Origin of the sequence: Micromonospora sp. NBRC 107095 (assembly GCF_030269705.1) — a bacterium.
Taxonomy (GTDB): Bacteria; Actinomycetota; Actinomycetes; order Mycobacteriales; family Micromonosporaceae; genus Micromonospora; species Micromonospora parva.
This window is the reverse complement of the sequence record NZ_BSTU01000001.1, coordinates 1,137,469-1,252,811: the sequence shown is the minus strand read 5'-3', so window position 1 is coordinate 1,252,811 and position 115,343 is coordinate 1,137,469. Positions and strand designations below refer to the sequence as shown.

Below are 115,343 nucleotides of genomic sequence, written 5' to 3'. Positions count from 1 at the left end.
GTCGGCCGCCGCTGCCACCGCCGACTCGGTGGCGGCTGGCGCACTGGCAGCGGTACGCGGCGCGCTCTTCGGTGCGGCGGCCTTCGGCGGGGAGCCGGTGGCCTTGGCACCCCGGAACACCACGTCGGAGCAGGAGTAGTAGGTGTCCGGGGTGTTGGAGTTCTGCCAGATCGTGTAAATCAGGTGTCGGCCGCTGCGACCCGCCGGCAGCCGGCCCGCCAACTGGTACGCCCCGGCCCGCACCGGCGGGTCGGTCCGGGTCAGAAACGGGCGCGCCTCCAGGTCCGCCCAGGTCAGCTTCTTGCGGGGGTCGTAGTCGGGCTTGGTGACGTAGAGCCGGAAGGTGCCCCGGTGCTCGATGGTGGTCCGGTACCGGAAGGTGAAGGTGGCACCGGTGGTCAGCTCGGTGCTCGGCCAGTCGGTGCGGGGCAGGTCCAGTCCCCGGTACGCGGACAGCCCACCGCTGCACAGTTCACCGTCCGGGATCCGTTCCCGGTCTCGCCCGTTGATCGCGGCAACGCGGACGTTGTCCCATTCGCGCACGGCCGCGCCGGCTTCGATCGCCGCCCGGCAGGCGCTGGTGGCCGCGTACCGGCCCTCGGGGCCGCAGGCGGCCGCCCGGCTGACCGGGTCGGTCGGGGCACCGTGGGCGGCGGCGGGCGTGGCAGCCAGCGGCACTGTCGCGGCAGCGACCAGCACAGTGGCGAGGAGCCGGCGTACGGGCATGAGGACGACCTCCGCCCACTGGTACGGCCGGCGGGCGGCAAAGGTTCGACGCTCAGCGGGCGGGAATCCCCAGGGTGGGTGCGGCGTTTCGATACTCGGAACCGCTTGCACCGAGGAGGCAGAGATGAAGGTACGTAGCTCGTTGCGTGCGCTCAAGCAGAAGCCGGGTTCGGTTGTGGTCCGTCGTCGCGGCCGGACGGTCGTGGTGAACCGCGCCAACCCGCAGTGGAAGAGCCGCCAGGGCTGACCCCGCCCGAGCCGGACATACAGTCGACAACCGCCCCTGACCGGGTCATCCGGTCAGGGGCGGTTTGCGTGTCCGTATAGCTGACTCTTGTCCGGTTTACCGCTGGGCGCGAGCGGAACCCGGTCGATGACCGTGATGGTTCGCGGCACCGCGAGATCGTTCACCTGTACGGCCACCAACTTGCGCAACACGTCGGGGTCGGGTGTCCTCCCGGCCGCTGGCACCACGAAGGCGTGCACGGCCTCGCCGGTCAACTCGTCCGGACGCCCGACGACGTACGCCTCGCCGACCGCGGCGTCGGCGGCGAGCGCCCGCTCGACCGGTCCGGCGTGGACCAGTTGCGCGTTGACGATGATCACGTCCCGGGCGCGCCCGAGCAGCCTCAGGTACCCATCCGCGCCGAGTTCCCCCAGGTCACGGGTACGCACCCAGCCGTCCACGAACACCTGCGCCGACTCGGCCGGGTCCTGCCAGTACGCGGACGCCTGCGCGGGGGTGCGGACGTAGATCTCCCCGTCGCGAATGGAGACGTCCACAGCCGGACGACCGACGGTGGCGAGCCTCGCCGCGTCGGCCAGCATCTCGGCGGGGGTCACCATGGCGATCATCGACGTCTCGGTCTGCCCGTATCCGTGGAAGATCACCGGACCCAGCACGTCGAGGGCCTCCGCCAGTCGGCCCGGCGCGAGTGGTGACCCGGAGACCAGCAGCGCCCGCAGGTGGCGCAGGTCCACCGGGTCGGCTCGCTGGTCCCGGATCAACTGGTGCAGTTTGCCGACGGTGATGACGCTCGCCGTGGCCCGGTGGTCGACCAGGGCGGCGGGGAAGACCGGCCGGGGCGCCACGACGAGGGTGCCGCCCGCCGCGAGGGCGACGACGCCGTACTCCAGCATCACCTGGCTGGCCAGCGAGCCGAAGACCAGGTGGCGCTGCAACCGGGTGGCCAGTTCGGCGACAGCCGGGGGCCACCGGTCCGGGTACGGGGCCCAGGCCGCCGACATGGACGCGTAGGTCTGGACCACGCCCTTCGGCGTCCCCGTGCTGCCACTGGTCCAGGTGATGCGCGCGGGGTCCTCGGGCCGTCCGGCCGCGATGAGTGGCAGCCCGTCGTCGGGGTGGGCGACGAGTGCGGCCAGCCGAGCCGCGTCGACGACGAGGGAGCCGGCCAGTTGCGCCGGGCTGAGGTCGGCGCGCCACCCGGACACCCGCGCCCCGACGGCGAAGGCGGCCATCGTGGCGGCGAAGGCGGCGGCGGTGACCGGCAGGTCGAGCGCGACGCCCACTCCGGGCCCCAAGCCGGACGACCGCAGTCCGGCCGCGACGCGCCGGATCAGACCTGCCATCTCCGAGGCGGTGGTGACCTCGGCCCCGTCCTCGAAGACCGGCCGGTCCCCGCCGGCTGCCAGGAGGTCGAGGACGGGCTGCGGCCAGACGTCAGCGGGCATCGGCTCAGCGGGCATCGGCGAGGACACCCATGACGAAGACCTCGAGGGGTTGCCGGTGCACCGTCGGCAGGTCCCAGGTGTTCTCCAGGTTCTCCGCCAGGTGGTGCTCGGCGACGACCTGCCCGTCGCGCAGCACCCGCACGACGGGGTGCAGGTAGCTGGCGTCGTGCGCGGCGCTCGCGTCGTTCTCGGCGGGACGCGGCACGGTGATGTCGAAGGGGTCGACCTGGTCGTGGTCGGGGCCGTACTCCAGGGTGACCAGGAACGCGAACGCGTCCGGCTCGGTCTCACGCAGGTAGGCGACGGGCATCTCCTCGCGGTAGCGGGCGGCGTCACCCTCGACCGTGACGACGTCGCCGAGCACCGCGAACTGCTGCCACAGCGCCGAGGTCACGTTGATCCGGGCGAGTATCGAATCGGTGATCGCCTCGGGGGTCAGGGCGATCTGGCGGGACGGCCACTGCTGCCCGTGCTGCCGCTCCCGCAGGATGTGGTGCAGCGCCCGGGTGGCATAGCGGAAACCGTGGATGAACCCGTTCGTGGATTTCTTGAAGTCACGTTGCTGGCTGAGGGTGCCGGCGAAGTAGAGGCCGGGGATGTTCACCGACTCGAAGGCCGGCGTCTGCGCTGGGAACCGGTCGTTGATGACCAGTTCCGGCCGGGCGGACTCGGCGAAGATGGACGCGTCGAAGCGGAAGCCGGTGCAGAGGATGACCCGGTCGTACTCGAGCTCGCGCAGGTTCTCGACCGTCCGGGCGTAGCGGAAGAGCACCCGGAACCCGCCGCCCTCCCGCCGGCTGATCTGCTCCACGGTGCCGTCCAGGACCGCGTTCTGTGACTTCAGCTGGTAGGTGTCCAGGAAGTTGTTGTTCACCGCGCGCAGGTGCCCCACGTAGTGGGACTGCCAGGCCAGTTTGATGGAGTGCGGCCCGGCGACATGGATCGTGGCGGCGGTCTCGACGAGCGCGTCCGCGGTCTCGAACGCCGAGTTGCCCTTACCGATGATCAACACGCGCTGGTTGATGAACTCGGCGGGGTCGACGCTGACCGTGTCGTACCGCTCGGCCAGGCCGGCGCCCTCGATCGGCGGCACGTACAGCTGGGAGACACCGGTCGCGACGACGACTGTCCGCGCCGCGCAGCTGTGCTCGCCGGCCTGCACGGTGAACAGGTCACCGGTCTTCGACACGTCTGTCACCCGGGTGTCGTAACTGACGTTCAGACCCCGCGCGAAGTCGGCGAGATAACGCACGAGATCGTCGGCTGCCGGGAAGTAGCGCGTGCTGTAGTTCTTGAAGAGCAGCGCCGGATCGTCGGTCAGCAACGAGTTCCAGTCCGACCGTAAATTGAATTCCGGGTCCGTCGATCCGGTCCACACCTTGTTGATCGAGATCAGCTGGCGGTGCCGGGGATAGGTCTCGAAGAATGTGCCCGGCCGTGGGCCGCCCTCCAGCACCACGTAGTCGTGACCGTCGCGCTCAAGCAGGGCCGCGAGCTGCAGACCCGCCGGCCCGGCTCCGATGATCAGGCAATCGTGCGTCATACGGCGCAATTTACTGAGGCGATTTCAGAGCGCTCTGAGAAACCGTCTCTAGCATCCGCTTCCATGACGATTGAGGTGGATCTGGCAGCACCGCTGCGCCCCGCCGACCTGCGCGTCGCGGCAGGCCCGGTCACTGTCCTGATCGGCGACGAGGTACGCAATCGAGTGGCGACCGGTCGCACATTTCTCGGGAAGGCACTCGGCGACGACCGGGCGATCTACGGTGCCACCACCGGTTTCGGGGCCCTCGTCGGCTACGCGGGCCGCGCCGACCAACGCGACCAGGCCGACAACACCCTCGCCCACCTCGGCGCGGGCCAGGGCCCGGACCTAGCCCCGGAGGTCGTGCGCGCGACGCTGCTGGTCCGCGCCTGGTCCCTGGCCCGGGGCGCGTCCGGGGTTTCGCCGCACGTGATCGACGCGCTCGCGGCCATGCTCGGCACGACGTTCACGCCGGCGATGCCCCGACTCGGCTCGGTGGGCGCCAGCGGCGACCTGATTCCGCTCGGTGCCGCCGCCCAGGCGCTGCGCGGTCGCGGGTACGCCTACGTGGACGGCATCCGGATGCCCGCCGGGGAGGCCCTGGTGAGGGCCGGACTGGAGCCGCTACCACTCGACGGCCGGGACGCGCTCGCGCTGGTCAACGGCACGTCGCTCACCACTGCGGCGCTCACCCTCGCCCTGGAACGGGTCCGCCTCTCGCACCGTGTGGCGCAGACGCTGAGCTGCCTGCTGGCCGACCTGCTCGGCAGCGACCCGCAGTTCCTCGACCCCGCTCTCCTCGCCGCCTACGGGCACCCGGGTGCCACCGAGGTCGGTGCCGCGATGCGGGCGGTCTCCGCCGGCCTGCGGGCGTCCGGCACCAGAGCACTACAGGAGCCCTACAGCATCCGCTGCGCGCCGCAGGTGCTGGGCGCGGCCGAGGACGCCCTGCGCTACGTCGACGGGGTGGTGACTGCCGACCTGGGCGGCGTGAGCGACAACCCGCTGTTCTTCCCGAACGACGACAAGGTCGTGCACGGCGGCAACTTCTTCGGCCAGCCCGCCGCGTTCGCCGCCGACGTCCTGTCCATGGTGATCGCCCAGGTCGGCAACCTCGCCGAACGCCAACTCGACCTGCTGGTGGATCCCGGACGAAACGGCGGGCTACCGCCGATGCTCGCGGCGGGACCGGGCCAGCAACACGGGTTGCAGGGCGTACAGCTCGCGTCGACGGCGCTCATCGCCGAGATCCGGCGCGACTGCGTGCCCGCGAGCACCCAGAGCCTCCCCACCAACCTGCACAACCAGGACGTCATCCCGCTCGGCACCCAGGCCGCGCTGCGCGCCCTGGACCAGGCCGAACTACTGCGCCTGATCACCGGTTCACTCGGGCTGGGGCTGCGCCAGGCGGTGCACGTGGGTGCGCGCCGGCCCACGGCGGCAGGCTGTAACCGCGTCCTGCGGGCCCTGGAGAAAATCCCTCCCATCGACCCGGACCGGCCCCTCGACAAAGACGTGCGAACGGCGGTCGCAATTCTGGAAGAGCTTGAAAAATCTCTGAATTCCAGCTCGTACGGTGAGCGCCGTGACGCTTGATTATCTGATCATCGGAGCCGGTCCGGCCGGCCTTCAGCTCGCCGCCCTGCTCGAGGCCGACGGCAAGCGTGACTATCTGGTGCTGGAGGGGGCCGACGGTCCGGGGGCGTTCTTCGCCACCTATCCGCGGCACCGGCAACTCATCTCGATCAACAAACCGCACACGGGCACCGACGACCCCGAGCTGAATCTGCGGCTCGACTGGAACTCCCTGCTCACCGACGACCCGGCGTTGCTGTTCACGCAGTACACCGAGCGGTACTTCCCCGACGCCGAGGTGATGGTGCGCTACCTCGCGGATTTCGCGGCGAAGACCGGCGTCAAGGTCAGTTACGGCACCCGCGTCACCCGGGTGTCCAAGCGGGACGACGTGTTCACTGTCGAGGCCGGCGACCGGCACTGGACGGCCCGCGCGGTGATCGTCGCCACCGGCGTCTCGAAGACCTACGAGCCGGACATCCCCGGGTTCGAGCTGACCGAGGGGTACGACGTGATGAGCGTCGACCCACGGGACTATCTCGACCAGAAGGTGCTGATCATCGGCAAGGGCAACTCCGCCTTCGAGACCGCCGAGAACCTCATGGAGACCACGACGCTGATCCACATCGCGGGGCCCAGCTCGGTACGCATGGCGTGGCGCACCCATTACGTCGGGCACCTGCGCGCGGTCAACAACAACTTCCTCGACACCTATCAGCTCAAGTCGGCGAACGCGATCCTCGACGGCACGATCAGGAGCATCGAGCGTGACGGTACGGGTTACCGGGTCGCGTTCAGCTTCTCCCGGGCCAACGAGATGGTGAAGGAACTGCATTACGACCGGGTGCTGGCGTGCACGGGATTCCGTTTCGACGCCTCGATATTCGACGCCTCGGCCCGGCCGCGACTCGCCATCTCCGACCGGTTCCCGGCACAGACCGAAGAATGGGAGTCGGTGAACGTTCCAGGGCTGTTCTTCGCCGGCACGATCTCCCAGGAACGCGACTTCAAGAAGTCCACGAGCGGTTTCGTGCACGGCTTCCGCTACGCCGTACGCGCACTGCACCGGATCCTCTCCCGCCGGTACGACGCCACGGACTGGCCGTCCACCAGGCTCGTCGCCGATCCGGCGGCGATGACAGCAGCCGTCATCGAGCGGGTCAACCGCAGCTCGGCCCTTTGGCAGCAGTTCGGGTTCCTCGCCGACGTGCTCACCGTCGCCGGAGAAGAGGCCCGCTACCACGAGGAGGTGCCGGTGGCCTATGTCGACTCGATCGGCCTGCGCACCGCCGACCACGACTACGACCAGGCGTTCGTGATCACGTTGGAGTACGGCCCCGACCACGACCAGGTCGACCCGTTCGACATCACCGTCGCCCGGGTGGCCCAGGACGTCGTCGGGCAGGCGCACGACGCGGCGTACCTGCACCCGGTCGTCCGTTACCACCGTGCGGGCCGACTGGTCAGCACGCACCACCTCGCCGAGAACCTGGAGAACCGGTGGGACCGGCCCGAGGTCCACGTGCGGCCGTTGCAGGAGTTCCTGAGGCACTGCCTCCTCGGTGCCGAGGGCTGACATGGACCCGGTCCACCAGGACTTCTTCGAGGGCGGTGCCGGGCGGGAACGCACAGTGGCCGCCAACGAGCGGGCCTTCGAGCGGCGGTGGATCGTGCCACGGGTGCTACGGGCGACCGGCGAGCGGGACCTGCGCACCACGCTGGCCGGTACCCCGCTGGCCGCCCCGGTCCTGGTCGCTCCGACGGCCTTCCACCGGCTCGCGCACCCCGATGGCGAGGTGGCCACCGCGCGGGGAGCCGCGGCGGCCGGTACGACGATGGTGGTCAGCATGGCCGCCACCCAGCCGGTCGAGGAGATCGCGGCAGCGGGCGGAACGCTGTGGTTCCAGCTGTATTTGCAGCCCGACCTCGACTTCACCCGGTACGTGGTCACGCGCGCCGAGTCGGCGGGCTGCCGGGCGCTCGTGGTGACAGTGGACTCTCCGGTGTTCGGGCGGCGCGAGCGTGACCTGCGCAACGGCTTCATCGATCTGCCGTCCGGCTACACCTGCGAGAACATGCGCGACGAGACAGGCCGGGTGCGCCCGATCGCGATGGACGCGACAGCCGGGTGGGATCGGATCGCGTGGCTGCACGGTGTCACGGGTCTTCCGATCCTGCTCAAGGGCATCCTGCATCCGGCGGATGCCTGCCTCGCTGTCGAGCACGGCGCGGCCGGCGTGATCGTGTCCAACCACGGTGGACGGCAGCTCGACGGGGCGATCCCCACCCTCGACGCGCTGCCCGCAGTCGTGGCAGCCGTGAACGGGCAGCTCCCGGTGCTGCTCGACGGGGGTGTGCGCGGCGGCACCGACGTGGTGATCGCGCTGGCGCTCGGGGCGCGGGCGGTGCTGGTGGGGCGGCCGGTGGTGCGGGCGCTCGCGGCGGGCGGGACGGTGGGCGTACGGGAGGTTCTCGAACGACTCACCACGGAGCTGGATCAGGCCCTCGCCCTGGCCGGGGCGCGGCGACCGGCCGATCTGACGCCCGATCAGGTGGTGACCCGGTGAAGGCAGTGGTCGCCCTCCGGGAGTGGATTTTCGAGCGGGTCAACGGAAGCGAGGGCATCGCCGTCCCCGGGCCGCTGGTGCCCCCGGAGGACTTCGAGCGGGTCTACAGCGATCCGGCCGCCGACGGGCGCAGCCGTGGGGCCGGCCTGTCGGATCTCTTCTGGTACTGGCTCGCACCCGGTCCGCAGATGCATCAGGAGCACCTGGAGCCCGGCGAGCGGTACCGGACGGTCGCGCGGACGACCCGTCGGGTGCTCGCCGTCGCCCACGCGCGCTCCGACGAGTTGGCGACGGCCGCGACCCGGCGGATCCTCGACACGCTCCCGACCGACCGGATCAGTCACGTGCGGCTACGGGACCTGATGATGCCGATCTGGGCCGAGGTCTCGTACGAGCTGGTGTTCGGTGCACAGTGCCCGCGCGACGTCCGGGACCTCATCGCGGCCAACGCGGACGACGTGGTCACCGCGCTGAAGGGGATGAGTCTGCGGCACATGTCCCGGCGGGATCGCCTGACGCGCTACCTGCTGGACCGGATCGACGCGGGAACCTGCGCGGTCGTGCTGCCGCCGCCCTTCACCGCCCTGGAGACCGCCTGGTACCTGCAGGGCGCGTTCTTCAACACGGCAGTGGTGCAGATGTCGGAGGCGATGGCGCACATCCTGCTGTGCTCCGGTGGCGTCACGGACACGTCGGACGGTTCTCTCGACCGGATCATCGACGAGACCCTCCGGGTGTACCCGTTGTTCGGTATCGCGCACCGGATCACCTCGGGACCCATCGCCGTGGGCGATCACGTCCTCCCCACCGGGTCGGTGCTGCTCTTCAACTATCTGGCGTATCAGCGCACCGGCCCGGCGGCGGACGACGAGTTCGACCCGGACCGCTGGTTGTCGGTGCGCCGGCAGGACGCGCATTTCATCCCGTACGGCGTCACCGCCAACCGGGCCTGCCCGGCGCGTGGCTCGGCCCCCGTCCAACTGCGTGCGGCGACCCGGGAGGTGCTGCGGCGCTTCTCGGTCAGCTCGTCGGCAGCGCACACCCGTTCGCTGCCGAGCCGCGGTCCGGCGTACCTGACGCCCCGGGGCCTCCCCGGTCCCGGCCGCCACCGGCTCGCCCTCATGCGGCAGCGCGACCGGCTCTTCGACGTGGGGCGGTCGGTCACGCAGCTCGTCTGTGGCACCTGGATGGTCGTCGACGCCCGGCGGCAGAAGTTGTGCACCCGATTCTTCGAGGAGGCAGGCCAGTGACCCCCACCGAACTCGCCCCGCGGTTCTTCATCGCGGTCGCGGTCATTCTGCTCTTCTGCAAGCTGGTCTCCTGGCTCCTCGGCAAGGCGGGGCAGCCTCCCGTGGTGAGCGAGATGCTCGCCGGGGTGCTGCTCGGCCCGTCGCTGCTCGGCCTGTTGTGGCCGGGCGCGCAGGCCGCGCTCTTCCCCGCGCCGCTGCTGCCGATCCTGTACGTGGTCGGGCAGGTGGGCCTGGTGCTGTTCATGTTCCAGGCGGGGTACGCCTTCACCTCGCATCGGGTGACCAGGCTCGCGGGCACGGCGGGGGCGGTGTCGCTCGCGGGTGTGACGGTTCCGCTGGTGCTGGGGGTCCTGCTGGTGCTGGGGATGGCGGGCTTCGTCCCGATCCGCGCCGACGGGGTGTCGCTCGGCGTGTCAGCGGCATTCGTGGGTGTGGCGCTGGCGATCACGGCCTTCCCCATGCTCGCCCGGATCATCACCGAGCGCGGCCTCGCCGGCACCCGCTTCGGGCTGCTCGCCCTGGCCAGCGGCGCGATCGACGACGCTGTCGCGTGGATCATGCTGGCCGTGGTGCTGGCGTTCGCCTCGGGCGCCGCCGGCCCAGCCCTGGTGACCGCGGGTGGCGCGGTGCTGTTCGCGGTCGCGCTGTGGCTGGGTGGGCGGCGGGTCACCGGGTACGTCATGGGGCTGCCGGGTGACCGCGCGCGGCTGCTGGGCACCGTGGCGCTGCTCTTCCTGGTCGCCTGGTACACCGACGAGATCGGGCTCTACGCGGTCTTCGGTGCCTTCGCGGTCGGCGTGGTGATGCCGCACTCCGCGCGGACCGACAAGGTGGTCGACACGCTGACACCGATCGCGGCGACGGTGTTCCTGCCGCTGTTCTTCACCTTCTCCGGGTTGCGCACCGAGTTCGCGCTGCTGGGCAACCCGGCCGTGCTCGGCTTCGCCGTCGCGTGCGTGGCGGTGGCGATCGTCGGGAAGTTTGGTGCCTGCTGGGGTGCGGCCCGGGTGATGGGCGAGCCGAACCCGGTCGCGTTGCGCATCGGCGCCCTGATGAACGCCCGGGGCCTGATGCAGCTGATCGCGCTGAACGTGGGACTGGAGGCGGGCGTGGTGAACTCGTCGCTGTTCACCGTGCTGGTGCTGGTCGCGCTCGTCACGACACTCATGACGACGCCGCTGCTCAGCTGGATCGAGCGGCGCGAGGCGCGCGCTGCCGCCTCCAACCGGCCGCTGGTGACCGCCGGCACCCCGTAGATTTATTGTTTGAGAAGACAAGTTTCGCAACACATAGAGCATTATCTATGTCACCATCCTTGTATGACTCGACTCCTGCTCGTCGAGGACGACTCAGAGCTACGTGGCATGGTGGCGGAGACCCTGACCGACGAGGGATACGTCGTCGACCAGGCCCCCGACGGCCAGCGCGGTCTCCACCTGGGGCTCACCCGGCCGTACGACGTGATGGTGATCGACCGGCTGCTGCCCGCCCTCGACGGGCTGGACCTGGTCGTCCGGCTGCGCTCCCGCGCGGTTGTCGCCCGGGCGCTGCTGCTGACCGCCCTCGGCACCGTCCCCGACCGGATAGCCGGCCTCGACGCGGGCGCTGACGACTACCTGACGAAACCCTTCGACCTGGATGAGTTGAGCGCCCGCATCCGCGCCCTCTGCCGCCGGACCTCCGAGCCGACCGAGGTGCTGCGGCTCGGGCCGGGCCAGCTCGACCTCTCCGTACGCGACGCCGTCCTGCCCGACGGCACCCGGATCGCCCTGTCCGCACGCGAGTTCGAGCTGCTGCGGGTCCTCGCGACCCGACCGCACACCGTTCACTCCCGAACCGAGCTGCGCAGTCGGGTCTTCGACGAGGCGGCCGCGGCGTCCCTGGTCGACACGTACGTCTACTACCTGCGACGCAAGCTCGGCCGCTCGGTGATCCGGACCGTGCACGGCCTCGGCTATCGGCTGGGAACGCTGTGAGCTTCGAGGACAGCATGCTGCGCCGGGCCCGGGTGCGGGTCAGCCTCCTCGTCGGACTCACCATCACGGCGCTGCTCGCCCTGGGCGCCGCCATCTCCTATGCGACACTTCTGCACAGCCAGCACGAGCAGATCGAACGAGAGCTCACCTACGGCGCGGTCCACGGCACCATCGACGGTCCGCCGGGCTGCAACTGGATCATCCTGTACGACGGCGACACCATCGACTCGGGCCGGAACCCTCCACCTGCGGGCTTCCCACTGCGGTCCGCCATCGACGCGGTGGCCCTCGACCGTCAGGTCCGCAGCGACAGGGTCGACCGCAACGGCACCACCTATTACGTTCGCACCCAGCCCCGGGGCACCGGTGTCGTGCAAGCGGTGTTCGACGCGCGCTTCCAGGTCTCCGACCGGCATCACCTGCTCGCCGCCTTCCTCCTCGCCGCGATCGTCGGCCTCGCCGCGGCGGCGCTCACGGGCCTCGCCGTGGGCCGGCGAGCCGTGGCGCCACTCGCCGAGGCGCTCGGCCGGCAACGCCGCTTCGTCGCCGACGCCAGCCACGAACTGCGGACCCCCATCGCCCAGGTCCACACCCGCGCCCAGATCCTGGCCCGCCGCGCCGGCGCCGACCGCGCCGACTACGACCGCCTGATCGAGACCACGGGCCGCCTCGGCGAGATCGTCGACGAGCTCCTGCTCTCCGCCCGCCTCGCCGCCACCCCTGCCGACCAGAGCCCCTCCGAGCCCGTCAACCTGACCCTCCTCACCGCCCGGGCCGTCGACTGCGAGGCCGACCGCGCCGCCGAGCAGGGCGTCCAACTGCACCTGACCGTTCCGCACACCCCGGTCCTCGTGCCCGGCATCGCCTCGGCCCTGCGCCGCGTGGTCGGCGAGCTGCTCGCCAACGCCCTCGCCCACACCCCGGCCGGCGGCCGCATCGACGTCACAGTGCGCACCTCCCGCCGCAGCGCGGACCTGGTGGTCACGGACAGCGGAGCCGGCTTCGACCCCGCGGACGTGAAACACCTCTTCGACCGTTTCCACCGTGGCGCCGGTGCCAAGGACCGGCGCTTCGGTCTGGGCCTGGCCCTGCTACGCGAGGTGGTGACAAGCCACGGCGGGACGATCTCCACCGACAGCCGGCCCGGCGCCGGGGCGACCTTCACCGTCCGCCTACCCACGATTCCTTCCCGGGTCGCTGCGGCGAGTGCGCCCCCAGCCACGTGACTCCTGCGAAATGGGCCAGCACAGCGCATCGACTAGGGTCGTCGGGGAGACCGCCTCTGAGAGGAGAAGCCCATGTTCGTCCTGGAGCTGTCGTTCGGTGACCAACCCGACCGGCTCGCCGCTCGGCCCGCGCACCGGGAACGTCTCCAGGCCCTGCACCGGGCGGGCAAAGTGGTGATGGCCGGGCCGTTCCCCGACGACTCCGGCGCACTGCTGATCTTCGACGTCCCGGACGCCGAGTCGTTCGCCGCGATCATCGCCGAGGACCCCTATTACCGCACTCCCGGCGTGACGATCGCCGGCCAGCGGGAGTGGTCGCCGATCATTCGCTGAGTGTGCGAGAAAGCAGAGCGCCAAAAAAATCAGCGGCCTAGCGGATGATCTCCGACTAAGCCGCTGATCTGCGGTGCAACAAGGTGGAGCCGAGGGGACTCGAACCCCTGACCCCCACACTGCCAGTGTGGTGCGCTACCAGCTGCGCCACGGCCCCTTGCTGTTGTCCCGGTCGCCCGGGCACTGGGAAACTATACACAGACCCGCTCGCATGGTCATCTCGCGGGGTCCCCCCGCCGAGCCGGGTCAGTTGAGCGCCACGTCCGGCGGGAAGTGCGCGACGGCAGCCATCATCCCGCCCTGCCGGCGCAACACCATCGGCCACAGGTCGTCGGGCCGGTCGACGAAGGCGTCCCCGGGCAGACCGTCCAGCACGAACCAGGACCCGTCGGCGATCTCCTGCTCCAACTGGCCGCTGCCCCAGCCGGAGTAGCCGGCAAAGACCCGGATGCCGCCGATGCTCTCCCGCAGCCGCTCCGGGTCGACCGAGAGGTCGATCGTGCCGACCGCCCCGGATACCTGGTGGAAGCCCTTCAGCCGGCGCATCGGGTGGCGCATCCGGGCGAGGCAGATCGCCGAGTCGGGCTGCACCGGGCCACCCTCGAAGAGCACCGCCGGGTGGCGGGCCAGGTCGCTCCAGTCGCCGAGCACGTCGGCCACCGGCACCTCGGTGGCCCGGTTCAGCACCACGCCGAGCGCGCCGCCCGGCTCGTGGGCGACGAGCAGCACCACCGTACGGTCGAAGTTGGGGTCCTTGAGCGCCGGAGTCGCGACCAGAAGCCGCCCGGTCATCGACTCCATCGCTCGTCCGCCGATCGCCTGGCCCTCTCCCTGCATGCCAATCACCCGTCAACCGTGAGCCCGGCCCGGGGACCGGTCATCGACCGAATCCGCCCGGCGCATCGGGTTCCGCCGCGCTGTCAACGCCATGCCTGGCACCATAGCCTGCGTGCTGGGTGCTGGCTAAGGTCTGACCGGCGGGTGATCAGACAGTTGACACGAACTGCCGACGCACCAGTTGGCAGACGTCCCGGTGATCGACCCTTCCAGAGCACCGACCGCCGAGAAAAGCCCGAAAGGTCCGTCACATCCCGATAGATTCGGCTGATCGGGAGGGCGATCGCGGTTGTCCCTGCCCGCGACACGGAGGCGGGTGGCGATGGCAACTGTCCGGGACGCGACGTACGACGTGCTCCGCACCCTCGGCCTGACCACCGTCTTCGGCAACCCCGGCTCCACCGAGGAACCGTTCCTTCAGGACTTCCCGACCGACTTCCACTACGTCCACGCACTGCACGAGGCGACGGCCGTGGCGATGGCCGACGGTTACGCCCAAGCCGCCGGAGTGCCCGCCCACGTCAACCTGCACACCGCCCCCGGCACCGGCAACGGCATGGGCAACCTGGTCACCGCCTGGCACAACAAGACCCCGCTGATCGTCACCGCCGGTCAACAGACACGGGAGATGCTGCTCCTCGAACCCCGGCTGGCCAACCGCCGGCCCACCGAACTCCCGCAGCCGTACGTGAAGTGGGCCTACGAGCCGGCGCGGGCGCAGGACATCCCGGCGGCGATGCTGCGGGCGTACGCGACCGCGGTGCAGCCACCGGCCGGGCCGGTCTTCCTCTCCCTACCGATGGACGACTGGGCCCAGCCGGCCGACCCGCCGCCCGCGCCGCGAACGGTGGCCACCCGGTTCGCACCGGACCCGCAGCGGCTGGCGGAGTTCGTCACGGTGCTGGCCGGCAGCCGCAACCCGGCGCTCGTGTACGGGCCCGGGGTGGACCGCTCGGCGAACTGGTCGGCTGGTGTGGCGCTGGCGGAGCGGCTCGCCGCGCCGGTCTGGTCGGCCCCCGCCACCGAGCGGGCCGTCTTCCCCGAAGACCACCCGCACTTCCGTGGCGTGCTGCCGTACGCGATCGGTCCCCTCGCCGAGGCGCTGCGCGGACACGACACGGTGCTGGTCGTCGGCGCCCCGGTCTTCCGCTACTACCCGTACGTACCGGGCGGGCACCTGCCCGACGGCGCCCGCCTGCTGCACGTCACTGACGACCCGGACGAGGCCGCCCGAGCCCCGGTCGGTGACAGTCTGCTCAGTGACCCGGGGCTGGCCCTGGACGCGCTGGTCGAACGGGTGCCGCCGAGTGACCGGCCGGCGCCCGCACGACGGGACACACCACCACCGCCCGAGGTCGGCACCCCACTGAGCGCCGACGCCCTGTTCGCCGCGCTGGCCGCGCACTGGCCGACCGACGCCGTGCTGGTGCAGGAGTCACCATCCAACCTGTCCGCGCTGCGCCGTCAGCTGCGGATCACCCGCCCGGCGTCGTACTTCACCATGGCCAGTGGCGGACTCGGCTACGGGCTGCCGGCGGCGATCGGCGTCGCCCTGGCCGAGCGGGACAGCGGGCGCGGTCGCCCGGTGGTGGCGGTGGTCGGCGACGGCTCGTTCCACTACTCGGTGCAGGCGCTGTGGACGGCCGCGCGCCTGGCACTGCCCGTCGTGGTCGTCGTCCCGGTCAACCAGCAGTACGCCATCCTCAAGGCGTTCGCCGAGTTGAAGCACACTCCCGGGGTGCCCGGCCTGGACCTGCCGGGTCTGGACATCGTCGCGATCGCGGCCGGCTACGGCTGCGCCACGGAGGTGGTGGAGAGCCCCGATCAGCTCGGCGCGGCGCTCGCCGCCGGGCTGGGCGCCGACCGTCCCACTGTGTTGCCGGTGCCGATCAGCACGGACGTGCCCAGCATCCTCTGAACCGGGTCCCGTTCAGCGCGATGCGATCGACAGTGGGGCGCCGGTGGAGACGTCCAGCACCGGCCGGGTGCCCAGCGGCGTCGCGAGGGTGACGGTGACGGGCTCCAGTTTCAGCAGTGCGATGCATTCGCCGGTGGCCCGGGTGACGCGGCCACCGACCACCACAGCATCCGGCCGTTCCCACACCAACGGGGTGATCCCGGTGTCGCACGCGCCGACGCCGAGCCGCACTGTCAACCGGGTGTCGTCGACGGCCGCCAGGTCCTGGGCCGCCACCAACCCGTCCGGCAGAGGGCTGGCCGGCACGGTGGGCTCGGGAACCTTGGTGACCGCGGTGGGCGCGACGGCAAGCCGGGCCACCCGGGCGGTCAGCTCCTCGATGGTGAACAGCCAGGCCGGGACCTGCGCCACACCGCGGCTCGTACGGACCGGCACGGTGTCGAACGTGACAGCGGTGACGGTGAGCGGGAGGCAGGCGGTCTGCGTGCTGCTCGTCACCCACCCGTCCGGACCTGGTTCGACGGTGGGGCCGCCGGGGGTGGGCCGACCGGGCTGCTTCGGCCGTCCCGGGCAGGGCTGCGGGTCACCCGTGTCGAGCTGCCGGTACGCCTCGGCGGCGCTGACCAACGGCAGCGTCAGCCGTCCGTCCGGGAACCTGATCTCGCCACCGACCCGGGTGGGCGGGATTCCGACCTCCGCCCGGTACCACCCGGCCCGGAAGGCCGCCTCGGTGTCGGGGCTGAAGCCCGGGTCGCCGATGAGTAGGGTCGGCCCCTCCAACGGCACGTAGCCGGTGCGCCAGTCGGGGCCCGGCCGCCACGCCTCGGCGACCTGAGCGGCCCGTTGGTCGAACGCTTCGGCTTCGCGGGTCGGGCCGGGCGGGGCGTCGGCCGGACCGGCGTCGGTCGCGGCGCAGCCCGCCGTGAGCAGCAATGGGAGTACGAGCAGCACTGCGAGTCGACGCATGTGCGGTTCGACGCGCCCGCCGACCGGCTGGTTCCCTCAGGTCTCGCCGCCCAGGTCCGTCTGGTACGCCTCCCAGAGCAGGTCGGCGCCGCGCCGCCGATGCCGGGCCAGCTTCCGCAGCAGGTGCCCGACCCGGTGCCGCAGCTCGTCGGGGTGCGCCTCGGGCCGTTCGGCGATCTGCTGCGCCGCCAGGATCGCGGCGACGATCGCCGCGTGCTCCCGGGTCAGCAGCCGCACGCCGTGGTCCAGTCGCGGCGACTGGGTGAGCAACTCCCGGTAGAGGCCGCTGGGACCCTCGGTGGCCCGGACGTGCTCGGCGAAACCCTGGCGCACCGGACGCAGCCGAAGGAGAACGGCTTCGCGCCAGCGCGGCTCGGTGCTGGCGACCGCGACGGCCCGGCCGAGGGCGTGCACGTCACCGGCGAGGCCGGCGGGGCGCGGCTCACCGGGTAGGCCGAGGGGAGGTGGATCGGCGGGGTGCCCCACCGGATGCGCGACGCGCGGTCGGGCGACGAGTGACGGCTGCTGGATCGGACCGGTGACCATGGCACCTCCCGCGCGGCGCTGCTACCTCATACCGCGATGGTGAGGCTGCCCGGCCCGCCCTGTCCAGGGCCCCGGATCGTCTCATCTGCCGCGTTGGACCCACTGACCCCACCAGCCGCACTGGTATCGCTTCCGTGCCCCGTACACCCGGTCTGTCAGCCGTGCCGGGGGCGGACACAACGAAGCGCCCCGGCCGTGGGCCGGGGCGCTTCGTTCGAGGTGGTGGAGGTGCCGGGAATCGAACCCGGGTCCTTCGCCGGTTTGTCAGGGCTTCTCCGAGCGCAGCTCGCTGTGCCTCTACTCGGCCCCACCGCTCACGCGAGCAAGTTGGTGTGACGGGCCCAGTCGCTGATTAATCTCGCCGCACGGACCCCGCGACCGGGTCCGATTGGCCAGCCTCCTAGCTGATGCCGGCTACTGGGACGAAGGCGTTCCCAGGCCGACAGACTTAGCTACTCGCCTCAGGCGGCGAGAGCGAAGTCAGCGCGATTTTGCTTGGCGCTTATAAGTTTCCGACGACCGATTTTCGAGACGACGTCGGCTTCCTCGGCTCGCTTCCCCTGTCGCTGCGTACGAAGTCGAAACCAGTCACCCCCTCGACAGGCCGCCGATGTGGCGGCACTGACAAGACTAACGCCTGGCGCAACAGCTTTCATCCCGAGCCCCGGGCCGGCGCACCGACCCGGACAAAAAGGATGAACTAGTCGTCCATCCCCTTGCCTCGCCGACCCGACACCCGGGCGATCTCCCGGTCCGCGTCGCGCTTGGCGAGGTCCTGACGCTTGTCGTACGACTTCTTACCCTTGGCCAGAGCGATCTCGACCTTGGCCCAGCCGTCCGAGAAGTAGACCTGCAACGGGACGATGGTGAAACCACCCTCGCGGGTCTTGCCGACGAGCTTGTCGATCTCGCCCCGGTTCAGCAGCAGTTTGCGGGTACGCCGGGGCTCATGGTTGGTCCAGGTGCCCTGGGTGTACTCCGGAATGTGCATCGCGTGCAGGTACAACTCACCGTCACGTTCCTGCGCGAACGCGTCGACGAGCGACGCACGCCCGGCCCGCAACGACTTGACCTCGGTGCCGGTCAGCGCCATGCCCGCCTCGTACGTGTCGAGGACCGCGTAGTCGTGGCGCGCCTTCTTGTTGGAGGCGACCACCTTGCGCCCCTTTTCCCGTGGCATCGGTGCCACCTCCTCTCCCTCGTCCGCGGCCGGTTCACCCCGGCCGGACAATCGATCATGCTACCCGAATGAGGCTTATTCGGGCGGTCCTCGCGATGGCGCGACCTGGCCGACGGCCAGAGCCCGAATAAGCCTCATCCACAAGGACCCTCCCGCGCCAGTTATTTCCGGCTGCGGGAGGGTCCTCGGGAGACCACGGGACGACCCGTACGGTGCCTAGACCCGCAGGTAGAAGCGCAGGGTGATCCAGGCGGTGGCGGCGCTGACCAGACCGCCGACGCCAGCCATCAGCGGGAAGATGAACAGGATGTCGCCCCAGGTGATCGGCGAGAGCAGACCCTGCAACGCGCTCAACGACCCGTCGAAGAGCAGATACTTCGCCGCGACCAGGGCCACCAGACCGAGCAGTGAACCGATCAGGCCGGCCACCACGGCCTCCAGCACGAACGGCGCCTGGATGAACCAGTTGGACGCGCCGACCAGCTTCATGACCGCCACCTCACGCCGCTTGCTGTACGCGGCCACCTGAATGGTGTTCGCGACGAGCAGGAGGGCGGCGATCGCCATCACGATGGCGGCGGCCAGGGCGATGTTCTGGATCGAGGTGAGGATGTTGAAGATCTTGTCGAGCAGTCGACTCTGGTCGATGATCTCCTCGACACCCTCAGTGTCCTTGTACTGGTCGTAGACGCTCTTGTACTGCTCCGGATTGTTCAGTGTGAGCCGGAACGACTCGGGCAGTTGGTCGGGCTTGACCGCGTTCACCAGGTCCGGCGCGTCCTGGTACATCGACTTGAAGCGCTCGTACGCCTGGGCCTTGTCGACGTAGATGACCTCCTTGACCAGGGGGTCACCGTCGAGCTTGGTCTGCAGGTCGGTGCGCTGCTGCTCGGTAACCTCCTGCTTCATGAAGATCGAGACCTGGATGTTCTTGTAGTAGAGGTCCTTCATGTCGTCGACCTGGCGGTACATGAGACCGCTGGCGCCGAGCATGGTCAGCGAGACCGCCATCGTGATGATCATCGCGATGGACATGGTCACGTTGCGCCACAGTCCGACCAGTACCTCGGACAGGACGTATTTCACGCGCATCGGGATTTCCTCCGGGTCTCCGGCATGAGGTGTTCGTCGTCAGGCTGCGCAGGGGTGGAGCGCCGGCTCACCCGTAGACGCCGCGGGCCTGGTCACGCACGATGCGACCGCTCTCAATCTCAACGACGCGGCGGCGCATCTGGTTCACGATGTTGGAGTCGTGGGTGACCATCACGACGGTCGTGCCGGTGCGATTGATCCGGTCCAGCAGACGCATGATCTCGATCGAGGTGTCCGGGTCCAGGTTTCCGGTGGGCTCGTCCGCGAGAAGGATCAGCGGACGGTTCACGAACGCCCGGGCGACGGCGACCCGCTGCTGCTCACCACCGGAGAGCTCGTGCGGGTAGCGGTGCTCCTTGCCACCGAGCCCGACCAGCTCCAGCACCTCCGGCACGACGCGGCGGGCAACCGCCTTCGTCTTGCCGATCACCTCGAGAGCGAACGCCACGTTCTCGTAGGCGGTGCGGTTCGGCAGCAGCCGGAAGTCCTGGAAGACACAGCCGATCGAGCGCCGGAAGTGGGGTCGCTTCCAGGACCGCATCGACGTGACGTCCTTGCCGTTCACGACGACGCGCCCCTTGTTGGGGGCCACCTCGTGCAGCAGCATCTTGATGATCGTGGACTTGCCGGAGCCGGATGGACCGATGAAGAAGACGAACTCGCCCTTCTCGATCGAGACGGACACGTTGTCGAGCGAAGGCCGGGACGCCTTCGGGTACGTCTTCGTCACTTGCTCAAGCTGAATCACGGGTGGTGAGTCTACGCGGTGTAACAACTGAGCCAAGCCCCACGCCCCGCCGATCCGGCACGAGTCGTCGAATCAGGCTCCTACCTGGAGATCGACGACGCGCTCCGCCCGCGCACCGTCACGCACCGTCGCCAGCGAGCTGCCGCTGCTTACGCCAACGGATGCCCGCCTCGATGAAACCGTCCAACTCGCCATCGAAGACCGCGCTCGGATTGCCGGTCTCCTGCTCAGTTCGGAGATCCTTCACCATCTGATAGGGGTGCAGGACGTACGAGCGCATCTGGTCGCCCCACGAGCCCGCCGCGTTCTCCTTGAGCCCTTCGAGCTTGGCCTGCTCCTCCTGGCGCTTGCGCTCCAGCAGCCGAGCCTGGAGCACCCGCAGCGCGGAGGCCTTGTTCTGCAGCTGGGACTTCTCGTTCTGGCAGGTCACCACGATGCCGGTCGGGATGTGCGTCAGCCGCACCGCCGAGTCGGTGGTGTTGACGCTCTGCCCACCCGGGCCGGAGGAGCGGTAGACGTCGACGCGTACCTCGTTCTCCGGGATGTCGATGTGGTCGGTCTGCTCGGTGACCGGCAGGACCTCGACCCCCGCGAAGCTGGTCTGCCGACGCCCCTGGTTGTCGAACGGGCTGATCCGGACCAGCCGGTGCGTGCCCGACTCGACACTGAGCGTGCCGTACGCGTACGGCACCTTGACCGCGAAGGTGGCCGACTTCAGACCCGCCTCCTCGGCGTACGAGGTCTCGTAGACCTCGGTCGGGTAGCCGTGCCGCTCCGCCCACCGCAGGTACATCCGCAGCAGCATCTCGGCGAAGTCCGCGGCGTCCACGCCACCGGCGCCGGCCCGGATGGCGACGAGCGCCTCCCGGGAGTCGTACTCGCCGGAGAGCAGGGTGCGGACCTCCATCTCCTGGATGGCCTTGGTCAGCCCGGTGATCTCCGACTCGACCTCGGTCAACACGCCCGGGTCGGACTCGGCCTCGGCCAGCTCCAGCAGCACCTGGGCGTCGTCGAGCTGGGAGCGCAGGCTGCCCAGCTTGCTGATCTCGCCGTTGACGTACGACAGCTGCGAGGTCACCTGCTGGGCCTTGGCCTGGTCGTCCCACAGGTCGGGGGCGGACGCCTCCTGCTCAAGGCGGGCCTTGTCCTCGTGGAGCCGGTCGAGGTTGAGGACGGCCTCGATGTTTCGCAGGGTCGCGTCGAGTTCCTTGAGCTGTTCGGCGTAATCGGCAGCGGTCACGACAGACAAGCGTACTGCGCGGGCGAGGGGTGAGCTTGCGAGCCCCGCGGAGCAGCGCCAAATCGGCGGTGCATCCCCTGGCGCGCGGCAGCCTGTTGCCGGTGCGCGAACCCGCCGATCGTCACCCGACGGGGGCGGACTTCAGCCACGAGAGGGCAGCCCGGTGGTAGGCGACCGCGAACTCCAGCGCGCTGGCGTCGTACGTCTCGCCGTCCCGTTTGGCGTTCTTCACCTGCTCCCGCACCTGGGCGAGGGCCTCGGTGTGGTATTCGTTGGCCGAGGCGTACAGACTCTTCAGCTGGCTGGCGGAGTGCAGGTTGCCGAAGGCCATCCGCAGCGCTATCGGGTTGCGGATGGTGTCCCGCCCCGGGTTCTCCGCGAGCCAGCGGGAAAACGTCCGTTTTCCGCTGGCGGTCAGCGCGTACGGCTGGCTCATCCGCGGGCCCGGCTTGCCGAGCCGCACAAAACCCCGCTCAGCCAGCACCGGCAACTCGCGGTACACCTGACTGCGGGTCATCGACCAGTACGGCGCCAGACGGCGCTCAGCGGCGGCCATCAACTGGCCGCCTGTCATCGGGCCCTCGTGGAGGAGGCCGAGCAGGGCCGCCGCCGTAGGGTTGACTCCGGAATCCGCCATGCCCACTACGCTGCCACTTTGCGCACCCGGCGTCCAGGATTTGCCGGTTTGCCACCCAACAGGACTTCCTAAGTGCACTGTCGGCGGCAGACTGTCCGTTGAGGACTATCGATGGATTGGGCATTCCGGGCGTCCGCCGGCGGCGCTCAGGCACGCCGCCGGCGGGTCGTCGCCGGTCAGCCCATGTGGGGGTACGTGTGGTCGGTCGGCGGCACGAAGGTCTCCTTGATCGTCCGCGGGGAGACCCAGCGGACCAGGTTCAGCCAGGAGCCGGCCTTGTCGTTGGTGCCGCTGGCGCGGGCGCCACCGAAGGGCTGCTGCCCGACGACCGCGCCGGTCGGCTTGTCGTTGATGTAGAAGTTGCCGGCCGCGTAGCGCATGCGCTCGCCGACCGACTCGACGACCCGCCGGTCGGTGGCGAACACCGAGCCGGTCAGCGCGTACGGGGCGATCGACTCGGCCTGCGCCACCACCTCGTCGAAACGGGCGTCGTCGAACACGTGCACGCCCAGGATCGGCCCGAAGTACTCGGTGGTGAAGGTCTCGTGGGCGGCGTCGCCGCACTCGAAGAGCGTCGGGCGCACGAAGTAGCCGACCGAGTCGTCGGCGGTGCCACCGGCAAGCACCCGGCAGCTGTCGTCACCGGCGATCAGCTCCAGCGCGGCGGTGTGCCGGGCGAACGCCTTGTCGTCGATCACGGCGCCGCCGAAGTTGCCGAAGTCGGCCACGTCGCCGTAGGTCAACGACTCGGCGGTGGCGGCCAGCCGGTCCCGCAGCCCACCGTCCCAGATCGAGCGCGGCACGTACGCCCGCGACGCCGCCGAGCACTTCTGGCCCTGGTACTCGTACGCGCCACGGATCAGCGCGGTGTGCAGAGCGTCCACGTCGGCGCTGGTGTGCGCGACGACGAAGTCCTTACCGCCGGTCTCGCCGACCAGGCGCGGGTAGCCCCGGTAACGGGCGATGTTGTCGCCCACGGTTCGCCACAACTGCTGGAAGACCTTCGTCGAGCCGGTGAAGTGGATGCCGGCCAGATCCGGGTCGGCGAGCACGACGTCGGAGACCTCCTCGCCCCGGCCGGTGACCATGTTGATCACACCGGGCGGCAGGCCGGCCGCCTCGAACAGCCGCATGGTGAAGTGCGCGGCGAACTGCTGGGTCGGGCCCGGCTTCCAGACCACCGTGTTGCCCAGCAGGGCCGGCGCCGACGGCAGGTTGCCGGCGATGGCGGTGAAGTTGAACGGGGTGACCGCGTAGACGAAGCCCTCCAGCGGGCGGTGGTCGAAGCGGTTCCAGACGCCGGGCGAGGACGCCGGCTGCTCCTCCATCAGGCGACGCGCGAAGTGCACGTTGAACCGCAGGAAGTCGATGAACTCGCACGCCGAGTCGATCTCCGCCTGGATCGCGGTCTTCGACTGGCCGAGCATGGTGGCGGCGTTGAGGGTGTCGCGCCACGGACCGGCGAGCAGCTCGGCGGCGCGCAGGAAGATCGCGGCGCGCTCCTCGAAGGGCAGCGCCCGCCACATCGGCGCGGCATCCTTCGCCGCCTTCACGGCGGTGCGGGCGTCATCGTGGGTGGCGTGCGCTGTCACACCCAACACGTGGGCGTGCTTGTGCGGCTGCACCACGTTGATCGGGTCACCGCCGGCCATCCGCTGCTCACCGCCGATGGTCATCGGCAGGTCGATGCGCTCGGCGGCGAGCTCGGTCAGCCGCCGCTGGAGCCGGTCCCGGTCGGGGCTGCCCGGCTCGTAGTTGCGAACCGGCTCGTTGCGCGGCTCGGGTACGGAGAACACGGCATCCATCAGGGCTCCTGGCGATCTCGACAGCAGTGGCGAAACCGGACCCGCGGGCGCCGACCGGACGGCCGGACACCGGACGCCGCACGAGAGGCCGAGCAGCGGCGGGACCTCCCGTGATTCTCCCACGACGGGCCACGCGACCCACCTCGGCCACCGCCCTGCGCCAAGGACCGCCCCGCCCCTCTCCCCCTTACCGACCGGCCTCGATCCGTCCCGCTGTCCCGGGGCGACAGGCAGCCCAGCGGGCCCGCGTACCCTGAATGGTCGGTGACCTGCCGCCTCGAAGGGGAGACGATGACCAAGCAGCCCGGCCGCCCCCCGGCCGCCGAGTCGGACGAGCCGGCGGCCAACGCGGGCACTCGGCCGCTGCCCGCGCCCGGCGCCACAGTGCTCGCGCTGCTGGCGCTCGGGTGGCTGGCCGCCATGCTCTGGTCCACCCGGGAGGCCATCACCTCGGCGGCGGCCGGGGTCACCGCGATCAGCCTCTCCGCGTTCGCCCTGCCCGGCGTGATCTCGGCCGCGCTGGTGGCCGGGGCCGGCGTCGCGCTGGCCGGTGGCAACCTGCTGGCCCGCCGGTACGGTGACTGGGCCACCCTGCGCTTCGCCGGCGCGATCGGCGGCGGAATGCTGGTCGGGCTCGCCGCCGCGGTGGCCATCAACCTCACCTACTTCGACACGTCCACCACCAACGTGATCGCCGGCACCACGGCGGCGGCGGCGATCATCGGGGGCGCGCTGGCCGCCGCGCGGACCGCCCCGGCAATCGGTGCCGTGGTCACCGCCGCGCTGGGCACGCTGATCTTCGTGGTCGCGTTCAGCCGCGCCCGCGACCCGCTGTTCGACCTCTTCGGCGCGGGCGACAGCCAGGAATCGTTGATCAGCGCGGCCAAGTGGGTGTCCCGCACCGAATCGCTCGTCGCCGGGATCCTGGCCGGCCTCCTGGCCTTCGGCTACCTGACCTGGGCACGGCGTCGAGCCGTCCGCCGCGATCCCGACGCCCCGGCGCTGCGCTGGCCCGCGTACCTGATCGCCGGCGCCGGACCGGGTCTCCTCCTGCTGCTCGCCGAGGTGATCATCCGGGTCGGCGGCCGGTCGCTGCTCGACCTCGCCAGCGCGCTCAGTGAGGCGGACGCGGTGGCGCAGACCTCACTCGGCACCTCCCGGGTGGACAACGGCATCTGGGTGCTGTTCGTGGGGGCGCTGACCGCGCTCATCGCGTTCGGCCGCACGCTCAGCCCCGCCCATGCCGACGACGACGAACCAGCCGACAGCCCAAGCCCGGTCGCGGACCAGGCCGACCCCGCGGACGACAAGCCGGGCTACGCCAAGGCGTACGACGCGGACCCGACCGAGACCTCCGACGACGCTCAGGCGGTCGACGCGGACCCGGCAAAGGCGGACCCGGCTCGCTGACCCCCGCCGCAGGCCGGTGTCCAGCGATCGTCGGACGCTGGCCGGCGTCCGGCGATCCCGGCCGGCGTCCGGCGGCACCGCCTCGCGCCCGTAGTCGGGCGGCGTCGCCTCGTGCCCGGCGTCGGGCGGCTCCGGCCGGATGTCCCGCTCAGGTGGCGGCGCGGAGCAGTTGGTCCAGCTCCGTCACGTCGTACCACTCCAGCTCGTGATCCTCGGCGCCGTCGACGGTGAACTGGGCGTCGGGGTCACCAGCCGCCGCCTCGGCCACCACGTCGGCCGCCGCGCCGATCTCCTCGACCGCGTCCGCGCCGTCCACGTGGATGGCCGCCACCGCGCCCACCGGCACGGCACCGGTCAACTCCACAGTGCTGGAGCCCAACTCACCGTCGCCACTCCCGATCGCCCCCGACGGCAGGTCGACCGAGACGACGACGCGACGACGGGGCGCGCTCGGGTCGGCCCGCAGCAGGTGCAGGGCGTCCTGGGCAGCCCGGGTGAACGCGACGTACTCCAACTCCTCCTCGTCGCCCTCCACGTACCACTCGCGAAGCGCCGGGGTCACCGCGTGCGCCTGGTCGGCGGCGAGCCCCTCCTCACGCAGCCGAGCCAGCATCGGTACGGTCGCCGGCACGTACACCCGGACAAGCTCGTCGGTCACCGGTCGTCTCCCCGCGTCGTCCTCCACCGGCGGCCGCCGGCACGGGCGCAGATCATGCCGCACGCCGTGACCGTCATACACCTCGCCTCCGGCCGGAGGAAGCTCCCGCCCGGGTGTGTCTCGCGCTGCCGGTCGGACGCCGGACCGGACCGGTGCTGGGCGACCAGCGTTGTCGGTGGCAAACTGAGCCAAACGACATCAACAACGGGAGTTCCTGTGGAGCCGAGGTTCCTGCTGCTCTCCGACGTGGCTGCCGAGCTCAACGTGTCGGATTCGCAGGTCTACCACATGGTGCGCAGCGGCGAACTGCCGGCGATCAAGATCGGCGGGCGCGGCCAGTGGCGCGTCGAGCGCGCGCGCCTGGAAGAGTACATAGCGCGCAAATACGACGAAACCGCAGACTGGGTGCAGAGCAACCCGCTGATCGACCGGGACCCGGAGTAGCGACCAGCCCATCCGGTCGGCCTGCCACCCGCCAGCCTGCCTGACTGCCGGCCCGACCACGTCACGCACAGCCCTCCTGCCTGCCCGGCCGTGAGCCGTCGGGCCGCTGACCTGCCTTGATCCACTCGGCTTTACGGAAGTCGGGGCATCTAGGCCGCCGCGATACCGCGCTATCAAGAATCTCGAGTGGATCAAGGCCCTTTGTCGGGCGCGGGTACCGGGGAGCCATTGACCGAGGCAGTTGTCTCGCTCACAATCGAACTTGTCGGAGGCAAACGAAGGCAAACGCAAGATCAAAGGGGGCCATGATGAGCGGAGCACGACCCGGTCCTTCCCGACCAGCCGTGCGGCTGCGCCCCGTCCCGCCCTTCGATCCGCCGTACGTCGACGAGACCGACGGGGCGTACTGGCCAGCACCGACCGACGGGCAGCTCGCCCTCGACCTGTTCGCCTCCACCCGACCCCTCCCCGTCCGGCCGCCGGAACGCCGAACAGCGCTGCGCCCGGTGCCCAACCGACCCACCACCCATCCCGTCGCGTCACTACCGCCGGCGGCCGCTCCGGAGACCACCCGAGCCGCACACCGCTTCGTCGGCACCTGCGTGGAGGTGGTCAACGGCTACCGTTCGCCGAACCAGGTGCGAGCGCTGCTCGACCCGGCCCGAGCAGCCGACCTGCTGACCGAACTCGGTCGCGCATCAGGCCGCGCCGGGACAGCCCGCCGTCGCACCGGCCGACCACTGGTTCGGCTGCTACGCCTGCGAGTCTGCGAGCCACGGGAGACCGCGGTGGAGGCGGCAGCCGTCCTCACCGGCGCGGGCGGCCGAAGTTGGGCGATGGCAGTGCGCCTGGAGCACCGTCGTGGCCGCTGGCTCTGCACCGCCCTACACGTGCTCTGACCACACTCGCGGCCCAATCGGTCACCCTGTCACGCCTAGAGCGTGTCCTGCCGATCTTGTAACGGTTGATCGTTGACGATGTGCCTGTGGTGCGTCGTGGTGAGTTGACCGACGAGGCGTGGGTGATGATCGCCCCGCTGCTACCGGAGCCGGGCAGCAGTCGGGGGCGGTGGCGGGATCACCGTCAGGTCATCAACGGGATTCTGTGGAAGCTGCGCACCGGCGCGCCGTGGCGGGACCTGCCGGAACGCTTCGGGCCGTGGAAGACGTGCCACGAACGGCTGCGCCAGTGGGCGGCGGATGGGACGTGGGATCGGGTTCTGGCCGCGGCGCAGGTGCATGACGACGGGGCACCGGTGCAGTGGACGATCAGCGTGGACTCGTCGATCGTGCGGGCGCACCAGCATGCCGCTGGCGCCCGCAAAAAGGGGGCTCCCCCACAAGTTCGGCGACGCCTGGTGCGCAGAATGGCGAGGCCATCGGCCGATCCCGAGGCGGGCTGAGCACGAAGATCCACCTTGCCGTCGACGGACGCGGACGACCGTTGTCGATTCTGCTCAATCCCGGTCAGGCCGGCGACAACCCACAGCTGCTGGCCCTGCTCGACGCGATCGCCGTGAACGAGCCTGGACCCGGGCGGCCTCGCAAGCGCCCCGATGTGCTGATCGCGGACAAGGGTTACGCGCACGACTCGACCCGGCGGGCGTTGCGGCAGCGCGGGATCCGGCATGTCATTCCGGAGCGCTCGGATCAGGTCGCCCGCCGGGCGGCCAAGGGCAGTGCCGGCGGGCGGCCACCGGCCTTCGACAAGGTGATCTACAAGAAGCGCAACGTCGTGGAACGCTGCTTCAATCGCCTCAAGCAGTGGCGTGACCTGGCCACCCGCTACGCCAAACGCGCATCCCTCTACCGATCCAGCCTCGTCCTCATCGCTACCATCATCTGGCTTTCATGATCGACAGGCCAAGCCCTCGTCGCGGTCGAAGGTGACGCTGACGGGAGAGACTGTTCGTCGGTTACTGTTCGCGCATGGCAGCGCCCCCGGTCGACCGCGCCCTGTTGGACTTCGCGATCGAAATCGCCGAGCGCGCTGGCAACCTCGCCACCGAGCGGTTCTTCGCCGCCGACTTCGTGACGTCCACAAAGCCGGATGGAACATATGTCACCAACGTCGACCTCGCCGTCGAGGCGTTCATCCGTCGGGAACTGTCGCGGCGGTTCCCGGCCGACGGGGCCTACGGCGAGGAGGCCGGGGAAACGGCCGGCACGTCACGACGTCGCTGGATCATCGACCCGATCGACGGGACCACCTACTTCGCACACCACATCCCCCTCTTCGGCACCAACCTCGCGCTCGAGGACGAGCACGGACCGGCCCTGGCTGTCATCAACGAACCGGTCGGCCGGCAGTTGATCCACGCCGGTCGAGGACTCGGTTGTCGGATTCGCTCCGGGGGCGTCGACCGGAGGCCCCTGCTGAGGGAGGCAGGCGACCTCGCAACCGCTCGCGTGCAGTTGGTCAATCCCGATGGGTGGCCGGCCGACGTGCTCCTCACTCTGCACCGACACACCGCGATCACCGGGTACCTCGGGGGCGTCGGCGGACTGCTCTCCGGGGCACTCGACGCGATCGTGATCGCCGGCTCGGAGATGGGGTACGAGGATCTGGCGCCGATGCCTGTAATCCTCGAAGAGGCCGGCGGCCGGGTGACCGACCTTCGCGGCGGACCGGTACTTACCGGCCCCGGAACAGCGCTGATCAGCACCGGTCACCACCATGACGCCCTGCTGGACCTGCTCGCACCGGTTCTGCCGCACTAGGTCTTGGACAGCCGCCCGGGCTTCGCCTCGCATCGACATGATCGACAGGACAGGCCCTAGGCCGGCTCCAATCCGAGCCCGGGCCGGGCCAGGCCACGCCGGGCCGGGCCACGCCGGGCCGGGCCACGCCGGGCCGGGCCACGCCGGGCCGGGCCACGCCGGGCCGGGCCGAGCCGAGCCGGGCCGAGCCGAGCCAAGTCGGCCAGCGCGGGCCGGGCTGAGCCACGCCGGCCAGCGCGGGCCGGGCTGGGCCGGGCAGCCCGGGCCGGGCTGGGCCAAGCCGGACCGGGCCAGGACCAGGCCAGGGCCAGGCCAGGACCAGGGCTAGGGCCAGGACCAGGGCTGAAGCCGAGTGATCCACTCCGGTTTCAGGAAGTTGGGTTGTCCGGCTGTCGGTGATGGCCCGGTTTTCTGAAAGGCGAGGTGATCACGGTGTGCGGGTGCGTGTAACCCGAGGAGGGCCGCCCAGGCAGGTGGTTTGGCGGGCGGGCGTTGCTGGCAGACACCGACGGGCCCCGGCCTGGTCGGCCGGGACCCGTCGGTCAGGAACTGTCGGTGCGGACGCTGTCGGTGCGGACGCTGTCGGTGCGGACGCTGTCGGTCAGTTGCCGCCGTTGGGGGCACCGTGGCAGCGCTTGTACTTGCGGCCCGAGCCACACGGGCACGGCGCGTTGCGGGACGGGCCGTTGCTCGCCTCCGCCTGGTTGGGTGCCGTCCGCCGGGCGGCGGCCGACGGAACAGCCGGGCCACGCAGCCCGGATGCCGGCCGCTGCGGAGCGGACGGCGCGCTCTGCCCCGGTGCCGCCGGGGCACCCGGAGCCGGTCGGCCAACGCCGAGCGCCGGAGCCTGCTGCTCGGCCTGCTCCACGGCGACCGCACCGGGGCTGGCCTCACCGTCGATGGTGGGCGCGGAGTATTGCAGGCCCTGCCGCCGCGGTGCCTGGTTGAGGCCCTTGGCCCGGATCTCGACCGGCTTGTCGAGCAGCGTGACCTCGTCGGCTCCCGCCTCCGGCTCCGGTTCGGTGACCTGGACCTCGATGTTGTAGAGGAAACCGACGGTCTCCTCCTTGATGCCCTCCATCATCGTGGCGAACATGTCGAAGCCCTCGCGCTGGTATTCCACCACCGGGTCGCGCTGGGCGTACGCGCGGAGGTTGATGCCCTCCTGGAGGTAGTCCATCTCGTAGAGGTGCTCGCGCCACTTGCGGTCGATGACCTGGAGCAGCACCATCCGTTCGAGTTGGCGAACGCCCTCGGTGCCGAGCTGCTCCTCACGCCGGTCGTACGCGGCGTTGGCGTCCTCTTTGAGGCGGGCGACCAGGAAGTCGGCGTCCATGCCGGCCCGAGAGCCGCCGGTCTCCTCCTCCAGCTCCTCGATCGTCACGCCGACCGGGTAGAGCTGCTTGAGGCTGGACCAGAGCTGCTCAAGGTCCCAGTCTTCGCCGTAGCCCTCGGAGGTGGCACCCCGCACGTACGCCTCGACGGTGTCGTCGATCATGTTGCGGACCTGGTCGGAGAGGTCTTCACCGTTGAGCACCCGGAGCCGCTCGGCGTAGACGACCTGGCGCTGCTTGTTGAGCACCTCGTCGTACTTGAGCACGTTCTTGCGGATCTCGGCGTTCTGGCCCTCGATCTGGGCCTGGGCGCTCTTGATCTGCCGGGTGACCATCTTCGACTCGATGGGCACGTCCTCCGGGATGTTGAAGCGCTCCATCACCGCCTCGACGGCCCCGGCCCGGAAGCGGCGCATCAGCTCGTCCTGCAGCGACAGGTAGAAACGGGACTCGCCCGGGTCGCCCTGCCGGCCGGCGCGACCGCGCAGCTGGTTGTCGATCCGCCGGGACTCGTGCCGTTCGGTGCCCAGCACGTAGAGGCCACCGGCGGCGGCGACCTCCTCCGCCTCGGCGTCGCAGGCCTGCTTCCACTTGGGAAGGACCTCCTCCATCGCCTTGGCGTACTCTTCCTCGTTCTCCAGCGGGTCGAGGCCGCGCTGGCGCAGCTCGTTGGCGGCGAGGAACTCGGCGTTGCCGCCGAGCAGGATGTCGGTGCCGCGACCGGCCATGTTGGTCGCCACGGTGACAGCGCCCTTACGCCCTGCCTGGGCGACGATCTCGGCCTCCCGCGCGTGGAACTTGGCGTTCAGCACGTTGTGCGGGATGCCCCGGCGGCGCAGGAGCTGGGAGAGGATCTCGGAGTTTTCCACCGAGACGGTGCCGACGAGCACCGGCTGGCCCATCTGGTGCCGCTCGGCGATGTCCTCGATGACGGCGTTGAACTTGGCCTTTTCCGTCTTGTAGATGACGTCCGGCCGGTCTTCGCGAACCATCGGGCGGTGGGTCGGGATCGTCACGACGCCGACCTTGTAGACCTTGTTGAACTCGCTCGCCTCGGTCTGGGCCGTACCGGTCATTCCGGACAGCTTCTCGTAGAGGCGGAAGTAGTTCTGGAGGGTGATGGTGGCCAGGGTCTGGTTCTCCTGCTTGATCTCCACCCCCTCCTTGGCCTCGATCGCCTGGTGCATGCCCTCGTTGTAGCGACGGCCGTGCAGGATGCGACCGGTGAACTCGTCGACGATCAGGACCTCACCGTCGCTGACGATGTAGTCCTTGTCGCGCTTGTAGAGCTCCTTGGCCTTGATCGCGTTGTTGAGGTAGCCGACCAGAGGGGTGTTCACCGACTCGTACAGGTTGTCGATGCCGAGCCGGTCCTCGACCTTGGCGACACCCCGCTCGGTCACCGCGATGGTGCGCTTGGAGTGGTCGACCTCGTAGTCGCCCTCGCCGTCGGTGCCGGGCTGGAGCCGGGCCACCACGCCGGCGAACTCGCCGTACCAGCGGGCGGAGTGCTCGGCCGGGCCAGAGATGATCAGCGGGGTGCGGGCCTCGTCGATCAGGATCGAGTCGACCTCGTCGACCACCGCGAAGTTGTGCCCGCGCTGCACCAGCTCGTCCTTCGACCACGCCATGTTGTCGCGCAGGTAGTCGAAGCCGAACTCGTTGTTGGTGCCGTAGGTGATGTCGCACTCGTAGGCGGCCTTGTGCTCGCTGGCCGGCCGGTTGGGCAGCACCACGCCGACGGTCAGCCCGAGGAACTCGTGCACCCGGCCCATCCACGCCGCGTCACGCTGGGCGAGGTAGTCGTTGACCGTGATGACGTGGACGCCCTTGCCGGAGAGCGCGTTGAGGTAGACGGCCATGACCGAGGTCAGCGTCTTACCCTCACCGGTCTTCATCTCGGCGATGTTGCCGAAGTGCAGCGCCGCGCCGCCCATCACCTGGACGTCGTACGGGCGCTGGCCCAGCACCCTGGCGGCCGCCTCGCGGGCCACCGCGAACGCCTCCGGCAGCAGATCATCGAGGGTTTCACCCTCCTCGAGCCGCTCTCGGAACTGCTCGGTCATGCCGGCCAGTTCCTCATCGGTGAGGTTGATGTAGTCGTCCTCGATCGAGCTGACGGCATTGGCGATCGCCTTGAGGCGGCGCACCATGCGGCCCTCGCCCGCGTTAAGGACCTTTTCCAGAATCGACACGGATCAACGCTCCCCTAGACAGTCTCGAACCATCGTAGGCGCTCCATCGGCGCGATGGTCACTGGTGGCGGTGCTCGACCCCGCGGAACCCGACATAACTCGCGTCCTGCGCTCGCCCCAAACGTTATCCGGTTACGCCGTCGGCGAACGCTACGGCAGGATGCACGAGTGGAGCCCGTGGAGATCATCGAGGACGGCGTGCTGCTGCGACCCTGGCGGGAGGCGGATGCCGAGGCCGTCCACCGAGCCTGCCAGGACCCCGACATTCAGCGTTGGACCACCGTACCGCGCCCATACCGGCCGGAACACGCGCACGGATTTGTCACCGAGATGAGCCGGAAGTCCTGGGCCGAGGGCACCGGGGCACCGTTCGCGGTGTGCGACACGAGCACCGGTGAGCTGCTGGGTTCCTGCGGGCTGATCTCCATCGACAAGGACGGCACCGGCGAGGTCGGCTACTGGACGGCTCCCTGGGCGCGTGGTCGGGGCGTGATGGTCCGGGCCACCCGGGCGGTGGCCCGCTGGTCCTTCGACACCGTCGGGCTTCGTCGGCTCATCTGGCAGGCCGAGGTGGGCAATCACGCCTCCCGGCTGGTGGCCCTGCGGGCCGGTTTCCGGGTCGACGGCCGGTTGCGGCTGGCCAACCCGGCGCTGAAGGGCGTGGCGGACGGCTGGATCGGTTCGCTGCTGCCTGGCGAGGTGCCCGCCGCCGGGTCGCCCGGTCCGGCCCAGCCGGGCACCCTCGCCGCCCGCCGGGCCGCCGTCTTCGGCCGCCCGCAGCCTGTTCTGTTCGCCAGCACCGGGGCGGGCGAGCTGCGGCTACGGCCCATGGAGGAGCGGGACCTGGACGCCGTGGTGCGAACCTGCCGGGACCCGGAGTCGATCCGCTGGACCACGGTGCCGGACCCGTACGACCACGCCGACGCGCTGTGGTACCAGGAGCACTGCCAGGCGCTGTGGGCCCGGGGCGACGCCGCCTGCTTCGTGATCGCCGACCCGGACGACACGTACGCGGGCACCATCGACCTGCGGCTCTCCCCGGCCGACCCGCTGCTGGCCGACGTGGGGTTCATGACCGCACCCGACGCCCGTGGTCGCGGCTACATGACGGCCGCGCTGCTCGCGCTGAGCGCCTGGGGTTTCACCGCGCTGGGTCTGGCCCGGATCGAGTGGAGGGCGAACGTCGGCAACGACGCCTCCCGTCGAGTGGCGGAGAAGGCCGGCTTCTCGTTCGAGGGGACCGCCCGGGGTGCCGTACCGCACCGGGGCGAACGGGCCGACGTCTGGATCGCCGCACTGCTCGCCGAGGACCTGGCATGACCCCGCAGGAGGTCGTCGAGGCGTACGGGGTGCGGCTGCGGCCGATCCGTACCGGGGACACCGCCGACGTGGTCGACGGCTGCGCCGACCCGGTCAGCCAGCGATTCGCGTCGAACCTGCCAGCCCCGTACACCGACGTCGACGCCCGCTGGTGGATCGAGGTGGGCGCTCCGGCGGCCTGGACCGGCGGCGGCGCCGCGTACGCCATCGCCGACCCGGCCACCGACCGGATGCTCGGCGCGGTGGGGTTGAACAACCCGGTGTCAGCCCGGGGGCAGGCCGAGATCGGCTACTGGGTGCGGCCGGCGGCGCGCGGACGCGGGGTCGCCACCGCCGCGACCCGCGCGCTGAGCGACCACGCGTTCGCCGCCGGCACCGCCCGCCTGGAACTACTCACCGAGCCGGAGAACGCGTCGAGCCAGCGGGTCGCGCTGGCCGCCGGCTACCGCTACGAGGGCTCGCGCCGGTCGGCCGGATCCGGCCGGGGCGGGGACCGGCACGACCTGCTGGCCTGGGTACGCCTCGCCGACGACCCGCCCGGCCCGACCGCCCGCCTGCTGCCCGACCTGCCCGGCGGGCTGCTCACCGACGGTGTCGTGACAGTGCGCCGGCTCGCGCCGGATGACGCGGAGCTGATGTTCCGGCTGCACAGCCGACCGGAGGTCGTCGCCAACCAGGCACCGCCGGTGCCGCCGACCCGGGACGCGACCGAGCGGCGCTGCCTGCTCGCGGAGAGCGCCTGGCTGACCGGTGTCATCGCCCGGCTGCTGATCGTCGACGCGGCCAGCGGCGAACCGGCGGGCAGTTGCGGGATGTCGATCACGGACGCGGCCAGCGGTGAGGCCTCGGTCGGTTACGCGCTGCTTCCCGACTGGCGGGGCCGGGGGTACGCGACCCGGGCGGTCCGGCTGCTCGCCGCGTGGGCGTTCGGCTCGACGGGCATCGCCCGGGTGACCGCCGGCACCGTGCCGGACAACACCGCGTCGCACCGGGTGCTGGAGCGGGTCGGCTTCCAGCGGGAGGGGCTCCAGCGTGGCCGGCTGCCCGGCCTGGACGGCACCCGCCTGGACGATCTGACGTTCGCGCTGCTCCCCACCGACCTGCGCTGAGAACGGCGGCAGGGAGTTGTGGCGGGACGTCCCGCCACAACTCCCCGGTCGAACGAGAGGGGCGGGTCAGGTGGCGAGGGAGATGATCCCGTAGTCGTAGGCGTGCCGCCGGTAGACGACGCTGGGACGACCGGACTCCTTGTCCTGGAAAAGGTAGAAGTCGTGGCCGACCAGTTCCATCTCGAACAACGCGTCGTCGATGGTCATCGGCTCCGCCGGGTGCACCTTCTCCCGGGCGATGTGCCACGGCTGCTGGTCGTCGTACTCCTCCTCGACCCGCTCCGCGACGGCCGTGCCGGCGCGGGCGCCGTCGCTTGGCGCGGTGGAGACCAGGTCGGCGACCGGCAGGCCCGCGGTGGCCTCGGCGACGGAGATCGGCGCGTGCCGGCCCCGGTGTACGCGGCGGCGGTCGGCTGCGCGGCGTAGCCGGGTGTCGAGCTTCGCGATGGCGGCATCGAGCGCGCTGTAGAAGTCGTTCGTGCAGGCCTCGGCCCGAATCACCGGGCCCCGGGAAACGCAGGTGATCTCCACCCGCTGGCAGTGGTCGGCTTGGCGCGGATTGCGCTCGTGAAACAGCTCGACATCGACGCGAATAAGTTTGTGGTCGTAGCGTTCGATCTTCGCGAGTTTCTCGGCTACGTGTACCCGGTAATGATCGGGAACTTCGACGTTACGGCCCTTGACCACGATGTCCACGTGACCTCCCTTGTTCGGACGGTCTTCGATCCGGTTACCCGGCCGCGCGCCGTGGGGAGACCCGCTGGCGTCGACCGGTTGTACGGCTACGCCTCCTCTCACCGCCGAGGGCGGTTGGAACGACCTCCTACCCCCGACAGCGAAACGCTAACTCCTGTTTGCCCGGCAGTCACCCCATGTTGCCGAGACGGCCCAGAATTTTTCGCAGCTCATACACCAACGGGTGAAACGGAAACACGATCGGTTACGACTGGTGTCTTTTTTCGGTCGCCGCGAGCACCGCGGCGACGGTTGGCTCCCATCCCGTCGCGCTCAGCACTCCACCCGCGGCGGCGAGGGTCACGCCGGTGGTGACGATGTCGTCGAGCAGCACCACCACCGGCGCCGGGCCCGCGACACCACCCCGGGACGGCCCGGTCGACCGAGGTTGGAAGGCCGCCCCGGCCGCCGCCGCCCGCCCGGCGCTGTCCAGGGTGACCGAGTCGGGCCGGGGCAGCGCCCGCAGCGGCCGGTGCACCCGCGCCACCCAACCGCCCCGGTTGAGCCGGGCCGCGCAGTGCCGGGCCAACCGGTCGAGGTGGTCTCCGTAACGGGACCGGGCCGCCGCCGCGGTGTCCGGGACCGGAACCAACGCCAGCGGACGAGGTTCGCCGACGGCCGCCGCGACGACCTCGGCGAGCAGCGCGCCGAGTGGCCGGGCCAGGCCGTGTCGGCCGTGTTCCTTGTACGCCAGCAGAGCCTCACGCAGCGGACCCGCGTACGAGCCGAGTGCGACGCAGGACGGCAGACCCGGCGGGGCGGGGGTGGGGCGCACCGCCCGTGGCCGCAACCGGCTCAGCGCGGCGACGCAGGCGGGGCAGACCCCGTGCCGCAGGCCGGGCCGGCGCTCGCGGCAACCGGCGCAGTCGGCGGGGAGCACGAGGTCGGCGAGGTCCGCCCAGAGCCCGCGCACCGGGTCAGTAGAGGAAGAACGGGGCCGACGGGTTGCTCGGTCGCACGCCGGCCGGCACCGGGGCGATGCCGCGTACCCGGCTGGGCTCGATGCGTTCGAACGGGCTGCTGCGGTAGGCCACCCCGTTCGCCTCGTACATGTAGGCACCGCTGGTCGCCCGCACGCCGCGGTTGCTCGGGTACGCGGTCAGGTGGGTGACCTTGGCACCGAGGTCGGTCCGCAACGGCGTCTCCAGGGCGCCGTCGACGCTGATCTCGTAGATCGCCGGCTGGCCGACCGACCCGGCCACCACCAGCTGGTCCTCCCTGCCCCAGTCGACCGCCGTCGGGCTGGTCAGCGAGGTGATCAGCTCTCGGGGCGGGCCGATGGAGACCCCGCCGCCATCGAGATTGACCGCGGCGACGTAGAGACGGCCTCCGGCGATCAGCGCGACCCGCTGGCCGTCCAACGCGGCAGCAACCGCGGTGACCGCGGCGGAGGGCAGGTTGAGCGGCACCGGGTACATCCGGGCTGCCTCGTCGAACCGGTAGAGCTGTCCGTCGGCCACCACCAGGCCGCGGCCGGGACGGGAGTCGACCATCCGCAGCCAGACCGGTCGGCTGATCGAGGAGTACTCGGCGCTGCTGCGGCTGAGCACGGAGACCGGCTCGACGCCCGTGCCCACAGCGAGCCGGTACCGGTTCTTGCTGCCGTTGACCACCATCGCCGCGAGGATCCGCCGGTCCTTGGCGAGACCGAGGCTGGCCGAGACGACGTTGCGGTTGACCTCGGGCGCCAGCGGCACGGTGCCGCTGGGCTCGCCTTCGAAGTCGAGCGGATGGATCGCGCCGTCGTACACCCCGAAACGCAGCGGGCTGGCGGCGTGCGGGTAGAGCGCCTGGGAGTTTCGGCGCTCGCCCAGGTCCACCACCGGTTGCGCGTTGTTGCGGATCTTCAACTCCAGCTGGCCGGGCAGGTCACCCAACGACCAGGCGATCTGCGTGATCAACTGGTCGATCCCGTTCTGGTCGTCATCGGACATGTCCAGGTTGACCTCCCACCGACCGTTCCCGCCGGTGGCGTTGTTGATCAGCTCGGTGCGGTCCGGCAGCCCGACGACACCCGGGCGCAGCCAGTCGGAGGGGCCGCCGACCAGCCACTTCACCACCTCGTTGACCCGCCGCTCGCCCGGCACCGCCTGCGGTCGGTAACGCTGGTCGGGCACCAGACGGCTGCGGTCCGAACTCCAGAAGTAGATCGTCTCGCTCTGGTAGTACTGCTGAAGGGCGGTGTCGCTGAGCAGCAGGACGTTGGGCGGGTTGATGATGTACAGGCCGGCGCGGTCATCGTCGACACCGCCGTCGAACGACGCGCTGCTCAGGCCGAACTCGTACTCCGTCTCGGTCGCCACCGGCGGGGCCAGGGTGCCGTTGGTCCGCAGCACACCGATCTGCTGCACCGCGATCGTCACGGTCGTGGTCCTGTCGGTGTTGGGGGTGAAGACCGCCGCCTCGCGCAGCCGCACCACGTTCAGCGCGACCTCGCTGCCCTTCTTTTCCTGCAGGCGGATCTTGTCCCCCGGGGCGACGAACGCCTTGACCCGCTCGTACGCCCGATCCGGCTCGCCGGCGGCGGCGGACAGGAAGTTGCGGACGAACGCCTCGTTGTCGCTGCCGCTGGCCGTCCGCGTCGGTGGCTCGCTGCCCCGACTGATCACGCCGGCCTCGGTCGCGGCACCGCCCTTGCCGTCCACCCGCACGTCGGACGCCGCCGGGATGCCACAGCCGGCGCCCAGCAGCACCATCACGCCGAACGCCCCGAGCAGAGTCGGCCGTCTCACGAGCGCACCTCCGTCCGCTGCCCGTCTCCGGCCGGAGCCGGGCCGATCGCCAATGCCCCGCCGGTGCCGGGGCCGATGGCAAGTTGGCCACCGTCGCGGGAGCCACCGTCGCGGGGTCCGCCGAACGGCAGCGTCGCGTCGGCCGGCACCAGCCGCAGCGGCGAGGTGGTCAGCCGATCGCCGGCACGGGCCGGCAGGGTGAGCCGGAACTGTGCACCCTGGCCGGGAGCACCCCACGCCTCCAGCCAGCCGCCGTGCAGCCGAGCGTCCTCCAGGCTGATCGACAGGCCCAAGCCGGTGCCCCCGGTCTGCCGAGCCCGGGACGGGTCGGCCCGCCAGAACCTGTTGAACACCAGTTTCTCCTCGCCCACCTTCAGCCCCACACCGTGGTCGCGGACGGTGATCGCCACGGCGGTCTCGTCGATGCCGAGGGTGATCAACACCGGGCGGGCCTCACCGTGCTCGACAGCGTTGCCGACCAGGTTGCGCAACACCCGCTCGACCCGGCGCGGGTCGACCTCGGCGATCACCGGCGTGCCGGGCAGGTCAAGTTCGATCGGTACGCCCACCCGCTCGGCCAGGCCAGCCAGCCGGTCGACCACCCGGTGCACCACCGGCACCAGGTCGGTCGGCTCGGAGTCCAGCATGGCGAAGCCCGCGTCGAACCGACTGATCTCCAGCAGGTCGGTGAGCAGTTCCTCGAATCGATCCAGCTCTGCCTGGAGCAGCTCCGCGCTGCGGGCGACCGCCGGGTCGAACTCGTCGCGCTCGGCGAAGATCAGGTCAGCGGCCATCCGGACCGTGGTCAACGGGGTACGCAGCTCGTGCGAGACGTCGGAGGTGAAGCGGCGCTGCAACCGGGACATCTCCTCCAGGCGCAGGATCTGCCGTTGCAGGTTGGTGGCCATCTGGTTGAACGACGCGGCGAGCAGGGCGAGGTCGTCCTCACCGTTGACCACCATCCGCTGGTCGAGCAGGCCCGCGGAGAGCCGCTGGGCGGTCCGTGCGGCGACCCGGACCGGGTTGACCACCAGCCGGGTGACCAGCGCCGCGAGCAGGCCGAGCAGGATCACCAGGGCGACGCCGGTGGCCACCACTGTGGCTCGGGCGTCGGCGGCGGTGACGTCCTGCCGGCTCAGCGGGACCAGATAGTAGAGCTCGATCTGGCCGAAGCTGGTGGGCACCGGCGAGCCGTAGACCAGGTATTTGGTGGTCTCGCCGGCGAGTCGCCCGGTGCGGATCTGGCTGGCCACCTTGCCGTCGGCGATCGCGGCGCGCAACTCGGGGCTGATCAGCGACTGGACGTTCGCGGACGGGGAGGTGCGGGTCTGGATGTCGTTGGGATAGTCGTCGGCGGTGATCGCCACCACCACCCCGCTGGTCTGCTGGGGGTCGCCGCCGGCCAGGTAGTTGACGGTGCCGTCGATGGTCTCCTGGAGTTGCGCCTCCTGCGGCTGCCGGTACAAGGAGACCTGCTTGGCCGCGTAGCTGGCACCGCTGGTCACCCGCTGTCGGACATCGCTGCGAGCGCTGTCGAGCAGGATGGTGGTGATCTTGTCAGCGATCAGGAACGCGAACCCGCCGACCAGCAGGCTGGACGCGACCAGCGTGATGGTCACCACCCGGACCTGGAGCGAGCGGCGCCAGGTCTGGTGCGCCCGGCCCAGCACGCCCGCGATCCGGACACTCACCGCACGCCAGAACTCCCCGCCGGCGCTGGGCCGGCGGGCAGCCGTACTCGGGGAGGGTAGGGGCGACGAGGTCGACACAGTGCGACCAGGCTATCCGGTCCCCGCCTTGTAGCCCACGCCCCGCACGGTGAGGATGATTTCCGGCCGCTCCGGGTCCGGCTCGATCTTGGCCCGCAGTCGCTGGACGTGCACGTTGACCAGACGGGTGTCGGCCGCGTGCCGGTAGCCCCACACCTGCTCGAGCAGCACCTCACGGGTGAAGACCTGACGAGGCTTACGGGCGAGTGCGACAAGCAGGTCGAACTCCAGCGGAGTCAGCTTCACCTCCTCGTCGTTGCGGCTCACGGTGTGCGCGGGCACGTCGATGGTGATCTGGTTGTCGGGCGGCCCGATGGTGAGCATCTCGGGAGCCACGTCCTCGCCTCGGCGCAGACGGGCCCGCATCCGGGCCACCAACTCCTTGGGCTTGAACGGCTTGACCACGTAGTCGTCGGCACCGGACTCCAGGCCGAGCACAACGTCCACGGTGTCGCTCTTGGCGGTCAGCATGACGATGGGCACGCCAGACTCCGCGCGGATCGACCGGGCGACGTCGATACCGCTCATGCCGGGAAGCATCAGGTCAAGCAGCACGATATCGGGACGACTGTCGCGAAAAGCGGCCAACGCCCGCTCGCCGTCCGCCACAAACGAGGGCAGGAAACCCTCACTGCGCAGCACAATTCCGAGCATCTCGGCGAGCGCGGGGTCATCGTCGACCACCAGTACGCGGGCTCTCATGGGATTAATATTGCATCCTCATTCAGTTCGGTGGGACCGGCGTCTGCCGGTAGCTGTTTCGCGCCGCCGTCGAACCGGGTGACCGCGGTCCGCGGCGGCGGCGCCACGAGCTGCGTGCCCGGCGCACGGATGGCCGTGGTCAGGCTGCCACCATGATCCCCCGGGAGCGCCGCCCGGCGCCACCACAGGCCGGGCCGACCCGACTGTCGCCATCCGGACCACGGGCCAACCGAACAGCCCACACCCCCGGCGCTCCTCGCTGACGCGTACCCACCCCCGGCTGTGGAAGGATCCCCGCCGTGAGGGGATTCCTGCCGTGGTTGGCGGTGCTGGCGGTGGTGCTGCTGCTCAGCGCGCTACGCCTGCGCGCGCTCGCCACCATCGTGTCGGTCGGCTGGCTGGTCTGGTGCGTCTGGACGTGGTTCCGGCCCACCCGGCGCGGCCCCCGTTCAGGCTGACCCCGCCGAAGCGGGCGGCGGAGACGCTGACCCCGCCGAGACCGGCGGCGGAGACGCTGACCCGCCGAAGCCGGCGGCGGAGACGCTGACCCGCCGAAGCCGGCGGCGGAGACGCCGAACCGGGCCGGCTGCGAACAGCCGACCCGGGCCGGAGACGTCGATCAGTAGCGGTAGTGGTCCGGCTTGAACGGACCTTCCGGGGAGACGCCCAGGTAGTCGGCCTGCTCCTTGGTCAGCGTGCTCAGCTTGGCGCCGAGCGCGCCGAGGTGCAGCCGGGCCACCTTCTCGTCCAGGTGCTTGGGCAGCACGTAGACGCCGATCGGGTACTCCTCGGTCTTGGTGAAGAGCTCGATCTGGGCGATCGTCTGGTTGGCGAACGAGTTCGACATGACGAAGCTCGGGTGCCCGGTCGCGTTGCCCAGGTTCAGCAGGCGACCCTCGGACAGCACGATGATGGCGTGCCCGTCGGCGAAGCGCCACAGGTCGACCTGCGGCTTGATGTTGACCCGCTCGACGTCGGAACGCTTGGCCAGCCCGGCCATGTCGATCTCGTTGTCGAAGTGGCCGATGTTACCGACGATGGCCTGGTGCTTCATCCGGGCCATGTGCTCGTTGGTGATGACGTCGAAGCAGCCGGTGGCGGTGATGAAGATGTCGGCCTGCTCGACCACGTCGTCCAGGGTGGCGACCTGGTAGCCGTCCATCGCCGCCTGCAACGCGCAGATCGGGTCCACCTCGGTCACCACGACCCGGGCGCCCTGGCCGCGCAGCGACTCGGCGCAGCCCTTGCCCACGTCGCCGTAGCCCATGACGACCGCCATCTTGCCGCCGATCAGCACGTCGGTGGCCCGGTTGATGCCGTCGATGAGCGAGTGCCGGCAGCCGTACTTGTTGTCGAACTTGCTCTTGGTCACCGAGTCGTTGACGTTGATGGCCGGGAAGAGCAGGGTGCCCGCCCGGTGCATCTCGTAGAGCCGGTGCACGCCGGTGGTGGTCTCCTCGGTCACGCCCTTGATGCCGGTGGAGATCCGGGTCCAGCGCTGGTTGTCCTCGCCGAGCGAGCGGTGCAGCAGCTCGAGGATGACCGCGTACTCCTCGGAGTCGGCGGACTCGACCGGCGGAACCGCCCCGGCCCGCTCGAACTCGGCGCCCTTGTGCACCAGCAGGGTGGCGTCGCCGCCGTCGTCGAGGATCATGTTGGGGCCCTGCCCGTCCGGCCAGTCGAGCACCTGCTCGGTGCACCACCAGTACTCCGGCAGGGTCTCGCCCTTCCAGGCGTACACCGGGACCCCGGCGGGCGCCTCGGGGGTGCCGTTCGGGCCGACGACGATCGCCGCGGCGGCGTGGTCCTGGGTGGAGAAGATGTTGCAGGACGCCCAGCGCACCTGCGCGCCGAGCGCGACCAGCGTCTCGATCAGCACGGCGGTCTGGATGGTCATGTGCAGCGAGCCGGTGATCCGCGCGCCGGCGAGCGGCTGCGCCTCGGCGAACTCCCGACGGATCGCCATCAGGCCGGGCATCTCGTGCTCGGCGAGTTGGATCTCTTTACGCCCGAACTCGGCGAGCGACAGATCCGCCACCTTGAAGTCGCCGTCCGCGAGCGTGCTCGGCCGGGCCTCGGACGGCGTGCCGCTGGCGGACGCCGGGAGGGTGCTGGTCATGAAAGCTCCTGTCGAACGATGTCTGCGCCGACCCTCCACCTTACGCGCGTCGGCGACGGGCCTCAGGCACGGTCCGCGGACAGCGCACGGGGCGGTCGGTGATGGACGGACCTTCCCGCCATCTCCCGCCCGCCCCGTGCATCCCCCCGGTTTGGTTTCCCCCGCACGTTCTCGGACCGTCGTCGCGATAACGCTGCGTACTCATAGAGTCACACTCAGCCAGGATCACGTCAAGCTATTCCGGGAAAGTCGGACTTGTGTCGTCGCCCGGCGAGCGGTCAGCGCAGCCCGGACGTCGCCACGTACGCCATACCGGCGCCGTCGATCCGCAGCGGCGCATCGGATGCCGTACCGATCGCGGCCTCACCGGAGACCAGCGTCAACGCGCCGGCCCCGTCGTCCACGGTGATCGAGCCGCCAGCACAGAGCACCACCCGGGGGCCCGGCAGCGGCAGCGACACCGAGCGCACCGCCGCGTCGACCCGCACCCGGTGCAGCGCGAAATCGTCCACCGGGACCGGCCACCAGTCCACGCCCGGACCGACCGTCTCCGGGGCCCGCACCGGATCGTCGAGCACCTCGAAGCGCAACACCCGCAACAACTCGTCGACGTCCACCCGCTTCGGCGTCAGGCCCCCGCGCAACACATTGTCGCTGGCCGCCATGATTTCCACTCCGCAGCCGCTCAGGTAGGCGTGCAGGTTGCCGGCGGGCATCCAGATCCCCTCCCCCGCCACCAGCCGCACGTGGTGCAGCAGCAACGCGACCAGCGCGCCCGGATCCCCCGGGTACGCCGTGGCCAGCCGGCGGACCAGCTCCGCGTCCGGGCCGTCGGCCGGAGCCGCCACCACGGCGGCCAGCAGCTCGTGACGCTGGGCGACCGGCCAGCCGAGCAGCGTCCGCACCGCCGTCCGCAGCCCTCCCGGCCCGGCCCGCAACGCGGCGACCACCGGCGCCAACGCCGGTACGCCGAACGCGGCGAGCGCCTCGGCCGACTCCGCCGGATCACGGAACCCACACAGCGCCTCGAACGGGGTGAGCGCGACCAACAACTCCGGCTTGTGGTGCGGGTCGACGTAGTTGCGCTGCCCGTCGGGACGCCCCGCCTCCGCCGCGAAGCCGGCCCGCGCCTGCTCGGCGTCCGGGTGGGCCTGCAGGCTCAGCGGTGCGTCGGCCGCGAGCACCTTGAGCAGGAACGGCAACCGAGTGCCGAACCGCTCGGACACCCGCTGACCGAGCCACTGACCTGGCTCGTCCCGCACCAGATCACAGAGGCTCACCCGCTGACCGGCGCGATCCACGCGGGCCGGGGCGCCCGGGTGCGCCCCCAGCCACAGCTCCGCCTCCGGGCCCGCGCTCGGCACCGACCGCCCCTGAAGGAGAGCGATGGCCGAGCGCGAACCCCAGGCGTAGTCCCGGATCGGCCCGTACAGTGGCTCCACCCGTCAGCCCCCGGGCCGCCCGGCCGCCTCGCCCGACGCGTCCTCTGGCTGCGGCACGGCGGTGTCGGCGGCGGCACCGGTCCCGGCCTTGGCGGCAGCGACGCTGTAGACGTCCGGCTCCAGATAGATCACCCGGGCGATCGGCACCGCGGCCCGGATCCTCGCCTCCACGGCGTTGATGCCACGCGCCAGGTCGTGGGCGTTCTCCCACTTCGGAACGGCGATCTTCGCGGCCACCATCAGCTCTTCCGGGCCCAGGTAGAGCGTCTTCATGTGGATGATCCGCTCCACCTCGGGGCCGTCGGTGACGGCCCGCTCGATGGCGGCCAGCTCGGACGCCTCGGCGCCCTCACCGAGCAGCAGGCTCTTCGTCTCGATGGCCAGCACGACCGCGATCACGACCAGCAGGATGCCGATCATCGCGGTGCCGGCGGCATCCCACTCGCCGTTACCGGTGATCAGGGTCATGGTGACGCCGAACAGGGCGAACACCAGACCGATCAGCGCGCCGAAGTCCTCCAGCAGGACGACCGGCAGCTCCGGCGCCTTGGCCCGGCGGATGAACCGCACCCAGGACTGGTTGCCCCGGATGTGGTTGGACTCCTTGATGGCGGTCCGGAAGGAGAACGACTCCATCACGATCGCCACCACCAGCACTGTCACCGGCAGCCACTGCCAGGAGTCGATGCCGTGCGGGTCGTGCCACTTGTGGTACGCCTCGTACAGGGCGAACAGGCCACCGATGCTGAACAGCACGATGGACACGATGAACGCGTAGATGTAGCGCTCCCGGCCGTACCCGAATGGGTGTTCCGGGGTTGCCGCCCGCTTCGCCCGCTTGCCGCCGAGCAGCAGGAGGCCCTGGTTGCCGGAGTCGGCGACCGAGTGGACCGCCTCGGCCAGCATCGACGACGAGCCGGAGAGCAGGAACGCAATGAACTTGGTGACGGCGATGCCGACGTTGGCCAGCAGGGCGGCGACGATCGCCTTCGTCCCCCCGTTGGCGCTCATGCCACCGCTCCGCTTCGCCGCGCGAAGCCGACCGGTCCGCGCATGGCGCGCCGCCCCCTACGTTCGTTCACTGGTTCGACAGCTCCTTCATCTCGGTGATGGCTGGAACGGCCATCGGGTCCAGCCCGTGGGCCAGCGCAAGGTAGATCGAGGCGAAATCCGGGACGGCGATCAGCGACGCCAGCCGCTCCAGGGCGGAACCGCCCTCGGCGGTCACCACGTCGCAGCGCACGCCACGACGCTCCGCGAGGGTCTGCACCGCGTCCGCACGGCGCTCCTCCACGGCGAGCGGCTCGTCGGTGTCGTCCTCGGCGTTGAGCCCGCCGTCACGCAGCAGCACCAGCCGCAGCCGGGTGCCCTCGCCGTCGTCCTCGGCCGGGTCGGCGAAGATGTCCCGCTCCCCCTCGGCCAGGCCGCCGAAGACGCCGTCGAGCAGCCCGACGCGACCCCGCCCGGCCTCACCCAGCGCCCCGGTGACCACCGGGTAGCGGGCGTTGGCCGACAGGGTGTCGCCGAACCGGCGGGCCGCCACCGTGGCCAGCGGGGACGAACCCCACACGATCGGGATCGAGCCGGCCAGACCCAGCGCCAGTGACTTCGCCGGGTTGACGAAGAACTCGGCGGCGGACCGGCAGCGGTCCGCGTCCGCGTCGAGCCGGGCCGCGGTCTCCGCCAGGTCCGCCTCGTTGACCTTCACGAGCCCGAGGGAACGGGCGGCGAGCAGGACCGGCACGGTGAGCGCCCAGAGGCTGGCCCGGGCCGGGGCACGCCGGGGCACCGGGATGAACGGCGCCCGGGCCTGCTCGGCGATCGACTGCAACCGCGAGTCGGGAGCACCCACGGCGACGAGTCGGGCACCGCGGCGGTGGGCCGCCTCGGCGGCGCCGAGCGCCTCCGGGCTCCGTCCGGACGCGCTCACCGCGATCACCACGTCGGCAGCGCCCACCCAGCCGGGTACGCCCGCGGAGCGGTGCCCGATGATCGGGACCGGGCAGCGGGGCCCGGCGACAGTGGCCAGCACGTCCCCGGTACGCCCCGCCGTGCCGATGCCGGCGATCACGACGGCTCGGGGCCGCCCGTCGTCGGCGAGCACGGCAAGGTTCGCCTCGGCCGCCAGCGCGGCGCTCTCCCGAACCTGCGCACCGGCCGACGCCGTGTGCCGGAGCATGCCGCCGGGGTCGGCCTCGGCCAACGCCTGCGCGTTGTCGAGCAGGGCCTCGTCGGCGTCGCGGCGTCCGCTGACCCCGGCCGTACCGTCGATCATGACGGCTGCCCGGGGCCGCCGCGCGCCTCGTCGAGCAGCAGCACCGGCACGTCGTCGCGGACCTCGAAGATCCGACCGCACTCCGTGCAGGTCAACGTCTGCGCCTCGGCGTCATAGCTGAGCGGGGCGTGGTGCGTGTCCGGACAGGCAAGGATCTCGAGCAACTGCGGATCCAGGGCCATGGCACGGCTCCTTCCACGTGTGCGGCTTGACCGGCGGCGGTGCCGACCGGCGCAGGCGATCTTATCGGCGAACGCGGTCGAGCACGTCGTCCCGGAGCGAGACCATCCGATCCCGGGTCGGCGCCTCGACGTTGAGCCGCAGCAGCGGCTCCGTGTTGGAGGCGCGCAGATTGAACCAGGCGCCGTCGGGGAAACGCAGGGTGAGCCCGTCCATCTCGTCGGCCACCGCGTCGGGGTACGCGGCGCGCACCTCGGCCACCGCGGCCGCCTGGTCGGCCACCGTCGAGTTGATCTCGCCGGAGGCGACGTAGCGCTCGTACTCACCCGCCAACACGGACAGCGGCAACGACTGCTCGCCCAGCGCCGCCAACGTGTGCATCGCCGCCAGCATCCCGGTGTCGGCGAACCAGAAGTCCCGGAAGTAGTAGTGCGCGGAGTGCTCGCCGCCGAACACGGCGTTGGTGCGGGCCATCTCCGCCTTGATGAAGGAGTGCCCGACCCGGGCGACGACCGGCTTCCCGCCGTGCTCGCGGATGATCTCCGCAACCGCGCTGGAGGTGATCAGACCGTGGATCACCGTGGAACCGGGGTGCTTGGCCAGCTCCCGGGCCGCGACGAGTGCGGTGATCGCCGACGGTGAGACCGGCTCGCCGCGCTCGTCGATCACGAAACACCGGTCGGCGTCGCCGTCGAAGGCCAGGCCGATGTCGGCCCCGTGCTCGACCACCGCACGCTGCAGGTCGACCAGGTTCGCCGGGTCCAGTGGGTTGGCCTCGTGATTGGGGAAGGTGCCGTCCAGCTCGAAGTAGAGCGGCACGATCTCCAGCGGCAGCGGCGACAGGGCCGCGTCACCCAGCACTGTCGGAACGGTGAAGCCACCCATGCCGTTGCCGGCGTCGACGACCACCTTCAACGGGCGGATGCCCGAGAGGTCTACCAGCTTGCGCAGGTAGCCGGCGTAGTCGGGAAGCAGGTCGCGCCGCTCGGCGGGCCGGGTCGGCGCACCGGCGGGACGGGCGTCGCCCGAGTCCAGCATGGCCTGGGCCCGGTCCCGGATCTCAGCCAGACCGCTCTCCTGGCCGATCGGGCGGGCACCGGAGCGGCACATCTTGATGCCGTTGTACTGCGCGGGGTTGTGGCTGGCCGTGAACATCGCGCCGGGCAGGTCGAGCGAGCCGGACGCGTAGTAGAGCAGGTCGGTGGAGGCGAGACCGATCTCGATCACCGAGCGCCCCTCGGCGCGTACGCCGGTGGCGAAGGCGGCTGCCAGGCCGGGCGAGGTGCCCCGCATGTCGTACCCGACGACCACTGCGTCGCCCGGCTCGTCGGTGGAATTGAGCAGTTGGGTGAACGCGGCTCCCAGTGCCTCGGCGACCCGCTCGTCCCACTGGTCCGGCACCGTCCCGCGGACGTCGTACGCCTTCACGATCTGGGACAGATCAGACACGTGTTCCACTCCTTGGCCGCAGGTTAGACACCGATCCTGAGCCTAACGGAGGGGGCGGGTCGTACTCCGCTCAGCCGGGGAGCCGGGGTATGAACGCGGTGTGGCCGCCGCCGTCGGTGGGCGGGTCACCGGGCAACGGCCGACCGTCGGGCCGGCCCGGCATCGGCTGCGTCGCCTCCGGGGGCGCAGGGGTCTCCGGCCGGGCACCGTAGACCCCGCCGGTAGCGGGACGCGGTGCGGGCACCGCACCCCAACCGGCGGCCGGCGGCTGCTGGCCGTACACCTGACCGGGGCGACCGGGCGCGGCCGGCAACCCGCCACCGGCGCGGTAGGTGGTGCCGCCGGGGTTGCCCGGCAGGATGGCTGGCCCGTCGTCGGACGGCTTCCGGTCCTGCCGCGAGCGACGGATCAGCAGCACGATGAGCAGTAGTCCGACTGCCACCAACACAATGCCGATGAACATCACTGGTGAACCTCCTCCGGACGATTCGGCGGCGGTCGCCCTGGTGTTCGGTGCGCTGGACAACGCCGCCGGGTTCACCGCCTCGTCGACGGTCGCGACCTCAGACGGGCTCGGGGTGGGCGTCGGCTTCGTCGACCGCGACGGAGTCGGCGACGGGGTGACCCGCGCGCCGGTCAGCCGCGCCGCGTCGGTGGCGTGACCCAACGTCTGGCCGGCCGCGCTGATGCCCGCACCGGTGACCACGAGCCGGCCGCCCGGCGTACCCGCAGCGAACGCCACCCGGTAGCGCACCGTGATGCCCTTGCCCTTGCACAGCCTCGGCTTCGCTGGCGACGTCTGCACGGTCGACACGTTGCCGCCGCCTCCGGTGACGGCCACGGGCAACCAACGCCCGTCCGCGCTGACCTGGACCTTCACCTGGCTCGGCTGAAGACCCTCCATGGTGAAGCCCAGCGCGGTACGCAGCAGGACGCACCCGTCGGTGCGCTTGCGCACCGCGACGTTCACCCCCTGTGCGGAACCACCAGCGGCGAAGCTGCTGGCCGCGCCCACCCGGACCGAGTCCTCGTCGGCCAGCGCCGGCGACGCACCGAGCAGCACCAGGCCGCCTGCCAGACCGCAGACCGTCGCCAGCCGTGCCACGCGTCGACGCACTGTCATGATCACCTCGCCGTCCTCCCCGGGTGGGGTCCGCAGGTCAGGCTACTACCGGCCGGCCCACCCCATCGGTCATAGAGCGGCCCGGATGTGTGCGGCGTTACGGTTTAGCGCCCGCCCCGCCGGCTCGGCTGACCAGCCGATCAGCCCGCCGCTCCGGGCGCCAGCCGGCCCGCTCCGGCCCGGTGGCCTGCCTCTGCGTCCGCCTGCGCGCTCCGCCCCGACAGGCCGGGCTGCTCCCGGCGTCAGCGGGCCCGCTCCGCCTCGGCGGGGCAGGGGCTGCTCCCGGCGTCAGCGGGCCCGCTCCGCCTCGGCGAGGGCGTCGCGGCACAGTCGGTCGGCGGTGCGGGTGGTCTCCGGCAGGCGGTAGCGCGGGGTCAACGCCAGCACCTGCGCTGTCGCGTTCTCCAGGCTCATCCGATGCCCGACGCTGACGAAGACCGGCTTCACCCCGTCCCGGGTCCGCAGCACCCGACCGACGACGTCACCACCGTCCCGCAACGACGACCAGGAACCCCGCTCGGCGGACGGCGGATCCCACGTCCCGACCAGCGGCGTCTTCCCCACCCCGATCGCGGGCAACCCGGTGACCACCCCGAGGTGGCACGCGAGCCCGAACCGGCGCGGATGGGCCAGCCCGTGCCCGTCGCAGACCAACAGGTCCGGAATGGTGGTCAGGCGGTCGAGCGCACCGAGCAACGCGGGCACCTCACGGAACGCGAACAACCCCGGGACGTAATCGAACGCGGGTCGCCCCACGCCGACAGCGGAGTCCACCACCGCCAGGGTCCGGGCATCCAGGACCGTCACGGCCGCTGCCAGCAGGTCACCACCCTCGGCGTACGCGACGTCCAGGCCGGCCACCGTCGCGGGCGCGCTCGGCCCCGGCCCGACCAGGTCCACCAGCGGCCGCAATTCCTCCTGTACGGCCACCGCCTCGGCAACACTGCCCGGCGCCACTGTCCCAGCGCCATACACGGCCGGCTCTGCGCGCGCCGCGTGCGCGACCCGCCATGATCCACTCGACATCATGAAAGTCGGGCTATCCCCCGGCCCCGGATGCCCCGATTTCAAGAAACCCGAGTCGATCACCCGCGTGCTCGTACCGCATGCTCAGCGATCACCGCCGCCATCCTCGAACATGGCGCGGATCGCGCCTTCGTCAGGCAACTTCTCACCACCGGTAACTGCTTCAACCACCGCCTCAGCGTCAGCGCGGCTCACGTTGTTGTAACGGTCCGCATTCCGATAGTCATCGAGGAAACGGACTACAAGGCCAGGGTCGTAGGCCCACGCTCGGGCCCGATGATCCCAGAGAACCGCCTGCCCTACGCCCACATCCATGACGAAGAGGCCAGCCGGCTCGCTCTGCTCATCGGTACGGTAGATCACGTAGTAGCTCAACAATCTCCTGCTCCAACTCTTCGGCGACCTGCGGCGCTATGGGGAAGTCACGCGACCCTAAGCCCAGCCCTTGCACCACCTGCTCGAGACTTGCCCCCTGGCGAGTCAACCAGGCGCGGTATTCGCGCCATACGTCGATGTTCTGGCTGACCCACTTGGCGAAGGTGGCGTCCTTGGCCGGGAAACGGAGATCGAGTCCGTCCGGCAACTCATCCGGCAGGCCGCGAGCCCGGTTAGCACCGAGCATCCGCAGAAGCGCGTCGACTCGTCGTTCGGGGCTGTTCGACGGGCGCCGCAGAATTTCGTACTCATCATGGGTAGCCAGCCACGCTTCCCGCGACACCGAAGTGTGCAGTTGCAACTCGATCAGCATCCCGTCCGGCGATCGGAGTGTGCAGTTCAATCCGTAGAAACGGTTTCCCTGACGCCAGAAGTTCTTGCAGGCCGAAGTTGGCACCGAGAAGCCGGCCTCGGTCAGGCCGGCAAGGACCAGGTCGACGGCGTTGCTGTAGTGCATGCCAGACGGCAGTTCGAGGCAGAACCTCAGGACGTCATTGACGCTTGCCGCGAAGTCCGTTACGTCGATCGTGGCAACGCGGGCCTCGTCGAGGTACTTCCGAGCCAGCGATTCCAGCCCTTTGACGCGAAACTCGCGGTTTCGTAGGCGGACTGGGTCGCTCAGATCGAGCGCGCCGGTCACGTACTGCCCAATCTGAGCCAAGGCACTCTCGACCCGGTCTGCAGCGCTCACAGCACGCTCCCGGAGTTCCGTCAGCACAGCCAGTTCAGGGCTAGTGAGCTGGGCGAGGTTTGGCGTTGGTCGAGTAGCGCCACGTGGCTCTGCCCTGTCGAAATCTGCACCAGAAGAGCCCGGGCCGTCGAGGAGCAGGTACATCCGGTTGATGTACGGGTCGCCGTGCCCGCCGTCGTCGTACGTCGGAGGGTGATCCGGCAGGTCGGGCCGTTCGCTGAACCGGCCCCGGGGCAGGCCGCCGAGCGGCATCGGTCGGCCGTCCCCGCTCAGCACCAGCGCGTCGATGCCGACCACGTCGGGGTAGAGCGGCCGGTCCCGGACCGTGCCGTTCTGCGGGTCCACGTAGAGAATCGTGCCGTTCTGGTTGAGCGCCACCCAGGCGTGCGAACCACCGTGTGCCCACTCGGTGACCAGGAACGAGTAGCTGCCGTGGCCGCCCAGCAGCAGTTGGTCGTGCAGGTTGCGGTAGCCCCGGTCGGCGGCCTGCCGCGCCTGCGCTGCGTCCGTTCGTTGGCCGGACGTCGGGGCAACGAGTTGTTGGAAACGCCCGCCGGTCACGTCTTCGACCCGGCCGGGGCCGCCCGCCTCGCCACGGATGGGACGCCTGATGTCGCCGTCGAGGTAGCCGTCGAAGGTGCGCGGTGCAGAAACGCGGGGCCGCCCGTGCACCCAGGTCTCGAAGAGCGACAGCGTGCAGTCCAGGCAGTTGATGCCCCGGGTGGCGTCGGCGGCGGGACCGCCGTCGTTGAGGAGCCGGAACCAGCCGCCCTGCCGGGGGTCGGCGGTGCGGATCACGGTGCCGTCCGGTTCGCGGGGCATCTGCCGTTCCACGTCGACCTGGTGCAGGGCGAGCGGTGGACGCAGTCCTCCGGGCTGCCCGTACGGGCGGGAGTCGTCGATCGGCGGCGGATCGTCGTCGCCGGTGAGCCCGGACGGGCCGGCGGTCTCCACCGCGCCGAGCGCGAGCGCGCCCACGTCCCGGTTGGCGTACTCGAAGGTGGCGCTGATGTCCACCACCGACGGGGCGGCGCTGCCGGCCAGCACCGCGTCGGCCAGGTCACGCCATTCGGCGTACGCGCGGGCCTCCTCGTTCGCGGCGCGCTGCCAGCCGTCGGCCCAGAGCCGGTTGCCGGCCTGGTGCAGTTGTCGGGCGTAGGTGGCGTACTCGACGGTGCGGCGATCGTGCTCCACGGAGCGGGTGCGCAGACGGGCGGCTTCGGTCTGCCGGCGGTTGGCCTCGAACCCGATGCGCAGTGATTCGTAGTGGTCCTGGTAGCGCCGCCGCTCGGCGGCTTCCGCCGCGGCGGCCCACTGCGCCGCGTACGAGTCGTCGGGGTCGGGATCCGGCACCGACGGGGCACCGAACGCCGCCACGTCGACCGGGACCGACGCCCTTCCCCGGGCCGGGTGCTCGGGTGCGCGCACCGGTGCTGGTGTCTCCCGCGTCGGGGCGCGCGGCGGCACGGCGGATCGACCCCCCACCACCGGGGTGGGGGCGACCGGCGGCGACGCGTTGGTGGTGCTCTGGACGCCGTAGGTGACGGGCGTCGCGAGGCCGGGGGTGAGCGTCGGTGCGGAGGGGCCGGTCGTCGAAGACCAGGCGGTCGGCCCGGAGGTGGTGGCGTGCGGCGAGTTGCCGGGGTGCGGCGGGGACCCACCGGTGGCAGCCGGGCCACCGTTCGATTCGACAGGGCCGGCAACTGGCGCAGCCGCCGCGGAGAGCGTGGGGTCGGCCGTGGCCGGGTGCGCCTCGATCGGCGCGGCAGTGGACGGCGCTGCCTCGGTCGACCGTGCCGACGCGTCCATTTCGGACACCACATCGACCGGGAGCGGTGACGACGTCTGCCCGCCGGACGTGACAGGTGACGCCGGCGACTGCTCGGTGCCCGGGGACGTCGGCGCAGCCGACTGGTCCGGCGACGACACGTCGACGGACGCCGTGGCCTGCACGGGTACGACGGCAGCCGTAACCGGACCACTCGAAGCCACACCATTGGCAGCAGCTGAGGACGCGGCCCCCACCGAAGACGGCACCGCCGCCGAAGAGGGCACCCCCGCGGCAGAGGGCACCCCCGCCGCAGAGGGCACCGCCGCCGCAGAGGGCACCGCCGCCGTGGACGCGGCCTCCACGGAGGAGGACACCCCCGCAGAGGCCACATCCTCCGCACCGGGCAGCACGGACGGGAGGGATGGACCAGCGTGCGATGCGCCCGCCAGGGCACTCGCCTGGGCGTCGAGCCGGGCGCGTAGCGCGTGGTCGGTCTGGCCGGTCGCCGAACCGGTGGCCCCGGACGCGGCGGCGCGCGCCACGTCCTCCATCGAGGTCAGGCCCTGACCGGTGGCCAGGCTCGCCGCCCCCTCGGCGAGCACCTCGCCGGTCATCTCCCGCCCCAGGTGCTCCCCGACTCGCGCCGCCCGCCCGGTCGCGTGCCGGCCCAGGCCGGCCAGCGGGGCCACCGCCCCGCCGGCGAGCCCACCGACCGCCGAGGCACCGAGATCGGTCAGGTCCAGGCCGTGGGCCCGCCCGGTGGAGTTCTGGTACGTCTGGGTGGCCAGGGTGACCCCGGCCTCCTCGGTGGCCTCCTCCAGCCCTTCGCGGGCGGCCCGCTTGGCGAACCCGCGCGCGCCCCCGCGGGCGACCTCCTTGGCGGCCCGTTCGCCGGCCTCCTTGAGCCCGTGTTTGAGGGATTTGCTGGCCAGTTGGCCCATCAGCCGCTTGAAGATCTGGTGAACCAGCAGCCGGGTGGCGGTGATCGCCGCGCCGGCGGCCGGGGTTGCGGCACCGGCGGTCAGCACCGCCGCCACCGCCACGGTGAGCAACTCGATGACGAGGATGCCCAGCTCGATCCAGACTTCCAGCTTGGCGCCCTCGATGTCGCACCCGCACTCCTCGACCAGTCGGCCCAGGTCGGCGGTGACGGCGAGCAGCACGGGCAGCGGCGCGTCGGTGTCCTCGGCGAGCCTGCGCCAGGCCGTCTCGAACGCCGCGCCGACGGCTCCGACACCGCCGTATCCGCTGTGCACCTCGGCGGCGGCCGTGGCGGCGTCGGCGTGCGGCCCGGCGAGCACGGAGGCGACCGCGTACCACTGGTCGGCGACGTCCCACACGGCCCGCTCGTTGCCCTCCGGCCACTGCACGCCGACCACCCAGTCGAGGGCCTCGTAGATCCAGCCGGGCACGTCCCACGGAGCGTGGTCCAGTGGGTGCGGGATGGGACTCGGCAGCACGCTCATCTCAGATCGCCGGTTGTCAGCGCCGGTCGACGGCCCGCCCGAGGCGGGTGGCGTTGGCGGCGTCGGTCTGCACGCTCGCGTCGACGGACTGGACCACGTCGCCGCCCAGCTCGGTGAGCCGGTGCCCGATGCCCGCCCAGGCGCGCAGCACGGTCTGTTCGAACCCGCGGTAGTTGCGCTCGAAGGCGGCGCCGATGTCGTCGCGCCCCCACGGCCGGGCACCGCTGGCGGCCTCGACAGCGCCCCCTTCCACCGCACGACGAGCCGTCACCGCCTCGCCGACGAGCGCCAGGTCGGCGCCGCCCCGGCGGGCCCGGGACGGATCGAGCCAGAGCTGCCCGTCGGTCATGCCGTCGCCTCACCTTTGCCGAGGACGGCGTCGGCCCGACCGAGCAGCGCGGCGTAGTCGCCGGTCCTGAGGAAGCCCATGGCCCCGGAGCCGGACGGCATGCTCTCGGCGACGAGGTCGCTGGTGGCGTCGGCGGCGGCGGCCGCGGCGGCCCGGATCGTTTCGGTGATTTTTCGGCCGAGCGCCCCGGCGTCCCGGTCCCGGTAGATGGCGGTGGTCAGCTCGACCTCGATCAACTGGCCCTGTGCGCCGACGGTCGCCGTCACCTGCCCGTCGGCCGACCGCCGGGTCACCCGCAGCGCTTCGAGCCGCGCCTGAAGGGTGTCCAAACCGGACCTGAGCTGCTGGTACTGCCCATAGATGTCGTCGAATCGGGCCCGTAGCTCGCGATTGACGTCGCGGTCCGCCTGTGCCTCCACCGCCGCCCCTCCCGTCACCGTCGGTAGAGCGAAACGATACCGGCTGCCATCGATCCGTGTAGTCCGGTAGTTTCAATGCGTGATCGACCGTCAACAGGCCGAGCAGCTCGCGGCCACCTGGGCCCGCCGCGACTCGCAGCGGCTCGGCCACGAGTGCAGCGCGATGGTCGACGAGTTCGACCTGGGTTACGTCATCACGTCCGTCGTGCCCGGCGAGGTGCGCACGGTGCCGGGCGACCTGCCGACGACAGTCATCGACAAGCAGACCGGCACTGTCACCACCTGGCCCCGGGTGCCGAGCACTGTGGTGGCGGAGATGTACCGGCGTAGCCAGCCCGCCGGGCCGACCGCGCCCCGCACCGTCGACCCGTCGACAGTGCTGCTGCGCGAGATAAGCCGGGGCGTCACCCCGAACACCGCCGCGCACCTGACCATCGACGGTCGGATCTGGACGGCCCAGGGCACGAGGGCCGACGTGCCACTCAACCACCACCCGCTGGTCCGCGACTACCTGGCCCAGCTGCCGCCCGGCGAGCTGGTCCGCGGCGGGGAGGCTCACGCCGAGCTGATCGTGGTCTCCGACGTCCTGCACGAGTACGACCACCGCCGCGCCGCCGAGGGCATCGCTCCGATGGGGAGGGCCGAGGCGGCGGCGCTCCTGGGGAACGCCCGCTTCGAGATCTTCCGGATCCGTGAGCCGGGTGATCCCGCTGGTGGGCCGGCCGAGCGGCCCTGCGACTCGTGCGTCGCCTTCCTGGTCCGGGCGAACGTCCTACCGGAGTCGGCCCGCGCCTTCACCGAAACCTGGACCGCGCCGGAGGCACCGGATCCCGATCCTGGGCGTTTTCCCCCGGCGGTCGCGAACGCGCTGGTCGCGGCGGGGTGGCGACCACACATCGGCGACCAGATCATGGCTGCCGCCGCCGTACGGGACGTCACGTCGGTGCCGGGGCGAAACCATCGGCACGAGGTCTTTCCCGCCGCAGTGGAGGCGCTCACCGCGTTCCCCAGTCTGGTCGGGGCGCGGCGCGGCCGGGGCGAGCAGGTGTGGATCTCGCGGTTCGACATTCGTCCGCACGCCATCGCGCACACCGCCGACACCCTCGCGGACTTCGGCGCGGTGCTCGGCGCGCGCCTCTTCCCGATCGGCACCGAGCAGCAGGACAGCATCCTGGCGGTGGACGAGCGCGGCCGGGTGTTCGCGCTCGACCAGGCCGGCGAGTGGTTCCTCGGCGACACCGTCGACGCCGCGCTGACCACCCTGCTGCTCGGCCGCGCCCCCGCCCGGGTGCGCGACGACGGCACCTGGCAGGCCGACTAGCCCGGCGCCGGGCCGCCTCCTAGAGCGCGATGCCGGTCAGCACCATGACCCGGGGCTCGGTGTAGTCGTCCATCGCGCTGCGCAGCCCTTCCCGACCGACACCGCTGCCCTTCACCCCGCCGTACGGCATCTGGTCGGCGCGGTACGACGGCACGTCGCCGACGATCACCCCGCCCACCTCCAGCGCGCGGGCGGCGGCGAAGGCCACGTCCAGCCGCCGCGTGAAGACGCCGGCCTGCAAGCCGTACGCCGAGTCGTTGACTGCGGCGAACGCGGCCTGGTCGTCGGTGACCGGGGCGACCACCAGCACCGGCCCGAACACCTCCTCGGCCACGACCTTGGCGTCCACCGGGACGCCGGTGAGGACGGTCGGGGGGTAGGTGGCACCTGCGCGCAGGCCGCCCACCTCGACGGTGCCGCCGGCGGCGACGGCCTCGGCGACCCACCTCTCGACCCGGCGGGCCGCGTCTTCGGACACCATCGGCCCGACGTCGGTCAGCTCGGAGGCGGGGTCGCCGGTGCGCAGCCCGCGCACGGCGGTCACCAGCCGGGGCAGGAAGTCGGCGTAGCGGGCGTGGTGCACGTACACCCGCTGCACGGCGATGCACGACTGGCCGGCCTGATAGTTGGCGAACGTCGCGATGCGCTGCGCGGCGTAGTCCAGGTCCTCGTCGGAGGTCCAGTCCGCGCAGAGCACGGCGGCGGCGTTGCCGCCCAACTCCAGCGTCACGTGTTTCTGCGGCGCGGCGCGGCGGATGGCCGCGCCGACCGGACCGGAACCGGTGAACGACACCACCGGCAGCCGGGGTTCGGTGACCAGTTCGGCGGCCCGGTCGTTGGGCAGCGGCAGCACCGAGAACATCCCGGCCGGCAGGTCGGTCTCGGCCAGCAGTTCGCCGAGCAGCAGCGCGGTCAGGGGCGTCGCGGGCGCGGGCTTCACGATGATCGGCGCGCCGACGGCGATGGCCGGCGCCACCTTGTGGGCGACGAGGTTGAGCGGGAAGTTGAACGGCGTGATGCCCAGCACCGGGCCTCTCGGCACCCGCCGGACCAGCGCGATCCGCCCACCGGCAGCCGGGTCGGTGTCGAGTCGTTGCAGCTCCCCGGAGAAACGTCGGGCCTCCTCGGCGGCCCACCGGAAGGTCGACACGGCCCGACCGACCTCGGCGCGGGCCCACTTGAGCGGCTTGCCGTTCTCGGCGGTGATCAGTGCGGCGATCTCGGCAGCGCGTTCGGTGAGCCGACGGGACACGTGGTCGAGGGCCGCCGCGCGGGCGTGCGCGGGCAGGGCCGCGGCGTGCGCGGCCACCCCGGCCGCGGCGGCGACGGCGGCGGCGACCTGGTCGGGCGCGGCGAATGTGGTACGCCCCACCGGGCGGCCGTCGTACGGGTGGTGGACGGTCAGCTCACCCTCGCCGGTGGCGGGTCGGGAGGCGACGAAGAAGGGGGCGGGCTCCACGCCGAGCAGCGTAGCCGAGCGACTAGCCGACGGAAACAGTCGCGATAACCCTTGTCTGCCGCGAATTCGGTAGCGAAGATGGCAGAGAGATTGCGATAACCGCCGCAGAACCGCGCCCCCGGCCCCCTCGGAGTGAACCCTCATGAGTGACCAGCAGCAGCTGCGCAACTTCGTCAACGGCTCCTACGTCGACCCGGCCGACGGCGGCTACGCCGATCTGGTCGACCCCTGCACGGGTGAGGTGTTCGCCCAGGCCCCGGTCTCCGGGGCTGCCGACGTGGACGCGGCGATGAGCGCCGCCGCCACCGCGTTCGAGAGCTGGCGGGAGGTCACCCCCGCCGAACGGCAGCGGGCGCTGCTCAAGCTCGCCGACGCCGTGGAGGCGCGCGCCGCCGAACTGGTCGACGCCGAGGTGCGCAACACCGGCAAGCCCCGGCAGCTCACCGCAGAGGAGGAGCTTCCCCCGGCGGTGGACCAGTTCCGGTTCTTCGCCGGTGCCGCCCGGATGCTGGAGGGGCGCTCGGCCGGGGAGTACCTGGCCGGGCACACCTCGTACGTGCGGCGGGAGCCGATCGGTGTCTGTGCGCAGGTCACGCCGTGGAACTACCCGTTGATGATGGCGGTCTGGAAGATCGCCCCGGCGCTCGCGGCCGGCAACACCGTGGTGCTCAAGCCGTCGGACACCACTCCGGTGTCGACGCTGCTGCTCGCCGAGATCGCCGCCGAGTTCTTCCCGCCGGGGGTGTTCAACGTGGTCTGCGGCGACCGGGACACCGGTCGTACCCTCGTTTCGCACCCGACCCCGCAGCTGGTGTCGATCACCGGCTCGACCCGCGCGGGCATGGAGGTTGCCGCCGCGGCGGTGCCCGATCTCAAGCGGACCCACCTGGAGCTGGGCGGCAAGGCCCCGGTGGTCGTCTTCGACGACGCGGACGTGGCGGCGGCGGCCGAGGCCATCGCGTTGGGCGGCTACTTCAACGCCGGGCAGGACTGCACGGCGGCCACCCGGGTACTGGCCGGGCCGGGCATCCACGAGGACTTCGTGGCGGCGCTCGCCGAGCAGGCCCGCAACACGAAGACCGGCGCGCCGGACGACGCGGACGTGCTCTACGGCCCGCTGAACAACGCCAACCAGCTCGCCCGGGTCAGCGGTTTCGTGGACCGGCTGCCGGACCACGCGGCGATCCAGACCGGTGGGTCCCGCCACGGCGAGCGCGGCTACTTCTACGCGCCGACCGTGGTCTCCGGGCTGCGGCAGGCCGACGAGATCATCCAGGACGAGGTGTTCGGTCCGGTCATCACCGTGCAGCGCTTCACCGACGAGGACGAGGCGGTGCGCTGGGCCAACGGCGTCGACTACGGCCTGTCCGCCTCGGTCTGGACCAGGGACCACGGCCGGGCCATGCGGATGACCCGACGGCTCGACTTCGGCTGCGTCTGGGTGAACACGCACATCCCGTTCGTCTCGGAGATGCCGCACGGTGGCTTCAAGCACTCCGGGCACGGCAAGGACCTGTCGGTCTACAGCCTGGAGGACTACACCCGGATCAAGCACGTCATGCACAACATCGAGGGCTGACCGGTGAGCGCGAGGAGTGAGCCGGGTTTGCGAGCCCCGCAGTCGCGAACGAAGAGCGGCGCGGTGGCGACGTCTGAGGAGTTGCACAAGCGCCGTGGCGCGGCCGTGGCCCGGGGTGTCGGCAGCGTCATCACGTCCTACGTGGACGGTGCCTCCGGCGGTACGATCACCGACGTCGACGGCCGGGAGTGGATCGACTTCGCCGCTGGCATCGCCGTCACCAGCGTCGGCAACTCCGCCCCGAAGGTGGTCGAGGCGGTCCGCGCGCAGGTCGAGCGGTTCACCCACACCTGCTTCATGGTCGCGCCGTACGAGTCGTACGTGGCGGTGTGCGAGCACCTCAACGCGCTGACGCCGGGCGGGTTCGAGAAGCGTTCGGCGTTGTTCAACTCCGGTGCGGAGGCGGTGGAGAACGCGGTGAAGGTGGCCCGACACGCCACCGGTCGGCCGGCGGTGGTGGTGTTCGACCACGCGTACCACGGCCGGACCAACCTGACCATGGCGTTGACCGCGAAGAACATGCCGTACAAGCACCGGTTCGGGCCGTTCGCCGGGGAGATCTACCGGGTGCCGATGTCGTACCCGCTGCGCGACGGTGGGCTATCGGGAGCGGAGGCCGCGGCCCGGGCCGTCGAGATGATCGAGAAGCAGGTCGGCGCGGAGAACGTCGCCGCGCTGCTCATCGAGCCGATCCAGGGTGAGGGTGGTTTCGTCGTACCCGCGCCGGGTTTCCTGCCCGCGCTGCGTGCCTGGACGACGGCGGCCGGGGTGGTCCTCGTCGCCGACGAGATCCAGACCGGCTTTTGCCGTACCGGTGACTGGTTCGCCTGCCAGCACGAGGGCGTCGAACCCGACCTGGTGACACTGGCCAAGGGCATCGCCGGTGGCCTGCCGCTGGCCGCGGTGACCGGTCGGGCCGAGCTGATGGACGCGGTGCACGTCGGCGGGCTCGGCGGCACGTACGGCGGCAACCCGCTCGCCTGCGCCGCCGCGCTCGCCACCATCGAGACCATGCACGAGCTGGACCTGGCCGGCGCGGCGCGACGGATCGAATCGGTGCTGTTCCCCCGACTACGGGCCATCGCCGCGCGGGACCCACGGGTCGCCGAGGTACGCGGCCGGGGCGCGATGCTCGCCGTGGAGCTGGTGCTGCCGGGCACGCTCACCCCCGACCCCGTCGCCACCGCGGCGATCTCGGCGGCCTGTCACGCCGCCGGCCTGCTCACCCTGACCTGTGGCACGTACGGAAACGTGCTGCGCCTCCTACCCCCGCTGGTGATCTCGGACGAGCAACTCAACCGGGGCGCGGACCTGCTCGACGCCGCGTTCGGCTGAGCGGGTAGGGGCCCGACGCGCGGGCCCCTACCCCGGGGGTCAGCGCAGCACCTCGACGGTGTTGCGGCGCACCAGGTTCTTGCCCGGCTCGCGGATCTGCTCCATCGCCGCCGCGTTGAGCAGCACGCAACTGCCCGACGGGCCCGTCACCGTCACCGTGGTGGAGCGGTTGTTGTCCAGGTTGGTCACCCGCAGCCGGGTGCCCACCGGGAACTGCCCGCTGGTCGCCGCCGGCCCGGCCGCCTCCTCGAAGAAGGTGATCGCCCCGGTGCACGCCGAGCGGGGTGCCGGGCCCGGCGCGCCGGGCGACGCCGCGCCGGGGCGGACCGTGCCGGGGGCCGGAGCGCCGGCGGGCGGCGCGGCGCCGTCGACGCGTTCCACCACGTTGCGGCGGATCACGTTCTTCCCCGGTTCCCGGACCAGCTCCATCGCCGCCGCGTTGAGGAGCACACAACTGCCCGACGGGCCGGTCACCGTCACCGTGGCCGCCCGGTTGTTGTCCAGGTTCGTCACCCGCAGCCGGGTACCCACCGGGAACCGGTCGCTGGTCGCCGCCGGCGCCCCGCCCTCCGCCGAGAAGGTGACCGAGCCGGAGCAGACCGACGACCGGGCCGGGGACGTGTCGGCGAACCCGAAGCTGGTCCCCACCGACACACCCACCGCGGCGAGCACCGCCACGCTCGCCGCCAGCACGTGCCTGCGCTGCACCCTCATCGCCGTCACTCCCGTCCTCGGTGGTGTCTTCACCCACCTGGTACGGGCCGCAGCGCCCTACCGTTCAGCCGGCACGCGTACCGATCGGGCGGCGGCCAGGTCAACCGGCCCGTACCGGGTACACGGCGCGCCGGTGATCAGCGCCCAGTAACGGTCGCCGTACGACCAGTGCCACCACTCCGTCGGGTAGTTCACCATTCCCGCGCCGCCCAGCGCGTCCACCATGATCTGCCGGTGCCGACGGGCGGTGCCGACGATCGCCGGGGCGTCGGTGAAGCAGGCGTCGGCGCTGTCCTCCGGGGTGGCGTCGATGGCCGTGCCCAGATCCACCTCCACTCCGTCGTCGGTGCAGAGCGTCAGGTCCACGGCGCCGCCGGTGCTGTGCGGAGCCACCTCGACCGGTGAGACGAACTTCGTGGTCTCCCGGTGCAGCCGCTCCGGCGACCAGTCCGGGTGTCGTCGGCGCAGCTCGTCCCGGTAGCCGGTGAAGATGGCCAGCTGGGCCCGGTACGGCCGGTACCCCTCGACCACCAGCAGGCGCAGCCCACCGGGCAGGGCACGCTGCGCGGCGAGCAGGCGGTCCACCACACCGGCGCGCAGCCGGGCGTACGCCCCGGCCGGATCGGCCGCCCGACCGTCGAGCCGCAGCTGCGGCACCTCCCGCAGGTCCACGAACTCGTCGCCGTCGTCGGCGCTGGGCACTGCCGCCACCCGGGGATCGGAGAGCAGGATCATCCGAGGCTCCCCACCGTGCTCGCGGACCGTTCCGCGTGCCGGACCCGGGCCAACTCGACGAGACGGTCCACGACCTCCCGGTAGCTGACCCCGACGGCGGCCCACACCTTCGGGTACATCGAGTGCGCGGTGAAGCCGGGCATCGTGTTCAGCTCGTTGACGTACAGCTCGCCGGTCGTCTCGGCGTAGAAGAAGTCGACCCGGGCCAGCCCCCAACCGCCGATCGCGGCGAACGCGCGCAGCGACAGCTCACGGACCCGCGCGGTCACCTCGTCCGGCAGCACGGCGGGGACGATCATCGGGTCGGCGTCGCCGAAGTACTTCTGCTGGAAGTCGAACCAGCCGCCGGTGACCCGCACCTCGCCCACCGCCGACGCCTCGGGACGCCAGCCACCGAGCACCGCACACTCCAGCTCCCGGCCGGCGACCCCCTGCTCGACCATGACCACCTGGTCGTGGCGGAGCGCCTCCCGCACGGCGGCGGCCAGATCGTCGCCCTCGCCGACCCGGGAGATGCCGATCGACGAACCCATGCTGGCCGGCTTGACGAAGAGCGGCCGGCTCAGCCCGGTCACCAGCTTCTCCGGGTCGTCGACAGTCCGGTAGGTGTGCGCGTCGAACGCCACGTCCGGGGTGACGGGGATGCCCTCGGCGCGCAGCGCCCGCTTCATCGCCACCTTGTTCATGCCCACCGCCGAGGCGAGGATGCCGCACCCCACGTACGGCACGTTCAGCGACTCCAGCAGCCCCTGCACCACACCGTCCTCCCCGTACGGGCCGTGCAGCACCGGGAAGATCACGTCCAGCTCGGCGTGCACAGCGCGGGGGGCGTTACCGGCGGTCACCTGCACGACCCCCGGACGCGGACCGGCCCGCAACTCGACGGCCGGCCCGCTCACCACCAGCTGGTCGTCGATGGCCCGTTCGCCGGCCGGCCGGTCGCGCAACTCGGCCAGCAGCGCGTCGGGCATCAGCCGAAAACCGCCGCCGCGGGTGACACCGATGGCGACAGTGCGGTAGCCGCCACCGGCAAGCGCCCGGGCCACCCCGAGCGCGGACGCACACGACACCTCGTGCTCCGCCGACGGCCCACCGAAGAGGATGCCGATCCGAACTGGCGCGCTCACGCCGCCGCCCCTTCCCGGGCCAGGTCGGCGGACCGGGGTGCCATCAACCGGGCCACCAACGCCGCCTCCACGTTTCCGCCGGTCAGCACCACGCCGACCGTCCGCTGCCGGTCTTTCACCGGCGCAAGGCGCAGGGCGCCGGCCAGGGCCGCCGCGCCGGACGGCTCGGCGAGCACCTTGAGTTCCGTCAGGATCAGCCGGAACGCCGCCGCGATCTCGTCGTCGTCGACCCGGACGACGCCGCGCAGCCGGTCCCGCACGATGGCGAACGGCAGCTCCCCCACGCAGGACGGCCGCAGCCCGTCCGCGATGGTGGGCGCCGGTGCGACCGGCACGCGAACACCCGCCGCCAGACTGCGGGCGAGCGAGTCGCAGCCCACCGGCTCCACGCCGTACACCTCGATGCCGGTGCCGGCGGCGGCCAGGCACCCGCCGGCCACCCCGCCACCACCACCGACCGGTACGACGAGCATGTCCAACGGTGTCCCCGCGCGCTCGGCGTCCTCGATCAGCTCCAGGCTCGCCGTGCCCTGCCCGGCAATCACGTCCGGATGGTCGTACGCGTCGACGACGGGGTGACCGCTGTCGTCGCTGAGCCCGTCGGCCACCGCCACCCGCTCCTCGACGGCGGTGCCGGCGAACACCACCCGCGCCCCCGCCGCGCGGGCCCGCTCGACCTTCGTCGGTGCCGCGTCGACGGGCAGCACCACTGTCGCCGCGAGCCCGTGCTGTCGGGCCGCCAACGCCACCGCCACCGCGTGGTTGCCGGTGCTCTGCGCGATCACCCCGGTGTGGCCGGCCGCGGCGAGGCGACCGACAGCGCGCAGCGCGCCGCGCATCTTGTACGAGCCGCCGTGCTGAAGGTTCTCCGCCTTGAGCAGGACCCGGGCCCCGGCGAGTTCGTCGATCACCGGGGACCGCAGCACTGGTGTGCGGACCACGCGGCCGGCAAGCCAGCGGCTGGCCTCCTCGACATCGGCCCGGGTCTGGCCAACGGTGCGTGACATCGTCTCTCCTTTTTCGGGCACACCACGGGCGGGATCCAGCGGTACGTGGACCCCGGGAAGGTGGGTGGAAGTGTCAGGTCACTGTGGGTAGCTGAACGTCGACCCGCAGGCCGCCGTGTTCGGCGGGCCGGGCCGCGATGATGCCGTCGTGCGCCTGGGTGATCGAGCGGGCGATGGCCAGGCCCAGGCCGGCCCCGCCGCCCTGCGAGGTCCGGTCCCGGGCGAGCCGGCGGAACGGCTCGAACAGACCTGCCACCGCCTCGGCCGGCACGGGTTGACCGGTGTTGACCACTGACAGTGCGGGCACGCCGCTCACCACGACGGTCAGCGAGCCGCCCGGCCGGTTGTACTTGATGCCGTTTTCCACCAGGTTGGTGACCAGGCGCTCCAGCAGCACCCGCTCGCCGACGACGATCCGGGGCGCGAGGTGGGTGTCGACGGTGACCCCGGCCTCCCGGGCGCGGTCGCGGTAGCCGGCCAGCACCGCCTCGACGATCGTGTCGAGCCGCTGCGGGATCCGCGAGCGCAGGCCCTGGTCACTCTCGCTGAGCGCGAGCAGACCCTCGATGAGGCGTTCGTTGCGCTCGTTGGTCTCCAGCAGCTGGCTGGTCAACAACTCCAACTGCTCGTCGCTGAGCGCCCGGGCCATACCGACCTCGATGAGCGTCCGCTGCACGGCGAGGGGGGTACGCAGCTCGTGCGAGGCGTTCGCGGCGAACCGCCGCTGCCCCTCGTACCCGGCGGAGACGCGTTCCATCATCTCGTCGATCGCCCGGGACAGCCGGGCCAGCTCGTCGCGGCCCCGGGGCCGGATCCGGTGACCGAGGTTCTGCGGGCCGAGGTGGCCGATCGGCCCGGCCAGGTCGGCGACCGGGCGCAGGCACCACGCCGCGCCGAACCAGAGCGCCGCCAGCGCGGACAGGGTCACCAGGAGCACGGCCGCCAGGGGCAGCGCGAACGCTGTCGGTCGCACGTCGGCGCAGACAGTGCTCAGTCCGGGCACCGGCAGGTCACAGAACTGCTGCCCCCAGATCCAGGTCACCCCCGCCAGCCACTTGCCCATCCTCGGCAGCACCGGCCCGGCCAGCAGCGCCAGCAGACCCACCAGCAGCACCCGGCGTCGGGGCGTCCAGCTCACGCCGGACCGCCGATGCGGTAGCCGGCCTTCGGAACGGTGTGGATGATCGCCGGGTCGCCGAGCTTCTTGCGCAGGGTCATCACGGTGACCCGTACGGCGTTGGTGAACGGGTCGGCGAACTCGTCCCAGGCCTGCTCCAGCAACTCCTCGGCGCTGACCACCTGACCATCCGCGCGCAGCAGCACGTGCAGCACCGCGAACTCCTTCGGGCTCAACGCGAGCGGGCGGCCGTCACGGGTGGCCACGTGCCGGCCCACGTCCAGCGCCAGACCGTCCTGGGAGAGCACCGGTGGCAACGCCGGCGTGGACCGCCGCCCGAGGGCCTGCACCCGGGCCACCAGTTCGGCGAAGGCGAACGGCTTGGTGAGGTAGTCGTCCGCGCCGAGGCCGAGCCCCTCCACCCGGTCCCGGATGCCGGCCGCCGCGGTGAGCAACAGGACCCGGGTGCCGACCTGGGAGTCGGCGATGCTGCGACACACCTCGTCACCGGTGTGCCCCGGCATGTCCCGGTCGAGCACCGCGACGTCGTACCGGTTCACCCCGACCCGCTCCAACGCACCGTCACCGTCGTAGCAGACGTCGACGGCCATCGAGAGGCGACGCAGCCCTTCGGCCACCGTGTCCGCCAACAACCGTTCGTCGTCCGCCACCAGCACCCGCACGTTTGTCCGCTCCCCCATTCGGCTTGCCCGGCATACCGTCGCAGGCCCGGGTTAAGGGTTCTGTAAGCACCCGCCGCAGCCATCCTCCACGGGAGTGTCCAGCGGGCAAACCATCGCAAGCCAGCGGATGTCGGCTTCGTTCCCGGCTCACGTCGTCTGCGTGGTCCGTCCCCGACGAGCACGGCGGTTGGCGCTCGGGGGTGAGCTGCGTCACGATGGGGGCCGAGGAGGTCGCCCGATGGCTGACCCGTGGCTCGCCCTGGAGTTCGGCGTCGATCCGGCGGAGCCGCGCCGATCGGCCCAGCCGCGCCGATCGGCCCAGCCGCGTCGATCGGCCCAGCCGCGTCGATCATGGAATTATGGTGGGCGCTGCATACCTTTTCGCACCTTTTGCGAGGCACCACAACTTCATGATCGATACAGGTGCCTGCCCGGGGCGGGTCGGCGTGGGTGAGGCGGGCGGCTGTCAGCTACGGGTGGAGGAGGGGGAGCAAGGTTCGGACGATATAGGTCGGGCGACGGTAAAGGTCCTGGTCTGTGAAGTGGCGCATTTGCCAGCCGTTGGCGGCGAGCCAGTTGGTCCGAGCTCGATCATGCCGGAGTCGGACACGGTCCAGATGGGACGATCCGTCGTATTCGACACCGACGCGGCGTCGCCGATAACCAAGATCCAGGCGATAGAGGGGTATCCCATTGCTGTCCCGAACCCAGATCTGCGGCTCGGGCGTGGGCAGTCCGCCGTCCATCAGCACCAGGCGCAGCTGGCTCTCCTGCCGGCACTCTGCCCGAGGATCGGCGCGTGGCACGAGATCGCGCGCTTGACAGACTCCACGCAGACGGGCGTGCCGAGCGACCTCGACGCCAAGCTCCTCCGGCCGACAGGCGCCTACGCGAAGACACAGATCCAGCACCGGCATCGCTTCCATCCGACGCAACGAGCGGGCCAGGTCCACCGCGCACCTGGCTGCGGGCGCACAGGGCACTCCGGCCAGCAGCACCGGATCACGCACCGGCAGCACCGCCTCATGGGTCACGACGCCTCGAATACGCGGGATGTTCTCTCCCGCCGGCACGATCACGTGCACGTTAGGGCTTCGCGCGTCACCGAAGCCGTGCAGCTGCGCGCCGGTGTGAAATCCGACGACGGCATTGGCTGGCAGCCGGCGGAAGATCGCCGGTAGGCGTGCAGCCTCGTCGGCCGAGGACGCGTAGACGCTCCGCGACAGCCGGTGCAGGCGGGAGAGCTCGGTCAACCTGCGTACTTGTTCCCGACTGAGGCCAGCTGCGAGTAACTCCGAGTATCGATACAGAGGCTCTGCCATACCGCAGAAATCTGCAGCACCAGATCGTCACCCTCGACCCCAACAAAGCGTCCTGTGGATAACCAACCGCCCTGTGCACAACCACCGCAGCCGTCCCCGACGTGCTATGCGACGAGTCAGTCGTCTGGGTGGATCATGAAGTTGTGGTGGTGGACCAAAGACTTGGAATAACACATTCCTTCCACCACAACTCCATGATCCACCCGACCGGGGCGCGGGGACGGGGACGGGGGTGGGGGGTGGGGGGTGGGGGGTTAGTCGCAGGCGGTGCCGTCGCCGTCTCGGTCCAGGTCGTAGATGTCGTTGCCGATCACTTCGATCGGTCCGCTGACGTAGGCGGGACCGTTGCCACTGCCACCGGCGCAGTCGACGTCGCTGGCGATCGGGACGCAGCCGCTGTAGTTCGGGTCACACTTCGACGCCTGCGGCTTCTTGGTGCCGACGGCGACGACCTGGGTCACCGGCTGCTTCGTCACCGCGGACTTGACGAGCTTCTTGCCCGTCGGCACCCCGTCGGTGGTGGTCACCTCATAGGTCAGGGTCCGTACGCCGTTCACGCCCTTGGTGCGGACGACCCGCTTGCCCTGGGCCAGTGACGAGTCCTTGACGGTCCGCTCGCCGTACCGGATCGTGGCCCGCTCCGTCACTGTCGTGACCTGCACCACGGGCGCGGCTGCCGCGCTGCTCGGGCTGGCTTCCACCGACGGGGGCGCCGACGAGGGCACGGTGGAGGGTGTGGCAGCCGCCGATGACGCCTCCTCGGTCGGCTCGCCGGGTGTCGCCAGGATGGGCTGCTGCGGCTGCTCGGCGGCGGTGCCGGTCTGGGTCGGCTTCGGCTCGCCGGTCAACGCGCTGACGATGGCGGTGCCGGTGCAGCAGAGCAACAGGATCGACAGGGTCACCGAGCCGAGGATCACGGCAGCCCGACCGGCAGGCGTGGTCCGGCGGAACCAGTTGGGGCGGGGCGCTTGGCCGAACGAAGGTGGGTACGGCGGTCCCGGGTTCTGTGGTGGTTGCATGGTCACGGCGATGAGTGTCGTCGCAAATACCGTGTGCGATATCCGCCTTCGCGTTCGTCACCTGCGCCTTTCGCTCGGCGGGGAAGGTCGGTGGGCGCGCTCGCTGACGACGAGTCGGCAGGTGCGGCGACCCACCAGTCCGGCAGGGCAGGGCCGATCGTGCGGGGATCAGCACCAACAAAAGCCGCAGATCAACACGCATCGGATCGACACCCGATCGGATGTCGCATGGCGACGACGAGAGTGTCGCGATGCCGTCAGTGCGGCAGCTTCAGCGCTCCTCCATCGCCCAGGGCGAGCCGTAGCCGTTCAGTAGATCGAGGAAGGGCATCGGGGACAGCGCCTCCGGCCCGAGCACCCCGACACCCGCCCACGCGCCGGTGGCGAGCAACTCCAACGCGATGACCGGGTTGACGGCGGTCTGCCAGACCACCGCCTGGTGCCCGTACTCCCGCATCGACCACTCGTTGTCGACCACGTGGTACAGGTAGACCTCGCGGGGGCGCCCGTCCGGGTCGAGGCCGCGTACCCAGGTGCCGGCGCAGGTCTTGCCGCGCATCCGGGCGCCGAGCGTGGCCGGGTCGGGCAGACTCGCGGCCACCACGTCACGCGGGGAGACCTCGACGCCGCGGACCCGCACCGGGGAGACCGCGTCCAGGCCGAGCTTGTGCAGTGTCTTGAGCACCTTGATGAACTCGTCGCCGAGGCCGTACTTGAAGGTGACCCGCCGGGCGTTCACCCAGCGCGGGATGAGCAGCACCTCCTCGTGTTCGACGTTGACACACTCGACCGGCCCGATGCCCTCCGGAAAGTGGAAGACCTCCGGCTCGGAGAACGGTTCGGTGGTGAACCAGCCCCGATCCCGTTCCCAGACGACCGGCGGGTTGAGGCACTCCTCGATGGTGGTCCAGATGGAGAACGATGGCGCGAAGTCGTACCCGTCGACGGTGAGGTTCGCCCCGTCCCGGACGCCGATCTCGTCGATCTCACTGAACAGCTCGTCGGCGGCGTACCGGGCGAACACGTCGGACAGGCCGGGCTCGACCCCGATACCGCAGAGCGCCAGCCGACCGGCAGTCGACCAGGTGTCGGCCATCGCGAACTGTTCGTCGCCGAGCTTCACGCCGGTCTCGGCGTGCGACAGCGACATCGCCATGTCCAGGTAGTCCGCGCCGGCCACGAACGCGCCATTGAAGATCGGCATGACGAAGCGCGGGTCGACGGCGTTGAGCACGTGCGTGACCCGGTGCTCCCGGCACAGCGCGGTGACCGCGTCCGCCGAGGCGGCGTCCACCTGGGCGGCGACGAAGCGGTCACCGTGCCCGGCGACCGCCCGCTGGGCGCGAGCGGGGTCGTGGTCGGCGACCACCATGGTCTCGAAGAAGCTCCGTCGGGCGGCGATGGCTACGGCGGCGGAGCCGACGCCACCGGCGCCGACGAGGAGGACACGCATCAGGAATCAAACCCCAAACCGAAACGATCGAGAGTACGGAGCCAGAGGTCGCGCCGGCCCTCGCGCGCGTCGGCGCGGGCCAGTGACCAGCGGGTGAGATTGATGCCGATCGCGCGGGCGGGTTCCGGCGGGAACGGCAGTGGCTTGCGGCGAACCAGGTCGAGTCGGGTCAGCGGGGTGTTCCCGCCGTCGAGCAGGTCGAGCAGCACCCGGGCGCCGAAACGGGTGGCCCCGACGCCGAGGCCGGTGTAGCCGGCCGCGTACGCCAACCGGCCGCCGTAGGCGGTGCCGAAGAACGGGCAGAACCGCGTGCAGGTGTCGATGACGCCGCCCCAGCGGTGGCTGAACCGCACGTCGGCGAGCTGCGGGAACGTGGTGAAGAAGTGGCGGGCGAGGGTGGTGAAGGTGGCCGGTCGTTGCTCCAGCTCGGGTGCGACCCGGTTGCCGTAGTGGTAGACGGCGTCGTAGCCGCCGAAGAGGATCCGCCCGTCGGCGGTGATCCGGTAGTAGTGGAACTGGTTGCCGGTGTCGGCGAGCCCCTGCCGGTTGCGCCAGCCGATGGCGTCGCGCTGAGCCGGGGTGAGCGGCTCGGTCATCAGCACGTGGTCGTAGACCGGCACCAGGTACGCCCGCAGTCGGCGCAGCAACGGCGGGAACGCGTTGGTGGCCAGCACCACCCGACGCGCCCGCACCGAGCCGGGCCGGCCGTCGGCCCGGGTGTCGGCCGGGTGGGCGGTGGGCTCGGCGCCCAGGGTGCTGGCGTGCAGTGCGGCACCGTCGGCGCGCAGCCCGGTGACGCGGGTGTGCTCGTGCACGCGTACGCCGAGGTCGAGGCAGGCGCGGCGCAACCCCCAGGCCAGCTTCGCCGGGTCCACCATGGCCACCCGGTCGGCGTCGAACATCCCACCCAGGTACGTCGGTGAGTGCACCTCGGCGCGCACCTCGTCCCGGTCGAGCAGCCGCACCCGGTGCCCGTACCGACGGGCCAGGTCCGCGTCGGCGGCCAGCCCGTCGAGTTGGTACGACTCGACGGCGACGGCCAGCTCACCGGTGCGCTCGAAGTCGCAGTCGATGTCGAACGCGGCGACGGTGGCGGCGATGGCGTCCAGGTTGTCCCGGCCGAGGCGTTCCAACTCGCCGACCTCGTCGGGGAACCGGTCGACGCCGTTGGCGAGGCCGTGGGTCAGCGAGGCGGCGCAGAACCCGCCGTTACGCCCGGACGCGGCCCAACCGCAGGTCCCGGCGTCGACGAGCAGCACGTCACGGTCCGGGTCGGCCTGTTTCGCCAGCAGCGCGGCCCACAGCCCGCTGTACCCGCCGCCGATCACCAGCAGGTCCGCGGAGTGCCGGCCGACCAGTGCCGGCAGCGGGTCGGGGCGGTCGGGGCGGTCGAGCCAGTACGGCACCGGTGCCGCGCCGGCCAACGCCCGGCCGGTATCAGGGAGCGTCATGACCGCTCGGTCAGCAGAGCGGCGCGACGGGCCCGTCGGCCCCGCAACGAACTGAGCCCCACCAGCAGCAACGCAGCCGCGAACATCGCCGTGCCGATCACGTTGACCTGCGGTGGGATGCCACGCTGGGCGGCGCCCCAGACGTACATCGGGAACGTGACGGTGGTGCCGGCGTTGAAGTTCGTGATGATGAAGTCGTCGAAGCTCAGCGAGAACGCCAGCAACGCGGCGGCCACGATGCCGGGCAGCACCAGCGGCAGGGTGATCCGGCGGAAGGTCTGCCACTCGTTGGCGTAGAGGTCCATGGCGGCTTCCTCCAGCCGCCGGTCCATCCCGGCGAGCCGCGCCTTCACGGTGACCACCACGAACGACAAGCAGAACATCACGTGCGCGATCAGGATGGTCCAGAAGCCCTGCGGTACGCCGGCCGACACGAACAGCGCCAGCAGCGACGTGCCCATCACCAACTCCGGGGTGGCCATCGGCAGGAAGATCAGCACGTTGATCCCGGACCGGCCCTGGAAGCGGTGCCGGACCAGCGCGAACGCCATCAGGGTGCCGAGCACCGTGGCGACCACCGTGGCGAGGAAGCCGATCTGCACGCTGCGCACCACTGCGTCACACATGTCCGAGGTGGCACATGGCTGCCGCCAGTTGTCCAGTGTGAACTCATTGAAGTCGTACGACAGCCGACTCGACGGCCGGTTGAACGACAATGCGGCCACCACCAGGATCGGCAGCGCCAGGTAGCCGAGCACCAGCAGCGCCACGATCATCACCCAGCGGTCGGCCAGCCAGCGCGAGAGTCGCATCAGTCCCGCCTTTCGTTCGCGACTGCGGGGCTCCGCTGCGCTGCACTCCTCGCGCTCACAGGACCTCCTCCGTGCCGGCTCGACGCAGGTAACCGAAGACCACCGCGAGGATCGCCGCCATCAGCAGGAACGACAGTGCGGCGCCCTGCGGGTAGTCCAGCCGGACCAGGAACGCCGAGTCGATGACGTTGCCGATCATGTATTCGTTCGGGGTGCCGAGCAGTTCGGCGTTGATGTAGTCACCACTGGCCGGGATGAAGAACAGCAGCGTGCCGGCGACCAGGCCGGGCATGGACAGCGGCAACGTCACCCGACGGAACGCCTGCGCCGGGCTGGCGTACAGGTCGGTGGCAGCCTCCAGCAGCCGGTGGTCCAACCGCTCCAGGCTCGCGTACAGCGGCAGCACCAGGAACGGCAGGAAGTTGTACGTCAGGCCGAGCACCACAGCGAACGGCGTGGCCAGCAGCCGACCGTCCGGGGCGAGCAGGTGCACGTCACGCAGCAGACCGACGAGCGCGCCGTTGTCCGACAGGATCGTCTTCCAGGCCAGCGTACGAACCAGGAAGCTGGTGAACATCGGCGCGACGACGCACACCAGCAGCAGGTTCTTCCACCGGCCGGCCTTCTGCGCGATCGCGTACGCCAGCGGGTAGCCGAGCAGCAACGCCAGCACCAGGGCCAGCCCGGCGTAGCCGAACGAACGCAGGAACTGCGGCCAGTACGCCTGCACCACATCCGGGTAGTTGCCGAACGCCCAGGTCATCGCGTACCCGGTGGAGAGCGAGCCGCTGGGGTCGTACAGGCTGGCCGCCGCCAACTGCACCAGCGGCACGCCGAAGAAGATGAGCAGCCAGGCCGCGCCGGGCAGCAGCAACAGGTACGGCAGGAGCCGGTTCCGCCCGGACCGGGCCGCCGGTGGCGTCGGCGGCGAGGCGGGCGCCGCGCTGCCACCCCGGTGGGCCAGGGCCGTCACCGGGCAGCTCCCAGAGGGTCCGCCACCGGCTCCGCCGGCACCACTGTCTGCTCCCCGTCCTCGTCTCCGGCGCGGGGCAGGACGAAGGAGTGGGCCGGGTGCCAGTAGGCGACCACCTCGGCACCGGGCGTCAACCGCACGGCCGGGTCGGCGTTCGCGGTGAAGACCGACATCTCCTGCCCCCACGCGGTCCGCAGCAGGTATTCGGTGCTGACCCCCGCATAGCAGATGTCGGTGAGCACGCCGTGGACCATGTTGCTGCCCTCGGGCACCAGCCCCGCATCCGCCACCAACTGCACCTTCTCCGGCCGCACACCGAGCCAGACAGAGCCTTGCGTGGTCCGGGCACGGGTGGCTGGGACCGCGAAACGGCCCCCGTACGCGCCGAGGAGCAGGTCGACGCCGGACGGCCCGGACACCTCGGCCGAGATCAGGTTCGACTGGCCGAGGAAGTTGGCCACGAACGGGTTGACCGGGTACTCGTAGATGTCGACAGGAGCCCCGAGTTGTTCGATGCGGCCGGCGTTCATGACGGCGACGGTGTCGGCCATCCACATCGCTTCCTCCTGATCGTGCGTCACGTGCAGGAAGGTGATGCCGACCTCGGTCTGGATGCGCTTCAGCTCGATCTGCATCTGTCGGCGCAGTTTCAGGTCGAGTGCGCCCAACGGTTCGTCGAGCAGCAGCACCTGCGGCCGGTTGATCAGGGCGCGGGCCAGCGCGACCCGCTGCTGCTGACCACCGGAGAGCTGGGCCGGACGGCGGTTGCCGTAGCCGTCGAGCTGCACCAGGGACAGCATCCGGGTGACCTCGTCGTCGACCGAGCGGATGCCGCGTCGGCGCAGCCCGAAGGCGACGTTCTCGAAGATGCTGAGGTGGGGGAAGAGCGCGTAGCTCTGGAAGACGGTGTTGACCGGTCGCTTGTACGGCCGCAGCCGGGCTATGTCCCGGTCACCGAGGAGCACCTGGCCGGTTGTGGGTTCCTCCAGGCCGGCGATCATCCGCAACGTGGTGGTCTTGCCGCAGCCGGACGCGCCGAGCAGCGCGAAGAACGAGCCCTGCTCGATGGTCAGGCTGAGGTCGTCGACGGCGGTGAAGACGCCGAAGCGTTTGGTGAGGTTGGCCAGGCGCAGGTCGCCGGCGGGTGTCTCGCGCGCCATCCCCGTCACGCCCCGATGACCTGCTGGAACTTGCCCTCGTACTCCCGTTCCTGCTTCTCGTCCAGGGCCATGAACACCTTGGATTTCGACAGCAGCGCCTCGTCGGGGAAGATCAACGGGTTCGCGGCCAACTCGGGGTCGATCTTCTCCATCTCGGCCTGCGCGCCCTTGACCGGGCAGATGTAGTTGACGTACGCGGCGAGCTTCGCGGCGACCGCCGGCTCGTAGTAGTAGTTGATCAGCGCTTCGGCGTTGCTCTTGTGGGTGGCCTTGTTGGGGACCATCATGTTGTCGCTGAACAGCATCACGCCGGAGTCGGGCGCGACGAAGCGCACCTTCTCGTCCTCGCCGGAGAGTTGGATGACGTCCCCGGACCAGCCGATGCACGCGGCGATGTCACCCTTGGCCAGGTCAGGCGCGTAGTCGTTGCCGGTGAACTTGCGGATCTGGCCGGAGTCGACGGCCTTCTTGAGTTTGTTGAGGGCGTCGTCGAACTGGGCGGCGGTGAAGTTCGCCGGGTCGTGTCCGTTCGACCCGAGCAGCAGACCCATGGTGTCGCGCATCTCGCTGAGCGCTGTCACCTTGCCCTTGAGGTCGGGGCGGGTGAGCAGCTCGTCCACTGTGCGCAGTTCCTTGGTGACGTTGCCGTTGTACGCCAGACCGGCGAGGCCGGACTGCCACGGGATGGAGATCCGGTTCTCAGTGTCGAAGGGGCGGTTGAGCAGCGACGGAAGCAGGTTGGCCTGCACGTTCGGGATGTTCGCCGGGTCCAGCTTCTGGATCCAGCCGAGCCGGATCATCCGGGCCGCCATCCAGTCGGTCAGCACGATGATGTCCCGGTCGGTGCTCTGGCAGGCGGCGAGCTGGTTCTGCACCTTGCCGAAGAACTCGTTGTTGTCGTTGATGTCCTCGGTGTAGGTCACCTGGATGCCGGTCTTCGTGATGAACTCGTCGAGGCTCGGTCGCTTGGACTCGTCCTTCTCGTCCACGTCCATGTACTGCGGCCAGTTGGCGAAGGCGAGCTTCTTCTCGGCGCCGGAGAGGTCCTCGCTGACACACCCGGCTTCGGTCTGCTGCGCGCCCTTGGTGCCGCAGCCCGCGAGGCTGCCGCCCATGGTGAGCAGGGCGGCCGAACCGAGAGTGCCGGTGAGCAGTCCACGCCGGGAGAGGGGCCGGAGGGGAGTACGCATGACGACTCCTAGGGGTCATCGTCGGCGGGCGGGACGGGGAGGCGCGCCGGCGGGAATGTCGGGAGGATGAAGTGCCATGGACGACTGATCCTGACATGAGGTGACCTCCCTTACAAGGGATTCCGTTGCGGGAATAGCGATGTACGACGAAATACGCCAGACTACGCGGGGATACACGCGCGACATCACGATTCGGGATATGGGGAGCGGGCAATGACAAACCGGCAGCACGAGAACAGCAACGGCGGTCGACGCGTCGCTGTCCGTGACGGTGCCAATCACGCTCTGCTGGATGACGTGGCCAAGCAGATCATCGAGCAGCTCCAGGAGGACGGCCGCCGCCCCTACGCGACGATCGGCAAGGCGGTGGGGCTGTCCGAGGCGGCGGTCCGCCAGCGGGTGCAGCGGCTGCTCGACTCCGGCGTGATGCAGATCGTGGCGGTGACCGACCCGCTCCAGCTCGGCTTCCCCCGGCAGGCGATGATCGGCCTGCGTACCGACGGCGACCTGGAGGCGGTCGCGGACCGGCTGGCCGAGCTGGAGGAGGTCGACTACGTGGTGATCACCGCGGGCTCGTTCGACCTGCTCACCGAGGTGGTCTGCCGCAACGACGACCACCTGCTGGAGATCCTGCAACGGCTGCGCGCCGTGCCCGGGGTGCTCTCCACCGAGGCGTTCGTCTATCTCAAGCTGCGCAAGCAGACCTACACCTGGGGCACGGCCTGAGCTTGCTTTGATCAACTCGGCTTTCTGGAAGTCGGGGCGTCCGGGCCGCCCTGATGCCCCGGCTTCCGTCAACCCGAGTGGATCGAGCCGGCGGCCGAGGGGGAGCTACCACCGGTCAGACCCTTTGGAGTTGATGTCGCAAACGATTCAGCGGCGGGCGGGCGCGACCCGGACCGCTGAGCGGCACCCCGACCGGCGGCCGTGATGTCGCAAACGATTCAGCTCCAAAGGCAGCCACCAGCACACCTCCGACCCCTGCCGAAGACTCCCGCCGGCCACCGACGAACCAGCCAGCATCAGTACGGATTCCGTTGCGTCCATGACGGCCGCACGCTGAATCCGTCGTCAACGGTCGGCGATACCGCCGATAACACTTGCTTCGGACCGTGAAACTGTGCGATAACCGTTGGCAGAGCGGCCGGCCTCACCCCGTTGACCGGCCCGACGACCGATGGGGCTGACATGGCCAACGCCACCGACCACCTCTGGATGCACTTCACCCGGATGGCGAGCTACTCCGCCGGCGAGGTGCCGACCATCGTGCGCGGCGAGGGTGCGTACGTGTGGGACGCGCAGGGCCGCCGCTACCTCGACGGGCTGGCCGGGCTCTTCGTGGTCAACGCCGGCCACGGCCGCACCGAGCTGGCGGAGGCCGCCGCCAAGCAGGCCGGCGAGCTGGCCTACTTCCCACTCTGGTCGTACGCCCACCCGAAGGCCGTCGAGCTGGCCGAGCGGATCGCCACGCTCACCCCCGGCGACCTCAACCGCATCTTCTTCACCACCGGTGGCTCCGAGGCCGTCGAGGCGGCGTGGAAGCTGGCCCGCGCCTACTTCAAGCGCACCGGCAAGCCTAACAAGTACAAGGTGATCAGCCGTTACATCGCCTACCACGGCACCTCCATGGGCGCACTGTCGATCACCGGCCTGCCCGGCATCAAGAGCGACTTCGAGCCACTGGTCCCAGGCGCGATCAAGGTGCCGAACACGAACTACTACCGGGCGCCCGAGCACGGCGACGACCCCGAGGCGTTCGGCCGTTGGGCCGCCGACGAGATCGGTCGGGCCATCGAGCGGGAGGGGCCGGACACGGTCGCCGCGGTCTTCCTTGAGCCCGTGCAGAACTCCGGCGGCTGCTTCCCACCCCCGCCCGGCTACTTCGACCGGGTACGGGAGATCTGCGACGCGCACGACGTGCTGCTCGTCTCGGACGAGGTGATCTGCTCGTGGGGCCGGTTGGGTGAGTACTTCGGCGCGGTGCGCTACGGCTACCAGCCGGACATCATCACCACCGCCAAGGGCATCACCTCCGGCTACGCCCCGCTCGGCGCGATGATCGCCAGCGACCGGCTGATGGAACCGTTCCTCACCGAGACCGGCATGTTCGCCCACGGGGTGACCTTCGGCGGGCACCCGGTCTCCTGCGCGGTGGCCCTGGCCAACCTGGAGGTCTTCGCCCGCGAAGACCTGGTCGGGCACGTACGCGCCAACGAGGCCGCCTTCCGGGCCACCCTGGAGAAGCTGTACGACCTGCCAATCGTCGGCGACGTCCGCGGCGACGGCTACTTCTACGGCATCGAACTGGTCAAGGACAAGACCACCCGGGAGACCTTCAACGAGGCCGAGTCGGAGCGCCTGCTGCGCGGCTTCCTCTCCACCGCCCTGTTCCAGGCGGGCCTCTACTGCCGGGCCGACGACCGGGGCGACCCCGTCATCCAGTTGGCCCCGCCCCTGATCGCCGAGCAGCAGCACTTCGACGAGATCGAACAGACCCTCCGCACAGTCCTAACCCAAGCCTGGACCAAGCTCTAACCCACCCACCCACCCATCTCCGTTGATCATGAAGTTATTGCCAGGACACGCCGAGGCAAGGGGCAATAACTTCATGATCAACGCCGAAACGGCGGAGGGCCGGGGGGTTAGTGGTTGGGGGGGATTACTCGGAGGTGGCCTCGGCGGCCGGTCTGGTGGGGATTCTCCGAGTGGTGCTGGTCCGGCTCCGGGGGGCGGGGGGCCGGGCGGGCGGCTTCGCGGACCGCTTCGGCCAACGCGACCAGGTCGTCGGTGGTGGGCGGCGGCGGCTCGAACTCGCCCTCGTGCCGGACGACGTCCCAGCCCCGCGGGGCGGTGAGGCTGCGGGCGTGCGGCTCACACAGGTCGTACGTGTGTGGCTCGGCGAACGCCGCCAGTGGCCCCACCACCGCTGTCGACTCGTTGTAGACATAGGTCAATGTGGCGACCGCTTGCCGGGGGCAGCCGTTACGGGAGCAGCGCCGTGGTGACCTCACGTGCGGCAGGGTATCTCCATTACCGGGTCCGGCGCATCGGTTCGCGTTGCGACACGCCCGTCATGGTGATCACAGTCGACCGCCCTGGGCGCGCCGCGCCACAGGATCGGCGCTGCCGCTGGCCAGCCCGACACGGGCGCTACCCTTTGCCTCATGACGAGCCCGGAACACCGCCGCCCCGGCTCGGGCCGGCGTGCGCATCGGGACCGGCACGGGCGCGGCCTGCGCGGGCGGCTGGTCCCGGCCACCGTGCCCCTGGCGCGGACCAAGGCCGAGGTCTTCGACGACCTGGTTCTGGACACCGTCGAGACGTTGGAGCGTCGGTTCGCCAAGGAGCTGGCGGGTGTTGAGTTCGCGGTCGAGGACGTCCCGCCGGACCTGAACGTCTACGACTCGGATGTGCTGGAGGATGGCGAGGTCCCGCTGGCCCGGCTGCTGCCCGGTCGCCCGGGCCGGCAGGAGATGCCGCCGCGGATCGTGCTGTACCGACGGCCCCTGGAGTTCCGGGCGATGGACCGCGAGGACCTCGCCGATCTCGTCCATGACGTGATCATCGAACAGGTGGCGAACCTGCTCGGGGTGGACCCGGACGAGCTCGCCTGAGCCGACCTCCGAGCGGAGAGTCGGGCGGCCCCCACCGCCCCGACCTCACACACCGCCCCGACCTCAGACCGGTCAGGCGGCCCGCCGCTTCAACTTGCGCCGCTCCCGCTCGGAGAGCCCACCCCAGATGCCGAACCGCTCGTCGTGACCCAGAGCGTATTCAAGGCACTCGGTCTTGACCTCGCAACGCGAACAGATCCGCTTCGCCTCGCGGGTCGAGCCGCCCTTCTCGGGAAAGAACGCCTCGGGGTCGGTCTGCGAGCACAATGCCCGCTCCTGCCACTCCGGCGCGTTTCCGAGCAGGTCGGCCACCTCAAGCTGGCCGTCCATCAAATGCCTCCTTGTCGCGCACCGGCGTCATCGCCGCTGCAACCCCCCACGCGAAAGGCGTGCTTGTCCGTCCGGTCCCGTTTTGTTGCGTTCCGTGCGAACAACCCCATTCAAATTACACGCGTGTAATGCGTGCGCCGTCAAGCCAAACTTGATAATGGAGTCGCCCTCCCGACACCCTCGGCCGACCCACTCGGGCCGTCCAGCCTCGCAACCTGCCCTATCGATTCAGACCCCGGCCGAGTAACGCCCTCTCCGGCGAGTTGCCCGACTTTTCTCCCGTGGCGCTTCCCCGACGAGTCGCCGGCCGGACGGCACCGGAGACCTCCAACGCTAAGCTGATCTTGGTGGGAGACAGGTTAACGCGACGCGGCACAGACCGCCTGTCGAGCCGCAGACAGCACTCGCGCCCCGTCCATGATGTGGACGGGGCGCGGCGGTAGAACCGATTCGTCGAGATCAGTCAGTTGCTCCAAAACCGCTGCTCGGCCAGGCGAACTCAGCTATCTCTCCACCATGGACAGAAATCGTGCCGGCGGGCGTGCGGTCGTCCCACCAGACGGTATAGATCCCGCTCGCCAGACCGGGATAGACCGCACTGTGGAACGAGCCGTCCCGCACCCGGCGCTCGCGCACCGCCGAGTGGACCCGCCGGTCGCCGTCGCGACTGATCTCGATCTCCCGTCCCTGCAGATCCCGACCCGTGTAGACGATCAGGGCACCGGTGTCGCCACCCAGATCCAGGACCACACTCCCGGTCTCCGACGGCCCGTACTCATGCCCGTGCATCCGCCCACCCTCCTGCGCGGTCAGGACGCCGCCGACGGGTTGTTGAACCCGTCGTACGGCGTACCCAGGTAGGGGAAGTTCGCGAGGAACGGCGCTGTCACATCGGCGGCGCTCAGCCCCGGGGTGACAGCGGCGGCCGCCGCGTCCGGTCGGAACGTCTTGTCGACCAGCGGCACGGTGACCCCGGCGATCGCCCGCAACGCGATGCTGACCACGTCGTCACCGACCCGCCGCCCGTTCGGGAACCCGGCCAGGTCGCCACCGAGCACCCCGAACCGGTCCGGACGCCTGGCCGGCGGGATCGCGGTGTTCAGGCGCAGCAGGTCGGCCTGCACGTCGCCGGTGGCGTTGGTGAAGCCGTCGATCAGCCCGGCCGGTACGCCGGTGAGCAGGATCGCCACCAGGTCGGCTCGGACCTTCTTCGCCTTGGTGAGCTTGTCGAGGTTGGGGAAGACGTCCGGGTAGAGCGCCGGCAACAACGCCGCCAACTCAGGCTGCTCGACGAACCGCGCGAACCGCTTGTCCTCCGACGGCGGCAGCGAGTTCCACAGGTCCTTCTTGGACATCGGCACGATGACCTCGTTGAACAGGGGATTGCCCAGCCGCGAGACCTGGGTGAACGGGCCGGTGGCGGTGTCCGCGCCACCCCGGTCGCCGAGCACCCGCACCTGCTGGCGCGACGCCGACGTCCACACCCCGATCACCGATGCCGGGTCGGCGGCACCGTACCGGTTGGCGCGTCGACGCACCCGGTCCAGTGGCACCTGCACCGCGATGCTGTGCACGTTCATCCGGTCGGTGGCGTTGACCGGCTCCCCCTCAGCCTTGAAGATCTTCTTCCCGGCGACGTGCAGCTGCTGGAACGGCCGCAGCGTGCCGAGGTCGAAGATCGCCCCGAGGTCGACGAAGAACCCGTCCGCGCGCTGCCCGGCGAACACCCGCTCCCCCGTGGAGAGCGAGTATGTGGCCTGCCGCACCAGGTCGGCGTACTTCGGGGTGGACAGCGGGCCGACGTTGCACGGCGGGCACTGCAGCTTGTGCGCCAGCCGGTGCTCGCGGCCGTCGGCCACCCGGGTCAGGCTGTAGAACTGCCGGCGGTTCCAGTTCTCGCTGTCCAGCGAGTCGATCGGACCGGTGTTGTAGAGAAAACTGTTCGGGTTGGTGATCTCGGTGGTGAATTCGAACCGGTAGGTGACATCCGGGCGACCGTCGCCGTCGTTGTCGATATGGATTTCGTACCGCACGTCGTCGCCGAACTCGAAGAAGTTCGGGCCCCCGGAAGGGAGCTGCAACGGCACGTAGTTGGCGATCAACGTGACCGTGTCGCGTTTGTCGGGGCTGACGAACGCGTAAAGGTCGGAGCTGTCGGCGACCGGATCCTTGGCTATCTCCGGGGCCTCGCGGTGGGAAGACATGACGGACCAACCTCACTGGGCGGGGACTGATGGCGGGGCGGACTGTCGGGGTCAGCGCCGGGCGGCGCGCCGCAGCCGGTCCGCGAGGCCACGGTCGCGTACCTCGATGCGCGCCTCACCGACGAAGATGTCCATCGTCGCGGAGTCGCGCAGGTGCACGACGATCGGTTCGTCGGCACTCCCGGCCGTACCCGGGGCGTTCTGCGCGGCCGACAGGCCCGGCACGGTGAGCGCGGCGGCGCCGAGGGTGGCGCTGGCCGCGGCGGTCAACGTCTGCCGGCGGGTCAGTCGCGGCCACTGCCGCTTCCGCTGATCACTGGTCATGGGCAACCTTTCCGGCGGTGGCGCCAACGCGCCCGCGGAGACGGACGGGTCCGACGCCGCCTCGCGACACCGCCGGGCCCCTGAGGGGACACCGGTGGCGGTCCTCGCCGTGACCGCCACCGGCACCGCGTGGTACGGCCGGCGGCGGGGAAAGGTTCGACGTCAGGGCCGGGCGTGACCGTACGCGGTCGTTCGCTTGCGCGCCGGACGTCCGGCCGCCTTCGCGATGGCCCGCAACTGCTCCTCGGTACGCGCCGACCCGTTGTCGGAGCCGGCCATCCGGGAGATCGTCTCCTCCATCAGCGTGCCGCCGAGGTCGTTGCAACCACCCTGGAGCATCGCGACGGTGCCCTCGTCACCCAGCTTCACCCAGGAGCACTGGATGTTGTCGATCCGGCCGTGCAGCAGCAACCGGGACATGGCGTGCACCACCCGGTTCTCCCGCCAGGTCGGGCCCGGTCGGGCGATCCCGGCCAGGTAGATCGGAGCATTGGTGTGCACGAACGGCAACGCCACGAACTCGGTGAACCCACCGGTGCGGTCCTGCACCCCGGCCAGCACCCGGAAGTGCGCCAGCCACTGCCCGGGGTGGTCGACGTGGCCGTACATCATCGTGGAGCTGGACCGGATGCCCAGCTCGTGTGCGGTGCTGACCACCTCGACCCAGGCGGCGGCCGGGAGTTTGCCCTTGGTGAGCACCCAGCGCACGTCGTCGTCGAGGATCTCGGCGGCGGTGCCCGGGATGGTGTCCAGCCCGGCCTCGCGGAGCTGGAGCAACCACTCGCGGACCGGCACGCCGGCCTTCGCGGCGGCGGTGACGATCTCCATCGGGGAGAACGCGTGCACGTGCATCTCGGGCAGCCGGGCCTTGATGGCGCGCACGATGTCGGCGTACCCGGTCACCGGCATCTTCGGGTCGATGCCGCCCTGCAGGCACACCTCGCTGGCACCGGCCGCCCACGCCTGCTCGGCCCGGTCCGCGACCTGCTCGACGGAGAGCCGGTACGCGTCGGCGTCCCGCTCGCGCTGGGCGAAGGCGCAGAACCGGCAGCCCACGTAGCAGACGTTGCTGAAGTTGATGTTGCGGTTGACCACGTAGGTCACGTCGTCGCCGACCGTGTCGCGGCGCACGTCGTCGGCGAGGCGGCACAATTCGTCGAGCGCCGGCCCGTCCGCCGCGAACAACGCCAGCGCCGCGTCGGTGTTGGCGGGTTCGAGCAGCGCCGCCGGGTCGTCGGCGGCGAGCCGCAGACCCGCCGCCAGGTCCCGGTCCGCACCACTGCCGGCCGCCACCGGGGGTACGCCCGCCCGCCGCGCCGCCGCCTCCGGGGTTACCTTGTCGGCCACCTCGGCCCAGTCGCCGTAGACGCTGTCGAAGTCACCCCGCCGGTCGTCGGTGCGGCCGGTGGTGTCGATGGTGGCGTGCAGGTCGGTCCGGCCGCCGAACGTCTCCTCCGGCTCCTGCCAGGGGCGGCCCTGCGGCACCGCCGACTCGACCGCCATGCCGGTGGCCGGGTCGGCCAGCGCGCTCACGTGCGGCAGCAGCCTCGGGTCGAGCCACGGGTCGCCCGCGCGCACGTACTCGGGGTAGATCGTCAACCGCTCGCGCAACGTGAACCCGGCCAGCTCGCTGTGCCGGGCCAACTCCTCGATCTGCGGCCACGGACGCTCCGGGTTGACGTGGTCCGGGGTGAGCGGCGAGACGCCGCCCCAGTCGTCGATGCCGGCGCGCAGCAGCAGGTCGTACTCGCCGGCGATGAGGTTCGGCGGGGCCTGGATGCGGGCCTTCGGGCCGAGCAGCAACCGCGCCACCGCCACCGTGGCGGCCAGATCGTGCAGCTCCGCGTCGGGCATGCCACGCATCGCCGTGTCCGGCTTGGCGCGGAAGTTCTGCACGATCACCTCCTGGAGGTGGCCGTACTCCCGGTGGGCGCGACGGATCGCGAAGAGCGCGTCCACCCGCTCGGCCGGGGTCTCCCCGATGCCGATCAGGATCCCGGTGGTGAACGGCACCCCGACCCGGCCGGCGTCGTCGAGCACCCGCAGCCGTACCGCCGGTTCCTTGTCCGGTGACCCGAAGTGCGGGCCGCCCGGCTCGGACCAGAGCCGGGTGGCTGTCGTCTCCAGCATCATGCCCATGCTGGGCGCGACCGGCTTGAGCCGCTGCAACTCCGACCAGGACAGCACCCCCGGGTTGAGGTGCGGCAGCAGGCCGGTTTCCTCCAGCACCGCCACCGCACAGGCCCGCAGATAGTCGAGGGTCGAGTCGTAACCGCGTTCGTCCAGCCAGGTCCGGGCCGCCGGCCACCGTTCCTCCGGCCGGTCACCCAGGGTGAACAGCGCCTCCTTGCAGCCCTGCTCGGCACCGGCCCGGGCGATCGCGAGGACCTCGTCGCGGTCCAGGAACGGCGCCGGCAGGCGGTGCGGCACTGTCGCGAACGTGCAGTAGTGGCAGCGGTCCCGGCACAGCCGGGTCAGCGGGATGAAGACCTTTTTGGAGTACGTGACCACACCCGGCCGCCCGGCGTCCCGCAGCCCGGCGTCGCGGATCCCACCGGCCAACCGGAGCAGCTCGTCCAGAGCCTCACCGCGAGCGGAGAGCAACGCGGCCGCCTCGTCGACGTCCAGCGCCCGCCCGCTGGCGGCCCGGCCCAGGGCCCGCCGCACGCTCGCCTCGCTGGGACCGGAGTGGGTGCGATCAACCATCCGCTCACCCTATGCGCAGCGCTGCGCCACCCAACCAGTCCCGGCCCGCACCGTGGGAAAGGGCACTGAACGATCACAGCGGCGCCTGCCGCGACCGGAGGTGACGGAACCCGCTGGCAGCCGTCCGTCAACCACCCGACCTCGTCGATCACGGCGGTCACCGCACCCGGAGGTCACCACACACCGGCGGTCACCGCACGCCGGGCCGCTTCGCTCCCCACGGCTGGCAATCTTGGACAGTTTCCGTCAGCTCGGAACGGAAAGTGTCCAAGATCTACGTTGCCTGCCCGCTCCCCCGCCCCGCGCGGCCCGGTCGGGCCGCGCGGGGCGGGCGGGGCGGGCGAGCGGGCGGGTGGAGATGCCTGACCGTGCCCCTCGGTGAGCCGAGCTCCGTTACCAACCGCGCGAGGGCTGCTGATCGGGTGACGTCAGCGGGGTTGATCCGGGTGGTCGTTCGGCTTGATGTGCTGGGTGCGGTCGCTGTCCGGGTCGGCGGGGCGGGAGATGACCTCGGTCGGGTCGGCCGACTGGCGCGGGATGGCCTGCGTGGGGTCGGCCGACGGCGGCTGCCCGAACGGGGGCGCGGCCGGGGACGGCGACTGCGGGGCCGGGCTGGCCGGCGGCGCGGACTGCGGCGCGGCCGGGAACGGCGGGGCGGACTGCGGGTGCGGCGGGGCCGACTGCGGAGCCTGGAACGGCGGCGACTGCTGGCCGAACTGACCGGCCTGCGGGTAACCGGCCGACTGACCGGCCTGGGGATAACCACCCGGCTGACCGGCCTGCGGGTAACCACCCGGCTGGCCGGGGGCGGGCCAACCGCCCTGCGGCTGGCCACCGGGCTGACCGGGAGCCGGCCACCCGCCCTGCTGCTGCGGCCAGCCCGGCTGCGGCTGGCCGTAGACGCCCGGCTGCGGCTTGGGTCGCGGCACGTAGTAGTGGGCGCGCCAGATGGTGTAGACCACCCAGGCGGCGATCGCGAAGATCACCATCCAGGCGAACCGGGTGAGCACACCGAGCAGCGCGTCGAGCACCTCGGCCTCGGCCAGCCGGCCCACCGTCCAGATCAGCATGGTCAGCGTGCCGAACAGGGCGCTGACCGCGTACTCGATCAGGGCGGCCTGGGTGATCAGCTTCGCCTTCGCCAGCACCGGCGAGATGTGCGTGGCCAGCAGCACCGCCAGCACGGGCAGAGTCACCGCCTCCACCCCGACGAACGCGTAGAAGGCGCTGCCCGCCCGATCGGTGAAGGAGCTGTAGTCGTTCGGGGCGACCAACCGGAGCAGGCCCACGAAGAGGAACACGGCGTTGGCGCCGAGCAGCGCGAGCGCGGCGAGCTCACGTAGTGGCTTGGTCAGCTGGCGGGCCTGTGTCGCGTCAGCGGACGCGGGCTCGGTGGGGCTGGTCACGAGCTCCCCCTCGGGGCAGGAACGGACAGGGCGCACGTGAGCCTAGTCTCGCGGGCCACCGACGGATCGGAGGCGTCACGTGCGCGAGGATGGTCGACATGCGCATCGTGGTTCTGGCCGGCGGCATCGGCGGCGCCCGGTTCCTGCTCGGGGTCCGGGCGTACGCCCGTGACGTCGGCGCGGAGGTGACCGCCGTGGTCAACGTCGGCGACGACCTGTGGTTACACGGGTTGAAGATCTGCCCCGACCTGGACAGCGTCATGTACACGCTCGGCGGGGGTGCCGACCCGGAGCGGGGTTGGGGCCGGGTCGGCGAGAGTTGGACGGTCAAGCAGGAGTTGGCCGCGTACGGGGCACAGCCGACCTGGTTCGGCCTCGGTGACAAGGACATCGCCACCCACCTGGTCCGCAGCACGATGCTCAACGGCGGTTACCCGTTGAGCGCGGTCACCGAGGCGCTGGCCAGCCGCTGGGAGCCGGGCGTGCGCCTGGTGCCGGCGACGGACGACCGGCTGGAGACCCACGCCGTGGTGGAGGACGACCAGGGGCAGCGGGCGATCCACTTCCAGGAGTGGTGGGTGCGGTACCGGGCGGACATCCCCACGCACCGTTTCGTGTTCGTCGGCGCGGAGACGGCGAAGCCGGCACCCGGGGTGCTGGACGCCATCGCCTCGGCCGACCTGGTGTTGATCGCGCCCAGCAACCCGGTGGTGAGCGTCGCGCCCGTGCTGGCCGTACCGGGGCTGCGGGAGGCCGTGGCGGGCGGACCGGCGCCGGTGGTGGGCGTCTCCCCGATCATCGGCGGCGCGCCGGTGCGGGGGATGGCCGACCGTTGTCTGGCCGTGCTCGGTGCCGAGTGCAGCGCGGCGGGGGTGGGCCGCCTCTACGGCGGTCGGGCCAGCGGCGGCCTGCTCGACGGTTGGTTGGTGGCCGAGGAGGACGCGGGCACGGTCGTGCCCGAGGTGACGGTCCGCGCGGTGCCGCTGCGGATGACCGACGAGGCGGCGACGGCGGCCATGGTCCGCGCCGCGGTGGAGTTGACGTGAGGTTGGAGATTCTGCCGGTGCTCGGCATCGGCCACGTGACCGAGGGCGACGACCTGGCGGCGTTGATCGCGACCGCCGCGCCGTGGCTGCGCAACGGCGACGTGCTGGTGGTCACCAGCAAGATCGTTTCCAAGGCGGAGGGGCGGCTGGTCGACGTGCCGGCGGACGGGCCGGAACGGCTTGCTGCCCGGGACGAGGTTTTGGCTGCTGAGACCGCCCGGGTGGTGGCCAGTCGGGGTGCGACCCGGATCGTGCAGACCCATCACGGCTTCGTGATGGCCTCGGCGGGGATCGACGCGTCGAACGTGGACAAGACCCGACTGGTGCTGTTGCCGGTCGACCCGGACGCTTCGGCCCGGGCCCTGCGGGACGCGCTGCGGGAGCGCTACGACCTGGACCTGGCGGTGATCATCAGCGACACGATGGGTCGACCCTGGCGCAACGGACTCACCGACGTGGCGCTCGGGGTGGCCGGGATGCCGGCCATTCGTGATCACCGGGGCGAGGTCGACCCGTACGGCAACGAGTTGCAGTTGACCCAGATGGCCGTGGTGGACGAGCTGGCGGGTGCCGGCGAGCTGATCAAGGGTAAGTGTGATCAGGTCCCGGTCGCGGTGGTGCGGGGCTACCTGCCCGCCAGCGAGCCGGACGACGCCGGTGGCGCGCAAGCGCTGATCCGCGACGCGGCACAGGATCTGTTCTCGCTCGGCACCGCCGAGGCCCGCGCCGCCGGGTTGGCCGACGCCGCCACCCTCGCCGATGGGCCCGGTCCGCTGCCAGCCGACCTGACCGCGGTGCGACGGGCGATCGACGCGGTCGCCGGGGTGGTCGCCCCCGGCACGGTCTTCACCGTGGTCGACGAGGCCGAGGTACGCGCTGGTCTGGTCGCCGAGATGCCCGGGTGGCCGGAGGGGGCCGCCCTGCTGCTCGGCTCGGCCCCGACCCCCGTCGAGCCGATGGGTCTGGTCCGCTTCGGCGCCGACCTGCACCGACTGCGCGTCGCCCTGGCCGCCGAGGGCATCGGGTCGACACTGTTGCCGCCACCGCCCGGCAGCCCGGCGAGCGCTGCCCTCGCCCTGTAGCCCCGCGAGCACCGCCCCGCCCGCTAGTCCCGCGAGCGCCGCCGACGCCAGGTAGCGGGGCGGCCGCCGCCGACGCCAGGTAGCGGGGCGCGGCCCTCGCCCGGTAGCCCGGCGGGTGCCGCCGGCGCGCTGGGGTGCCGGCGAATGCCTCATCCGGCGGGAGACGGCCGGGTCACGCGTCCAGCATGGCCCGGCCCAGCGGGGTCAGCGTGTGCAGCACACTGTTGCGTTCCCGGTGGCTGACCAGCAGGCCAGCGTTGCGCAGCACAGTGGCGTGCTGGCTCGCCGCGGCCGGTGAGATGTTGAGCTGGCGGGCGACCTCGCCGGTGGTGCAGCCCTCGTCGCTGGCCTGCAACACCGCCGCCCTAGTGCGGCCCAGCAGCGCGGCGAGTGATTCGCGGCCGGCACCGGGCGCGAATGCACCGTTGGCGTCGGTCGTCACCAGCCCGCCCAGCCGGTCTACCTGGTAGACCAGCACCGGTGGCAGTGCCGGGTCGAGCAGTGCGACCGGGATGGCCGCGCAGAAGAACGAGGGCACGAGCAGCAGCCCGCGGCCGTCCAGGTGCAGCTCCCGGCTGTGCGGGTAGCTGCGGATCTCCAGCACGCCACTGTCCCAGCGCATCGCCGGCCGGAAACTGGTGAGCAGGCCCTCGACACCGCCGTCGAGCAGCGCCCGGGCCCGTCGCGCGCGGTCCGCCGCCACCGCGGCCTGGATCCGACCCCAGTACGGGCTGATCGCCAGTGACCGGTACTGCTGCATCGACTCGGCCAGGTGGTGCAGCACCGACACCTCACCCCGGGCCAGCGCGGTCGCCGAGGAGGGCAGCTGATTCTCGGTGGCCAGCACGCTCAGGTCCCGGTGCAGCGACTCGACCGGTGTACGGCGCAGCGCGTCCAGCCCGGCCTCGAAGCCCTCGACGCTGGCGTACGGGGTGAGGAAGTCGGGGAAGTAACCGCGCGGCGGATTCAACGCGAAGAGCAGGCTGAGCTGCTCGGAGGCGGCGTCCTGGCGCAGCGCCCACGACACGCTGCGCCGCCAGTTGGCCGTCAGCGGATCGCGGGTGCGGCCGCGCAGCACGTGCAGGCTGAGGACCAGCTCCCAGACCGGGTCCGCCGCCGGCGCCACCCGGGTCCGGAGGATGTCCTCCCCAGAAAAGTGGATCTTCAGCATGGAGCGCTCCCGTGTCGCCGGCAGGGGGATGCCGGTTGACCGTTCGACTCTACCTGGACGGCAGTAATCTCCATCTTTAAGCCTGAACTGAAAAACCTCGACGCCCCCGGGGCCGGTTCGGCATGCTTCCACTGCCCGAACACGGCGCCGCGCGTCCTGGACGCCCGCGCCGCCGAGGCACCGGGACCGGGGAGGCCCCGGTGATCGGACGGCACCACGAGGGTCTGCGGCCCTTGCTCCGCAGAGGTGCCGTCCGGTCATCCCGCCCCCACGCCGGCCCAGCCGCCACCGCGCGCGACCGATGGTTCTCATCCGCACCGTGGGATCAGCCGGCCACCAGGAATTCGACGCGACGCGGGTCACCGAGGCCGGCCCACCGGGTGGACGCTCGTACAGTGGCGTGGTGCCCGACACCGTGATCACCGGTCCGACCGCTCAACCGACCAACCCCGAGGCGTACGCGGCGCTGCACGCCGACGCCACCGCGTTGCTGGAGGGCTGGCAGCCGACCAGCCCGGACGCGGCCGGCGCGCGGGACCGGACCCTCGCCCTGCTCGCCGCCGGTCCGGTCGCGATGAGCCGGCAGCACCGTCCGGGACACATCACCGCCAGTGCGCTGGTGCTGGACGCCACCGGCTCCCGGGTGCTGCTCTGCCTGCACGGCAAGTTCGGGCGGTGGGTGCAGCTCGGCGGGCACTGCGAGCCAACCGACGAGACCCTGGTCGCCGCGGCCCTGCGCGAGGCAACCGAGGAGTCCGGGATCGCCGGCCTGCGCATCGACCCGGTGCCGATCGACGTGGACGTGCACCAGGTGCAGTGTCAGGGCGGCTCGGCGCACCACGACGTCCGGTTCGCCGTGCTCGCCCCGCCCTCGGCGGTGGAGCAGGTCAGCGACGAGTCCGAGGCGCTGGGCTGGTTCCCGGCGGACCAGCTGCCCGAGCCGTTGGCCGGCGGGACCGTGCAGCTGGTCGCGCCGGCCCTCGCGGCCCTCAGACGTAGCCCTCTTCGCCTCGCTCCTTGAGCTCGTCGACCAGGGCCTTGACGTCCTGCGCCCGGTCGCGCGGGCAGACGAGCACCGCGTCGGGGGTGTCCACCACGATCAGGTCGTGCAGCCCGAGGACGGCCACCAGCCGACCCGACTGCGGCACGACCACGAGGTTGGTGCTGTCCCGCAGGAGCACGCCCGGCTTGGCTTCCGTGCCGAGCACCACGTTGTTCGTCTCGTCGGTCGGCAACACGTCGCCCAGGGTGTGGAAGTCACCGACGTCGTTCCAGCCGAAGTCGCCCGGCACTGTCGCGACCCGACCGGCAGTGGCCGCGCCCTCCATCACCGCGTAGTCGACGGAGATCTTCGGCAGCGTCGGCCAGATCGCGCCCAGGACGTCGTCCTGCTCCGGTGTGCCCCAGGCGGCGGCGATCGCGGCGACACCGGCGTGCAGCGCCGGCTGCTGGCGGGCCAACTCGGCGAGAAAGACGTCCACCCGCCACACGAACATGCTCGCGTTCCACAGGTGCCGGCCCGAACGGACGTACGCCTCGGCGACCTCGGCGGCCGGCTTCTCCTTGAACTCGGTCACCGGCCGCCACGGCACACCGTCGGTCGGGTCGCCGGTCTCCAGGTAGCCGTAGCCGGTCTCCGCGCGGGTCGGGGTGATCCCGACGGTCATCAGCATGCCCTGCTCGGCCCCGTGGACCGCCTCCTGGACCGTGCAGACCCAGCTGTCCGGGTCGCGGATCAGGTGGTCGGCGGCGAAGCTACCCATCACCGCGTTCGGATCGCGCGTCGCGATCACCGCGGCGGCCAGCGCGATCGCCGCGCAGGAATCCCGGGGAGAGGGCTCGACCAGGATGTTCTCCTCCGGCAGAACAGTCAGCTGCCGTGCCACCGCCGTGACGTGCGCGGCGCCGGTGACCACAAGGGTCCGATCCGGTGTGGTCAGCGGCGCGAGCCGTTCCACTGTCGCCTGGAGCAGCGAGGCGCTGGTGCCAGTGAGCGGGTGGAGGAACTTGGGATGGCCGGCACGGGACAACGGCCACAACCTTGTGCCGCTGCCACCTGCCGGAATGACCGCATAGAGCATCCGCACATCATGCCCGACGTACCTACCCAAAGTGGCCCGGGTCACCAGCAGTGGCGCGGCGGGTCAGGAGCGGGCGCGGCTCCACGCGGCGATGTGCACCTCGGCGCTGGACTCCCAGGTGAATTCCTTGGCCCTGTCGACCCCCGCCTTCGCCAGCGACAACCGCCGCTGCTCGTCGTCGAGCAGAGCGGCCAGGTCGATGCCGATCTGCTCCGGATCCTCCGAGGTGTACGCGACCGCGTCGCCGCCCACCTCGGGCAGGGAGAGCCGGGGCGTGGTCAGCACCGGGGCGGCGCACGCCATCGCCTCCAGGATCGGCAGCCCGAACCCCTCGCCGTAGGACGGGTACGCGGCGACCAGCGCGCCACCGAGGAAACCCGGCAGGTCGGCGTAGCGCAGGTAGCCGGGACGCAGCAGACGCAGGTGCGACGGCACCTCGGCCACCGCCCGGTCGATGTCGTCGTCGTGCCCCTGCCCACCGGCGATCACCAGGGCCGGCGGGTCGACCCGGTCAGCCACCGCCCGCGCCCACCCACGGATCAGGTTGGGCACGTTCTTCCGTGGCTCCTTGGCACCGAGGAACGCGACGTAGCTGCTGTTGCCCAACCCCAGCCGGGCGCGTACGCGGGCCTTCTCCTCCTCGGTGGGAGCGTGGAAGGCCGCCTGGTCGACGCCGTGGTAGGCCACGTCGATCCGCGTCGGGTCGGCGTCGAGCAGCCGGATCAGCTCGTCGCGGGTGGCCTTGCTGGGCACGATCACCCGGTCAGCGCGGCGCAGCGAGGTCTTGATGGCGCTGCGGAAGAACGTGCGGCGCGACTTGTCGTAATGCTCCGGCTCGGTGAAGAACGTCGCGTCGTGCACGGTGACCGTGACCGGACACCCGGCCCGCAGCGGGCAGGTGTAGAAGGGCGAGTGCAGCACGTGTGCGCCCACCTGCTGGGCGAGCAGCGGCAGGCCGGTCTGCTCCCAGGCCAGCCGGGCCGGACGGTGCGCCACGGCGGCCGGGGCGGGGATGATCTCCGCGCCGGGCAGCATGCGGGTGTAACGCTCCAGGTCGGTGCGGAGACTGACCACCGCCAGTTCCACCCCCGACCCGCACACCTTGCCGAGGGCACCGAGCAGACCGTCGACGTATCGACCGACACCACCACGGTCGGCGGGGACACTCGTGGCGTCGATGAGCACGCGGGGCGGGCGACCGGCGGTCACGGGGCGACTCCTTGTACTGGCGGGTCTGTGGGGAACAACACTCCGGGGGTCAAGCCTACGCCGGGGCGCGGGGCCGACGCTGACTGCGACCCGACGGTACGCCGACTTGTCATCGTCATTGAGTACGGCCCGCACTGGCGTATCGTTCGCGCCGATGGCCGACAACATTGCCCGGGTGTTCGCCGACGCGATCGCGACCGACCCGACCCGACCGCTGCTCACCTGGTACGACGACGCCACCGGCGACCGCACCGAACTCTCCGGCGCCACGCTGGCGAACTGGGTGGCGAAGACCGCCAACCTTCTCGTCGACGAGGTCGGCCTCGCGCCGGGCACCCCGGCCGCTGTGCTGCTGCCGCCACACTGGCAGACCGCCGCGGTGCTGCTGGGCTGCTGGTCGGCCAAGCTGAGCGTGGTCGACACACCGGGTGACGTGGGCGTGCTCTTCGCCGCCGTGGACCAGTTCGACGAGGCGCAGTCCTGGCCCGCCGACGAGCGGTACGCCCTCGGGCTGGCCCCGCTCGCCGCCCCGCTGCGGCAGGTGCCGCCCGGGTTCGCCGACTACGTCGTCGAGGTACGCGGACACGGTGACCACTTCACGCCGCAGTCCGGTCCAGGCCCCACCGACGCGCACCTGCTGAGCCACGCCGAGGCCCGTGCCACCGAATTGGGCATCGAGTCCGGCGCACGGGTCCTCGTGGACGCCACCCGCCACCCCGATCCGGTCGACTGGCTGCTGGCCCCGCTGACCCGGGCCGCCACCGTGGTCCTCTGCGCCAACCCGGACCCGGCCCGCCTGGCCTCCCGGCTGACTGCGGAAAAAGTCACCCACTCCCTCCGCTAGCTCCCGTTTCCGCTCCGGCGCGGTCGGGGCCCACGCCCGGAGCGCCCGCTGTCAGGCGGGCGTCGGGTGCGGCGGGCGGCGTTGGGCCAGGGCGGCGAAGGCGGTCAACGACTCGGGGTTGGCCAGGGCGCCCTTGGCCGCCGCCTGGTCGACCGGGGTGCCGGTGAGGATCTTCTTGACCGGCACCTCCAGCTTCTTCGCCGAGAGGGTCCGGGGCACCGACCGCACCTGATGGATCTCGTCGGGCACGTGTCGGGGTGAGAGCGCCGTCCGCAGCTCACGGCAGATCTTCGTACGCATCGGGTCGTCCAACTCCAGGCCGTCGGCCAGCACCACGAAGAGCAGCAGCTCACCGGCGCCGCCCTCATCGTCCTCCAGGTGCACGACGACCGAGTCGAGCACCTCGTCGAGCCCCTCGACCACGGAGTAGAACTCGGCGGTGCCCAGCCGGACCCCACCGCGGTTGAGGGTGGCGTCGGAGCGGCCGGTGATCACGCACCCGCCCCGCTCGTTGATGGTGATCCAGTCGCCGTGCCGCCAGACACCCGGGTAGACGTCGAAGTACGCCTCGGCGTAGCGGGTGCCGTCCGTGTCGTTCCAGAAGCCGACCGGCATGCTCGGCATCGGCTCGGTGATCACCAGCTCGCCCAGTTCGCCGATGACCGGCGTGCCGTCGGCGGAGCGCGCCTCCACCTTGGCGCCCAACGCCCGGCAGGCGATCTCACCGGCGTACACCGGCAGCAGCGGCACCCCGCCGACGAAACCCGTGCACACGTCGGTGCCGCCGGAGAGCGACTGGAGCTGGAGGCGGTCGCCGACGGTCTCGTACACCCAGCGGAAGCCCTCGGCGGGCAGCGGCGCACCCGTGGAACCCACCCCGCGTACCGCCGACAGGTCGGCGACGTCACGGGGGACAAGCCCGGCCTTGCGGCAGGCCAGCAGGTACGGCGCGGACGTGCCGAAGTACGTGGTGCCGGTCTCCGCCGCCATCCGCCACAGCCCGCCCAGGTCCGGGTGGCCCGGGTTGCCGTCGAAGAGCACGATGCTCGCACCCACCGCCGGCCCGGAGACCAGGAAGTTCCACATCATCCACCCGGTGGTGGTGAACCAGAAGAACCGGTCGGCCGGGCCCAGGTCGTGGTGCAGGGCGAGCATCTTCAGGTGCTCCAGCAGGATGCCGCCGTGGCCGTGCACGATCGGCTTCGGCAACCCGGTGGTGCCCGAGGAGTAGAGCACGTAGAGCGGGTGGTCGAACGGCACCGGCGTGAACGTCAACGGCTCGTCCACGGGCGCGGCCAGCTCGGCCCAGCTCAGCGCGCCGTCGGGCGCGGGGCCCGCCGGGTCGAGGTAGCCGATGCTGACGGTGTGTCGCAGTGACGGCAGGGCGGCCCGGATGGCGGCCACCTCGGCGCGGCGGTCCACCGGCTTGTCGCCGTACCGGTAGCCGTCCACGGCGACCAGCACCGTCGGTTCGATCTGCTGCCAGCGGTCGGTGACGCTGCGGGTGCCGAACTCGGGGGCGCAGGACGAGAAGATGGCGCCCAGGCTGGCGGTGGCCAGCAGCAGGACGTACGTCTCGCCGATGTTCGGGGCGTACGCCGCCACCCGGTCACCGGTGGTGACGCCGAGCCGGCGCAGCCCGGCCGACACCCGGCGGACCTGCTCGCGCAGTTCCCCGGCGGTCAGCGTGACCGGCGGGCGGGTCTGCCCGTGGGAGATCACCATCGGGTCGTCGTCGCCCCGACCCGGCATCCGCAGCACGTTCTCGGCGTAGTTGAGCGTGGCGCCGGGGAACCAGCGGGCCCCCGGCATCACCCGCTGCGTCAGGGTCGCGGTCGGCGGGGTGTGGGCGATCACTTCGAAGTGGTCCCAGATCGAGCGCCAGAACCCGTCCAGATCGGTGGTGGACCAGCGCCACAACGCGTCGTAGTCACCGAAGTCCAACCCGCGGTGCTCCCGCAGCCAGCGAAGGTAGGCACCGATCCGGGACCGCTCGCGTACGTCCGCCGGCGGCGCCCACAGCATGTCACCCATTGGTCCACCCTCCCCCTGGCCCGACACGACACTGTGACTGGGCCGTGGCGCCATTTTGCCCTACCTCGAAGCGCCATTCTGCGCACCGGGTAGGCCGACCGACGCGTGCCCGTCCCACACTCCAACCCGCCATCTCATGTGGGTCAGCCAGCGCGGTGGGCCTGGATGGCTCGACGGCGGGCGAGGCGGTGCGCCCGGCGGATCTCCGCCTCCTTGTACCGCCGCTCGTCCTCGGCGGTCTCCGGCAGCACCGGGCGGACCGCGCGCGGCGCACCACCGACGTCCACGCCGACAAACACCAGGTACGCGGTGGCCACCCGGACCGGCGCGTCCTCGGCCGAGTCCCACCGCTCGGCGACCACCCGCACGCCCACCTCCATCGAGGTCTGGCCGGTCCAGTTCACCTGGGCGTGGGCGTGCACGAGGTCGCCGACCCGGACCGCCTCCGAGAAGACGATCTCGTCGATCGCCGCGGTCACCGCCGTTCCGCCGCTGTGCCGGGCGGCAGCGGCCCCGGCCACGTCGTCGACGAACTTCATCAGGACCCCACCGTGCACGGTGCCGTAGAGGTTGACGTCCACCGCCGTCATGATCTTGCTGAGAGTGACGCGCGAGTACGACGTCGGCTTGCCGTTCGGAGCGGCGGAGAGGTGCTCAGTCATGTCGAAAACGGTACGGTGCGCGGATGCGACATCTCTGGAGCTTCCTCGCCGGGCTGGTGGTGGCACCCATCACCTGGGTGCTGGTCACACTCGGGCAGGACGGGTCGAGCCGGACGGTCGACCGCTGGGTGGAGATCGGCACGTTCAACACCGCCAACCTGATCGAGCCGGCCGTGTACCTCGGTGTCGGCGGTGTCCTGCTGGGCCTGCTCGGCACGCTGCGCTTCTCACCGCTGGGCCCGCTGGTGGCGGGGGCGCTGCTGGTCACCCCGTACATCGGGATGTTCGTGGCGCCCTTCTCGGTGCGGGACGCGATCCCGCACGAGTGGAAGGTGTTCGGCGACCCGCTGCCACTGCGGCTGCCCGTGGAGAACGGCACCCTCTTCCTGATCGGCATGCTGCTGCTGATGGCGACCTTCAGCCAACAGCGTTGGCGGCAGTGGCCGAGCCCGGCGGCCGTTCCGGCCACAGCACCCGCCCCCGCGTCCGACGGAGGCCCCCGCAACGACGACTTCACGTTGACCGACTGGACGCCCCCCGCGGCTGCGGAGCGGGACACCGCGCCGCTCACTCTGGGTTACCCGGCCGACTCGACACCGACCGAACCGCTGCCCCGCCGGGTGGGTGGCGAATCACCCTGGTCCGCCCCACCGCGCGGTCAGCCGCGCCCCGAGGACACCACCGAGATCCGCTGATCGTCGGGGCGGGCCGGTTTCACCGGCCCGCCCTCCGTCTCTCCCGCGCGGCGACGGGGCCCGCTGCGGCGCGACCGCCGGGCGTTGTCAGTGCAGCGCAACGGCCAGGTCCGGGTCGACTGTGCCGAGGCTGGCGCGCGGAACGACAACGAGCATGACGATCAGCGCGGCGGCCATGCCGCCCGCGATGACGATCGCCATCGGTACGCTCCCCGTGCCGAACAGACCGGCCAGTGGCGCCGACACCGCCCCGATGCCGAACTGCACCGCGCCGAGCAGCGCCGCGGCGGTGCCAGCGGCCTCGCTGTGCCGGCTCATGGCCAGCGCCGGAGCGTTCGGCAGGGCCAGCCCGGCGGCGGCCAGGACCAGCCACAACGACGCGAGCAGGGTGCCCAGGCCACCGAAGCCGGTCGCCGCGAACATGACCAGCAGCAGGCCGGCAGCCGTTCCGGCGATCAGGGCGCTGACCAGGATCTGCTGCGGGGTGTAGCGGCGCAGCAGCCGCACGTTGAACTGGGTGGCTCCGATCAGCCCCACCGCGCCGGCCCCGAAGGCGATGCCGAACTGCTGCTCGTCGAGGCCGTACTCCTGCTGGAGCACGAACGACGAACCCGAGACGTACGCGAACAGGGCTGCCATCGCCAGCCCGGCGACCAGCACCAGGCCGACGAACGCCCGGTCGTTGAGCAATCCCCGGTAGTCGCGCAGGGTGGCGCGCACCCCGCCGTGCCGCCGACGCGCCACCGGAAGGGTCTCCGGTAGCCGGAACGCGGCCACGACGATCAGCAGCGCACCCAGCACCGCCAACGCGGCGAAGACACCCCGCCAGTCGGTCCAGCTCAGCAGGCCACTGCCCAGCGTCGGCGCGAGGATGGGCGCCAGGCCCATGACGAGCATCAGCCGGGAGAAGATCCGGGCGAACGAAGCCCCGCTGAACAGGTCACGGACCACTGCCGTCGCGACCACTGTGGCGGCCGCGACACCGAGCCCCTGGAGTACGCGCAGCCCGCCGAGCACCGCGATGTTGGGTGCGAAGACGCACAGCACGGACGCCACGATGTGCGCGGCCAGACCGGCCAGCAGCGGCACCCGCCGCCCGACCACGTCGGAGAGCGGCCCGATCAGCAACTGGCCCAGCGCGAGGCCGACGAGCGTGCCGGTCAATGTCAACTGCACGGCGGTCTCGGTGGTCTGCAGGCCCGCCGTGATGGCGGGCAGGGCCGGCAGGTACATGTCGATGGTCAGCGGCCCGATCGCGATCAACGCGCCCAGCACGAGGACGAGTTGTGCCCGCTGACGATTGGTCATCAGGTCGCCGGGCGGTACCTCGTGTGCGACGGCGGAATCGCGTCCGGTCTTCTCCGCCAACTGCTTCATCATTTAGGTCGGCAACACCTCGGCGGTGTGCGGCGTTCCCGGTGTGTTGGGGGTCACCCCGCCCCGTCCGACCGAACGCCTGTGACTGCCATCACAGCAGGATCAGAACCGGGGATGGGGTACGCGTCGTCTTGCCTGGTGTGAAGCGAAGTCTGGACGGGCTCGACGAGGGTGAACTCCTTCGCCGCGTCGCCCGGGGCGACCGGCGCGCGTTCGACGCGCTGTACCGGCGCACCGCCCCGTGGTTGACCGCGCGGCTGCGCCGACGCTGCGCCGACGAGGACATCGTGGCCGAGGTGCTCCAGGAGACGTACCTGGCGGTCTGGCGGTCGGCCGGCAGCCAGGCGCAGTCCACCTCCGGCAGCGCGGTGGGCTGGTTGTGGACGATCGCCGCGCACCGGCTGATCGACGCGTTCCGCCACCGGGCCCGACGCGAGCGGATCCCGACGGTACGGACCTTCGAGCCCGTCGCCCCGGCCGCCGAGGACGAGGCGTTGGCCGGCGGGATGGACGCCAACCTGGAGAACGCCCTGCACGCGCTCCCCCCGGAACTGCGGCAGGTGCTGCGCTCGATGGTCCTCGACGGGTTGACCGCCCGGGAGACGTCGCTGCTGCTCGGCATGCCGGAGGGGACCGTGAAAACCCGCGCGAGACGCGCCCGAATCGCACTCCGGGAGGCGCTGTCATGACCGCTCACCCCACGCCCGCTCTCCTGTCCCACTACGCCTCGGGTGGTGTGGGCGTCGACGACGCGACCATCTGGGCGGTGGAGGCGCATCTGGAGACCTGCCCCGACTGCCGGGCGCTGCTGACCCACACCGTGGACCCGGGCACGCGTGACCTGCTGGACCGGGTGGCCGCCGCCGTGGCCGCCGGGATCGCCACCGGCCCTGCGCCGGTGCGTCGTCGGCGGCTACCGCGTACCGGGGTCGCCGCCCGGATCCTGCCCTGGCTCGCCACCGCCGCCGGGCTGATGCTGGCCGCGGTCTTGTTCGAGAAGACCTTCGCCAGCCTGCCGTCGCTGGTGCTGCTGGCCGCGCCGGTCGCGCCGCTGCTGCCGGTGGCCGCCGTCTGGAGTCGGCGGGGCGACCCGGTGTGGGAGGTGGCGGCCACCACACCCCGTACCGGCCTGCCACTCCTGATGCGCCGCTCGTTGGGGGCGTTGGTCGCGGTCCTGCCGGTGCTCGCGGTGGCCGGCTGGGGCACCGGGCACTCCCCCGGCCTCTGGTTGCTGCCAGCTCTGGGCTTCACCGCCGGGGCGTTGGCGCTCGGCACCGTGGTGGGTATCGACCGGGCCGCACTGGGGTTGGCGCTCGCCTGGTGCCTGGTTGTCGTGGCGCCGAGCCTGGTCGGCGGGCGACTACCGGCCGTCCTCGCCGGCAGCAACCTGACCGGTTGGGCCCTCGCCACAGTGCTGCTGCTGGCCGTGGTCTTCGTCCAGGCCCGATGGCGGTCGCAGCTGCCCACCAGCACGTTCCGATGACGAGATCCAGCCAGCACCGAATGGAGACACGATGATGCGTACGGTCAGCGTGGCGGAGACCGCGCCGTCCACCTACGCGTGGGCGGTGCACGCCGAGACGTTGCGGGTCCGGGCCGGCCGACACCTGGCGGTCAACGGTCTGGACCTGAGGTTGGGCACCGGTGTGCACGGGCTGCTCGGCCCCAACGGCGCCGGCAAGACCACGTTGATGCGAGCCCTGGCCACCGTGGTGAAACCGGCCGGCGGGCGGCTGACAGTGCTCGGTGAGGAGGTCACCGCCGGTGCCGACCTGCGCCAGGTACGCCGCGGCCTGGGCTACCTGCCGCAGCACTTCGGCTTCTACCCGCGCTTCACGGTCCGCGAGTTCGTCGAGTACATCGCCTGGCTCAAGGAGATGCCGAAGGCGGTCATCCCTGGTGCTGTGCAACGGGCCGTCGAACGGGTCGGCCTGGCGGACCGCGCCGACTCCAGGATGAAGACGCTGTCCGGCGGGATGCTGCGCCGCGCCGGCATCGCCCAGGCGATCGTCAACGACCCGACGGTGCTGCTGCTCGACGAGCCGACGGTCGGCCTGGACCCGGAGCAACGCCTCGACTTCCGTGAGCTGCTACGGGAAATTGGCCTGGACAGTTGCGTACTCGTCTCCACCCACCTGGTGGAGGACGTCGCGGTGGCCTGCACCGACGTGGTGCTGGTCAGCGAGGGTCGGTTGGTGTGGCAGGGCAGCACGGGAGAGCTGGCCGCGCAGGGCGGCGCCGCCGACGCCGGCGACAGCGCCGCCGAACGCGGCTACTCGTCGTTGCTGCGCGCCTACCGGGAGCGGGTGTCGGCGTGACCGGACGAATCCTCCGCATCGAGCTACGCCGGTCGGCCGCGCTGGGCGTCGGCCTGTTGTTGCTGGTGACCGGCGCGGCGTTGCTGCTGTCGTCCACCCAGTTCTTCGCCGGGCGGTGGATGCAGCTGGCGGTGCTCGCCCGGTCGACGCTGATCATGCTGCTGCCACTCGCGCTGGCCGGTGGGGCGTGGCTGGGGCGGCGCGACGCGCGCAGCCGCGTCAACGAGTTGTTCGCCAGTACCGTCCGGCCACGGTGGCAGCGTGTCGTGCCGACCGCCAGCGCTCTCGCGGTCTCGGTGGTCGCCGCGTACGTCGTGGTCTTCCTGGTCGCCGCTGGCTGGGTGGTGCCGACAGCGGGATACTTCCCGAGCGCGACGATCGTCGTCGCCGCGGTCGGCGTTCCGGCGCTGATCGCCGCCGGTTGGCTGGGCATGGCCGCCGGCCGGGCGGTGCCACGGGTGATCACCGCACCGGTCCTCGCGGTGCTCGGGTTCGTCCTGGTGGCGTTGGTGCCGGAGTGGATCGCGGCACCCGCGACGGGCGCGGAGATCGGGCAGTTCCGGCCGGAACCCGCGGGGGTGCTGCTCCTACCGACGTTCACCGGCCTGGACGACTTCCAGACGATCGCGACCCGGGTCAGCCTGCTGCAGGCGCTGTGGCTGGTGTCTCTCGCCGCGACCGGCCTGCTGCTGCTCGGCGCGGTCCGTCGCCGCGCCGTCGCGTTCGCCGTGCTCCCGGCGCTGCTCGGCGTCGCGGTCGCCCTACCGCTCCTGCCCGTCGGCGGAGCCCGCGGGGCGGCGGTCGTCGACCCGGTCGCCGTCGAGCTGGTGTGCGACAACGACGGCCCGCAGGTCTGCGTGACGCGGACGCACGCCGCACTGCTGCCGGACGTGGTGGGCCCGGCCCGGCAGGCGCTCGCCATGATGGCGGCGAAGCTGCCCAACGCACCGGTCCGGGCGGTCCAGACGCAACAGGTCACCTACTGGGCGCGGCCGGACCCGGACGCGGCCCCGGCCCGGCACTCCGCCGACACGATCGTCTTCGACACCCCCACCATCAACCGGGTGGGGCGCGCCGACCTGTCCGGCGACTACTTCCTGCCGGCCCTGCTGGAGGCCGCCTGGCGGCAGGAGTGCGGCGACCAGCGGGTTCGGGGTGACGTGTACGAGGCCCGGATGGTCGCCGCCGCCTGGCTGACCGGTCGGCCACCGGCCCCGCAGCCCGGGTGGAACCCGTCGGAGATGGCCCGGCTGGAGAGCGCGTACCAGTCGCTGGTCAGCCTCCCGGAGGTCGAACAACGACGTCGGATGGCAGCGGCCCGCGAGGGCGCCCTGGCCTGCCGTGACGACGAGCTGGTGGCGAGCGTGCCGACGGGCCGGCCGTGAGGTTCCTCCAGCTGCACCTGCGCTCCCGCCGGGTACCCCTCGCCCTGGCCATCGTGACCACGCTGATCGCACTGGCCTGGGCGCTGTCGCTGGCCTACACCGACTCGGCGACCATCAACGCCCGGACGGCCAGCCTCGCCATCATGCTGGCGGTGGTCGCGGTCGGCAGCACGCTCGACGGCGCGGACGGTGCCCTCGACCACACCATGGCGGTCAACTGGCCGGTACGGCGCGCCGGTCATCTGCTGCTCGCCGCCGTCGTGATCACCGCGTTGCTGTCCCTCAGCATGGTCACCGACGCGCGTTACGAGCCGTTCGCGGTGATGGTGCGCAACACCGCGGGGCTGCTCGGGCTCACCGCGCTCGGCGCCACGGTGCTGGGTGCCGCCCTGTCCTGGATCGCCCCGCTGACCTGGACGCTCATCGCGGTACTGCCGATCATGGTGCCCAGCCGGGATGTGAAGACGCAGGTCGCCGGTTGGCTGATCCAACCCGCCGGCACCACCGCCGCCACCGCCTGCGCCGTCGTGCTGGCGGTGACCGGACTGCTCGCGTACGCGGTGCGGGGTTGCCCCGTGCGGCCGGTGAGCGAGACGTCCCCCGACCAGTGAGGGACGTTCCGATGCTCCGGAGACCCCGGAGCATCGGAACGCGCCCTAGACGACGTCGGCCAGCAACTGCCGGGCCATGACGATCCGCTGCACCTGGTTGGTGCCCTCGTAGATCTGAGTGATCTTGGCGTCCCGCATCATCCGCTCGACCGGGTAGTCCCGGGTGTAGCCGTAGCCACCGAGCAGCTGCACCGCGTCGGTGGTGATCTCCATGGCGGCGTCGGAGGCGAAGCACTTCGCCGCCGCTCCGAAGTAGGTGAGATCCGCGTCGCCGCGCTCCGACTTGCCGGCCGCCGCGTACGTGAGCTGCCGGGCCGCCTCGAGCTTCATGCCCATGTCGGCGAGCATGAACTGGATGCCCTGGAACTCGGCGACCGCCTTGCCGAACTGTCGGCGCTCGGCCACGTACCCCTTGGCGTAGTCGAGCGCGCCCTGCGCGATCCCGACGGCCTGCGCGGCGATGGTGACCCGGGTGTGGTCCAGGGTCTTCATCGCGGTGGCGAAGCCGGTGCCCTCCGCGCCGATCATCCGGTCGGCCGGGATCCGCACGTTGTCGAGGTAGACCTCGCGGGTGGGCGAACCCTTGATGCCGAGCTTCTTCTCCGGCGCGCCGAAGCTCACCCCGGAATCGGACTTCTCCACCACGAAGGCGGAGATGCCACGGGACCGGGCGGACGGGTCGGTGACGGCGAAAACCGTGTAGAACTCGGACACGCCGGCGTTGGTGATCCACCGCTTCACGCCGTTGAGCACCCAGTGATCCCCGTCACGTACCGCCCGGGTGGTCATGGACGCCGCGTCGCTGCCCGCCTCCGGCTCGGAGAGGCAGTACGAGAACATCGCGTCACCGGCCGCGACCGGGGTCAGGTAGCGCCTGTTGAGGTCGGCGGAGCCGGCCAGCAGCAGTGGCATCGTGCCGAGTTTGTTCACCGCCGGGATCAGCGAGGAGGACGCGCAGGCACGGGCCACCTCCTCGATCACAATGGCGGTGGCCAGCGCGTCCGCGCCCGCGCCGCCGAACTCCTCGGGGATGTGCGGTGCGTGGAAGTCAGCCGCCCGCAACGCGTCGTAGGACGCCTTGGGAAACTCCCCGGTCTCGTCGGCCTCGGCGGCGTGCGGAGCCACCTTCGCGGCGCAGACCTCACGCACCGCTTCCCGGATCGCCTGGTGCTCCTCGGGCAACCGGTAGACGTCGAACGACTCCCCTGCGGCCATCTCGGCCCTCCCCTTCACCGCTATCATGCGCAGTCTGTGACGACTCCTGACCGCCGACCGCGCAGACTGAAGACTAGCGACTGCAGTTCAGGTGATGTTACCGGCGCGTAGGCATGGGCAAGATGGTGCACCCGACGCGCTCAGCGATGATGAAGACCGAGACAGTGAGCTAGGCCAGCGCGAGCGGAGAAGACAGGCGTGACGATCCCCTACCCCACCATCCAGCCGACCCCCGCCATCGCCGCGGTGACTCCGCCCTCGGGCGCTCCCCGGCCGCGGGTGACCTTCCTGGGAACTGGTTACCTCGGCGCGACGTACGCCATCTGCTACGCGGAACTGGGGTACGAGGTCCTCGGCTTCGACGTCGACGCCGACAAGATCGCAATGTTGAACGCGGGCCAGGTGCCGATCCACGAGCCCGGCCTGGACGAGCTGCTCAGGCGCAACCTGGCCGCCGGCCGGCTGCGGTTCAGCACCGACATCGCCGAGACCGCCGACTTCGGTGACGTGCACTTCATCTGCGTGGGCACCCCGCAGCGGGCCGACGGCATGGGCGCCGACCTGTCGTACGTCGAGGCGTCGGTCACCGGTCTCGCGCAGCACCTGACCCGCAAGGCCCTGATCGTCGGCAAGTCCACCGTGCCGGTCGGCACCGCCGAGTGGGTCGAGCAGCTCGTCGACAAGCACACCCCCGACGGCCTGAACGTCGAGGTGGCGTGGAGCCCCGAGTTCCTCCAGGAGGGCTTCGCCGTCGACGACGTCCTGCGACCCAACCGGATCGTGGTCGGCGTCAAGAGCGAGTGGGCCAACGGCATGCTCTACGCCGCACACAAGGGCGTGTTCGACCTGGCCGCCACGGAGGACCGCGAGGTACCCCTGGTGGTCACCGACTTCGCCACCGCCGAGCTGGTCAAGGTCGCCGCGAACGCCTTCCTGGCCACCAAGATCTCTTTCATCAACGCGATGGCCGAGGTCTGCGAGGCCGCCGGTGGCGACGTCACCCAGCTGGCCCGCTCGATCGGGTACGACCCCCGCATCGGCAACCGCTTCCTCCAGGCCGGCCTCGGCTTCGGCGGCGCCTGCCTGCCCAAGGACATCCGGGCCTTCCAGGCCCGCGCCCAGGAGCTGGGCGCCGGTGAGGCGCTGCGCTTCCTGCACGAGGTCGACCTGATCAACCTGCGCCGCCGTACCCGGGTGCTTCAGCTCGCCGCCGACCTGCTCGGCCGCCGCTCCGGCCCGGCCGGCCCGGACTTCGCCGGCACCCGGATCGCCGTGCTCGGCGCCACCTTCAAGCCCAACACCGACGACGTCCGCGACGCCCCGGCGCTCGCCGTCGCCGCGCTGCTGCAGAAGGCCGGCGCCGACGTGCACGTGTACGACCCGCAGGGCACCGAGAACGCCCGCCGCGCCGTTCCCGAGTTGACCTACGAGGCCAGCATGAACGAGGCCGTCACCGACGCCGACCTGGTCTGCGTGCTCACCGAGTGGGCCGACTTCCGCAACGCCGACCCGGTCGCCCTGGGCGAGTTCGTCAAGGGCCGCAAGGTCGTCGACGGCCGCAACTGCCTCGACCCGGCACTGTGGACCCAGGCCGGCTGGGAGTACCGGGGCATGGGCCGCCCCTGACGGAACCGACGCCCACCGGCCGGCCATCGAGCATCTCGATGGCCGGCCGGTGTCGTTGTTTGCCCGGGACCCGCCGACAAGAGTCGAAATCCGCGCCAGCTTTGGGCATGCTGCGACAGTGGGAGTCCACAGTGCGGGTGGAGGGGTGTCGTGGCGACCTTTCAATGCTCCTCGTGCGGCCGGGAGATCAAGCCGGCCGTCCGATGCCCGCACTGTGGGGCAGATCAACCACAGTGGGTCGAGCACCTGGCCGACATCGAGCGTTCGATAGCGGAGATGAAGGCGCGCGACGCCGCCATCGCGCGCGAGCAGCGGCAGATCGCCGCCAAGATGCAGGCCGCGCTCTTCCAGCGGGACATCCTCGCCCACGCCGGCGAGGAGCGCATCAAGCAGGCCACCCGGCCACGCCGGGTGCTCCGCCGTCGTCCCGGCCGGCGGCCACCGACCGCCACCATGGGCGCCCCGCCCCGGGTGCCCCGCCAGGGCGCTCCGACCGCCCCGGATGATCCGCCGCCCCCGCCCCGGGCCACCTGGCTGGACGTGGACGACCCGGAAAACCCGCCAGAGGCCTCGTCACGCGAGGTGCAGAACATCCCTCTCGGGTTGGGTGCGCTGCTGCTCGGCGTGGCCGCGGTGGTCTTCGCCGCCGTGGCCACCAGCTCGATGGACGCGCTGGCCCGGCTGGGCATCCTGCTGCTGGCCACAGTGCTGATGCTGCTGGCCCCACCGGCGCTGGCCCGGCGCGGGCTCACCTCGACCGCCGAGACCATCGCCGCGGTCGGCCTGCTGCTGGTGCCGCTCGCCGGCAACGCCCTCTGGGCGGTGGACCGGATCGGCGCCGACAGCGGCTCCGGCACCGTCTTCGCCGGGGTGATCTTCGCGGTCACCGCCGTCGTCGCGTTCGGGTACGCCCGTTGGACCGGCCTGCGCGCGCCCCGCTTCGCGACAGTGCTCGCCGCGCAGCCGGTGCTGCCGCTGCTCGCGTACGACCAGATCACCGGCCCGGGCGGCTGGGCACTGGTGCTGGCGGTGGTCGCTCTCGTCAACCTCGGCCTGGCCCGCTCCAGCGTGACAGTAGAACGCCCCGTCCGGCAGGACCTGCCAACGCCGGGATCTCCGTCAGCGCCCAGCCGACGTGATGCCGAGAGCCGGCCGGAGGGCGACCCGGAGGAGGCCGCCGAGCTGATCGACGCCGGCGCGGGCTCCGCCGACCCGGAGCCGGCCCGCCCGGTGCCCGGCCTGCCGGAGCTGACCTGGTTGCTGCATGCTCTGGCGGTCGCCGTCGCACTGGCGTACGCGGTCACCGCCCTGCTGCGGGCGCAGGCCGTGCCGACCGCGACCGGCGCCGGGGTGGTGCTGCTGCTGGCCGCCCTGATCGGGCTGGCCGGCGCACTGGTCCTGCGTCGCCCGCCGCTGCCCGACGTGGCGGCCGGCGTCGTCACCCTGGCCGTGATCGGCGCGCTCAGCCGCATCGCCTCGGTGGCCCTCCCCGGCCGGGCGCTGCTGCTGATCGCGGCGGTCATCACGGTGACCGGGCTGGCGGTACGCGCCGTCCCGGAGGCGGCCCGACGTGGCCCGCAGATCGCGTCCGCGGTGGCACTGACCGTCAGCGGTCTGGTGGTCGCCGGTGGCGCGCTCCGCGCCGGGGTGGCACCGGTACGGGCGGCGCTGCCCGCCTGGGACCCGGACCTCAGCCGATACCCGGGCGAGTTGGCCGCCGCCGTCGGGCCGACCGGCTGGCAGCTCGCGGGGGCCGCGTTCCTGCTCACCATCGCGGCGGTGCTGGCCCTGCCCACCGAGATCCGCCGGGAGTTCGCGGTGGCCGGAGCGGCGCTGACCGCGCTCGCCGTGCCGGCCTCGTTCGGTCTCGGCTGGGCGACGGCACCGTGGCCGATGGTGATCACCGCGATCGGCATCGGCGTCATCGGGCTCTCCGCCCGCACCGACCGGGCCGCTCTGGCGCACGCCGTCGGGGCGGCAGTGGTCGGCCTCTTCGGTGCGGGCGCCAGCCTGTCCAGCCCCACCCTCACGGCCGCGGTCCTGATCACCCTGTTCGCGGCCGGCACGCTGGTCGCGCTGGCGCCCCGGATCCGGATCGCCTCGGCCGCCGCCGACACGGTCACCGCCTGGGCCGCCGGTGGCGCCGCGTTCGCGCTGCCCGGTGCGGTGGCCGCGTTCGTGGCCGCGACCATGCCGAGCGACCCGACCCCCACTCCGGCGAGCCTGCGAGAGGTGACCGTCCCGATCCTGGCGGCCAGCTTCCTGGCGGTCTGTGTGACCCTCGGCTACGCCGCCGTCGTGCAGGTCTCCCAGCGCCACATCCCCGCGCCGCTGTCGGTCGGCACCGGGCTGGGCGCACTGGTGGTCACCGCCGCCGCGTTCGGGGCGCCCGGCGCGACCGTCGCCGACGCCTGGGTCGGCGCGCTCCTGCTGGTCGCCGCGGTCCTGCTCTTCCTTGCCCCCTCCATCGACGCCGGCCGTCGCGCCGACCTCACCCTCGACGGCTCGGACCTGGCCGCCGCGGCGGTCACCACCGCCCTGATCGCCACCCTGGTACGGATCGGGGCGGTCCTCGCCCCGGGTGCGCAGCTGGCGGTGGCCGCCGCCCTGCTCCTGGTGGTAGCCGTGGCCGCCCGCAGCATGCCGGAGGAGTGGCGACGCGGGCCGATCCTCGGCCTCACCGTCGGCGGCGCCCTGATCGGGGTGCTCGCCGGTTGGTCGGCGGTGCGCGGTGGGGTTGGCGTGCTGGCCACCCCCGGCCCGATCTGGAGGGGCGACCTGAGCGACTGGCCGGCCGCCCCCGTCGGCGGTGCCACCTGGCAGGCACCGGTCGCGCTGGCGCTGCTGGCCCTCGCCGCCGGCATTCTGCTCCCACCGCCGTGGCGCTGGGACGTGTCCGGAGTGGCGGTGGTGCTCGCCACCATCGGCGCGCCGGCCGCGTTCGATCTGGCCTGGTGGTCGCCGGTCCTGGTCGGCGGAATGGTCGCCACCGTGTTCGGCATGGCCGCGGTGGCCACCGAGGAGGCGCGCGCCGGGCTGTCCCGGGCCACAGTGGCCGGAGTCGTCGCGCTGCACGCCGCCGGAGCCGGGCTGGTCCGCCCCTGGACCACAGCCCTGGCGCTGGGCAGCATCGCTCTGATCGGCGTGGTGGTGGCCACGCTGGCCCGCGTCCTCGCCGACCCACAGGTCACCGACATCGACACCGAGGGGATGCCGCCACACCTGGCGCAGATCGGTGGCGCGGCGATCGGTGCCGCCCTGCTGGCCCTGCCCGGTGCGGTGGCGGCACTGGCCGCCGAGTTCGAACACTCGGCGCAGGTGGTGCTGACCGCCGCGCTGGCGGCCACCAGCCTCGGCCTGGCCGCCGTGGCCGCGGTGCGGCGGCAGGTGCCGCAGTACCTGCCCTGGGTCAGCGTGGCGGTGGTCGGCGGAGCCACCATCAGCGCCCTCGCCGCCATCCCCACCGGCCTCGCCGCCGGCGTCTACGCGGCCGCTGCCGCCCTGCTCGGCGTGCTGGCCGAACTGATCCGCGCGGCGACCGTGCCGCCCACCGGCGCCGCCCAGCCGGTCCGGCGCTGGGCGGTACGACTCGACGGCGCCCTACGACGCTTGCCGGACGACCCGGAGCGACGACGGTGGCGGGTCAACCCGGCCGCCGGCGCGTTGGCGGCCGCAGCGCTACCGACCGCCCTGGCGCTCGCCTCGATCGGGCCGGCGCTGGTCACCGCCCTCGTCGAGCCGCACCGCACACTGACCCGGATCTGGCAGGGCCCGCCGCCGGAGCTGCTCACCCCGCCGCCGGACGTGGTCGATCCGACCCACGTGCTGACGGCGCTGCTGCTCACCGCGACCGCCGCGCTGGCCGCTACCGGGTTCAGCGGCGGACGTCGGTCCCGGGCCGTGCCGGTGGTGTTGCCCGGGGCCGCCGTCACGCTGCTGATCGCACCCATCGCGCTGGGCCAGGGCTGGCCCGCCAGCACCATCGCCGCGCTCTCCGTCTTCACCATCGCGATGCTCGGTCTCGCGCTGACCCCACCACCGCCGCTGGTCGAGCGGGCCCGCTCGCTGCGGCTGGCCCGGGTGCTGGTGTTCGCCATCGGTCTGGCCGGTGGCAGCGCCGGGCTCGCCGGCAGCCTGGCCGACCGGCAGATGACCCTGTTCACCCTCGGCAGCGCGGTCGGGGTGGGCGCGGTGGCGGCGCTGTACGGCACCACTCAGCGGGCGCGCATCCTCGGCTGGCTCTTCGCCTCACTGATGGCGCAGCTCTTCGTGCTCACCGCCGGCCTGGTCGCCGGGCTGGCGGCGGTCTGGTCCGCGTTCGGGGTGCTGGCCGTCGGTGCCGTTCTCCAGGTGCTCGCCGCCACCCTGCCCCGGCTGCGCCGCCCCGAGTCGCAGCGGGAAGCCTCCACCGTGGAGTGGACCGGCTACGCCGCCGCGCTGATCGCGTTGGCCCTTGCCTTCGACTCGCCCCGACACATCGCTGCCCTGCTGGCCGCCTGGGGCGCTGTCCTCGGCGTGGCGGCCACCCGGCCTGGCCGTCGGCCGATGGAACGCCGGATCCTGTTCTGGGCGGTGGTGCTCTGTGAGATCACCGCGTGGTGGATCCTGATGCGGGTCGCCGACGTGGCGCTACCCGAGGCGTACACGCTGCCGTTCGCCGCGCTGGCCCTCCTCGTCGGCGTCCTGGAGCTGCGCCACCGACCGGACATGAGCAGTTGGGTGGCGTACGGTCCGGCGCTGGTCGCGGCGTTCGTGCCGACGCTCGCCATCGTGCTGGCCACCGAGTCCAGCACGATGCGGCAGATGCTGCTGCTGCTCGGCGCGGTCGCGGTGCTGATCTTCGGCTCGTCCAGTCGGCAGCAGGCCCCGGTGATCGTCGGCGCGTCGGTCACCGCGATCACGGCGATCCACGCCCTGTTCAGCCTCGGCCCGTGGCTGGCGCTGATCCCGGTGGGCATCCTGCTGCTGGTGCTCGGCGCGAGCAACGAGCGCCGCCGTCGCGCCCAGGAACGCCTACAGACCGCCCTCCGCGGCATGAGATGAGGCGGAGGGTCACGGCGGGGTGCGTGAGTGGGCCGGGTTCGCGGGTCGATGACGGCCGACGGGCACGGTTCGCGGGTCGATGACGGTCCACGGGCACGGCTCGTCGGTCGGTTACGGCCGATCGGGCACTGCTCGCGGGGCGGGTACCGCCGGCTGGCTTACCGCAGGGTGGCCTGGAGGGCGGCTTCCTTGTCCGCCACCAGCTTCTCCAGGTTCTGCTGGTAGGTCGTCATCCTGGCGCGCAGGTCCTCGTCGGTGGCACCGAGGATCCGTACGGCCAGGAGGCCGGCGTTGCGGGCGTTGCCGATCGACACGGTGGCGACCGGAACCCCGGCCGGCATCTGCACGATGGACAGCAGCGAGTCCATGCCGTCGAGGTGCTTCAGCGGCACCGGAACACCGATCACCGGCAGCGGCGTCACCGAGGCGACCATGCCGGGCAGCGCGGCGGCACCCCCGGCCCCCGCGATGATCACCTTGAGACCTCGGTCGGCGGCGTCGCGCCCGTACTCGATCATCGCGACCGGAGTCCGGTGCGCCGAGATCACCCGCACCTCGTACGCCACGCCGAAGTCGTCCATCACCTCGGCGGCGGCCCGCATGGTCGGCCAGTCCGAGTCGCTGCCCATGATCAGCCCAACCGTGCTCACTGCGGCCCTCTCGTCGTCGGCGAAATCGTGGCTCACTCGTGGCCCTCGCGCAGCCAGCGCGCGGCCCGTGCCGCCCGCGCCCGCAGGTCGTCCAGGTCATCGCCGAGCACGGTGACATGCCCGATCTTGCGGCCGGGTCGCACCTGCTTGCCGTACAGGTGCACCTTGGCACCCGGCTCGGCCGCGAAGAGGTGGTGCAACCGCTCGTCGATCGACATCCCGCCCGGCTCACCGCCGAGCACGTTCGCCGACACCACGACCGGGGCGGTCAACGCGGTGTCACCCATCGGGTAGTCCAGCACGGCCCGCAGGTGCTGCTCGAACTGTGAGGTCCGGGCACCCTCGATGGTCCAGTGCCCGGAGTTGTGCGGACGCATCGCCAACTCGTTGACCACGATCGCCGGGCGACCGGCGTCGTCGCGCACCTCGAACAGCTCCACGGCCAGCAGACCGACCACACCGAGCGCGGTGGCCAGGTCAATGGCGAGCTGCTGGGCGGAGACCGCCAGCTCCTCGTCCAGGCCGGGCGCCGGGGCCAGCACCTCCACGTTGATGCCGTCGCGCTGCACCGTTTCCACCACCGGGTACGCGGCCACCTGACCGAACGGCGAGCGGGCCACCTGCACGGCCAGCTCCCGTCGCAGCGGCACCCGCTCCTCCACGATCAGCCGGGTGCCGCCAGCGAGCAGGGTGGTTGCCAGCTCGGTGGCCTGAGCGGCGTCGTCGACCATCCAGACGCCCCGACCGTCGTACCCGCCCCGAGCCGCCTTCAGCACCACCGGCCAGCCGACCTGCTCGCCGAAGCCGACGAGGTCGGCGGGCTCCCCGACCGGCCGCCAGGCCGGGTTGGGCGCGCCCAGCTCGGTCAGGCGTTCCCGCATGACCTGCTTGTCCTGGGCGTGCAGCAGCGCGTCCGCCGGCGGGTAGAGAGGCACCCCTTCCGCAGCCAGCGTGCGGATGTGCTCGGAGGGCACATGCTCGTGGTCGAAGGTGACGACGTCGCAACCCTTGGCGAAGGTACGCAGGGCGGCCAGGTCGGTGTGATCGCCGTACTGGACGTCGGCGGCGACCAGCGCCGCACCGTCGTCAGGGGCGGTCGCGAGCACACGCAGTGACTGGCCGAGGGCGATCGCGGCCTGGTGGGTCATCCGGGCCAACTGGCCGCCACCCACCATGCCGACAACTGGCAGACCGGTACGGGAATCCATAGCGCGGCCAGCCTATCCGGGCCGCCGACGCGCCCACCCGGAGGGCCGGCGATCCACCTGCGCGGGCGCGGGAGGACCACCGGGCGGGCGGTACGGGCGACTACCGGGCGTGGCCGTGCGGATCAGCCCAGCTCGGCGATCAGCTCCTCCACGGAGGTGACCGGCCGTTGGCAGACGAAACCCCGGCAGACGTACGCGGCGGACCGCCCTTCGACCAACGGGCGATCGGCGAGCAGCGGCACACCCGGCTGGTCCGGCCGCCCGGCGACGACCACCGCTCCGGGTGGGGCGTGCCGGCGGGCGGCGGTCACCAGCGGGTCGCCGGCCGGGTCGTCGGTGACCACGGCGATCTCGTACGGCCCGGAGAGCAACGCCTCGCCGACCGTGGCCGCGTACCCGGTGAACCGGGGGTGCTGCCCGACGATCGGCGCGACAGTGCCGAGGGCCGCTTCGGCTGCCTCCCGGTAACGCGTCTCCCCGGTCAGCGCCGAGTACGCCACCAGCCCGGCGATCAACGCCGACCGCCCCGACGGGGTGGCGTTGTCGGTCGGGTCGGCCGGGCGGGCAACGAGCCGTTCCGCGTCGTCGGCGGTGTCGTAGAAGGCCCCACCGGGGGCGGCGAAGCGCGCCAGGGCGGTGTCCAGCAGCTCGCCGGCCACGGTGAGCCAGCGGCCCTCGCCGGTGAGCTGGTGCAGGGCGCAGAATGCCTCGGCCACACAGCCGTAGTCCTCCAGGACACCGGCCGGCTCGCCGACCTTGCCGTCCCGGGAGACCCGGCGCAGCCGGCCGTCCACCAGGTGCACGGTGGCCAGATGCTCGGCGGCCTGGCGCATCGCCCCGTCGGCCACGATGGTGATGCCGTCCATCAGGTTGGCGTCCGCGTCCTGCGGAGACACGTGCCCGGCGGCGACCTGCTGGAACTCGGCGAGAGCGGTGATCGCCAGGCCGTTCCAGGCGGCTACCACCTTGTCGTCGAGGGCCGGCTGCGGGCGGGTGTCCCGGGCGGCGAGCAGTTGTCCGACCACCTGCTGCCAGCGGGCGCGGACCTCGGGCGCGGCGTCGTCCACGTCCCGGGCGAGCCGCAGCACGCTCATGCCCTTTTCAAAGGTGCCGTCGGCGGTCACCGTGAACAGGTCGGCGGCGAACCGGCCGTCCTCCTCGCCCAACGCCTCGACGAGTTGCGCGGGCGTCCAGGCGTAGGTGAGCCCTTCGACACCCTCGGTGTCGGCGTCCAGCGCGGACGCGAACCCCTGCCCCGGCCGGTGCATCTCGTCGGCGAGGAACCGGGCGGTGTCCCGGGCCACCCGGCGGGCCAGCGGGTCGCCGGTGAGTCGCCACAGCTGGGTGTAGACCCGCAGCAGCAGCGCGTTGTCGTAGAGCATCTTCTCGAAGTGCGGCACCGTCCAGTGCGCGTCCACCGAGTACCGGGCGAAACCGCCGGCCAACTGGTCGTAGATGCCGCCCCGGGCCATCGCCTCGGCAGTGTGCCGGGTGATCTCCAGGCTGGTCGGATCGCCGGTGCGCTGGTGGTGGCGCAGCAGGAAGAGCAGATTCATGTGCGGCGGGAACTTCGGGGCCCCGCCGAACCCGCCGTTCGTGGCGTCGTACTCGCTGGCCAGCTTGGCGGCCGCGGCGTCGAGCAGCGGGGCGTCCAGCGGGGCGGTGGGGCCGCCCACGGCCTGCGCGCCACCGATCGCCTCGACCACGGCGGCGCCCTGGCCCAGCACCGCCTCGCGCTGCTCCCGCCAGGCGGTGGCGACCGACTGGAGCAACTGGATGAAGTTGGGTCGCGGGAAGTAGGTGCCGCAGAAGAACGGGGTGCCGTCCGGGGTGGCGAAGACGGTCATCGGCCAACCGCCCTGACCGGTCATCGCCTGGGTCGCGGTCATGTAGACCGCGTCCACGTCCGGGCGCTCCTCCCGGTCCACCTTGATCGACACGAAGTTGTCGTTCATCAGGGCGCCGACCTGCGCGTCCTCGAACGACTCGTGCGCCATCACGTGGCACCAGTGGCACGCCGCATAACCCACCGAGATGAGCACCGGGACGTCCCGCCGCTTCGCCTCGGCGAACGCCTCGTCCGACCACTCCCACCAGTCGACCGGGTTGTCGGCGTGCTGGAGCAGGTACGGGCTGGTGGCGTCGACGAGTCGGTTCACCTGACGACCATAGCCAGCCCCGGCGTGGACCGCGCGGCCTCCACCCGGACGTCCCACCCGAGACCGGTCGGTCAGGCCGTGCCGGTCGGTCAGGCCGTGCCGGTCGGTCAGGATGCGCCGTCGGCGCGGAGCCGGAACACGTTCGACTCCGCCGAGTCGCGCAGCGACCCGAGC

At 71.4% G+C, this 115,343-nt stretch carries 100 protein-coding genes, 1 tRNA gene and 1 other RNA gene (2 of these 102 only partly in view); 36 read left to right on the top strand and 66 right to left on the bottom strand.

Features of this window, described 5'->3' with window-relative positions; translation table 11 throughout:
* Positions 1-726: the 5' portion of a lytic polysaccharide monooxygenase auxiliary activity family 9 protein gene (locus QSK15_RS05930; protein ID WP_285793238.1), read on the bottom strand. 183 nt of this gene lie to the left of the window's left edge; the window shows 726 of its 909 coding nt (coding positions 1-726); its start codon is at positions 724-726; its stop codon lies beyond the left edge, outside the window.
* Positions 727-850: 124 nt separating this feature from the next.
* On the opposite strand from QSK15_RS05930, the gene QSK15_RS05925 reads away from it, so the two are divergent.
* Entirely contained in the window at positions 851-973 is a 123-nt protein-coding gene (locus QSK15_RS05925) for a 50S ribosomal protein L36 (RefSeq protein ID WP_030331473.1), read from the top strand.
* A 53-nt stretch (positions 974-1,026) separates the two neighbouring features.
* Here the strand turns inward: QSK15_RS05925 and QSK15_RS05920 are convergent, their stop codons facing one another.
* Both QSK15_RS05920 and QSK15_RS05915 read right to left on the bottom strand, forming a co-directional pair.
* Positions 1,027-2,433 (bottom strand): class I adenylate-forming enzyme family protein, encoded by a 1,407-nt coding sequence (locus QSK15_RS05920; RefSeq protein WP_285793237.1) that lies wholly within the window; start codon positions 2,431-2,433, stop codon positions 1,027-1,029.
* The gene (locus QSK15_RS05915; RefSeq protein ID WP_285793236.1) at positions 2,423-3,961 is read right to left on the bottom strand and encodes an NAD(P)-binding domain-containing protein; all 1,539 of its coding nucleotides are present in this window, start codon (positions 3,959-3,961) and stop codon (positions 2,423-2,425) included. The genes QSK15_RS05920 and QSK15_RS05915 overlap by 11 nt, the downstream gene beginning before the upstream one ends.
* Before the next feature lie 63 nt (positions 3,962-4,024).
* Between QSK15_RS05915 and QSK15_RS05910 the strand changes: the two genes are divergently transcribed.
* From QSK15_RS05910 to QSK15_RS05875, 8 genes are all read left to right on the top strand, one after another.
* Positions 4,025-5,539 carry an aromatic amino acid ammonia-lyase gene (locus QSK15_RS05910; RefSeq protein WP_285793235.1) on the top strand — a complete coding sequence of 505 codons (1,515 nt, stop codon included), beginning with the start codon at positions 4,025-4,027 and terminating at the stop codon, positions 5,537-5,539.
* Positions 5,529-7,094: an NAD(P)-binding domain-containing protein gene (locus QSK15_RS05905; RefSeq protein WP_285793234.1), complete on the top strand. Its 1,566-nt coding sequence runs from the start codon at positions 5,529-5,531 to the stop codon at positions 7,092-7,094. Before QSK15_RS05910 ends, QSK15_RS05905 begins: the two co-directional genes overlap by 11 nt.
* Before the next feature lies 1 nt (position 7,095).
* On the top strand, positions 7,096-8,085 hold the full coding sequence (locus QSK15_RS05900; RefSeq protein WP_285793233.1) for an alpha-hydroxy acid oxidase: 990 nt from the start codon (positions 7,096-7,098) through the stop codon (positions 8,083-8,085).
* The gene (locus tag QSK15_RS05895; protein WP_285793232.1) at positions 8,082-9,335 is read left to right on the top strand and encodes a cytochrome P450; all 1,254 of its coding nucleotides are present in this window, start codon (positions 8,082-8,084) and stop codon (positions 9,333-9,335) included. The genes QSK15_RS05900 and QSK15_RS05895 overlap by 4 nt, the downstream gene beginning before the upstream one ends.
* On the top strand, positions 9,332-10,591 hold the full coding sequence (locus QSK15_RS05890) for a cation:proton antiporter (RefSeq protein ID WP_285793231.1): 1,260 nt from the start codon (positions 9,332-9,334) through the stop codon (positions 10,589-10,591). Before QSK15_RS05895 ends, QSK15_RS05890 begins: the two co-directional genes overlap by 4 nt.
* Before the next feature lie 63 nt (positions 10,592-10,654).
* Positions 10,655-11,311, top strand: coding sequence for a response regulator transcription factor (locus QSK15_RS05885; RefSeq protein WP_285793230.1), 657 nt, complete (start codon positions 10,655-10,657; stop codon positions 11,309-11,311).
* Entirely contained in the window at positions 11,308-12,537 is a 1,230-nt protein-coding gene (locus tag QSK15_RS05880; protein WP_285793229.1) for a sensor histidine kinase, read from the top strand. Before QSK15_RS05885 ends, QSK15_RS05880 begins: the two co-directional genes overlap by 4 nt.
* A gap of 72 nt (positions 12,538-12,609) precedes the next feature.
* A complete protein-coding gene (locus QSK15_RS05875) occupies positions 12,610-12,870 on the top strand; it encodes a YciI family protein (RefSeq protein WP_285793228.1) in 261 nt (86 codons plus the stop codon).
* Between the two features lie 84 nt (positions 12,871-12,954).
* Here the strand turns inward: QSK15_RS05875 and QSK15_RS05870 are convergent.
* Together QSK15_RS05870 and QSK15_RS05865 are read right to left on the bottom strand one after the other, a co-directional pair.
* Positions 12,955-13,027 (bottom strand) — tRNA-Ala (locus QSK15_RS05870).
* An 89-nt stretch (positions 13,028-13,116) separates the two neighbouring features.
* Entirely contained in the window at positions 13,117-13,707 is a 591-nt protein-coding gene (locus QSK15_RS05865; protein WP_030331478.1) for a YqgE/AlgH family protein, read from the bottom strand.
* A gap of 322 nt (positions 13,708-14,029) precedes the next feature.
* On the opposite strand from QSK15_RS05865, the gene mdlC reads away from it, so the two are divergent.
* Positions 14,030-15,625: a benzoylformate decarboxylase gene (mdlC, locus tag QSK15_RS05860; RefSeq protein ID WP_285793227.1), complete on the top strand. Its 1,596-nt coding sequence runs from the start codon at positions 14,030-14,032 to the stop codon at positions 15,623-15,625.
* A gap of 12 nt (positions 15,626-15,637) precedes the next feature.
* Here mdlC and QSK15_RS05855 read toward each other — a convergent pair whose 3' ends face one another.
* From QSK15_RS05855 to pruA, 9 genes are all read right to left on the bottom strand, one after another.
* Entirely contained in the window at positions 15,638-16,591 is a 954-nt protein-coding gene (locus QSK15_RS05855; protein ID WP_285793226.1) for a hypothetical protein, read from the bottom strand.
* A gap of 36 nt (positions 16,592-16,627) precedes the next feature.
* On the bottom strand, positions 16,628-17,137 hold the full coding sequence (locus tag QSK15_RS05850; RefSeq protein WP_285793225.1) for a hypothetical protein: 510 nt from the start codon (positions 17,135-17,137) through the stop codon (positions 16,628-16,630).
* A 220-nt stretch (positions 17,138-17,357) separates the two neighbouring features.
* Positions 17,358-17,733: a transfer-messenger RNA gene (gene ssrA / locus QSK15_RS05845) on the bottom strand.
* A gap of 104 nt (positions 17,734-17,837) precedes the next feature.
* On the bottom strand, positions 17,838-18,317 hold the full coding sequence (gene smpB, locus QSK15_RS05840; RefSeq protein WP_285793224.1) for an SsrA-binding protein SmpB: 480 nt from the start codon (positions 18,315-18,317) through the stop codon (positions 17,838-17,840).
* Positions 18,318-18,533: 216 nt separating this feature from the next.
* Positions 18,534-19,409 (bottom strand): permease-like cell division protein FtsX, encoded by an 876-nt coding sequence (gene ftsX / locus QSK15_RS05835; RefSeq protein ID WP_285793223.1) that lies wholly within the window; start codon positions 19,407-19,409, stop codon positions 18,534-18,536.
* Between the two features lie 67 nt (positions 19,410-19,476).
* The gene (ftsE, locus tag QSK15_RS05830; protein ID WP_030331491.1) at positions 19,477-20,157 is read right to left on the bottom strand and encodes a cell division ATP-binding protein FtsE; all 681 of its coding nucleotides are present in this window, start codon (positions 20,155-20,157) and stop codon (positions 19,477-19,479) included.
* Positions 20,158-20,275: 118 nt separating this feature from the next.
* On the bottom strand, positions 20,276-21,397 hold the full coding sequence (gene prfB / locus QSK15_RS05825; protein WP_279517056.1) for a peptide chain release factor 2: 1,122 nt from the start codon (positions 21,395-21,397) through the stop codon (positions 20,276-20,278).
* Positions 21,398-21,518: 121 nt separating this feature from the next.
* On the bottom strand, positions 21,519-22,034 hold the full coding sequence (locus QSK15_RS05820; protein ID WP_030331495.1) for a PadR family transcriptional regulator: 516 nt from the start codon (positions 22,032-22,034) through the stop codon (positions 21,519-21,521).
* 176 nt (positions 22,035-22,210) lie between these two features.
* A complete protein-coding gene (pruA, locus tag QSK15_RS05815; protein ID WP_285793222.1) occupies positions 22,211-23,839 on the bottom strand; it encodes an L-glutamate gamma-semialdehyde dehydrogenase in 1,629 nt (542 codons plus the stop codon).
* Between the two features lie 291 nt (positions 23,840-24,130).
* Here pruA and QSK15_RS05810 point away from each other — a divergent pair, with 291 nt between their 5' ends.
* A complete protein-coding gene (locus tag QSK15_RS05810; protein WP_285793221.1) occupies positions 24,131-25,249 on the top strand; it encodes a hypothetical protein in 1,119 nt (372 codons plus the stop codon).
* Between the two features lie 148 nt (positions 25,250-25,397).
* On the opposite strand, the gene QSK15_RS05805 is transcribed toward QSK15_RS05810, so the two are convergent.
* On the bottom strand, positions 25,398-25,907 hold the full coding sequence (locus QSK15_RS05805) for a DUF6912 family protein (protein ID WP_285793220.1): 510 nt from the start codon (positions 25,905-25,907) through the stop codon (positions 25,398-25,400).
* A 216-nt stretch (positions 25,908-26,123) separates the two neighbouring features.
* On the opposite strand from QSK15_RS05805, the gene QSK15_RS05800 reads away from it, so the two are divergent.
* From QSK15_RS05800 to QSK15_RS05785, 4 genes are all read left to right on the top strand, one after another.
* Positions 26,124-26,351 (top strand): helix-turn-helix domain-containing protein, encoded by a 228-nt coding sequence (locus QSK15_RS05800; protein WP_112582381.1) that lies wholly within the window; start codon positions 26,124-26,126, stop codon positions 26,349-26,351.
* Between the two features lie 305 nt (positions 26,352-26,656).
* The gene (locus QSK15_RS05795; RefSeq protein WP_285793219.1) at positions 26,657-27,250 is read left to right on the top strand and encodes an Rv3235 family protein; all 594 of its coding nucleotides are present in this window, start codon (positions 26,657-26,659) and stop codon (positions 27,248-27,250) included.
* Between the two features lie 89 nt (positions 27,251-27,339).
* A protein-coding gene (locus QSK15_RS05790) for an IS5 family transposase (protein WP_285794343.1) occupies positions 27,340-28,205 on the top strand; the annotation gives its coding sequence in 2 pieces (ribosomal slippage) (positions 27,340-27,685 and positions 27,685-28,205; 867 coding nt in all).
* A gap of 74 nt (positions 28,206-28,279) precedes the next feature.
* Entirely contained in the window at positions 28,280-29,071 is a 792-nt protein-coding gene (locus QSK15_RS05785) for an inositol monophosphatase family protein (protein WP_285793218.1), read from the top strand.
* A gap of 601 nt (positions 29,072-29,672) precedes the next feature.
* On the opposite strand, the gene secA is transcribed toward QSK15_RS05785, so the two are convergent.
* Positions 29,673-32,600, bottom strand: coding sequence for a preprotein translocase subunit SecA (gene secA, locus QSK15_RS05780; protein ID WP_285793217.1), 2,928 nt, complete (start codon positions 32,598-32,600; stop codon positions 29,673-29,675).
* 168 nt (positions 32,601-32,768) lie between these two features.
* Here secA and QSK15_RS05775 point away from each other — a divergent pair, with 168 nt between their 5' ends.
* Complete coding sequence (locus tag QSK15_RS05775; protein ID WP_285793216.1) at positions 32,769-33,920, top strand: GNAT family N-acetyltransferase; 1,152 nt, start codon at positions 32,769-32,771, stop codon at positions 33,918-33,920.
* Positions 33,917-35,029 (top strand): GNAT family N-acetyltransferase, encoded by a 1,113-nt coding sequence (locus QSK15_RS05770; protein WP_285793215.1) that lies wholly within the window; start codon positions 33,917-33,919, stop codon positions 35,027-35,029. Before QSK15_RS05775 ends, QSK15_RS05770 begins: the two co-directional genes overlap by 4 nt.
* A gap of 66 nt (positions 35,030-35,095) precedes the next feature.
* Here QSK15_RS05770 and hpf read toward each other — a convergent pair whose 3' ends face one another.
* The 5 genes from hpf to mtrA form a co-directional block, all read right to left on the bottom strand.
* Positions 35,096-35,725 carry a ribosome hibernation-promoting factor, HPF/YfiA family gene (hpf, locus tag QSK15_RS05765; protein ID WP_030331512.1) on the bottom strand — a complete coding sequence of 210 codons (630 nt, stop codon included), beginning with the start codon at positions 35,723-35,725 and terminating at the stop codon, positions 35,096-35,098.
* Positions 35,726-35,969: 244 nt separating this feature from the next.
* A complete protein-coding gene (locus QSK15_RS05760; protein ID WP_285793214.1) occupies positions 35,970-36,677 on the bottom strand; it encodes a ComF family protein in 708 nt (235 codons plus the stop codon).
* A gap of 4 nt (positions 36,678-36,681) precedes the next feature.
* Positions 36,682-38,460, bottom strand: a complete 1,779-nt coding sequence (locus QSK15_RS05755; RefSeq protein ID WP_285794342.1) for an LpqB family beta-propeller domain-containing protein — start codon at positions 38,458-38,460, stop codon at positions 36,682-36,684.
* A 32-nt stretch (positions 38,461-38,492) separates the two neighbouring features.
* The gene (gene mtrB, locus QSK15_RS05750; RefSeq protein WP_377633965.1) at positions 38,493-40,265 is read right to left on the bottom strand and encodes an MtrAB system histidine kinase MtrB; all 1,773 of its coding nucleotides are present in this window, start codon (positions 40,263-40,265) and stop codon (positions 38,493-38,495) included.
* Positions 40,266-40,277: 12 nt separating this feature from the next.
* Positions 40,278-40,967 (bottom strand): MtrAB system response regulator MtrA, encoded by a 690-nt coding sequence (gene mtrA / locus QSK15_RS05745; RefSeq protein WP_030331519.1) that lies wholly within the window; start codon positions 40,965-40,967, stop codon positions 40,278-40,280.
* A gap of 299 nt (positions 40,968-41,266) precedes the next feature.
* Between mtrA and QSK15_RS05740 the strand changes: the two genes are divergently transcribed.
* Entirely contained in the window at positions 41,267-41,425 is a 159-nt protein-coding gene (locus QSK15_RS05740) for a hypothetical protein (RefSeq protein WP_210860778.1), read from the top strand.
* Between the two features lie 161 nt (positions 41,426-41,586).
* On the opposite strand, the gene ahcY is transcribed toward QSK15_RS05740, so the two are convergent.
* From ahcY to QSK15_RS05680, 12 genes are all read right to left on the bottom strand, one after another.
* Entirely contained in the window at positions 41,587-43,086 is a 1,500-nt protein-coding gene (gene ahcY / locus QSK15_RS05735; RefSeq protein WP_285793212.1) for an adenosylhomocysteinase, read from the bottom strand.
* Positions 43,087-43,364: 278 nt separating this feature from the next.
* The gene (gene manA / locus QSK15_RS05730) at positions 43,365-44,528 is read right to left on the bottom strand and encodes a mannose-6-phosphate isomerase, class I (RefSeq protein WP_285793211.1); all 1,164 of its coding nucleotides are present in this window, start codon (positions 44,526-44,528) and stop codon (positions 43,365-43,367) included.
* Between the two features lie 3 nt (positions 44,529-44,531).
* A complete protein-coding gene (locus QSK15_RS05725; RefSeq protein ID WP_285793210.1) occupies positions 44,532-45,539 on the bottom strand; it encodes a cation diffusion facilitator family transporter in 1,008 nt (335 codons plus the stop codon).
* A gap of 67 nt (positions 45,540-45,606) precedes the next feature.
* Entirely contained in the window at positions 45,607-46,803 is a 1,197-nt protein-coding gene (locus tag QSK15_RS05720) for an SIS domain-containing protein (protein ID WP_285793209.1), read from the bottom strand.
* Positions 46,800-46,985 carry a Trm112 family protein gene (locus QSK15_RS05715; RefSeq protein ID WP_030331539.1) on the bottom strand — a complete coding sequence of 62 codons (186 nt, stop codon included), beginning with the start codon at positions 46,983-46,985 and terminating at the stop codon, positions 46,800-46,802. The genes QSK15_RS05720 and QSK15_RS05715 overlap by 4 nt, the downstream gene beginning before the upstream one ends.
* Positions 46,986-47,046: 61 nt before the next feature.
* Positions 47,047-48,432, bottom strand: coding sequence for a phosphomannomutase/phosphoglucomutase (locus tag QSK15_RS05710; protein WP_285793208.1), 1,386 nt, complete (start codon positions 48,430-48,432; stop codon positions 47,047-47,049).
* Positions 48,433-48,502: 70 nt separating this feature from the next.
* A complete protein-coding gene (locus QSK15_RS05705) occupies positions 48,503-49,555 on the bottom strand; it encodes a hypothetical protein (protein ID WP_285793207.1) in 1,053 nt (350 codons plus the stop codon).
* A gap of 288 nt (positions 49,556-49,843) precedes the next feature.
* Positions 49,844-50,530: a deoxyribonuclease V gene (nfi, locus tag QSK15_RS05700; protein WP_285793206.1), complete on the bottom strand. Its 687-nt coding sequence runs from the start codon at positions 50,528-50,530 to the stop codon at positions 49,844-49,846.
* 135 nt (positions 50,531-50,665) lie between these two features.
* Positions 50,666-50,956 carry a hypothetical protein gene (locus QSK15_RS05695; RefSeq protein ID WP_285793205.1) on the bottom strand — a complete coding sequence of 97 codons (291 nt, stop codon included), beginning with the start codon at positions 50,954-50,956 and terminating at the stop codon, positions 50,666-50,668.
* Positions 50,925-54,944 (bottom strand): toxin glutamine deamidase domain-containing protein, encoded by a 4,020-nt coding sequence (locus tag QSK15_RS05690; protein ID WP_285793204.1) that lies wholly within the window; start codon positions 54,942-54,944, stop codon positions 50,925-50,927. The genes QSK15_RS05695 and QSK15_RS05690 overlap by 32 nt, the downstream gene beginning before the upstream one ends.
* 16 nt (positions 54,945-54,960) lie before the next feature.
* A complete protein-coding gene (locus QSK15_RS05685; protein WP_285793203.1) occupies positions 54,961-55,293 on the bottom strand; it encodes a hypothetical protein in 333 nt (110 codons plus the stop codon).
* Positions 55,290-55,712 (bottom strand): YbaB/EbfC family nucleoid-associated protein, encoded by a 423-nt coding sequence (locus QSK15_RS05680; protein ID WP_285793202.1) that lies wholly within the window; start codon positions 55,710-55,712, stop codon positions 55,290-55,292. The genes QSK15_RS05685 and QSK15_RS05680 overlap by 4 nt, the downstream gene beginning before the upstream one ends.
* A gap of 79 nt (positions 55,713-55,791) precedes the next feature.
* Between QSK15_RS05680 and QSK15_RS05675 the strand changes: the two genes are divergently transcribed.
* Positions 55,792-57,033: an SUKH-3 domain-containing protein gene (locus QSK15_RS05675; RefSeq protein ID WP_285793201.1), complete on the top strand. Its 1,242-nt coding sequence runs from the start codon at positions 55,792-55,794 to the stop codon at positions 57,031-57,033.
* A 19-nt stretch (positions 57,034-57,052) separates the two neighbouring features.
* Here QSK15_RS05675 and QSK15_RS05670 read toward each other — a convergent pair whose 3' ends face one another.
* The gene (locus tag QSK15_RS05670; RefSeq protein WP_285793200.1) at positions 57,053-58,492 is read right to left on the bottom strand and encodes an aldehyde dehydrogenase family protein; all 1,440 of its coding nucleotides are present in this window, start codon (positions 58,490-58,492) and stop codon (positions 57,053-57,055) included.
* 142 nt (positions 58,493-58,634) lie between these two features.
* Between QSK15_RS05670 and QSK15_RS05665 the strand changes: the two genes are divergently transcribed.
* Positions 58,635-60,071, top strand: coding sequence for a gamma-aminobutyraldehyde dehydrogenase (locus QSK15_RS05665; protein WP_285793199.1), 1,437 nt, complete (start codon positions 58,635-58,637; stop codon positions 60,069-60,071).
* 63 nt (positions 60,072-60,134) lie between these two features.
* The gene (gabT, locus tag QSK15_RS05660; protein ID WP_285793198.1) at positions 60,135-61,406 is read left to right on the top strand and encodes a 4-aminobutyrate--2-oxoglutarate transaminase; all 1,272 of its coding nucleotides are present in this window, start codon (positions 60,135-60,137) and stop codon (positions 61,404-61,406) included.
* 39 nt (positions 61,407-61,445) lie between these two features.
* On the opposite strand, the gene QSK15_RS05655 is transcribed toward gabT, so the two are convergent.
* From QSK15_RS05655 to QSK15_RS05590, 14 genes are all read right to left on the bottom strand, one after another.
* A complete protein-coding gene (locus QSK15_RS05655) occupies positions 61,446-62,120 on the bottom strand; it encodes an RlpA-like double-psi beta-barrel domain-containing protein (RefSeq protein WP_285793197.1) in 675 nt (224 codons plus the stop codon).
* A 57-nt stretch (positions 62,121-62,177) separates the two neighbouring features.
* Positions 62,178-62,855 (bottom strand): M15 family metallopeptidase, encoded by a 678-nt coding sequence (locus QSK15_RS05650; protein ID WP_285793196.1) that lies wholly within the window; start codon positions 62,853-62,855, stop codon positions 62,178-62,180.
* On the bottom strand, positions 62,852-63,982 hold the full coding sequence (locus QSK15_RS05645) for a D-alanine--D-alanine ligase family protein (RefSeq protein WP_285793195.1): 1,131 nt from the start codon (positions 63,980-63,982) through the stop codon (positions 62,852-62,854). Before QSK15_RS05645 ends, QSK15_RS05650 begins: the two co-directional genes overlap by 4 nt.
* Positions 63,979-64,989 (bottom strand): threonine ammonia-lyase, encoded by a 1,011-nt coding sequence (locus QSK15_RS05640; protein WP_285793194.1) that lies wholly within the window; start codon positions 64,987-64,989, stop codon positions 63,979-63,981. The genes QSK15_RS05645 and QSK15_RS05640 overlap by 4 nt, the downstream gene beginning before the upstream one ends.
* Positions 64,990-65,062: 73 nt before the next feature.
* Entirely contained in the window at positions 65,063-66,127 is a 1,065-nt protein-coding gene (locus tag QSK15_RS05635; RefSeq protein ID WP_285793193.1) for a sensor histidine kinase, read from the bottom strand.
* Positions 66,124-66,789, bottom strand: a complete 666-nt coding sequence (locus QSK15_RS05630; protein WP_030331573.1) for a response regulator transcription factor — start codon at positions 66,787-66,789, stop codon at positions 66,124-66,126. The genes QSK15_RS05635 and QSK15_RS05630 overlap by 4 nt, the downstream gene beginning before the upstream one ends.
* A 470-nt stretch (positions 66,790-67,259) precedes the next feature.
* Complete coding sequence (locus tag QSK15_RS05625) at positions 67,260-68,042, bottom strand: type IV toxin-antitoxin system AbiEi family antitoxin (protein ID WP_285793192.1); 783 nt, start codon at positions 68,040-68,042, stop codon at positions 67,260-67,262.
* A gap of 323 nt (positions 68,043-68,365) precedes the next feature.
* Positions 68,366-69,013, bottom strand: coding sequence for a G5 domain-containing protein (locus tag QSK15_RS05620; RefSeq protein WP_285793191.1), 648 nt, complete (start codon positions 69,011-69,013; stop codon positions 68,366-68,368).
* A 388-nt stretch (positions 69,014-69,401) separates the two neighbouring features.
* Entirely contained in the window at positions 69,402-70,583 is a 1,182-nt protein-coding gene (locus QSK15_RS05615; protein WP_285793190.1) for a saccharopine dehydrogenase family protein, read from the bottom strand.
* A complete protein-coding gene (locus tag QSK15_RS05610; protein WP_285793189.1) occupies positions 70,583-72,034 on the bottom strand; it encodes an NAD(P)/FAD-dependent oxidoreductase in 1,452 nt (483 codons plus the stop codon). The genes QSK15_RS05615 and QSK15_RS05610 overlap by 1 nt, the downstream gene beginning before the upstream one ends.
* The gene (locus QSK15_RS05605) at positions 72,031-72,846 is read right to left on the bottom strand and encodes an ABC transporter permease (protein ID WP_285793188.1); all 816 of its coding nucleotides are present in this window, start codon (positions 72,844-72,846) and stop codon (positions 72,031-72,033) included. The genes QSK15_RS05610 and QSK15_RS05605 overlap by 4 nt, the downstream gene beginning before the upstream one ends.
* A 55-nt stretch (positions 72,847-72,901) precedes the next feature.
* Entirely contained in the window at positions 72,902-73,819 is a 918-nt protein-coding gene (locus tag QSK15_RS05600) for an ABC transporter permease (protein ID WP_285793187.1), read from the bottom strand.
* Positions 73,816-74,979, bottom strand: coding sequence for an ABC transporter ATP-binding protein (locus QSK15_RS05595; protein WP_285793186.1), 1,164 nt, complete (start codon positions 74,977-74,979; stop codon positions 73,816-73,818). Before QSK15_RS05595 ends, QSK15_RS05600 begins: the two co-directional genes overlap by 4 nt.
* Before the next feature lie 5 nt (positions 74,980-74,984).
* On the bottom strand, positions 74,985-76,169 hold the full coding sequence (locus tag QSK15_RS05590) for a polyamine ABC transporter substrate-binding protein (RefSeq protein ID WP_285793185.1): 1,185 nt from the start codon (positions 76,167-76,169) through the stop codon (positions 74,985-74,987).
* Positions 76,170-76,382: 213 nt separating this feature from the next.
* Here QSK15_RS05590 and QSK15_RS05585 point away from each other — a divergent pair, with 213 nt between their 5' ends.
* Positions 76,383-76,895, top strand: coding sequence for an Lrp/AsnC family transcriptional regulator (locus QSK15_RS05585; RefSeq protein ID WP_030338307.1), 513 nt, complete (start codon positions 76,383-76,385; stop codon positions 76,893-76,895).
* Positions 76,896-77,357: 462 nt separating this feature from the next.
* Positions 77,358-78,704 (top strand): aspartate aminotransferase family protein, encoded by a 1,347-nt coding sequence (locus QSK15_RS05580; RefSeq protein ID WP_285793184.1) that lies wholly within the window; start codon positions 77,358-77,360, stop codon positions 78,702-78,704.
* Positions 78,705-78,811: 107 nt separating this feature from the next.
* On the opposite strand, the gene QSK15_RS05575 is transcribed toward QSK15_RS05580, so the two are convergent.
* Positions 78,812-79,180, bottom strand: a complete 369-nt coding sequence (locus QSK15_RS05575) for a DUF3499 domain-containing protein (RefSeq protein ID WP_030338263.1) — start codon at positions 79,178-79,180, stop codon at positions 78,812-78,814.
* Between the two features lie 153 nt (positions 79,181-79,333).
* Here QSK15_RS05575 and QSK15_RS05570 point away from each other — a divergent pair, with 153 nt between their 5' ends.
* Entirely contained in the window at positions 79,334-79,783 is a 450-nt protein-coding gene (locus QSK15_RS05570) for a metallopeptidase family protein (RefSeq protein WP_030338265.1), read from the top strand.
* A gap of 72 nt (positions 79,784-79,855) precedes the next feature.
* Here the strand turns inward: QSK15_RS05570 and QSK15_RS05565 are convergent, their stop codons facing one another.
* The 6 genes from QSK15_RS05565 to QSK15_RS05540 form a co-directional block, all read right to left on the bottom strand.
* Positions 79,856-80,113 carry a WhiB family transcriptional regulator gene (locus tag QSK15_RS05565; protein WP_007455784.1) on the bottom strand — a complete coding sequence of 86 codons (258 nt, stop codon included), beginning with the start codon at positions 80,111-80,113 and terminating at the stop codon, positions 79,856-79,858.
* Positions 80,114-80,572: 459 nt separating this feature from the next.
* Complete coding sequence (locus QSK15_RS05560; RefSeq protein WP_285793183.1) at positions 80,573-80,863, bottom strand: phospholipase; 291 nt, start codon at positions 80,861-80,863, stop codon at positions 80,573-80,575.
* A 59-nt stretch (positions 80,864-80,922) separates the two neighbouring features.
* Positions 80,923-82,317 (bottom strand): DUF4331 domain-containing protein, encoded by a 1,395-nt coding sequence (locus QSK15_RS05555; RefSeq protein ID WP_285793182.1) that lies wholly within the window; start codon positions 82,315-82,317, stop codon positions 80,923-80,925.
* Positions 82,318-82,368: 51 nt separating this feature from the next.
* A complete protein-coding gene (locus QSK15_RS05550; protein WP_285793181.1) occupies positions 82,369-82,641 on the bottom strand; it encodes a hypothetical protein in 273 nt (90 codons plus the stop codon).
* Between the two features lie 162 nt (positions 82,642-82,803).
* Positions 82,804-85,347 carry a bifunctional FO biosynthesis protein CofGH gene (locus QSK15_RS05545; RefSeq protein ID WP_285793180.1) on the bottom strand — a complete coding sequence of 848 codons (2,544 nt, stop codon included), beginning with the start codon at positions 85,345-85,347 and terminating at the stop codon, positions 82,804-82,806.
* Positions 85,348-85,775: 428 nt separating this feature from the next.
* Complete coding sequence (locus QSK15_RS05540) at positions 85,776-86,753, bottom strand: hypothetical protein (RefSeq protein WP_285793179.1); 978 nt, start codon at positions 86,751-86,753, stop codon at positions 85,776-85,778.
* Between the two features lie 98 nt (positions 86,754-86,851).
* Between QSK15_RS05540 and cofD the strand changes: the two genes are divergently transcribed.
* Complete coding sequence (gene cofD, locus QSK15_RS05535) at positions 86,852-87,799, top strand: 2-phospho-L-lactate transferase (RefSeq protein WP_285793178.1); 948 nt, start codon at positions 86,852-86,854, stop codon at positions 87,797-87,799.
* A complete protein-coding gene (locus tag QSK15_RS05530; RefSeq protein WP_285793177.1) occupies positions 87,796-88,881 on the top strand; it encodes a coenzyme F420-0:L-glutamate ligase in 1,086 nt (361 codons plus the stop codon). The genes cofD and QSK15_RS05530 overlap by 4 nt, the downstream gene beginning before the upstream one ends.
* Before the next feature lie 172 nt (positions 88,882-89,053).
* Here the strand turns inward: QSK15_RS05530 and QSK15_RS05525 are convergent, their stop codons facing one another.
* Entirely contained in the window at positions 89,054-90,052 is a 999-nt protein-coding gene (locus QSK15_RS05525; RefSeq protein ID WP_285793176.1) for an ArsR/SmtB family transcription factor, read from the bottom strand.
* Positions 90,053-90,455: 403 nt separating this feature from the next.
* Between QSK15_RS05525 and QSK15_RS05520 the strand changes: the two genes are divergently transcribed.
* Entirely contained in the window at positions 90,456-91,073 is a 618-nt protein-coding gene (locus tag QSK15_RS05520) for an NUDIX hydrolase (RefSeq protein WP_285793175.1), read from the top strand.
* Here the strand turns inward: QSK15_RS05520 and QSK15_RS05515 are convergent.
* Both QSK15_RS05515 and QSK15_RS05510 read right to left on the bottom strand, forming a co-directional pair.
* On the bottom strand, positions 91,042-92,133 hold the full coding sequence (locus QSK15_RS05515; RefSeq protein WP_285793174.1) for a mannose-1-phosphate guanylyltransferase: 1,092 nt from the start codon (positions 92,131-92,133) through the stop codon (positions 91,042-91,044). The genes QSK15_RS05520 and QSK15_RS05515 overlap by 32 nt on opposite strands.
* Before the next feature lie 63 nt (positions 92,134-92,196).
* Positions 92,197-93,342: a glycosyltransferase family 4 protein gene (locus QSK15_RS05510; RefSeq protein ID WP_030338285.1), complete on the bottom strand. Its 1,146-nt coding sequence runs from the start codon at positions 93,340-93,342 to the stop codon at positions 92,197-92,199.
* Between the two features lie 154 nt (positions 93,343-93,496).
* Between QSK15_RS05510 and QSK15_RS05505 the strand changes: the two genes are divergently transcribed.
* Positions 93,497-94,186 carry a TIGR03089 family protein gene (locus tag QSK15_RS05505; protein ID WP_285793173.1) on the top strand — a complete coding sequence of 230 codons (690 nt, stop codon included), beginning with the start codon at positions 93,497-93,499 and terminating at the stop codon, positions 94,184-94,186.
* A 51-nt stretch (positions 94,187-94,237) separates the two neighbouring features.
* On the opposite strand, the gene QSK15_RS05500 is transcribed toward QSK15_RS05505, so the two are convergent.
* Both QSK15_RS05500 and QSK15_RS05495 read right to left on the bottom strand, forming a co-directional pair.
* Entirely contained in the window at positions 94,238-96,220 is a 1,983-nt protein-coding gene (locus QSK15_RS05500; RefSeq protein ID WP_285793172.1) for an acetoacetate--CoA ligase, read from the bottom strand.
* A 143-nt stretch (positions 96,221-96,363) separates the two neighbouring features.
* Positions 96,364-96,882: an acyl-CoA thioesterase gene (locus QSK15_RS05495; RefSeq protein WP_030337966.1), complete on the bottom strand. Its 519-nt coding sequence runs from the start codon at positions 96,880-96,882 to the stop codon at positions 96,364-96,366.
* A 23-nt stretch (positions 96,883-96,905) separates the two neighbouring features.
* Here QSK15_RS05495 and QSK15_RS05490 point away from each other — a divergent pair, with 23 nt between their 5' ends.
* Positions 96,906-97,577 (top strand): hypothetical protein, encoded by a 672-nt coding sequence (locus QSK15_RS05490; protein WP_285793171.1) that lies wholly within the window; start codon positions 96,906-96,908, stop codon positions 97,575-97,577.
* An 87-nt stretch (positions 97,578-97,664) separates the two neighbouring features.
* On the opposite strand, the gene QSK15_RS05485 is transcribed toward QSK15_RS05490, so the two are convergent.
* A complete protein-coding gene (locus QSK15_RS05485; protein WP_285793170.1) occupies positions 97,665-98,957 on the bottom strand; it encodes a multidrug effflux MFS transporter in 1,293 nt (430 codons plus the stop codon).
* A 137-nt stretch (positions 98,958-99,094) separates the two neighbouring features.
* On the opposite strand from QSK15_RS05485, the gene QSK15_RS05480 reads away from it, so the two are divergent.
* From QSK15_RS05480 to QSK15_RS05460, 5 genes are read left to right on the top strand one after another with little or no spacing between them, the layout of a single operon-like run.
* On the top strand, positions 99,095-99,643 hold the full coding sequence (locus QSK15_RS05480) for an RNA polymerase sigma factor (RefSeq protein WP_285793169.1): 549 nt from the start codon (positions 99,095-99,097) through the stop codon (positions 99,641-99,643).
* On the top strand, positions 99,640-100,437 hold the full coding sequence (locus QSK15_RS05475; RefSeq protein ID WP_285793168.1) for a zf-HC2 domain-containing protein: 798 nt from the start codon (positions 99,640-99,642) through the stop codon (positions 100,435-100,437). Before QSK15_RS05480 ends, QSK15_RS05475 begins: the two co-directional genes overlap by 4 nt.
* A gap of 34 nt (positions 100,438-100,471) precedes the next feature.
* On the top strand, positions 100,472-101,272 hold the full coding sequence (locus QSK15_RS05470) for an ABC transporter ATP-binding protein (RefSeq protein WP_285794341.1): 801 nt from the start codon (positions 100,472-100,474) through the stop codon (positions 101,270-101,272).
* Entirely contained in the window at positions 101,269-102,657 is a 1,389-nt protein-coding gene (locus tag QSK15_RS05465; RefSeq protein ID WP_285793167.1) for a hypothetical protein, read from the top strand. Before QSK15_RS05470 ends, QSK15_RS05465 begins: the two co-directional genes overlap by 4 nt.
* The gene (locus QSK15_RS05460) at positions 102,654-103,268 is read left to right on the top strand and encodes a hypothetical protein (RefSeq protein ID WP_285793166.1); all 615 of its coding nucleotides are present in this window, start codon (positions 102,654-102,656) and stop codon (positions 103,266-103,268) included. The genes QSK15_RS05465 and QSK15_RS05460 overlap by 4 nt, the downstream gene beginning before the upstream one ends.
* 45 nt (positions 103,269-103,313) lie before the next feature.
* Here the strand turns inward: QSK15_RS05460 and QSK15_RS05455 are convergent, their stop codons facing one another.
* Positions 103,314-104,483 (bottom strand): acyl-CoA dehydrogenase family protein, encoded by a 1,170-nt coding sequence (locus QSK15_RS05455; protein ID WP_285793165.1) that lies wholly within the window; start codon positions 104,481-104,483, stop codon positions 103,314-103,316.
* A gap of 198 nt (positions 104,484-104,681) precedes the next feature.
* Between QSK15_RS05455 and QSK15_RS05450 the strand changes: the two genes are divergently transcribed.
* Together QSK15_RS05450 and QSK15_RS05445 are read left to right on the top strand one after the other, a co-directional pair.
* Positions 104,682-106,109, top strand: a complete 1,428-nt coding sequence (locus QSK15_RS05450; protein ID WP_285793164.1) for a UDP-glucose dehydrogenase family protein — start codon at positions 104,682-104,684, stop codon at positions 106,107-106,109.
* Between the two features lie 150 nt (positions 106,110-106,259).
* Positions 106,260-111,152: an SCO7613 C-terminal domain-containing membrane protein gene (locus QSK15_RS05445; protein WP_285793163.1), complete on the top strand. Its 4,893-nt coding sequence runs from the start codon at positions 106,260-106,262 to the stop codon at positions 111,150-111,152.
* Between the two features lie 158 nt (positions 111,153-111,310).
* Here the strand turns inward: QSK15_RS05445 and purE are convergent, their stop codons facing one another.
* From purE to QSK15_RS05425, 4 genes are all read right to left on the bottom strand, one after another.
* Complete coding sequence (gene purE, locus QSK15_RS05440; RefSeq protein ID WP_285793162.1) at positions 111,311-111,802, bottom strand: 5-(carboxyamino)imidazole ribonucleotide mutase; 492 nt, start codon at positions 111,800-111,802, stop codon at positions 111,311-111,313.
* A gap of 32 nt (positions 111,803-111,834) precedes the next feature.
* The gene (locus QSK15_RS05435) at positions 111,835-113,010 is read right to left on the bottom strand and encodes a 5-(carboxyamino)imidazole ribonucleotide synthase (protein WP_285793161.1); all 1,176 of its coding nucleotides are present in this window, start codon (positions 113,008-113,010) and stop codon (positions 111,835-111,837) included.
* A 122-nt stretch (positions 113,011-113,132) separates the two neighbouring features.
* Positions 113,133-115,169 (bottom strand): thioredoxin domain-containing protein, encoded by a 2,037-nt coding sequence (locus QSK15_RS05430; protein ID WP_285793160.1) that lies wholly within the window; start codon positions 115,167-115,169, stop codon positions 113,133-113,135.
* A 107-nt stretch (positions 115,170-115,276) separates the two neighbouring features.
* A protein-coding gene (locus QSK15_RS05425) for a putative bifunctional diguanylate cyclase/phosphodiesterase (protein ID WP_285793159.1) crosses the window boundary here: on the bottom strand, positions 115,277-115,343 show its end. The gene runs 2,465 nt beyond the window's last position; only the last 67 of its 2,532 coding nucleotides appear in the window; its start codon lies off the right edge, out of view; it ends in the stop codon at positions 115,277-115,279.

Excerpts from the sequence above, each read along its gene's own strand:
- QSK15_RS05925 (WP_030331473.1), top strand. The coding sequence starts at position 851 with ATGAAGGTACGTAGCTCGTTGCGTGCGCTCAAGCAGAAGCCGGGTTCG.
- QSK15_RS05920 (WP_285793237.1), bottom strand. The coding sequence starts at position 2,433 with ATGCCCGCTGAGCCGATGCCCGCTGACGTCTGGCCGCAGCCCGTCCTC.
- QSK15_RS05915 (WP_285793236.1), bottom strand. The coding sequence starts at position 3,961 with ATGACGCACGATTGCCTGATCATCGGAGCCGGGCCGGCGGGTCTGCAG.
- QSK15_RS05910 (WP_285793235.1), top strand. The coding sequence starts at position 4,025 with ATGACGATTGAGGTGGATCTGGCAGCACCGCTGCGCCCCGCCGACCTG.
- QSK15_RS05900 (WP_285793233.1), top strand. The coding sequence starts at position 7,096 with ATGGACCCGGTCCACCAGGACTTCTTCGAGGGCGGTGCCGGGCGGGAA.
- QSK15_RS05885 (WP_285793230.1), top strand. The coding sequence starts at position 10,655 with ATGACTCGACTCCTGCTCGTCGAGGACGACTCAGAGCTACGTGGCATG.
- QSK15_RS05875 (WP_285793228.1), top strand. The coding sequence starts at position 12,610 with ATGTTCGTCCTGGAGCTGTCGTTCGGTGACCAACCCGACCGGCTCGCC.
- QSK15_RS05865 (WP_030331478.1), bottom strand. The coding sequence starts at position 13,707 with ATGCAGGGAGAGGGCCAGGCGATCGGCGGACGAGCGATGGAGTCGATG.
- mdlC (WP_285793227.1), top strand. The coding sequence starts at position 14,030 with ATGGCAACTGTCCGGGACGCGACGTACGACGTGCTCCGCACCCTCGGC.
- QSK15_RS05855 (WP_285793226.1), bottom strand. The coding sequence starts at position 16,591 with ATGCGTCGACTCGCAGTGCTGCTCGTACTCCCATTGCTGCTCACGGCG.
- QSK15_RS05850 (WP_285793225.1), bottom strand. The coding sequence starts at position 17,137 with ATGGTCACCGGTCCGATCCAGCAGCCGTCACTCGTCGCCCGACCGCGC.
- smpB (WP_285793224.1), bottom strand. The coding sequence starts at position 18,317 with ATGCCACGGGAAAAGGGGCGCAAGGTGGTCGCCTCCAACAAGAAGGCG.
- ftsX (WP_285793223.1), bottom strand. The coding sequence starts at position 19,409 with ATGCGCGTGAAATACGTCCTGTCCGAGGTACTGGTCGGACTGTGGCGC.
- QSK15_RS05820 (WP_030331495.1), bottom strand. The coding sequence starts at position 22,034 with ATGGCGGATTCCGGAGTCAACCCTACGGCGGCGGCCCTGCTCGGCCTC.
- pruA (WP_285793222.1), bottom strand. The coding sequence starts at position 23,839 with ATGGATGCCGTGTTCTCCGTACCCGAGCCGCGCAACGAGCCGGTTCGC.
- QSK15_RS05810 (WP_285793221.1), top strand. The coding sequence starts at position 24,131 with ATGACCAAGCAGCCCGGCCGCCCCCCGGCCGCCGAGTCGGACGAGCCG.
- QSK15_RS05795 (WP_285793219.1), top strand. The coding sequence starts at position 26,657 with ATGATGAGCGGAGCACGACCCGGTCCTTCCCGACCAGCCGTGCGGCTG.
- QSK15_RS05785 (WP_285793218.1), top strand. The coding sequence starts at position 28,280 with ATGGCAGCGCCCCCGGTCGACCGCGCCCTGTTGGACTTCGCGATCGAA.
- QSK15_RS05770 (WP_285793215.1), top strand. The coding sequence starts at position 33,917 with ATGACCCCGCAGGAGGTCGTCGAGGCGTACGGGGTGCGGCTGCGGCCG.
- QSK15_RS05755 (WP_285794342.1), bottom strand. The coding sequence starts at position 38,460 with ATGGTGCTGCTGGGCGCCGGCTGTGGCATCCCGGCGGCGTCCGACGTG.
- mtrA (WP_030331519.1), bottom strand. The coding sequence starts at position 40,967 with ATGAGAGCCCGCGTACTGGTGGTCGACGATGACCCCGCGCTCGCCGAG.
- ahcY (WP_285793212.1), bottom strand. The coding sequence starts at position 43,086 with ATGACCAGCACCCTCCCGGCGTCCGCCAGCGGCACGCCGTCCGAGGCC.
- QSK15_RS05725 (WP_285793210.1), bottom strand. The coding sequence starts at position 45,539 with ATGAGCGCCAACGGGGGGACGAAGGCGATCGTCGCCGCCCTGCTGGCC.
- QSK15_RS05720 (WP_285793209.1), bottom strand. The coding sequence starts at position 46,803 with ATGATCGACGGTACGGCCGGGGTCAGCGGACGCCGCGACGCCGACGAG.
- QSK15_RS05715 (WP_030331539.1), bottom strand. The coding sequence starts at position 46,985 with ATGGCCCTGGATCCGCAGTTGCTCGAGATCCTTGCCTGTCCGGACACG.
- QSK15_RS05705 (WP_285793207.1), bottom strand. The coding sequence starts at position 49,555 with ATGACAGTGCGTCGACGCGTGGCACGGCTGGCGACGGTCTGCGGTCTG.
- QSK15_RS05690 (WP_285793204.1), bottom strand. The coding sequence starts at position 54,944 with ATGAGCGTGCTGCCGAGTCCCATCCCGCACCCACTGGACCACGCTCCG.
- QSK15_RS05685 (WP_285793203.1), bottom strand. The coding sequence starts at position 55,293 with ATGACCGACGGGCAGCTCTGGCTCGATCCGTCCCGGGCCCGCCGGGGC.
- QSK15_RS05665 (WP_285793199.1), top strand. The coding sequence starts at position 58,635 with ATGAGTGACCAGCAGCAGCTGCGCAACTTCGTCAACGGCTCCTACGTC.
- QSK15_RS05655 (WP_285793197.1), bottom strand. The coding sequence starts at position 62,120 with ATGAGGGTGCAGCGCAGGCACGTGCTGGCGGCGAGCGTGGCGGTGCTC.
- QSK15_RS05650 (WP_285793196.1), bottom strand. The coding sequence starts at position 62,855 with ATGATCCTGCTCTCCGATCCCCGGGTGGCGGCAGTGCCCAGCGCCGAC.
- QSK15_RS05640 (WP_285793194.1), bottom strand. The coding sequence starts at position 64,989 with ATGTCACGCACCGTTGGCCAGACCCGGGCCGATGTCGAGGAGGCCAGC.
- QSK15_RS05615 (WP_285793190.1), bottom strand. The coding sequence starts at position 70,583 with ATGCGTGTCCTCCTCGTCGGCGCCGGTGGCGTCGGCTCCGCCGCCGTA.
- QSK15_RS05610 (WP_285793189.1), bottom strand. The coding sequence starts at position 72,034 with ATGACGCTCCCTGATACCGGCCGGGCGTTGGCCGGCGCGGCACCGGTG.
- QSK15_RS05605 (WP_285793188.1), bottom strand. The coding sequence starts at position 72,846 with ATGCGACTCTCGCGCTGGCTGGCCGACCGCTGGGTGATGATCGTGGCG.
- QSK15_RS05595 (WP_285793186.1), bottom strand. The coding sequence starts at position 74,979 with ATGGCGCGCGAGACACCCGCCGGCGACCTGCGCCTGGCCAACCTCACC.
- QSK15_RS05590 (WP_285793185.1), bottom strand. The coding sequence starts at position 76,169 with ATGCGTACTCCCCTCCGGCCCCTCTCCCGGCGTGGACTGCTCACCGGC.
- QSK15_RS05585 (WP_030338307.1), top strand. The coding sequence starts at position 76,383 with ATGACAAACCGGCAGCACGAGAACAGCAACGGCGGTCGACGCGTCGCT.
- QSK15_RS05580 (WP_285793184.1), top strand. The coding sequence starts at position 77,358 with ATGGCCAACGCCACCGACCACCTCTGGATGCACTTCACCCGGATGGCG.
- QSK15_RS05570 (WP_030338265.1), top strand. The coding sequence starts at position 79,334 with ATGACGAGCCCGGAACACCGCCGCCCCGGCTCGGGCCGGCGTGCGCAT.
- QSK15_RS05565 (WP_007455784.1), bottom strand. The coding sequence starts at position 80,113 with ATGGACGGCCAGCTTGAGGTGGCCGACCTGCTCGGAAACGCGCCGGAG.
- QSK15_RS05555 (WP_285793182.1), bottom strand. The coding sequence starts at position 82,317 with ATGTCTTCCCACCGCGAGGCCCCGGAGATAGCCAAGGATCCGGTCGCC.
- QSK15_RS05550 (WP_285793181.1), bottom strand. The coding sequence starts at position 82,641 with ATGACCAGTGATCAGCGGAAGCGGCAGTGGCCGCGACTGACCCGCCGG.
- QSK15_RS05545 (WP_285793180.1), bottom strand. The coding sequence starts at position 85,347 with ATGGTTGATCGCACCCACTCCGGTCCCAGCGAGGCGAGCGTGCGGCGG.
- cofD (WP_285793178.1), top strand. The coding sequence starts at position 86,852 with ATGCGCATCGTGGTTCTGGCCGGCGGCATCGGCGGCGCCCGGTTCCTG.
- QSK15_RS05525 (WP_285793176.1), bottom strand. The coding sequence starts at position 90,052 with ATGCTGAAGATCCACTTTTCTGGGGAGGACATCCTCCGGACCCGGGTG.
- QSK15_RS05515 (WP_285793174.1), bottom strand. The coding sequence starts at position 92,133 with ATGCTCTATGCGGTCATTCCGGCAGGTGGCAGCGGCACAAGGTTGTGG.
- QSK15_RS05505 (WP_285793173.1), top strand. The coding sequence starts at position 93,497 with ATGGCCGACAACATTGCCCGGGTGTTCGCCGACGCGATCGCGACCGAC.
- QSK15_RS05500 (WP_285793172.1), bottom strand. The coding sequence starts at position 96,220 with ATGGGTGACATGCTGTGGGCGCCGCCGGCGGACGTACGCGAGCGGTCC.
- QSK15_RS05495 (WP_030337966.1), bottom strand. The coding sequence starts at position 96,882 with ATGACTGAGCACCTCTCCGCCGCTCCGAACGGCAAGCCGACGTCGTAC.
- QSK15_RS05490 (WP_285793171.1), top strand. The coding sequence starts at position 96,906 with ATGCGACATCTCTGGAGCTTCCTCGCCGGGCTGGTGGTGGCACCCATC.
- QSK15_RS05485 (WP_285793170.1), bottom strand. The coding sequence starts at position 98,957 with ATGATGAAGCAGTTGGCGGAGAAGACCGGACGCGATTCCGCCGTCGCA.
- QSK15_RS05475 (WP_285793168.1), top strand. The coding sequence starts at position 99,640 with ATGACCGCTCACCCCACGCCCGCTCTCCTGTCCCACTACGCCTCGGGT.
- QSK15_RS05470 (WP_285794341.1), top strand. The coding sequence starts at position 100,472 with ATGCGTACGGTCAGCGTGGCGGAGACCGCGCCGTCCACCTACGCGTGG.
- QSK15_RS05455 (WP_285793165.1), bottom strand. The coding sequence starts at position 104,483 with ATGGCCGCAGGGGAGTCGTTCGACGTCTACCGGTTGCCCGAGGAGCAC.
- QSK15_RS05435 (WP_285793161.1), bottom strand. The coding sequence starts at position 113,010 with ATGGATTCCCGTACCGGTCTGCCAGTTGTCGGCATGGTGGGTGGCGGC.